Genomic DNA, 115,343 nt, shown 5'->3' with positions numbered 1-115,343 from the left:
GCAGGCCAGCGCGCTGTGGCCGTCGCCGAGTCTCGCGTACGACTTGGCCTGCATCGCGTACAGGTCGGCGGCGAGCGCCGGGGTGATCTGGGACCCCGCGGCGCGCAGCGCCGATTCGGCGAAGGCGACGGCCTGCCGGTGCTCCTTCATGAACAGCGACTGGGTGACGAGCAGCGCTATCACGTACGCGCCCAGGCCCCGGTCGCCGCTGGCCTTGGCGAGCCGCAGCGCCTGGTGGAAGTAGCGCTGGGCCAGGCCGTGGGCGTTGGAGTCGTACGCGCAGATCCCGGCGATGGCGACCAGCCCGCCGGTCGCCCGGTGCAGCTGGCGGCCCATGCCGTCGCCGTAGGAGCCGCGCAGCAGGGGCGCGGTCTCGGAGTTGAGGAAGCCGACGACGCGGGCTCTGGTGGCGATGCCCCCGGCCTTGCGGTACATCTGCTCGTAGTGGGCGCGGGCGGCGCGCAGCATGTCGATGTCGGTCATGGACACGCGCGTGAGGCCATGGCGGGAGACGTCGGAGTCCTCGGGCGGGTTCTCCCATTCCCACACCGGGATCACGGCGGGTGTGCCGGTGACCGCGGGGGCTCCTATGACGTGCGGGCGCTGCTGTTCGTCGGAGCGCCACAGCGCGGTGGCGCGCTCCACGAAGCCGGACAGCGGGGTGGCGGGGGCGCGCGGGGTGCCGGGGGTGCCGAGGCCGATGTCGTCGAGGGTGAGGGCGCGGTGCAGCCGGTCGCCGAGCACCTCGCAGATGAGGTCCGGCACTTGGCCGCGCGGTCTCTGCCCCTTCAGCCAGCGGGCCACCGCGGTGTGTTCATACCGCAGTTTCATGCCCCGGGCCCGGCCTGCCTCGTTGATGTGCGCGGCCAGTCCGGCGTGGGAGATTCCGGCCTCGTCGAGTACGGAGTCGAGCAGTGTGTTGGGCTCCATGTCGCCCTCCCGGTGGACTCTGCGCTTATCAGCGTAGTGAAGTCCGTTTCACACGGGGTGTGAAGCTCGCGGGCAGCGGACAGCGGTCGTTGCGCAGCGCGACCAGGGCGATGTCGTCGGCGAGGCGGCCTCCGGTGTGGCGCAGCACCGCCGCCCGCAGCGCCGTGACGACCGCCGCGGGAATGATGGGCCCGCTGCCCGCGGCCTCGCCGAGGGCGTGGCGCAGCGGGAAGAACGTGCCGTGCGCGTCGCGCGCGTCCTCGGCTCCGTCGGTGTGCAGGACGAGCGCGTCGCCGGGGCGCAGTGCGGTGCAGCGGGCCAGGGGCAGTTCGGCGGGGAGCGGGAAGAGGCCGAGCGGGGGCAGTACGTCACCGGGGGTGGTCTGCCGGGCCAGCGCGGGGCCCACGGGCTGCTCGTAGAGCCGGTACGGCCAGGGGTGGCCGCAGTTGAGCGCGGTCACCTCGCCGCCGGGGCCGATCTCCAGCAGCAGGACGGTCACGAACTCCTCGCCCCGGCCGTCGCCGAGGTGGCGCCGCAGCGCGCGGTCCAGCCTCCGCAGGACACCGGCGAGTTCGGCCTCCTCGTGGGCCGCCTCGCGGAAGCTGCCGAGCACGGCGGCGACGGTGCCGATGGCGGCCAGACCATGGCCGCGTACGTCCCCGATGACGGCGCGGAGGCCGTGCGCGGTGGCCAGCACCTCGTACAGATCGCCGCCGAGCGCGGCCCCGCGGCTGGCCGACAGGCAGCCGCCCGCCATCTCGATCCCGTCCAGCCGGGACGGCAGCGGCCGCAGCACCACCTCCTGTGCGGCGACGGCCACTTCGCGCGCCCGCTCCAGCTCGCGCACCAGCCGGGAGCGGCGGCCTCGGTACGCGTACGCGAGGACGAGGACGGCGGCCAGCAGCGGACCGCAGAGCCCGTGCCGCAGCCACACGACGGCGGCGCACACCCCCGCAAGCACGATCCCGAGCTTCCTCATGCGTCGCCCCCACTCGCAGCCACCGGAACGATTCTCGCGACAGCGACTGCCAATAGGACCAGCGCCCTCCGATTCCCACCCGATCGTGTGAACTTGTGGGCAACCGTCCCGCATGTTGTGGGCAATCGTTCCGCAGGGCGGGACGGGTGGGCACAACCCCACCACCGGCCCGCACCCCGCCAACGAACCCCAGGTGGCAACACGAAGGGGCGCACCCACGACCGTGGGTGCGCCCCTTAGCAAGGAACCGTCAGGCGCCGCGAAGAACGGCGCCGGTGCGCTCGGCGGCCACGGCCACCGCGGCGTCACGCGCGACCGCGACCTCGTCGGCGGTCAGGGTCCGGTCCTGGGCGCGGAAGCGCAGCGCGTACGCCAGCGACTTCTTGCCCTCACCGAGCTGCTCGCCCGTGAAGACGTCGAACAGCCGCAGCGATTCGAGCAGTTCGCCCGCGCCCTCGCGCAGCGCCTTCTCGACGTCGGCCGCGGCGGCCGAGTCGTCCACCACGAGGGCGACATCCTGCGTGGCCACCGGGAACGTGGACACATACGGAGACGTCACCGCGCCGCCGCCCGCGCGCTCCAGGCGGTCCAGTTCGATCTCCATCGCGCAGGTGCGCTCCGGGAGGCCGAGCGCCTTGGTGACACGCGGGTGCAGCTCGCCCGCGTTGCCGACGAGGATCTCCTCGCCGTCGACGACGGCGAGCAGCGCCGCGCAGCGGCCCGGGTGCCAGGGGTCCTGCTGGTCCTGGCGGACGATCAGCTCGACGCCCGCCTCGCGGGCCACGACGCGGCCCGCCTCGACGGCGTCGGCCCAGCTGACCGGGGTGCCGTTGCCCCACCAACCGGCCTGCTGCCGGTCGCCCGCGAGGACGGTGGCGGCGCGGCGCGGCTGGCTCGGGAGGGCGGCGTCGAGCCGGGCGATCTCCTCGTCCGTCGGCCGGTGGTCGACGGGGAGGCGGACGGCCGGGGGCTCGTCGCCGGTCGCGCGGAAGACGAGGCCGGTCTCGAAGAGCGCGAGGTCGTGCTCACCGCGCCCGGCGTTGCGGCGCAGCGCGGCGAGCAGCCCGGGCAGCAGGGTCGTGCGCAGCGCGGGCTCGGCGTCGGAGAGCGGGTTGACCAGACGGACCAGGTCGCGCCGCGGGTCGTCGGCGGCGAGACCGAACTGGTTCAGTACTTCCTCGCCGATGAACGGGTAGTTCAGCGCCTCGACGTAGCCGGCCCCGGCCAGCGCGCGGCCGACCCGGCGGTGCAGCCGCTGACGCTCGGTCAGCCCGCGCCCGGAGGGCGGCTGCGGCAGGGTGGCGGGCAGATTCTCGTAGCCCTCCAGCCGGATGACCTCCTCGGCGAGGTCGTTCGGGTCGCGCAGGTCGGGACGCCAGCTGGGCACGGTGACGGTGAGGTCGTCCGCGCCGTAGACGTCGCAGCCGATCTGCTGGAAGCGCCGGACCACGGTCTCGCGGCCGTACGCGACGCCCGCGACCCGGTCCGGGTGGTCGGCGCGCAGCGTGATGGTGTGCGGGGCGCTGGGCGAGATGACCTCGGTGACGCCCGCCTCGGCGGTGCCGCCCGCGAGCAGCACCAGCAGGTCGACGGTGCGCTGCGCGGCCGCGGAGGTGGCCTCCGGGTCGACGCCGCGCTCGAACCGCTTGGACGCCTCGGAGGACAGCTTGTGGCGGCGGGCGGTACGGGCGATCGAGACCGGGGCGAAGTGCGCGGCCTCGATGACGACCTCGGTGGTGCGCGCCGCCTCGGTGGCGTCGGCGATCTCGGTGTTGGCACCACCCATGACACCCGCGAGGCCGATCGGCCCGCTGTCATCGGTGATGACCAGGTCCTCGGCGTCCAGGACGCGCTGGGTGCCGTCGAGGGTGGTGAGCTTCTCGCCCGCCTCTGCGCGGCGTACGCCGATCGCGCCGGTCACCCGGGAGCGGTCGTAGGCGTGCAGCGGCTGACCGATCTCCAGCATCACGTAGTTGGTGATGTCGACGGCGAGCGAGACGGGCCGCAGGCCCGCCTTCTGGAGCCGCCGCTGGAGCCAGATCGGGGACTGCGCCTCGGGGTCGATCCCGGTGACCGTACGGGCGGTGAAGCGGTCGCAGCCGACCGGATCGGCGACCTTGACCGGGTAGCCGTGGCTGTTGGGCGCGGGCACGTCCAGCAGGGCCGGGTCGCGCAGCGGCAGCCCGTAGGCGGTGCCGGCCTCGCGGGCGATGCCGCGCATGGACAGGCAGTAGCTGCGGTCGGGGGTGACCGCGATGTCGAGGACCTCGTCGACGAGCTGCAGAAGCTCGATCGCGTCGGTGCCGACCTCGTACTCCGGCGGCAGCACGATAATGCCGCCGCTGCCGTCGTCGCCCATGCCCAGCTCGTCGCCGGAGCAGATCATGCCGTGCGAGGTCTTGCCGTACGTCTTGCGCGCGGAGATCGCGAAGCCGCCGGGCAGTTCGGCGCCGGGCAGCACGACGACGACCTTGTCGCCGACGGCGAAGTTCCGGGCGCCGCAGACGATGTTCTGCTGCTCACCCGTGCCGTTGGCCCGGCCGACGTCCACCTGGCAGTAGCGGATGGGCTTCTTGAACCCCTCCAGCTCCTCGATGGCCAGCACCTGGCCGACGACCAGGGGGCCCTTGAGACCGGCGCCGAGCTGCTCGACCGTCTCGACCTCAAGGCCGGCGGCGACGAGTTTGGCCTGAACGTCGCGGCCGGTCTCACCGGCCGGCAGGTCGACGTATTCCCGCAGCCACGAAAGCGGGACCCGCATCAGATCTCCATCCCGAAGGGCCGGGTGAAGCGCACGTCACCCTCGACCATGTCTCGCATGTCTTCCACGTTGTGCCGGAACATCAGCATCCGCTCGATGCCGAAGCCGAAGGCGAACCCGCTGTACTTCTCCGGGTCGACGCCGCAGGCGATGAGCACCCGCGGGTTGACCATGCCGCAGCCGCCCAGCTCGATCCAGCCCTCGCTGGAGCAGGTGCGGCACGGGCGGTCCGGGTTGCCGACGGACTCGCCGCGGCACACGTAGCACCGCATGTCCATCTCGGCGGACGGCTCGGTGAAGGGGAAGAAGTTCGGCCGCAGCCGGGTGGTCATGCCCTCGCCGAACAGCGCCCGCACCATGTGGTCGAGCGTGCCCTTGAGGTCGGCCATGGTCAGGCCCTCGTCGATGGCCAGCAGCTCGACCTGGCTGAAGACGGGGGTGTGGGTGGCGTCCAGCTCGTCGGTGCGGAACGTCCGCCCCGGGCAGATCACATAGATCGGCGGCTTGCGCTCGATCATCGACCGGATCTGCACCGGCGAGGTGTGGGTACGCAGCACCACCCCGGACGGCTCGGCCTCCTTGCCCCCCTTCGCGCCCTGGACGAAGAACGTGTCCTGCATCTCCCGGGCGGGGTGGTCCGGCGGAAAGTTGAGCGCGTCGAAGTTGAACCACTCCGCCTCGACCTCCGGGCCCTCGGCCACCTCGTAGCCCATGGCCACGAAGACGTCCTCGATGCGCTCGGAGAGCGTGGTGATCGGGTGGCGGGCGCCCGCCGGGGTGCGGTCGTACGGCAGTGTGACGTCCACCGCCTCCTCGACCAGCACCCGGGCGTCGCGCTCCGCCTCCAGCTCCGTCTGCCGGGCCTTGAGGGCCTGGGTGACCTGGCCGCGGGCCTGGCCGACGCGCTTGCCCGCGTCCGCCTTGGCGTGCGGCGGCAGGGCGCCGATCTCGCGGTTGGCGAGGGCGAGTGGCGAGCGGTCGCCGGTGTGGGCGACCTTCACCTCGCGCAGCGCTTCGAGGTCCCCCGCGGCGGCGATGGCGTCCAGCGCCTCGTCCCGCATCCGGGCGATCTCTTCCGGTTTCAGTGCCTCGACCTCGACAGGGTCGTACGACTTATTGGGTGCCGACATCTCTTCCCGTGCTTCCGATTTGTTGGCTGCGCGACCCCGCTCGACGGCTGCGAACGCTTGTTGACCACAGAGCGACCGCAGGGGACGCCAAAGGTGCCAAGGCCCGAGTCTAAGGGGCGCAGGAGGTCTGCTGTTCCGCGGGAAGCCCGTGGGGACGGTCAGGCCAGATAGGCCGGGGTGCCCACGGGCAGCGTAAATCGGAACTCGGCGCCGCCCCCGGCGGCCCGTCCGACGGTGATCGCCCCGCCGTGCGCCTCGACGATGCCCTTGACGATGTAGAGCCCGAGGCCGGTCCCGCCGCGCTTGCTGCCCCGCCAGAAGCGGGTGAAGACGCGGCTCATCGACTCCTCCGGGATACCGGCGCCTTCGTCGCTCACGGTGATGGCGGTCCTTTCGACAACGGGGCCGTCCGCCGCGGGGCGGTGCGGTGCGGGGGCCACCTCGATGGTGACGGTTCCCTCGCCGTGCCGCACCGCGTTTTCCAGCAGGTTGCCCAGCACCTGGTCGATCTTGTCCGGATCGGCCCACAGACCGGGCAGCGGGCCCCGCACCTTGATCAGGAACCGCTCGGCCGTCTGCCCGGCCGAGGTGAGCGCCTGCACGTGGCGGCGCACGGCGGCCGCGACGTCCACCGGCTGACGGCGCACCTCCAGCCGCCCGGAGTCGATCCGGGAGATGTCCAGCAGCTCGGCGATCAGCCGGGTCACGCGGTTGGCGTCCGAGTCGACCGTCTCCAGCATCAGCCGCTTCTGGTCGTCGGTGAACCGCTCCCACTTCGCCAGCAGAGTGGCCGTGAAACCTTTCACGGAGGTCAGCGGGGAGCGCAGCTCATGCGCCACGGTCGCGATCAGCTCGGCATGGCTGCGCTCGGTGCGCCGCCGGGCCTCGGTGCCGCGCAGCGAGACGACGAGGCGGCGCACGGGGCCGGTCGGCCGCTCGCGTACGTAGCGGGCCGAGACCAGGACCTCGTGGCCGCCGGGCAACAGCAGATTGCGCTCAGGCTGACCGACGCGGGTGGCCAGCCCTCCGTACGGATCGGTCAGCGCCCACCAGCGCCGGCCGTCCAGGTCTTCTAACGGCAGCGCGCGCTCCAGCCGCTGGCCGATGGCGTCCGCGGGGCGGATGGCGGTGATGCGGGCCGCCGCCGCGTTGAAGCAGGTGACCCGGCCCGTCTCGTCGGCCACCACCAGGCCGTCGGGCAGATCGTCCGGGTGCAGGCCGAGCGCGGCCAGCGCCTCGTACGGGTCGGGCCCGGGCTCCCGGCGGTCGTGTCCGCCGGGACCCGGCAGCTTCCGTCCGGGCGCGTGGGCATCGGCCGCAGCCGCCCTGGCGCCGGAGGTCCTGACGTCCATCCCCACACCCCCTCCTGGGCCTCGTGTGGGGGCAAACCCTACTAGGTCCCGGTCACGGAACGGCACCCTGTGGGAGCGCGCTGCGCACGAGCGGAGGCGTAGAGGCACACGGCGGCGGCCGTCGCGAGGTTGAGGCTTTCGGCTCTGCCGTGGATCGGAACGCGCACCACCTCGTCCGCGAGTGCGCGGGTAGCCTCCGGCAGCCCCCACGCCTCGTTGCCGAAGATCCAGGCGGTGGGCGCGCCGAGCACCCCGTCGTCCAGCTCCGCGTCCAGGTCCCGCTCCCCCGCCCCGTCCGCCGCCAGCACCCGCGCCCCGGCCTGCTTCAGGCCGTCGACGGCCTGCTCCACGGGCACTCCGGTGGCCACCGGCAGGTGGAACAGCGAGCCCACGGAGGCGCGCACCGCCTTGGGGTTGTACGGGTCCACGGAGGCGTCCGTGAACACGACCGCGTCCGCCCCGGCGGCGTCCGCGCACCGCAGCACGGTCCCGGCGTTGCCCGGGTCGCGCACGTTGGCCAGGACGGCGACCAGCCGGGGGCGGGCCCGCAGGATCTCCTCGAACGGCGAGTCCAGGAAGCGGCACAGGCCCACGATGCCCTGGGGGGTGACCGTGTCGGACATCTCCGCGATCACGTCGTCGGACGCGGTGAGGACCGGGACGCCAGCGGCGCGGGCGGCCTCGACGATGCCGGGGTGGCGGGCCTCGGCGTCGGGCGTCGCGTACACCTCGACCAGGTGCGCGATGGCCTCGCGGACGGCCTGCGGGCCCTCCACGATGAACCGGCGCTCCTTGCCGCGGAAGCTGCGCTTGGCGAGCCGTCTGGCGGCGGTGACGCGCGGCGATCGGACGGACGTCAGCTCGGGGGTCGCCATTTTGGGGTGCGCGCCTTCTCGTTGCGGTGTGGTGGTGCGGGCCGATTTTCCCCCACCCCGCCCCTACCCGAATCCCGGGGGCAAGCCCCCGGACCCCGTGGGCCGGGGAGGGTACGGCCGAGAGCGGCGGCCCGCCGCGCCGGGCGCATCGCGGCTACGCCGCTGCCGCCGGGTTGTGGGCAATCGTTCCGCCAGGGGCACCTCCCAGCGGTAGCTGGGGGCGGAACGGGTGGGCACAACCCGGCCACCGGGCCGCAGCCGGGAGCGAGGCCCAGGGGGGGCACCGGCGGTGGGGTGGGACATGGGTGGACCCGCAGGTGAGTGGTCACCTGCGGGTCCTGGCGACCGGTATCGCGGCCGCGGGCGGCGTCAGGCCGCCTTCGGCGCGTTGACGTCGCTCGGCAGCGCCTTCTGCGCCGCCTCGACCAGCGCGGCGAACGCGTTGGCGTCGTTGACCGCGAGGTCGGCGAGGATCTTGCGGTCCACCTCGATGTTGGCGGCCTTCAGACCCTGGATGAAGCGGTTGTACGTCATGCCGTTGGCGCGGGCAGCGGCGTTGATGCGCTGGATCCACAGCTGCCGGAAGTCGCCCTTGCGCTTCTTGCGGTCGTTGTAGTTGTAGACCAGAGAGTGGGTGACCTGCTCCTTGGCCTTGCGGTACAGGCGGGAGCGCTGGCCCCGGTAGCCGCTGGCCTGCTCGAGGATCGCCCGGCGCTTCTTGTGGGCGTTGACTGCCCGCTTGACGCGTGCCACTTGTTTAACTCCTTGTACGGGGCCGCGGGTGACTCACACGGCCCGGAAACGAATAGGTCCCGGTCGGCCTGGCGCGCGCCCCGCCGGTTCGGCGGGGCGGATGCGTCACTTGCCGAGAAGCTTCTTGATCTTCTTGGCGTCGGCCGGGGCCATCTCGACCTTGCCCTCCAGGCGGCGCGTCAGCGTGGACGGCTTGTGCTCGAGAAGGTGGCGGCGACCGGCGCGCTGGCGCATGACCTTGCCGGAGCCGGTGATCTTGAAACGCTTGCTGGCACCGCTGTGCGTCTTGTTCTTCGGCATGTCGCCGTTCACTCCTCGTCGGGGCGCTGTCCGGGCGGCCGGAGGCGCGGCTGGTACCGCGGTCCGGCGTACGGAAGCGTCATATGTTGCGGTTGGTGTCCGGAACCACATGGTCCCGGGCGGGGTGGGCGGTCGAGGCTCGCGCCTCGCGATCACGCCTCGGCGGGCTCCTCGGCGGGCTCTTCGGCCTCCGCGTGGCCGACGCCCTGGCGCTCGGCCTTACGGGCGGCCTGGGCCTCGCGGGCCTCGGCCATCGCCTCGGTCTTCTTCTTGTGCGGACCGAGAACCATGATCATGTTCCGGCCGTCCTGCTTGGGGTTGGACTCGATGAAGCCCAGCTCCTGGACGTCCTCGGCGAGCCGCTGCAGCAGCCGGAAGCCGAGCTCCGGCCGGGACTGCTCACGGCCGCGGAACATGATCGTGATCTTGACCTTGTCGCCCTGCTTGAGGAACCGGACGACGTGACCCTTCTTGGTGTCATAGTCGTGCGGGTCGATCTTCGGCCGGAGCTTCATCTCCTTGATGACCGTGTGCGCCTGGTTCTTGCGCGCTTCACGGGCCTTCATGGCCGACTCGTACTTGAACTTTCCGTAGTCCATGAGCTTGCAGACCGGCGGGCGAGCGTTCGCCGCCACCTCGACGAGGTCGAGGTCGTACTCCTGCGCAAGCTCCAGGGCCTTCGCAAGCGGCACAATGCCGACCTGCTCGCCACTGGGACCGACGAGTCGCACCTCGGGGACGCGAATCCGGTCGTTGATGCGGGGCTCGGCGCTGATGGATCCTCCTCGGTTGCACCACGCGACCGCCTGGCGGACTGCCGCGTTACGTCTGTATAGAGACCACCGAGCCGAGAAACAAAAAACGCCCCGGACGGTACACAGGCGGGGCTCCTCACTGACCGGGAGCACCGCCGCGATATCACCGCGGGGCGCAGCCTGACCGATGACCTGCCGACCAGAGGCCGGGAGGTGGGAGTGCGGAGCCTCCACTTGTGGGCCGGACACGCGAGTGACCGGCCGGTCGTTTATCTACGATACCAGGAGCCACGGGGGATGCTCACCGGGCATGCGGCAGGCGGGCGGCGGGGCCCGTCACCCATGTCACACAACCGGTTCCCCCGACCGGTACGAGCGGCCGCCGGGCGGCGTCCTAGGGTGGAGCCATCATCCACCAGGAAGCGAGCCTTCGACCACCATGAGCGACGCCAACAGCGGGCAGCCGACCCCCGACTTCGACCGTATGACCCGTGACATCGCGGACGTACCCGCGGTCGAGGTGATCACGACGGTCGCGGTGCACCTGATGAGCGCCGCGGCGGTGAACCTGGGGCTGGCCGAGGAGGGCCCGCAGCACAAGGACCTGGACGAGGCGCGCAAGCTGATCCACGCGCTCGCCGGTCTGATCACGGCGAGCGCCACCGAGATCAGCTCCTTCCACGCGGCCCCGCTGCGGGACGGCCTGAAGTCGCTGCAGCTCGCCTTCCGTGAGGCATCGGCCGTCCCGGACGAGCCGGGCCAGGGTCCGGGCGAGAAGTTCACCGGCCCGGTCTTCTGACGAGGGCGCACCCCGGGGCGCGCGGCGCCCCGGGGTCATGCCGCCCCCGCGGTTATGCCGCCTCCGGTCCCTTCGCCTCGGGGCCGCCCGCCTCGGGGCGGTGTCCGCCGCGCATCCGCCCCCACGGGCCGGACCGCGGCTCCGTGGCCTGCTCCTCCTCGGCCTGACCCGCCGGGTGGAGGTGGGTGAACCGGTGGACGACGGCCGCGAGCACCCCGCCGACCAGCGGCGCGATGAGGAACACCCACAGCTGGGAGAGCGCCCCGCCGCCCGCGAACAGCGCCGGGCCGAGGCTGCGCGCCGGGTTCACGGAGGTCCAGGTCAGCGGGATGCCGACCAGGTTGACGGCGGCGAGCGCGAGCCCCACCGGCACCGGTTCGAAGCCGGTCATCACCACCTTCTGCGTCACCATGAGGAAGACGAAGACCAGCAGGAACGTGAGCAGGACCTCGGCGAGGAAGGCCCCGCCCGCGCCGATGCCCACCGGGGACCGGCCGCCGTAGCCGTTGCTGCCGAACGCGTCGTCCGTGCGCAGCCTCGGCACCTGCTTGGCGAGCAGAAAGAGCACGGCGGCGCCGACGATCCCGCCGACCAGCTGCGCGACCCAGTACTCGGCGGCCTTGCGGACGTCGATCCGCCCGGTCAGCAGCACGCCCAGGGTGACCGCCGGGTTGATGTGGCAGCCCGAGATGCGGCCGAACGCGTAGGCGATCGCGATGAGGATGAAGCCGAAGGCGAGCGAGATGCCGACAGCGTTGATGTAGTCGCCCGCCAGAACCAGCGAGCCGACCCCGAAGAGGACCAGCAGCGCGGTTCCGGTGAACTCCGATACGACCGTTCTCGTCTCCATGGCGTTCTCCTCGCATAGCTCGGACCGCCGGTTGCCCTATGCATTGTGGGGCGTATCGGGTGATTTCGCCTGCCGGTGACCGTTCCGTCGCAGGTCAGCAGCGGTTTGCGAGGGTTCAACGGGGACGGTGTCAGCGGCTGAAGAGGGGTTCCCCCGGCACCGTCGCGTCCGGCGGCAGCAGCGCCAGGGTGAGCCCGCGCACCAGCCGGGCCCGCAGCGTCTCATCGGCCGCGAGCGCGCCCGCCACCCGCTGCGCCGTCTCGCGCGCCGGGGCGTCCGGGGCCAGGGCGAGCGCCACCATGCCGTCGGCGTCCGCGGCCGGGGCCAGATGGGCGCGGACCACCTCGGGTTCGGCGGCCAGTACGGTCCGTACCGCCTCGGCGACCGCCGGGTCGGCCAGCGGGTCGGCGCTGGTCCGGCCCTCGGCGAGGGCGAGCAGGGCGGGCCCGGTGAGCTGGTACGGCACCGGTCCGGCGAGGTCCAGCACCAGGGTGTCCGCCTTCTCGTGCGCGGCCGCCTCCAGCGCCTGCCGCAGCGGTACGGCCACGGGCCGGGCGTCCGGGCGCCAGCGGGCCAGGGTCTCCAGCGAGGTGAACGCGGGCAGGGCGCGGCGGCCGCCGGGCGCCTGAAGCGTGGGCACGGCCATGTCGCTCGTCTTCTCGCGCCGCAGCCCGCCCGCCCGTCGCCCACCACCCCCCTCAACGGACGCTTCGCGCAGCCCATCGGGCGGCCCCTCCTCCACCTCGCCGAGCATGGCCACGACCGGCACGAGCAGCCGTGCCTCGGTGAGCGCGGCCAGCACCTCGGGTTCGGCGGTGCGGTCGTCGGCCCAGGCGGCGAGCGCCGCGGTCAGGCGGGCGTCGGCGGTGCCGTCGTCGCCGGAGAAGCCGGGGTCGGGAATGTTCTTGAGCGCCACTCCATGAGGGTATCGGGGCCGCCGTGAGGTCTCTCTCATGGGTTGTTCATCACCTTGCCCCCCGTCGCGTGGCGGGGCCGTCTAGCCTCCCCCTCCATGAAGACCGACACGTCAGGGGGGATGAGCCGGGGTCGCGGCCCCGGTCGAAGAGCGCGCCGCCCGGCCGTGATCGCGACCGTGACGGCGCTCGCGCTGACCCTGCTGGGGTGCGCGGCGGCCACCAGTTCACCGACGAAGACCCAGCTGCGGCCGAGCGCCGACCCGCGCTGCGCGGCGGGCGACATCCAGGGAGGCGATGTGGAGCGGGTGAACGAGGTCGGGGCGCCCTCGACGACATCGGCGGCGCCGCCCGCCGCATCGGCCCGTACGCTGCGCTCGGCGCTCACCGACGCGCTGGCCCCGGTGACGCGCGCGTGCGACGGGGAGTTCGCGGTGGCCCTCCTGGACACCCGGTCGGGGGCGAGCGCGGCGTACGGCAACCGCCCGTACGACACGGCGAGCATCGTCAAGGTGGGCATCCTCGCGGCGCTGCTGCTCAAGGCGCAGGACGAGCGGCGCGGGCTGACCGCGAAGGAGCGCGAGACCGCCACCGTGATGATCGAGCACAGCGACAACGACGCGGCGACCGCGCTGTGGAAGGTGATCGGCGGCGCCGACGGGCTCGACACGGCGCAGCACCGGCTGGGGCTCACCCACACCCGCGGCGGCCGGGCGGGGCTGTGGGGGCTGACCCGGACCACCGCCGCCGATCAGCTGAAGCTGCTGCGCGCGGTGTTCGGGGACGGCTCGCCGCTGAACGCGGACTCCCAGGCGTACATCCGCAAGCTGATGGGGCGGATCACCACCGGCCAGGACTGGGGTGTCTCGGCCGCCGCCGACGCGGGCGCCGGGGCGCGGCTGAAGAACGGCTGGCTGCCGCGCAGCTCCACCGGGCTGTGGGACGTCAACAGCATCGGCCAGGTCACCGCGAGCGGGCGGACCTATCTGGTGGCGGTGCTCTCGGACGGCAGCAAGAACATGAACACCGGCGTGGCCCTGGTCGAGCAGGCCGCCCGGGCGGCGGTGGGAGCGGCGGCGACACTGCGGGCGTAGGGCGGTCGCCCAGACGCTCAGCCCACACCGGCGGGTGGCGTACGGGGGCGCTCAGCGCGTTCGGGACGTGCGCGGGGCCGTCAGGCGGCGCAGGGCGCGGGGGGTGCGCAGGGGGCCCGAGCCGCGCCACAGGACGATCGCGGCGGCCACCAGACCCGCCCCGGCGACGGCGGCGAACAGCGCTGTCCCGTTGACCCCGCCCTCGTCGCCGGACGCGCCGGTCCGGCCGGGGCCCGCGCCGAAGAAGCGCCGCGACGACGCGGCGGCGGGCTGCTGGGGCTCGGGTTTCGTCGTGGCCGCCGCCTTGAGGGCGGCCGCCGCGTCGACCACGCCCGCGCCCAGCTCATCGCTGTGGCCGCCGGACGGGCGGCTCCGGGCGGTCCGCTCCAGCAGCTGCCGGACCTGACGCGGACTCAGATCAGGGTGGGCGGAGCGGACGAGGGCGGCGGCGCCGGAGACGAAGGCGGAGGCCGCGCTGGTCCCCCAGCCCTCGTAGTAGCGCTTGTCGGGGTCGGCTATGACGACGTCGACGCCGGGCGCGGAGACGCTGGCGTACCAGCGGCGGGTGGAGAAGGCGGCCCGGTTGCCGTAGCGGTCGACGGCGGTCACGGCGATCACGCCGGGGTAGGCGGCCGGGTAGGAGACGCGGTCGCCCTTGTCGCCGCCGTTGCCCGCGGAGGCGACCACGACGCTGCCCTTGCGCAGCGCGTACTGCACGGCGGCGTCCTCGGCGGGCTCGGGATGGGCGGACGCGCTGTCGTCGCCCAGGGACAGGTTGATCACGTCGGCGCCGTGGTCGGCGGCCCAGCGGATGCCCTGCGCGAGCGCGCCGCCCCGGGAGCCGCGCGCCTTGGCGCGCTTCGGGTCGCCGTCCTCCAGGATCACCCGCACCGGCAGGATCTTGGCCTTGGGCGCGACGCCCATCACGCCTTCGCCGCCGTCCGCGCCGTGTCCGCTGCCCGCGATGATGCCCGCCATCGCGGTGCCGTGGCGGGCCCAGGGGCGGTCGCCGCGCTCGGCGCCGAAGCCGATGAGGTCCTTGCCGGGCAGCACCTGCCCCTTGAGGTCGGGGTGCTGGTCGTCGACGCCGGTGTCCAGGACGGCGACGGTCGCCCCCGCGCCCTTGGTGGTCTGCCACGCCTGGCGGGTGTGGAGGGCGTCGAGGGCCCACTCCTGCGCCTGGATGCCGTCGGCCTGGGCGGGGGCGACGGGCAGCAGGGTCAGCCCGGCGGCGGCGAGGCTCACGGCGATGCGCCGCGCGGTCTTCATGAGGCGGTCCCCGGCTTTCCGGACCCGTCCGGCGTCCGCGGCGCCTCCGGGGCCTCGGACAGGGCGCGCCGGAAGGCGTCCTCGGTCGCGTCGGTGACGCCGCGGGCGTCGTTGCCGAGGCCGGACTGGGCGGGGGCGGAGGTCGCGCCGCGCCGGGTGGCCTCGCCCGCCGACTGCGGGTCGGTGACCTTGCGGCCGTCCGCGAAGCCGGAGACGGCGTAGAGGACGGCGGGCGCGTCGGTCAGGATCCGGATCCGCCAGCTCGCGCGCTGGTCGTCGCCGAAGCGGGCCGCCGCGGTGCCCTTCCTGGCGTACGGACGGGGCATCAGATCGGTGCGTTCGTCCAGCTTGTCCTCGGTGAAGCGCTGCCGCAGCGCCTTCATCCCGGCGGGGTCGGCCGAGGTGAGCAGCAGGCCGACGGTGGTCACGCTGGTGCTGGTGGCGTCGGTGTAGGTGGCGCGCAGCAGGCGTTCGCAGCCCACCGGGGAGAGCGCCTTGGTGAGCAGCGGATCGAAACCGCCGCCGCAGCTGCTGTCGGGGGCGACCGCGACCCGGGTCCAGAGGCGGTCGGCGCCGCCGGGGCCGTCGCCCTTGCCGCGCAGGGTGCGGGGGAAGAGGTCGTCCACCGGGACGCTGTGCCAGGCGGCGCGCGCCTTGGCGTAGCTGTCGGCCGTCGAGGGCGCCGCGCCGGGGCTGTCGCCCAGCCAGCTCCCGGCCGCCGCGCCGACGAGCAGCCCGAGGCCGAGGACGAGGGAGACGGCGGCGGCCACCGTGCGGCTGCGCGCGCGGTGGTGGCCGGTTCCGGCGCTCGGCGGGGTGGTGGGGCGCGGCGGTATGCGCGGACCGTCGGCGGTGAAGGGGTTCCGTATGCCGCGGGTGGCGCCTCGGGGGAAGGGGGCCTTCGCCGGGACGCCGAGCACGGGGGTCTCCGGGTCCGGTACGAAGCCGGGCGCACCGAAAGCGGGCGGGCCGAAGCCCGGCGGATCGAAAGCGGGCGGATCGAAGGCGGGCGGGCCGAAACCCGGCGGGGCGCTCGATGCGGCGGCGTTGCGCGATGGGGGCGCGGACCGGGGCGTGGGCGCGGTGCGCGGGGGGTGTGCAGGGCGAGGTGGGGGCGTACGACGAGCAGAGTGCGCCTGTTCCGCGTCCGCGCTCACCGGCACCCCCTCGCGCCCATCGAGACCTGGTTCACGCCGCTCCGTCCGGTTCGCCGCGCCGCCCCACCGCCTTTCGGGCAGGCGGCCCGAATACGGACATCACGCCGCTGACCTGCCAGTCGTGGCGTGCGCGACACTCTACGGGGCGCCGGGTACCCTCCGCACCGGCCGCCCTCTACCCAGCGGTAATCGCGGTCTGGCAAGCTTCACGACATGTCCTCCTCCGCCGCTGACCGGGCCCGTTACGACCGGGCCACCGCCCATCTCGAAGCACCCGTGGCGATTGTCGACCTGAGGGCCTTCGACGACAACGCGCGCGACCTGGTGCGCCGGGCGGGAGGCAAACCGATCCGGGTGGCCAGCAAGTCGGTGCGCTGCCGGACGCTGCTGGAACGGGCCCTGGCGCGCGACGGCTTCGCGGGCATCATGAGCTTCACCCTCTCCGAGTCCCTGTGGCTGGCCCGCGAGGGCTTCGACGACGTGCTGCTCGCCTATCCGTCCACCGACCGGGACGGCTACGCCACGCTGACCAGCGACCCCAAGCTCGCCGCCGCCGTCACCGTGATGGTGGACGACATCGGCCAGCTCGACCTGATCGAGAGTGTGCGCGCCGGGACCGAAGAGGTCCGGGTCTGTCTGGAGTTGGACACCTCGCTGCGGATGCTGGGCGGCCGGATCCGCGTGGGCGCCCTGCGCTCCCCGCTGCGCACCCCCGAGCAGCTGGCCGAGCTGGCGCGGGCGATCGAGCGCCGCCCCGGCTTCCGGGTGGTCGGGCTGATGGGCTACGAGGGCCATGTGGCGGGGGTGGGCGACGCGGTGACCGGCCGTCCGCTGCGCTCCCGCGCGATCCGGCTGATGCAGAGCACCGCGCGCCGGGAGCTGGCGGCCCGCCGGGCGGCGGTGGTCCGGGCCGTACGGGCGGTGGCGGACCTGGAGTTCGTCAACGGCGGCGGCACGGGCAGCGTGCAGCACACCGCCGCCGAGGACGCGGTGACGGAGATCGCCGCCGGGTCCGGGCTGTACCAGCCGCGGCTGTTCGACAACTACACGTCCTTCCGCGGCCGCCCGGCCGCCCTCTTCGCCCAGCCGGTGGTGCGCCGTCCGGGCGTGGGCGTGGTGACCGTGCTGGGCGGCGGATATCCGGCGTCCGGGGCGGCGGGCCCGGACCGGCTGCCGGTGCCGTATCTGCCGGAGGGGCTGGCCTACGACCCGCAGGAGGGCCCGGGCGAGGTGCAGACCCCGCTGCTGGGCACGGCCGCCGACGACCTGCTGATCGGCGACAAGGTGTGGTTCCGGCACGCCAAGGCCGGTGAGCTGTGCGAGCGTTTCGCGACGCTGCACCTCGTCGAGGACGACCGGGTGGTGGACTCCGTACCGACGTACCGGGGCGAGGGACAGACCTTCCTGTAGCCCCGGCCGTTCTCAGCAGCCTCTCGGTCGACGCGGCCGTGCTAGATGGACCGGCCGTCGCCCGCCAGTGCCTCGATGCCCTTGACGATCTTGTCCATGTCGCCGAGCGGCGGCGCCTTGTCGCTCACGTCGAAGCCGAAGCGCACCAGGACCATGGTGTCGGGGACGGTGGGCGACGGGAAGGCGAGGGACTGGACGTATCCGTCGTCGCCCTTCTTCGTCATCACCTTCCAGCGCACCAGGAAGCCCTTCTCCCCCGCGACGTCGACGGCCTCCTCCTTGAGCCGCTTGTGCGAGGAGAGCCCGCCGTACGCCTTGCGGTCGGTGTCCTCGTCCGTGCCGTAGGACTCCTCGGCGTTCTGGGCTATGTCCTCCTCGGCGATGCCCTTGGCGGTGTCCGCCTTGAAGCCGCTGGCGGTCCGGGAGAACGCGCCGCCGCGCACGCACTCGGTGGAGGGGTCGCCCGGGCAGGGGTAGCGCGAGGTGGTCACGCCCGCGCCGCCGGCGCTGCTGCGGCCCGCCTGCCAGCCCGCCAGCACGGGCAGGCTGATGCCGCTGGCGGCGTCCGGGGCGATGCTCGGATCGTCGGTTGGCGGCGCGCTGGGGCCGTCGGTGGGCAGGTCGGACGGGGCGTCCGAGGGGGCGTCGCCGCCGCCCCCGGGCGGGGCGGGGGCGGTCGGCAGCGGGTTCGCCCGGTCGCCGTCGTCGCCGTCGGAGCTGTCGCCCAGCAGCACGATGCCACCGATGATCGCGGCGACCACCACCCCCACGGACAGCGCGAGTACCGCGACCCGGGGGCCGCGGCCGAGCCCCCGGCCGCCGTCCTGGCCGGGCAGATAGCCGGGCGCGGGCGGCGGGCCGAAGGGCGAGTCCGCCGGGGCGGTGGCGTCGCGCGTGTACTCGGTCCAGGTGGACCCGTCCCACCACCGATGCAGGGCGGGGCCGTGACCTGTGTAACCGGGATCGGGATACCAGCCCGGGGGCGTGTTCATGCTCACGCCGTCACCTTATGGCCATGGGTCGGGTCCGTACACCGGATCCCGCCGGACCCGACAGGTCATCACCTCACCCTGGGGATGAGGGGCCGTACGACCGCCGAGCGCGCGGGTGCCGGGGCGAGGGTGGGTGGCGCGGAGCTCTCGTCGGAGGTCACCACGGACAGATCGCGCCGGTCCGAGATCGAGAGCTTCCGGTACACCCTGCTCAGGTGCATCTCCACGGTGCGGCGCGTCACATACAGCCGGTTGGCTATCTCCCTGTTGGTCAGCCCCCGGGCGGCGAGCAGCGCGGTCCGGCGCTCGGCCGGGGTCAGCGACGCCAGCCCGATCTCGGTACCGCGGCGCGGTCTCGCGCCCGCCTCCACCAGGTCCCGGCCCAAGGTGTCCACGAGCCCGTCCGCCCCGCACTTCTGGGCCAGCCCCAGGGCCGTCCGCAGCTCGGCCCGGGCCTGCCGGGCCTTTCCGGTGCGCAGGAGTTCGCGCCCGAGGTCCCGTATGGCGCGCGCCTCTTCGAGCGGCGCCCCGGCCTCCCGGAGCACGCCGACCGCCTCGACCAGGAGGGCGGTCCGCTGGTCGCCGCGGGCCAGCAGTCCGAGCGCGCGCAGGGCCACGCCGATGGCCGTCGGCGCCCCCCATTCGCGGGCGAGGTCCAGCTCCTCACGCGCCAGCCGGTCGGCGGCGGCGGGGTCGCCGAGCTGTGCGTGGGCGAGGGCGGCCTCGGACCGCCAGGGGAACACGGCGGGGTTCAGGCAGCCCCGCTGGGACAGCTGCCGCCCGCACTCCTCCAGATCGGCCAGCCCCGCGGCGGTCCACCCGACTTCGATCTGCAGCCGCCCCCGGTGGAACAGCAGCGTGGGCTTCAGCACCTCCGGGGTGCTGCTCAAGGCCCCGTCGTCGGCGAGCAGTTCCTGTGCCTGGCCGACCTCGCCCGATTCGAGGAGTATGCCGCCCAGCCAGCAGCGGGCCTGCGCGGAACCCAGCCACAACCGGCCACGGCCGTACTCCAGCGCCTCGCGCGCCTCCGCCGCGGCCTCCTCGATGCGGCCCGCCCGGAAGGCGCACTCGGCCAGCACCGAGCGGGCCAGCGCCGCCATGGTGCTGGAGCCCGCGGCGGTCGCCTGGGCCACGATCGACCGGCACTTCTCCACCGCCTCCGCCTGTTCACCCGCGTAGAAGAGGGCGAGGACGAGCCACAGCCGCGGCAGGACGTGGGCGTGCACCTGGGCGGACGTCTGGCCGAGCCCCAGACGCGCCCAGCGCACGGCCTCGGTCCGCCCTCTGCCGCGCCACTGGGCGCTCAGTGCCAGCCAGGCCGCCTCCAGGCGTCTCACCCAGGGGACGCGGCTGGTGTCGGTGTTCACCTCCGGGGGCACCGGCCGCGCTCCTCCTTCCCGCATGAGGGCCAGGACCCCCGCCGCGGCGGCGACGGCCCGGCGCGACTCCATGGCGGCGTCATCGTGCTCCAGCTCCGTCAGGGCGGCATCCGCGACGCGCGACGCCTCGGCCATGTCGCCCGTCAGCACGATGGCCTGGAGGAGATGGAGGAGGACCAGGACCCGTTCCTCGCCCGCCCCCTGAAGGAGTCGCAGGCTGCCGCGGAGCGAGGCGATGGCCGCGTCGGGGTCGTCGATGAGGACGACGTGGCCCAGCCGTCTCAGCAGTACGGCCTGCTCGGCCGGGCCGCATTCGTCCAGGGCACGCTCCAGGCAGGTCCTGGCCTTCTTGAGGTCTCCCTCGGCCAGGGCGGCGTCGGCCGCGCCGACCAGGAGCTGACAGGCCCAGGCTTCCCCGATCGGCGCGGCGGCCACCAGATGCCCGATGATGTCGTCGCAGGGTGCGGCCTCCTCGTGCAGCACCCTGGCGGTCTCCGCGTGCAGCCGCGCCCGCTCGCTGGGGGGCATGGCCATCAGGAACGAGGCCCGGATCATGGGCTGGCCGAAGCCGACGCCCGCCGCGGTCTTCACCAGGATCCCGCAGCGGACGAACGTGTACAGCAAGTCGGCGGCCTGCTCGGAGGTGACGCCGATGAGCCGGGCCACGACGGCGCAGTGGCTGACCGGGCTCATGACGGCGACGGCCTCCAGGACCCGTCCCGCACCGGGGAACCACGGCTCGATACGGGAGACGAGCGTGTCCGCCACCTCCACCGAACCGATGTCGGCGACGCGCTCGGCGGACAGCTCGGCCAGGCCGGTGCCGCTGCGCCGCAGTTCGCGCTGGAGCGACTGGACAAGCAGGGGGTTCCCACCGGTGGCATCGCGAGAGGCCCGGGCGATGTCCGTGCTCACCGGCTCGCCGAAATTGCGGGCGAGGAGATAGCCGACGCAGTCGTCGTTGAGCCCCTGGAGCAGGAGACGCTGATGGAAGCCGGAGACGACATCGGTCAGCGTGGCCGTGCCCGGAGTGCGCTGCTCGCCGTCCCTCGGGTGCGCGTAGTCCCGCCCCAGCGTGCACAGCAGCACGATGGGCAGCCCTTCGAGCCGTGCCATGAGGTGGCCGAGCCAGTGGAGCGAGTCGGAGTCGGTCCACTGCAGGTCGTCCACGCACACCAGCAGCGGTGTGGCGTCGGCGAGCGCCACGACCAGCCGGTGCGTGGTGACGGCCGCTGTCTCGGCGGGACCGGACGGGCCGAAGCCGGATCCGCCCCGGACCGAGAGCACCTGGTCCCGCACCTGGTGCAGTACGCCCCCCGGCAGGGCCTGTTCGGGCTGCCGGGCGCGGGCGGAGATCACCTCGAAGTCCTTGCCGCGCGCGATTCTTAACGCGGTGCGCAGCATGTGGGACTTGCCGGTGCCCATGTCTCCTTCCACCAGAAGGCTGACTCCCATACCGGAAGCCGCCGAACCCAGGGCCCCCTCAAGGGCTGACACTTCGCATTCTCGGCCCAGCAAAGCAATCCCTCATCCCTCGCGGTCAGGACGCCCGGGCGCGCTCCCGTAGTTGTTCATGTGCGGAGACTCCCTTTGTGCCCGTGCCGGATGTGCCACTGATCAGTCGCTACCCCGGCGAGGACGACTTCGACCACATCTTCGGCAAGGGTTGCCGTGACGGGCAGATGACCGAAGAGCATCCGGTAATACGTGGTCGACGCAAGCATGTCCAACAGCAAATCGATATCGGCGTCGGCCCGGATGTCGCCCCGGTTGACCCCGCGCCTCAGGGCCTCGGCCGTCGACGCGCGGCGGGGGGAGAAGAACCTCTCCAGGAAGGCCGCCTCCAGCTCCGGGTTCCCGGCGATGTCGGCCACCAGGGCCGGGAGTACGCGCCGCCCCATCGCGGCGGTGGTGGCCGCGTGCCCGAGGGTACTCACCCCGGCGATGAGATCGCAGTGCGTACAGCCGGTGTCGGGGGTGGGCTCGGTGCCGATGTGCGCGGCGAGCGCGTCCACCACGAGGTGCTGACGGGACCGCCATCGGCGGCGCAGGGCGGGCTTGCTCGTACCGGCACGGGCGGCGACCGCTTCCAGGGTCAGGTTCCCGTAGCCCACCTCGTCCAGGATCTCCATCACCGCGCCGGGCACGGCCGTGTCGATGCGGGCGTCGCGCGGCCTGCCGGAGCGCTGACTGCTGGCCGATTCCTCGGCGGGGGCCGGTGCCTCGGGGGGTTTCGCCATGGCAGCAGTATAGATATGGTTCACTTCCGTTCCGGAACGGAATGTAAATCGCGGCGAGGAGTGAGGACATGGCCCAGCAGGCCGACAAGACGACGGACGCCACAGAAGAGCCCCTCGCGCCACCGGGCACGGCCGAACCCCGGCCCGCGGCGAGCGTCTTCGCGGGTCCGTACCGGGCCCTGACGCTCGGCGTGATCCTCTCGGTCAGCATGGTCGCCTTCGAATCGCTCGGCGTGGCCACGGTGCTGCCGGGCATCGCCCGGAAACTGGACGGCCTCGGGGCCTACGGCTGGGGCCTGTCCGCGCTCATGCTGGCCAACATCATCGGCACCGTCCTGGCGGGCCGCTCCGCCGACCGGCGAGGCCCCTGGCGGCCCGCGGCGAGCGGCATGCTCGTCTTCGCCGTGGGCTGCGCGGTGGCGGGATCGGCCACCTCCTGGCCGCTGTTCCTGCTCGGCCGGTTCGCCCAGGGGCTCGGTGTCGGCGCCGTCATGGCGATGGCGTACACGGTCATCGGGCTCGCCTATCCCGCGCACCTGCGGGCCCGCATGTTCGCGCTGCTCTCCTCCGCGTGGACCATCCCGTCCCTCATCGGCCCGGTCATCACCGGCACGCTCGCGGACCACACCACCTGGCGCGCGGTGTTCCTGCTCATGCTGCCGATCATCGCCGTCGCCGCGCTGCTGACCCTCCCCGGCCTGCGCCGCCTGAACCGCACCGGGGACGACGCGACAGCGGACACCGCCCCCGCCCTGCCGTGGTGGAAGGGGCCGCTGGCCGGTGCCGTCCTGCTCACCGCGGGCACCGGTCTGCTGTTGCAGGCGCTCCTGCTGGAGAACCTGGCCCTGCTCGTCCCGCTCTCCCTGCTCGGAGTGGCCATCGCACTGCCCGCGCTGCGCCAGGTGACCCCGGAGGGCACCCTGACCGCGCGCGCCGGGCTCGGCGCGGGCACCGTCATCCGCGGCCTGCTGTGCGGCGCGTACTTCGGCAGCGAGGCGTTCCTGCCGCTCGGCCTCCAGGATCTGCACGGCATGTCCTCCGCCACGGCGGGTCTGGGGCTGTCCGCGGGCGCGATCACCTGGGTGCTGGGTTCCGCGCTGCAGGCGAAGCGGGACGGCAAGGGGCAGGCCAGCCGGACCGGCGGCGTCGCGCTCGGGTTCGCCGTCCTGCTGGCCGGTGTGGCGGTCATCGCGCTGGTCATCCTCACCGCCTCGATCCCGGGCTGGCTCGCCATCGTGGGATGGGGAATCGGCGGCATCGGCATGGGCATCGCGTTCAACGCCTCCACCACCGAGACCATGGAACAGGCACCGGCGGAGCGGCAGGGCGAGATCAGTGGCGCGCTGCAGCTCGCCCAGACCCTCGCCACCGGTGTGATCGCGGGGCTCGGCGGGGCGGCCATCGCCATCGCGCAGCACTACGACGTCGGCACTCGTGCGGCGCTGTTCGGGGTCTTCGGGCTCACCGCGGTCCTCTCGCTGGTCGGCATGCTCCTGTCCCGGCGGCTCCGGGCCGCACCCGCCCCGGCCGGGTCCGCCTGACGGGCTCCCGGCACCCTCGTAGGACGGCCCGACGGGAAGACACAACGGGGAAGACCAGGAGACGACCGTGAACCTCATTCACCTGCTGGGGCTCTGCGCGGGAACGGAGACGGACCCGTTCGGGGAGCCGCTGCTGCGAGCGCTCGCGGCGCCTGACTGCGGCGGCCTGCGATGGGACGTGTGTTCGGTACGGGACGGGCTGCCGCCGCACGGCGACCACCCCGGGGACGCGCTGCCCGCCGAGGTCCGGACCCTGCGCGCCCGGGCGGCCGCGGCGGACGCGCTGGTGCTCGCCGTACCGGAGGAGTCGGCCATGCCGCCCGGGGGCCTGCTCAACGCCCTCAACTGGCTCGTATGGCCCACGGCCGGATCCCCGATGGCGGGCAAGCCGGTGGCCGTGCTGACCACGACCGCGGAAGACGCCCCCGATCCGGACGCGTTCACCGACGTCGAGCAGTTGCTGCTCGGCTCGGCGTGCCGGAGCGTGGGGCCGCGCACCATCGTGCGGCACGCCGGGCAGCTCCTGCGGGAGGAGCCCGGCGGCCGGGTGTTCATCGCCGACCCCACCGTGGCCGTGCGGCTGTTACTCCACATCCGGCAGACCGAGACGGCGGCCCGGGCCGCCTCGTCCCCGCGGCGGCCCGGGGAGGACTTCCTGCCCTGGCTGTGACCCGCGGACCCCACGCGCCCGCGCCCCGCCGCTCGGCAGCGGCGGGGCGCGGGCGTGTTTCCGGCGAGCCGCCCCGTCAGGCGCGGCAGCGCAGCATGGTCAGCGGCGGGTTGGCCAGGAAGTCCGTCCAGAACGCCGTCCCCAGGGCCGCTTCCCCCTCCGCGGGCACCGTCAGCGGCACCCACTCCACCGGGCCGAAACCGGCCGCCCGCAGCGCCCGCTCGTAGACCTCATGGGGCGGGCAGCCCGCGACGAACTCGACCGGCGGGTCGAGGAGTGCCGTGATGCGCATCAGCGGCCCGTTCGCGTTCTCCCCCTCCGCCCGGTACCGGAAGCCGTACTTGTCGGTGGGCGGTCCGTCGAAGCGGAAGTCCGGGTCCTGGGTGAGCGCGTAGAAGTAACCGCCGGGCGCCAGGCTCCGGTGCGCGCCGCGGCACATCCGCTCCATCGCCGCCGCGTCCTGGGCGTAGTTGAGCAGATAGACGGCCGTGACGAGGTCGAAGGGCCGCTCGGGGGGCGGCAGTTCGGTGACGTCGCACACCTCGTAGCGCGCCCCCAGCGGGCCGCGCTCCTCGATGCCGCGGGCGGCGGCCACCATCTCCCCGGAGATGTCGACCCCCAGCGCCTCCGCGGCGCCGAGCCGCTTGAGCTGCCGGGTGTAGAAGCCCGTACCGCAGGCCAGGTCGAGCACGGACCTGCCCCGGATGTCGCCGAGCATCCCGAGGAAGCTGGCCCGTTCCGGGTACCGCGCCATCGGCAGCGATTTGACGCCCTCGTACTCCTCGCCGATCTCGTCGTATTGCAGCGTGGTCATGGTGCGGTCCTCTCGGGTTTCCGGTTCTCGTTGCTCCCGGCCCACTGGCCCGGGCCGGGTCGCGGGGCCGTGGCCGGGCGGCGCAGCAGGTCGCCCGCCATCGCCGTGCGCCGCCCCTGGTACGCGACGGCCGCCAGGGCCGCGCCGGTCGGTGCCGCGCTCGCGCTCCGCACATCGCAGGTGCCGTACGGATTCCCGCCCGCCTCGAAGACGGCATGGTCGGTGAAGCCCGGCGGGACCGCCACCGCACCGCTGTTCAGCAGCAGATGGTGGAAGGCGAGCAGCGCCGACTCGCTGCCCGCGTGGGTGAGCGCGGTCGTGACGAACCCGCTCGCGGGCTTGCCCCACAGCGGTCCCCGCCCGCCGTCGGACGCCAGCGACTGGACGAAGTCCAGCAGCCGCGCGGACATGCAGCCCAGCCGGGCCGGGGCGCCGAAGACCACCGCGTCCGCCCAGGCCACGTCCTCCCGCGTGGCGGTGGCGGCCACCGGTTCCGGGTGGCGCCCCGGGTCCCCGACCCGCCGCAGCCGCACCCGCGCGCCGACCGAGCGGGCACCGGCCGCGCACTGCCGCGCCATCAGCCGGGTGCGGGGGTCGTCCGCGCAGTGCACCACGGTCACCTTCACCGGACCGGGTACGGCTGAGCGGAGCGGGCCGGCGGCGGGCGGGCCGACCCGGGCGGTGAGGTCCGCCACCCGGCGGCCCACGTTCCGGGCCGCGCAGCGCACTTCGGCGCCCGCCGACTCCGGGCGGCTGTCCGCGGACAGGCCGTAGGGATTTCCGCCCGCGGGACCGAAGAGCGGGTCGGCCGGGTCCGGGCCGATTACCCAGGAACCCCAGTGGAAGGCGGTCTGATGGAGTGCCAGCAGGGTCGCCTCACGGCCCGCGTGGGTGCAGGTGGCGGCGGTCATGCCGGTCACGATGCGGTCGGCCAGCAGCCCCTGGCGCCACAGCGGGCTGGTGGTCTCCAGGAACCGTTTGAAGGCGGCCGACACGTTTCCGAAGTACGTCGGGGTGGCCAGCACCAGGCCGTCCGCCCACTGCACGTCCTCCGGTTCCGCGACGCGCTCCGGCCATGCCGTGTCGGCCGGGTCGACCTCCGCCACCCGCAGCAGCCGCACCGCCGCACCCCCGGCCCGGGCTCCCTCGGCGGCCAGGGTGGCCAGGGCGCGCATGGTGCCGTGCCTGCTGTGGTGGATGACCGCGACCCGGGGGCTCATCCCGCCTCCCCGGGCAGCGGCTCGGCGCGCAGCACGAGCCGTACGTCGTCGCCCATCCGGCCCACCTCGTCCAGCTGGAGCCGCAGGCCCTCGCCCAGCGTCCGCGCTCCGAAGCCGTCGAGCACCGGGCGGCCTCCGGAGCCGAGCAGCATGGGTGCCACGTAGGCGACCACCCGGTCGAGCAGGCCCCGCGCGGCGAAGGCCGCCGCCAGCCCGGCCCCGCCCTCCAGGAGCAGCGAGCGCACACCGCGCTGGTACAGCTCGCCGGTCAGCGCCGCGATGTCGAGCCCGTCACCGGTGGCGGGCACCTCCAGCACCTCGTGGGGGTCCGGCAGCGGCGGGTGCGGTGTGCCGTGGCCGACGACCACGAGGGTGGGCGCCGCGTCGTCCAGCACGCGTGCGCCGGGCCGGATGGCACCCGTACGGTCCAGCACCACCCGCAGCGGCGGGTCGCCCCGTACCGCGTGGCGCAGGCCCAGATGCGGGTCGTCGGCGCGCAGCGTCCCGGAGCCCACCAGGACCGCGTCATGCGCGGCGCGCAGGGCGTGTACGTCCTCCCGCGCGGGCTGCCCGGTGATCCACCGGGACGTGCCGTCCGGCGCCGCCGACCGGCCGTCGAGGGTGCCGCCGAACTTCCAGGTGACACAGGGCCGGTTCCGGCGGACGGCGGTGAGCCACAGCTCGTTGACCCGCTCGGCGTCCGCGCGCAGCACACCGGGAACGACCTCCACCCCGGCCGCGCGCAGCCGCCGGGCGCCACCCGAGGCCCCGGGGGTCGGATCGGGCACCGCGTACAGGACCCGGGCGACCCCCGCGGCGAGCAGGGCTTCGGCGCACGGCCCGGTACGTCCCTGGTGGGCGCAGGGCTCCAGGGTGACCACGGCGGTGGCGCCCCGCGCCCGGGGGCCCGCGGCGATGAGCGCCTCGACCTCCGCGTGCGGCTGTCCGGCGCCGCGGTGGAAGCCCTCGCCGACCGGGTGTCCGGCCGGGTCGAGGACGACGCAGCCGACGACGGGGTTGGGGCTGGTGCGGCCCAGGGCGACGGCGGCGAGTTCGACGGCCCGGCGCATGGCGGTCTCCTCGGCGGGCGAGACGCGCGCCGTGACGTCCCCGGCCGTCACCGCGTCTGCGGCCGTCACGGCGTCCGCGGCCGTCACCGCGTCCCCGGCCGTCACGGCGTCTCCGCGAGCCGGAAGCCCATGGCGTAGATGTCGCGCTCGTACCATCCGTGCCGCCTGCGGCAGCGGGCGAGATCGCCGAAGCGGGTGAAGCTGCCGCCGCGGGCGATGCGGTAGGTGCCGCGGCTGAGCGCCAGGTCGTCGGCGATGTCGGCGCCTCCCGGGTACGGGCGGTAGTCGTCGGCGGTGAACTCCTCGACGTTGCCCGCCATGTCGTGCGGGCCGAACGGCGAGCGGCCGGCCGGGTGCACCCCTATGGGGGTGGTGGTCAGCGGGCCGTGCTCGACGGTGTTGGCCCGGTCGGCGGTGAACTCGTCGCCCCACGGGAACTCGTGACCCCCGGGACCGGCGGCCGCGTACTCCCACTCGGCCTCCGTCGGCAGCCGGAACCCCCGGCCCGTGCGGTGCGCGAGCCAGGCCGCGTAGGCGTCGGCGGCCTCGGCGGGCACGGTCCACACGGGGTGGTTGCCGAGCGGTTCCGGGTAGCTGCCGAACCGCCAGGACGTGGGCAGCGCAGTGCTGCCGGTGTCTTCGAGGAAACGGCGGTACTCGTCGTTGGTGACGGGGTGGAGCGCGATACGGAAGGCCGCCAGGTCCCTCTCGTGGACGGGGCACTCCTTGGCGATCCAGTCCTCCTCCACCCCCGCGTGGCGCCAGCGGCCGGTGACGTCCGCCACCAGCTCCGGTGCCAGCCCGAGCCGGGCGCGGGCCGCCGGGATGTCGGCCATGGGCGGATCGTCGGGGCGGATGCGCGGGTCGCCGATGAGCCCCAGGACGGTCCCGGCGGCGTACCGCCGGGCGAAGGACCGGGACGGGTCCTCCGCGACCGCGACGAGCAGATCGGCGGGGGCGGCGAGCAGATCGCGGTGGTCGCTCAGCGGCCAGGGGCCGAGGCGGGCCGCGAAGGTGTCGGGCAGGCCCATGGCGGCCCGGTCGGACAGGGTGTTGGGGTTGGCGAGGACCGCGGACGAAGCGGTGGGGGGTGGGCTGGTGGTCACGGGAGCCTCCGGTCCGTGAGCGGGGAAGGGCCTGCGGTCAGCACGGCACCTGGCCGGGATCCGTGCCGCGGAACGTGCCCACCAGATAGTTGAGGCCGGGCGTCGTGCGCGGCACCAGGTGCGAGGTGACCGGTGCGAAGCCGTGCGCGGTGACGAGGTCGGTGAGTTCGGTGGTGGTGAACTCCTGGTAGAGGCGGCTGCCCTCGTTGACGAAGAGCCGTCCCCGCTCGCCCGCCGACTGGAACACGGAGACGGTGTACAGCCCGCCCGGCCGCAGCAGGGCGCGGATCCGCCCCAGATAGGCGGGGAAGTCGTCGGGGTGCTGGTGGTGCAGGCAGCCGTTGTCCAGGACGGCGTCGTACTCCGCCTCGCCCGCCAGCTCCGTCACGGAGGTGGTGAGGAAGCGTGCCCGGTCGGACCGGCCCGCGGAGACGGCCGGCCACTCGGGGGAGGTGACGATGTCGATCCCGGTGACCCGGTGCCCGTGGTCGAGCAGGATGGCGGCGTCGCGGCCGTGTCCGGTGCCGATGTCGAGCACATGAAGAGCGTCCGGGACATCGCCGACATCGCCGGACGCGGTCCCGCCGAGCGCCCGCATCAGCAGCAGCGGCGTCTCCCGCATGGCGCGCTCGGTGGTCCACACGTCGCGTCCGTCGGCGTAATGGTCCTCGAAGTCGGAGTGGAGCACGGCGTGGTAGGCCGACCGGTCGGGCGGCGGCGCCTGTGCGGGGGCGATCGTGTACGCGTCGGCTATCTCGTACCTGTCCATCGTGGTGCCAAGTCCTGTCCTGGAAGAGCCACTGGCTGGAGATCCCGCGTGGGGGCCGCGGGCATGGAGCCGGGGAAGGCGGGACGAGCCCGCGCTTCCCCGGCACGCCTGGGACGTCCGCGGTTCAGACGCCGATCGTGTACACCTGACCGTCGTAGGACGAGGCGACGAACGCCTTGTTCACGGCGTCGTACGCGAGGGAGGAGATCCCGGCCGTGGTGGGCTTGGCCTTCTCCCGCCAGGTGCGGTCCACCCGGTCGTACAGCGCGACCAGGCCGTTGTAGCTGCCGGTGGCCACCACCCGGCCGTCATCGGAGGCGGCCACGCACTTGATGGAGTGGGTGTGCGGCGTCGGCAGGGCCTCCGCGCGCAGCTCCGGGTCCCAGATGCGCAGCTTCAGGTCGCGGCTGACGCTGGCGAACCAGCCGTCGCCCAGCCCCGCGCAGCCGTTGGCGATCTTCTCGTGCAGATCGTCGATGGTGGCGGCCCGTTCCAGGGTGGAGATGCGGTACCAGGTGGCCGAGGCATCGGCGGCGACGGAGAAGAGATAGTCCCCGGACACCGCGATTCCCTTGACCGCATTGGTATGCAATGGCAGGTCCATGACATGTTCGACCTCGCCGTCGCCGCGGAGCTTCAGCAGCAGGCCCTCGCCCGTGTACGACCCCACGACCGCGTAGCGCTCGCCCTCGCGCTCGAAGGCGACCCCGCAGTTCAGCGGGGACCGGTGCTGGTACAGCTCACGCCCCGTCAAGGCGTCGAAGACCTTCCCGAGCTGACCCCCGGAGAGGACCAGACCGCCCAGCGGGGTGAGGAAGTTGCAGAGGCTGCCCGTCTCGGCCACCAGCTCTCCGTCCTCGCGCACCATCCCCGCATCGCCGACCGTGAGCACGGTGCCGTCCGCGATGGGCAGGACGGCGTTGACTCCGCCGGTGGGCGGGACCACGTCGGTGTCCCAGGCCCGCGCCTCGTAGTCGTACCCGCGGTACCGCGCCCCGAAAGTGGCGAAGACCAGCCGCGAGCCCCCGGCGAACGCGCAGGAGCGCGGCCATACGTCGTCGGGCAGCGCCGTGGTGTCGAGCAGCTCGGGAAGGCCGGAGGAGACGTTCCACAGCAGCATGGTGCGGTCGTAGCTGAGGCTCACCAGCAGGCCGCGGGCGTCGTCCAGCACCAGGCGCTTGATGCCCGCCTCGTGGGCGGGCAGCACGGTCCGTTCCTCCGGTCCCACGACGATGATCTGGCCGTCGTCGTTGCCCGCGAAGATGATTCCGTCGGAGGAGATGGCGATGGTGTCGGTCTCCACCCCGTCCATGTCCAGGTCGGCGGTCATCCCGCCGGTCTCCAGCGACCAGCGCTTGATGGTGCCGTCGTCGCTGGAGGAGATCAGCTCGTCGGCGTCACGCGCCCATTCGACGGAGATGACGTCCGCGGTGTGCCCGGCGAAGGTGAGGGCGAGGCGGCCGGCGAAGTCGTACACCCGCACCCGGTGATCGCGGGACGCGGTGGCCACCAGCTCCCTGGAGGGGTGGAACACCGACATCTCCACGTCGTCCTCCTGGTCGGAGAACACGGCCAGCAGGCGCAGGTCCGGCACGGTCCACAGCCGGGCCGTGTAGTCGCTCGACGAGGTGAGCAGAAAGCGGCCGTCCGGCGAGAAGACGCACTGGTTGGCCAGGTGGTCGTGGAAGGCCCGGGCCAGGGCCCGGCCGGTGCTCTGGTCCCAGCAGATGACCTGGTTGTCGTATCCGGCGGTGGCCACGTACTCGGCCTGCCAGGCGGCGATGCCGCTGATCGGACCTCGATGCTGGATCATATGGACTCCCCTACGAGGGCGATGGTGTGCCCGCTGTGTTCGACTTTGGCGCGCAGATAGCCATGATTGCGTTCCGTCTTGAATATCCCGGTCGGGATGACTTCCTCGATGTTGATCCCGTGGGCGCTCAACTGCCGCGCCTTGTCAGGATTGTTGGTACGCAGCCGGATCCGGGTAGCACCCAGGGTGTGGAGCATTTGTACGGCGGCGCGGTAATCGCGAGCGTCGTCCGAGAAGTTCAGCTCGCGATTGGCCGCGAACGTGTCGAGACCCTGCTCGTCCTGGATGCGGTAGGCGTCGAGCTTGTTGTAGAGACCGATGCCGCGCCCTTCCTGACGGAGGTAGAGCAGGATGCCCCCCGACTCGGCGGCCAGTTGCAGCGACTCGGCGAGCTGGGGCCCGCAGTCGCAGCGGCCGGAGCCGAAGACATCACCCGTCAGGCACTCCGAATGGAGCCTCACCAGCGGGATCTCCGCCCTGGGAGCGAAGGACACCGCGATGTGCTCCTGCCCGTCACCGAGCCCGGAGAATGTGATCGTTTCTGCGGTGTGCCATTCGCCGTTGGCCAAACGCACCGGGACCTCGACCCGGGCTCGGATCAGTGCCGCCGACACTGATGGTTCGATTTTCTCAGGCGAGTTCTCACCGCTTGACGTGATGGACAAGGCTTCGTCCCTCCCGTGGAAACGGCGCCGCCGTGGGGGTAAGGCAGCGCCACGCAGTGCTCAGCATGCACAACGGCAACTGCCGCGCACGACTCGGGACGCACCGATACGGAGACCGAAACGCTTTGCGCGTGCCACCGAATACTGGCCACCGAATCCCTTGTGCCAGAAGGCCCCTCGAAGGAGATTTCCCCAGGCCCCGGGCGGCCGGGGGCCCACCGGTCCGATGACGCCCGAAATCGCGCGCCCCGTTGCCGATTGCTTGCCTCGGGCATATTCCGGACACAAAAAAGGCAACCGGTCGGCCAGGCTATCTGGCGCGCCGGTTACCGGGGTATGGCCGGGCGGCGATGACGCGGCCGCCCGGAGATGTGACTAGGGATGTGCCCAGAGATCAGACAGGTGTGACGTACGCCCCCGCGATACCGCCGTCCACCAGGAACTCGGCCGCGTTGATGAACGACGAATCGTCGCTGGCCAGGAAGGCGACCGCGGACGCGATCTCCTCCGGCTCGGCGAACCGCCCCACCGGTACGTGCACCAGACGCCGCGCCGCCCGCTCCGGGTCCTTGGCGAACAGCTCCTTCAGCAGCGGGGTGTTGACCGGCCCCGGGCACAGCGCGTTGACGCGGATGCCCTCGCGCGCGAACTGCACGCCCAGCTCGCGCGACATCGCCAGCACCCCGCCCTTGGACGCGGTGTAGCTGATCTGCGAGGTCGCGGCGCCCATGACGGCCACGAAGGAGGCCGTGTTGATGATGGAACCCCGGCCCTGGCGCTGCATATAGGGGAGCGCGGCCTTGCAGCACAGATAGACGGAGGTGAGGTTGACCTCCTGGACCCGCTTCCAGGCGTCGAGGCCGGTGGTGAGGATCGAGTCGTCGTCGGGTGGCGAGATGCCCGCGTTGTTGAACGCCACGTCGACCGAGCCGTACGTGTCGTACGCGGTCTTGAACAGCGCCTCGACCTGCTCCGGGTCGGTGACGTCCACCTGGACGTAGAGCCCGCCCACCTCGTCGGCCGCGGCCTTGCCCGCGGACTCGTCGATGTCGGCGCACACGACGCGCGCGCCCTCGGAGGCGAAGCGGCGCGCGGTGGCCAGGCCGATGCCGCTGCCCGCTCCGGTGATGACGGCGGTACGGCCCACCAGGCGGCGGCACACGGGGGTCTCGGTCTCGCTCATGTCACTGCTCCTCGGTGCTGTTCTCGGTGCTGTTCTCGGTGCTGATGAACACGTTCTTGGTCTCGGTGAAGGCGGTCAGGGCGTCGGGGCCCAGCTCCCGGCCGAGACCGGACTGCTTGTAGCCGCCGAACGGGGTCGCGTAGCGCACGCTGCTGTGCGAGTTGACGGACAGGTTCCCGGCGGCGACGGCGCGTGAGACGCGCAGCGCGCGGCCCACGTCACGGGTCCAGATCGAGCCGGAGAGGCCGTAGTCGCTGGCGTTCGCCAGCCGTACGGCGTCGGCCTCGTCCTCGAAGGGGAGGACGACGGCGACGGGTCCGAAGATCTCCTCCACGGCGGTGCGGTCCCCGGGCGCGGTGGCCTCCAGGACCGTGGCCGGGTACCAGAAGCCCTTGCCGCCGGGGGCCTCGCCGCGGATGGCGGCGGGCGCGTTCTCGGGGACGTAGGACCGTACGCGCTCCCGCTGCGCGGCGGAGATCAGCGGGCCCATGGCGGTGGCGGGGTCGGCCGGGTCGCCGACCGTGAAGGACCGCACGGCGGGCTCCAGCAGCTCCATGAACCGGTCGTAGACGCGGCGCTGGACCAGGATCCGGCTGCGGGCGCAGCAGTCCTGGCCGGTGTTGTCGAGGAACGAGCCGGGCGCGGCGCTCGCCGCCGCCTCGATGTCGGCGTCGGCGAAGACGATGTTGGGGCTCTTGCCGCCGAGTTCGAGCGTCACGCGCTTCACGCCCGCCGCGCACTTCGCCATGATCTCCTTGCCGACGGCCGTCGACCCGGTGAAGACGACCTTGGCCACGTTCCGGTGCTCGACCAGCGCGGCCCCGGCCACCGGACCGGCCCCGGGCAGCACCTGGAACAGCCCCTCGGGCAGCCCGGCGGCGAGGGCGAGTTCGGCGAGCCGGAGGGCGGTCAGCGGGGTGGTCTCGGCGGGCTTGAGGAGGACGGCGTTGCCCGCGGCGAGGGCGGGCGCGGTGCCCCAGCCCGCGATCGGCATCGGGAAGTTCCACGGCGCGATGACGGCGACCACGCCGAGCGGTTCGTGGAAGGTGACATTCAGGCCCCCGGCCACCGGGATCTGGGCGCCGCTCAGCCGCTCCACTCCCCCGGCCGCGTACTCCAGCAGATCGCGGACGTTGCCCGCCTCCCAGCGGGCGTTGCCGACGGGGTGGCCCGCCTCGCGGACCTCCAGCGCGGCCAGTTCCTCGATGTGGTCGTCCACGGTGGCGGCGAAGCGGCGCAGCAGCCGGGCCCGGTCGGCGGGGGCGAGGGCGGCCCAGCCGCGCTGGGCGGTGGCGGCGCGGGCGACGGCGGCGTCCACGTCGGCGGGCGTGGCGGCCGGGACGGTGGCGATGACCTCCTCGGTCGCCGGGTTGAGGATGTCGTGCTCGTGGGGGTGTTCGGTGCTCACGGGGTGGTTCCTCACATCCACTGGGTGGTTCACATGCGCTCGAAGGACCGGAAGCGTTCCCAGTCGGTGACGGCGGTGTCGTACGCCTCCTGCTCGACGCGGGCCATGTTGAGGTAGTGCTCGACCACCTCGTCGCCGAACGCGGCCCGCGCTATGGGGCTGGCCTGCCACAGGTCGGCGGCGTCGCGCAGCGAGGTCGGTACGTGTTCGGCGTCGCCCGTGTAGGCGTTGCCGGTGCAGACCTCGGGCAGCTCCAGTTCCTGCTCGATCCCGTACAGCCCGGCGGCCACCATTCCGGCGACGGCGAGGTACGGGTTGACGTCGCCGCCGGGGAGCCGGTTCTCGAACCGGTGCGCCTGGCCGTGGCCGATGACGCGCAGCGCGCAGGTGCGGTTGTCCGGGCCCCAGGCGACGGCGGTGGGCGCGAAGGAACCGGGCCGGAACCGCTTGTAGGAGTTGATGTTGGGTGCGTAGAGGAGGGTGAAGTCGCGCATCGCGGCCATCTGCCCGGCCAGGAAGTGGCGCATGGTCTTCGACATGCCGTACGGGTCGTCGTCGTCCGCGAGCACGGGGTGTCCGGCCTCGTCGCGCAGCGAGAGGTGGATGTGGCAGGAGTTGCCCTCGCGCTCGTCGTACTTGGCCATGAAGGTGAGCGCCATGTCCTCCTGGGAGGCGATCTCCTTCGCGCCCGTCTTGTAGATGACGTGCTGGTCGCAGGTGGTCAGCGCGTCGTCGTAGCGGAAGGCGATCTCGTGCTGGCCGAGGTTGCACTCGCCCTTGGCCGACTCCACGGTCATCCCGGCGGCGCCCATCTCGTTGCGGATGCGGCGCAGCAGGGGCTCGACGCGGCCGGTGCCGAGGATGGAGTAGTCGACGTTGTACTGGTTGGCGGGGGTCAGCCCGCGGTAGGCGCTGTCCCACGCCTGCTCATAGGTGTTCCGGAAGACCATGAACTCCAGCTCGGTCCCGGCGTACGCGGTCCAGCCGCGCTCCGCGAGCCGGTCGAGCTGGCGGCGCAGGATCTGCCGCGGGGAGGCGACCACGGGCGAGCCGTCGTGCCACGAGAGGTCCGCGGTGAGCATCGCGGTGCCGGGGTTCCAGGGGGTGCGGCGCAGGGTGGCGGTGTCGCCGTGGAGGGCGAAGTCGCCGTAGCCGCGTTCCCAGGAGGACATGGCGTAGCCGCCGACGGTATTCATGTCGGTGTCGACGGCGAGCAGGTAGTTGCAGCCCTCGGTGCCATGCTCAAGGGCATCGTCGAGGAAGAAGCGGGCGGCGAACCGCTTGCCCTGCAGTCTGCCCTGCATGTCGGTGAAGGCCAGGACGACGGTGTCGATCTCCCCGGCGGCGACGAGCCTGGTCAGCTCGTCGACCGAGAGCGGGGGCGTGCGGTCTGCCACGGTGGTGCCTCCTGGCTTCGGACTTTCGGACTTTCGGGCGGGTGTGGGGGCTCGGGGGTGGCCTTAAGGTAATACCGCAGACCATTGATTGGGAAGGAGGTGCGGACGGTTCCATGAGCGGGAGCGAGAGCAGGGGCGAGAGTGGCGACCGGCTGGCGCCGGTGCTGCGCCCGGTGCGCGCCGGGAACGGCTTCGAGGAGGCGCTGGAGCAGATACTCCAGGTCGTACGGCTGGGGCTGGTCCCCCACGGCGGCCGCCTCCCGGCCGAGCGCGAGCTGGCGGAGCGGCTGCGGATCAGCAGGGTGACCCTGCGCGAGGTGCTGAAGGTCCTCCAGGACCAGGGGATCGTGGAGAGCCGCCGCGGCCGGTACGGCGGCACCTTCGTACGGGCCCGGCCGGAGACGGGCGCGGGCGGCGAGGACGAGCTGCGGCGGCGGGTCGAGGCGGTGGACGTCGAGGACACGCTGCGCTTCCGGGAGGTGCTGGAGGTCGGCGCGGCCGGGCTGTGCGCCGCGCACGGCCTGGACGACGCGCAGGCCGCGCGGCTGCGCACCGCCCTCGACGCGACGCGCGACGCCCCGCTGGCCGACTACCGGCGGCTGGACACGATGCTGCATCTGACCCTGGCGGAGCTGGCGGGCTCACCGTCGCTGGCCGCCCAGTACGCGGCCGTCCGCGCCACCGTCAACGACCTGCTGGACTGCATCCCGCTGCTGGTGCGGAACCTGGAGCACTCGCAGGCCCAGCACGGTGCGCTGGTCGAGGCGGTGCTGGACGGGGACGCGGACGGGGCGCGCGAGGTGATGCGGGAGCACTGCGAGGGCACGGCGGCGCTGCTGCGCGGGTTCCTGCGGTAACGCCTTTTTCGGCGGAGGGTCTTGCGCCGACCCTCCCCCTGCGGCAAAGGTATGCCCCCACACCAATCCCCACCCCCGTTTGCGCCTGTCCCCTCTCGTGCGAAGCCAGGAGTGCCCATGGCTGACATGGCCGAAGGAACCGAGACCGCCCGCACCTCCCCCGATCCCGGCTCGTCCGGCTCATCCGGTGATCCCGGTGATTCCGGCTATCTGGAGCGGCGCACCCTGCGGCGCGGCAGCGCGGGTCCGCTGCTGCTGACCGGCCTCGGCGTCGCCTATGTGGTCTCCGGCGACTTCTCCGGCTGGAACTTCGGCCTCGCGGAGGGCGGCTTCGGCGGGCTGGCCATCGCCGCCGTGCTCATGGGCCTGATGTACACCTGCATGGTCTTCGCCCTCGCCGAGCTGGCCGCGATCCTCCCCACCGCGGGCGGCGGCTACGGCTTCGCGCGGCGCGCCCTCGGCCCCTGGGGCGGGTTCCTCACCGGCACGGCGATCCTCATCGAATACGTCCTCGCGCCCGCCGCCATCTCCATCTTCATCGGCGACTACGTCGAATCGCTCGGCCTCTTCGGCCTGGAGTCGGGCTGGCCGGTCTATCTCGCCTGCTTCGCGATCTTCATCGGGATCCATCTGTGGGGCGTGGGCGAGGCGCTGCGGTTCAGCCTCGTCGTGACCGCCATCGCCGTCGCAGCGCTGCTGATCTTCGCGATCGCCGCCTTCACCGACTTCGACTCGGGCTCGCTGAACAACATCGCGGTCGACCACTCGGCCTTCGGCGCCAACTCGTGGCTGCCGTTCGGCCTGCTCGGCATCTGGGCGGCGTTCCCCTTCGGCATGTGGTTCTTCCTGGGCGTGGAGGGCGTCCCGCTCGCGGCCGAGGAGACCCGCGAACCGGCGCGCACCCTGCCCAAGGCCATGGCCTGTTCGATGGGCATCCTGCTGCTCCTGGCCCTGCTCACCTTCCTCGCCGCCACCGGCGCCCGCGGCCCGGACGCCGTGCAGGACGCGGGCAACCCGCTGGTCGAGGCGTTGCAGCCGGACGGTGAGGCCACCACGCTGTCCCGCGTCGTGAACTACGCGGGCCTGGCCGGTCTGGTCGCCTCCTTCTTCTCCCTGATCTTCGCCGGTTCGCGGCAGCTGTTCGCCCTCTCCCGGGCCGGTTACCTGCCCCGCTTCCTCTCCCTGACCAGCCGCCGCAAGGCCCCCTACCTGGGCCTGCTCGTCCCCGGCGCGATCGGCTTCGGCCTCGCCGCGTGGTCGGGCGACGGCGCCCGGATGCTGAACGTCGCGGTCTTCGGGGCCACCATCTCGTACGCCCTGATGTCGCTCTCCCACATCGTCCTGCGCCGCCGCGAGCCGGGGCTCGACCGCCCGTACCGCACCCCCGGCGGCGTCGTGACCTCGTCCATCGCCTTCGTCCTGGCTTGCGCGGCGCTGTTGGCCACCTTCCTGGTGGACAAGGACGCGGCCTTCATCGCCCTCGGCGTCTACGCCGTGGCGCTCGCCTACTTCGCCTTCTACAGCCGCCACCGTCTGGTCGCGTCGGCGCCGGAGGAGGAGTTCGCGGCGCTGGCGGAGGCCGAGGCGGAACTGTCCCGCGACTGAAAGAGAACGGAACGAACGTGCCCCCTCTGATCGGCATCAGCACCTACCTCGAAGCCACGGCGCACTGGGGCGTCTGGAACCTCCCCGCCGCGCTGCTCCCGGCCGGGTACCACCAACTCGTCCAGCGCGCCGGGGGCCTGGCCGCGATGCTGCCCCCGGACCCCGCCGGTGGGTCGGCGGCCGCCGTGGTCTCCCGCCTCGACGCCGTCGTGATCTCCGGCGGCCCGGACGTGGAGCCCGTACGGTACGGGGCGCCCGTCGACCCGCGCACGGGCCCGCCCGCGCGGGAGCGCGACGCGTGGGAACTGGCCCTGATCGAGGCCGCGTTGTCCTCGGGCGTCCCCCTGCTGGGCATCTGCCGCGGCCACCAACTCCTCAACGTGGCACTGGGCGGCACCCTCCACCAACACCTGGACGCCCACGCGGGCCCGCCCGGCGTCTTCGAACGACACGAGATCAAGCCGGTCCCCGGCACGCTGCTGGCCAAGACCCTGCCGGAACCCCTCTCCGTGCCCACCTATCACCACCAGTCGGTGGACCGCCTCGGCGAGGGCCTGATCGCCAGCGCGTACGCGTCGGACGACGGGACGGTGGAGGCCGTGGAGATGCCGTCGTCGGACGGCTTCGTGCTGGGCGTCCAGTGGCACCCGGAGGCGGGCGACGACCTGCGGGTCATGCGGGCGCTGGTGGAGGCGGCGGGTCGCTGACCTCCAGCCCCAGATGCGCGAACACCACGTCCCGGACGCGGCGCACCGCGTCCGGGTCGAGGTGGGCGAGGACGGGGAGGGCGTGGTGCCAGCCGTCATCGCACATCAGCGCCCGGCGCAGCTGCTCGCGGGCGCGGGCGATGCGGTCGGCATCTGCCGGGGGGCGCGGCATGAGCAGGTCGACGCACCCCCTGACCAGGGCCGACTTGTCGCGTTCGAGCGATGGCCGCCACGGCAGCCCGAGGATTGTCGCGGCCATTGCCCCGCGTACGGAGGGCTCGGCCCAGTCGTCATCGATCTGCGCCAGCACATCCTCGGCCCGCTCGTAATCGCCGCAGGCGGCGTACACCAAGGCAACAAAGCCCTGGGGGCCGGGGCCAGGAGAGCTGTATACGTCGAGGTCCAGTTGGTCCACGATGTCCGGCAGCCGCTGTGGCTGGTCCGGATCCAACCCTCCCACCAGGAGTTTCGCGGCAACATAGGTCTCGGCGCTCAAGAACCGGAACCAGGGACCGCTCATCGTCATCGCGTCCCACAGGGGCCCGAGCAAGGGCGGCACCCGCTCCGGCGTCTGTGCCCCGATCACCACGACAAGTTCCGCGTACCCCTTCGTCCTGGCTTCGAGGTCCGTGTGCCCCCATAGGGCATCCGGTGCGTTCAGCCAGCGCTCCGCCTCTTCTGCCAAGGGTTCCGCCTCGTTGGGGCTGTGCTCCCACAAGGCGGCCAGAAACGCGGGGGGCACCTCTTGGGGCATATCGTTTTCGAAGTGGTCGAAGAGCTTCATCCACTTTGTGCGCAGGCCGATGATGGCCAAGGCCCGCATGACGGTCCGCATGCTGTACGAGGGTCCGTGGAACGAACCGTCGTCAATGCTGGTCGCCTCGTCCATTGCTTCCTCGGCCAGCCTCCGGGCACCTGGAGGATCGGTCGCATGGAGACCAATGGACAGAGTGGCCAACGCTTCGGCACGTTCCGCCGGGCTGTCGAGCCACCGTGCCAGTCGTTCGGCATGCGAGAAGTCATGGCTGATGGCCAGCGCGCCGACCAGCGCTTGCAGTCTCTGATCGACCCCACGGTCCCCGGCGAGGGACCGTGGCGCCGTCTCCAGCGCCGTCTCCAGGAGTCGGGCAGCTCGAACGGGGTCGCGATTGGCCATGTGCTCCGCGATGGTGGCCAGCGTCTCCGCCGCGAATGGGGGGACGTCGATGTCCGCCACGACCCGCTCCGCCTCGTCCAACGCACCGGCGGCGGCCAGCTCACCCGCCACGGAGGAAAGGACGCCAGGCGGGATGCCCGGACGGTACGCCGCCCGCAGAACTTGCCACATCCGATGGGCGTCTCCCGAGCGCGCCCAGCCCTTGGCAACGACAGCGACAGCGCTCTGCCCGATCTCGGGGTGGGCATCGACCAGGTCCTGCGCTTCTTGGGGGAGCCCGCAGTCGACCAGGACACGCAGTACCCGTTCGGTCTCGTCGATCGCGCCCGTGCTGCGCACTTCCAGAAGAGCCCCGACACGGGTCCTCGCCGTCTTCGCCAGCCGCGCGGCGGACTCCGGGCGTTCATGGCGCAGCGCCCGGGCGACCAGCCACAGCTCCGTTGCCCGGTCGGGCGGGGTCTGGAGAGCCAACTCCTCCAGTTCGTCGAGCAGTTCGGCAGAACGCGCAGGCCGCACCACGGTGTATGCCGTCGCGACCGCGGCATACAGAGCAACTTGCGCCCCAAGGCCGAGGGGCGGCTTCGTCTTCGCCAGGACACGTTCCAATGTGCGTTCGGCCAACTGCGCGTCGTGTGGGCGCACGGCCTCGGCGATCGACACGAATGTCTTCAGCACGTCGAATGAGTACTCGGCCACAACGTCCTCGAGTCCCCTGACATCGTTCCGTTCATCGGCGAGTTCCAGTGCTTCGGCTCCGTGGCCCACAGCAGCCAGCGTGACGGCTGCCGCTTGAGTGATGCGCCGCTCCCGCCCGGTATCCCCCGGGCCGACGGGAGACGGGTCGGGGGCGTTGAGCGCCACGGCCTCACGCGCCAGCTCGGCCGCACGCGCGCCGTCGCTGTCGGCCATTGTCTGCGCCACTCCGATCAGGGCACGAGCGCGGTGGTACGGCTCGAAGACGCTTCGCGCAAGCCCCTCCGCACGCCGCGGCTGCCCCAGCCGTGCCATGACGACAGGCAGGTTCCACGGCAGGGAGATGTTGCGGCGGGACAGCAGGTCCTCGGTCGCGGCCAGGGCCGCCATGCGTCCCAGGTCGTCGGGGACCTCGCGAGCAACCATCGCGCGAACGCCCTGGATCTCGGCGAGTGCCACGGCGTCGCTGCTGGTCACCGCGCGCATGCGGTCCTGCCGCCGGATATCGACCGCGAGGTCGGTGGCCCGTGCGATGTCGCCGAGGCCACTCGCCATGCGTCCGTACTGCTGCAACAGATACGGCGGCGTGTCCTCCGGCCAGCCACCCCGCCGATACTCATCCGCCCAGTCATGGATGCGATCCAGGTACGGCCGCACGTCCGGGCCCAGCATCTCCGTCGCCGCGACGAACAGCGTCTCGTGGGCGAAGAGATACCCCCGCTCCTCGTCCGGCCGTGCCGAGCGTCCGCGGCGGCGCAGGATCCGCCCGAACACCCCGTCCACCCGGTGCCGCACCGCGTACAGCTGCTGTCCCGTCAGCTCGCGCAGGTCCTCCGGGCGCAGAGCGCCCCGCGCCGCCGCGAGCAGTCCGACGATCTCCTTCTCCAAATCGCCCCCGGCCAGCGCGCGCGACAGCTCGAACCGCGCCTCGTGTTCCAGGTCCTGTCCGTAGTCCGTAACGCTCAGCTTGCGCACGGCGCAGCGCCGCAGCGGGTGTCCGCCCTTGACGTCCAGCGGAAGGCCGGGGTTGGGGCGGCTGGCGACCACCACTCGGAGATTGGGCGGCGGGCGGTCCGGGAGGAGGGAGGCGATGCTGGGGCCGGTGGCGCCGTCGCGCGCGGACTGGTCCTCGTCCAGGCCGTCCACGACGAGCAGCAGCGTGCCGCCGTCCTCGGCCACCCGCTCGGCGGCCTCGGTCAGCAGCGCGCGGCGCTCGGCCTCGAGGACCCCGGGCGAGGCGTGCGGGGAGGGTTCACGGCCGACGATCGTGGCCAGTTGGTGGACCACCGCCTCGGTGTAGGCCGTGCTGTCGGCCTGGCCCGCCAGCCGGGAGGTGATGAAGAACGACACCGGGACCACCCCGCGCGGCGGGTGCAGCGCGAACCACGACACCAGCGCCGTCTTGCCCGTCCACGGGCGGCCCTGGATCCAGTGGTACGGCTCGGGGCCCGCGCAGAAGTCGACCAGCTGCCGCAGCTCCTCGCGCCGCCCGAACAGCTCGGGCGGGGCGATGTCCCGCAGCAGGGCCTGGTAGCCCGCCTCGATCCGGCCGAGGCCGGACGGGGGGAGGACATCCGGGAGGTGGGCGAGGGCGGTGCTCAGCTCCCGTTCGAGGGCGGACAGTTCGGCGGGCGGCAGCCGCTCCGCCCACCGGTCCGCCCGGCTCACCGCCAACCGCCCCGCGCCATCGGCGTGATGGTGCGCGGCCACCACCCCCACGATCCGGCCGCCGCTGAAGACCGCCGCGCCCGACATGCCGTCCCAGGGGCCGTCCGGCGGGGGCACGCTCAGGTCGAGGGTGCCCTCGCGCCGGTTGGACAGGACCGCGCACGTGCCGTGCACATGCTCCGAGTCGCGGTACGGACGCCCCTCCTCGCCGTCCCGCATCTTGAAGGCCGGGAAGCCCATCGCACTGCACCGCAGCACCGCGTCCCGCTCGCCGACCCGGCCGAAGCGGGTGACCGGGACGTCCCCCTGCGAAGAGGGAACGGTGAGCACCGCGATATCGGCGGGCGCGTGCTCGAAGCGAACCTCCGCTTCGAGCACCCGCTCCCCCGGCCGGTCCGCCTCGAACCGCACCCGTACAACCGACGCCGACGCCACCACGTGCGCCGCCGTCAGCACCCTGCCGGGCGCGACGAGATAGCCCGAGCCGCGACGGCGCTCCCCCGTCCCCGCCTCGACGATGATCTCGGCCACCCGCTCGGCCGTCAGCCCCCTCACCGCTCGGTCAGCGCTCCCCGGTCACCTCGGCCCCGGAGATCCTGGCCGTCGTGCGGGTGCCGTCCGGGCCCGGGGTGGTCGGCTGGAGGGTGAGGGTGATGCGCTGGGTCTCGGACGAGGTGTACTTCCCGTCGCCACCGGCCTCGACCACCCAGAAGCGGACCTTGCCGCTGCCGCCCGCTTCCTTGGTGACCGCGACCGTGGCCTCGATCTCGATCGGGCCGAGGTCGAACTGAAGGGCCTCCCCCACACCCTCGCCCGCCGCGGCCGTCAGCTGCGCGCGCAACTCGCGGATCATCTCGGACAGTTCCACCATGCGCGGCCCCCTCTCCCCCTGGTCGTCTCCCGAGATCAGACTCTACTAGGGGGCACCGACAGGGGCGGTCAGCCCGGAATCTCGAAGGACTCGCCGTAGACCTTCCACTTCAGCGGCGGGTTCAGATCGAAGTTCTTCGCGTTGAGGAAGACGCGCTGCGCGGTATCGACCCGGCTGGTGTCGCTGTGCGCCTCCTCGCTCTGCATGGCCTTCTTGCGGGCGTCGAGGAAGGCGTTCAGATACGTGGTCTGGTTGCCGCCCTGCGCCGGGGTCTTGGCCTTGGACATGGCCGTCTTGCGGATGCCGCCGAAGCTGTACTTGCTGTCGCCGGGGCCGTGCATGACGATCGCGTCGTAGTAGATGAACTGGCCGAGCGTGCCGAGGCCGTCGTCCTTGCCCTGCTTGACGGACGGGCCGAAGTAGACGCGGTCGCGCTCGTGCTCCTGGGCGTCCTGGAACGCCTTGTCGGCGGCGGCCGTCTTCCAGTCCTTGGTGAAGTTGGGGTCGAGGCCGCTGTGGGAGTCGCTGCCGTTGACCTTGCGCAGGGCGGGGAGGTACTTGGCGAGGACGTTGCCCGGCTTCTTCTCGGTGTAGTACTCGACCAGCTCCAGCATGTCGCCGGTGCCGGAGCAGAAGCCGATGATCCCGGCGGTGTAGCCGCGGCCGTCACCGATGTCCTCGATGTATTTGAACTGGGCGCGCCAGTCCAGCGAGGAGTTCTCGGCGCTGGAGACCAGCTTCATGGCGATCTCCTTCTTGGCCGGATCGTCCAGGTTGGCCGCCACGCCCGCCTGCCGGGCCGAGGAGTGTGCGGGGGCGGCGGCCGGGTGCGTGGCCGCCTGGCCCACGCCGACTCCGACGCCGGTGAGCACGAGCGCGGCGGGTAACGCCACGGCCGCCGCCGTGCGGCCGATCCTTCTGGACATGGGGGACTCCGTTCACTTGAGCCGTCCGTTAGGAATGTTTCCTAACCATTCAAGCGAGCGCGCCACACCACCCACAAGGCTTTCGACCCAACTGGCGTCCTACGGCTGCGGAATGGGCACCGCCGAGTCGGTGCCGTCATCCGACGTACCGACCACCGGACGGGTGGGCGTACGGACCTCCTCGGCGGCCCTCGGGGCGACCGCCGCACCCGGGGCCGCCACCGCCCGCCACCACGTCTCCAGCGGCAGCCCGCGGCCCGGCTCGAAGGGCTGCCCCGGGCGCGGCACGGCCACGCTCGCGCCCATGGCGCGGGCCGCGGAGACGGTGCCCTCGGCGGGCTCCTCCCACGGGTGCGGGGCCAGGTTGAAGGTGCCCCAGTGGATCGGCAGCATGATCCCCTTGACGGGCTCGCCGCCCTGGAGATCGAGGTGGGCGCGCATGCCCTCCTCGGGCGTCATGTGGATGTCCGTCCAGAACTCGCTGTACGCACCGATCTGGATCATGGTCGCGTCGAACGGCCCGTACGACTTCCCGATCTCCGCGAAACCGGGGAAGTACCCGGTGTCCCCGCTGTGGTAGATCCGGTGCCCGGGTCCGGCCACCACCCAGGAGGCCCACAGGGTGTGCTGGGTGTTGCGCAGCCCGCGGCCGCAGAAGTGGCGGGCGGGGGTGGCGGTGAGCAACAGCCCGGCCACCTCGGTGGACTCGTGCCAGTCCAGCTCCGTCATCCGGTCCTCCGGCACGCCCCAGCGCTCCAGATGCGCGCCGACCCCGAGCGGCACGACGAACTGGGTGCCGGTGCGCACCAGCGCGCGGATCGTGGGCATGTCCAGGTGGTCGTAGTGGTCGTGGGAGATGACCACCGCGTCCACCGGCCCCAGCTCCCGCAGCGGCACCGGGACGGGGTGCAGCCGCTTGGGCCCGACGGACGCGAAGGGCGAACAGCGCTGCCCCCACACCGGGTCGAACAGCACCCGCCGCCCGTCGATCTCGGCGAGCACGCTGGAGTGGCCCATCCAGGTCAGCCGCAGCCCGGAGGCGGGCGGCGCGGCCAGCTCGGCGAGGGTGGTGGGGTACACCGGCACGGTCCCGGCCGGGGCCCGGCGTATCCGGTTCTCCTTGCGGAAGTACGTGGGCAGGAACTTCAGCATCGAGCCGGAGGGGGCGCCGCGGCCACCGCCGGGGTTGGTGAACACACCGTTCGCGAAGTTCGGGGACCGCCGGATGCGCTCCATCCGCTCCCCCGCCGGGTCCGCGCCGAAGGCAGCGGGGCGCAGGGCTGTGGCGAGCCGGGCACGCTGAGGGCTGGAACCGGTCACGGCACCTCCTGGGTGAAGGGGAACGACGGGGCACCCCATGGCCTGTGCAGTTGTGCTGCTGCACTGTCACTAACTCTCGCGACCGGTGACCTTGTTCCGGAAGACGGCACCGGGTCTGCTCAGGTCGTTCCCTAGGTGGTTGCCCAGGCGGTTATCAGGCGGTGAACGTCAGCCGCACATGATCCTCGACCGGGCGGTAGCCGATCCGCTGGTAGAGGGCGTTGCTGGTGGGGTTGGCGAGGTCGGCGAAGAGCAGCACCCGCTCGGCTCCCGCGGTACGCGCCGCCCGGCTCACGGCGGCCGTGACCGCGCCCGCGTAACCGCGTCCCCGCAGCTCGGGCGGGGTGTAGACGAGCGAGACCCGGACGGTGGCCGCGACCGCGCGGCTCACCGCGGCGGTGGCCACCGGCGCGCCGTCCACCTCCCACAGCAGGGCGCCGCCGTGGCTGAGCCGGTCGTCCACCGCACGCGCGACCTCGTCCCCGGGCAGCGCTCCGGTGTCGCGGCCGAACGCGTCGTACCAGCTCAGCAGCAGGTCGCGGTCGGCGGTGGTGGCCGCCCGGGCCCGCCCCCGTGCGGGCCCGGACGGGGTCAGGGTGTGCAGCCGGTACAGCCGCTGGACGTGGTCGACCCCATGGGCCTCCCCGGTGTGCCGCTCCCAGGCGTCCGCGAAGGTCTCGGCCACCGGTCGCGCGCCGTTCACCCCGGTGATCCGCGGCAGGTCCGCCCCGGCGAGGGTGCGGGCCAGCGCGTCCGCCGCCTGCGCGGGCATGGCGGAGAGCAGCGGCGGATGGGGCGGGGTGCGGACGAAACCGCCGCCGACCTCGCCGGAGGGCGCCCGCCACCAGCCGTAGACCGGCGGCTGGTCGCCGTATCGGCCGCTGCCCGCCGCCTCCAGCGAGGAGACGACGGTGAGCAGCAGGGTGTGCCGGACCGGGCGGGCGCGCAGGAACGCGCCGGCCGCGGCCTGGAACGCATCGAGGTCGTACGTCGTCGTCCACGCCATGCGTTCCAGGCTGGCGCGCACCGCCCGTCCGGCGCACCTCATTTATCCCCGGAATTCACGCCCCCGGGTCGCGCCCGGAAGCCGGGGTCAGCAGCTCAGGTTCGAGCCCGGGGTGGTGCCGAGTATCTGGACGAACCTCTGGTAGGCGTCGATCCGGCTCTGCACCTGGCCGGGGTTGCCCCCGTTGCACTCCAGGCTGCCGTTGATGCTGCGGATGGTCTCGCCGAAGCCGCGCTGGTTGACCATCGCGTTGTGCGGGGTCATGGTGCCCGGGCCGGTCTGGGTGTTCCAGTACCAGAGGGCGGTCTTCCAGGACACCGCGGCGTCGTTCTGCACCAGCCAGGGGTTGCCCAGCAGGTCGATGCCGAGGGCGTCGCCCGCGGCCTTGTAGTTGAAGTTCCAGCTGAGCTGGATCGGTCCGCGGCCGTAGTACGCCGCCTGGCCCGCGGGGCAGCCGTAGGGCCGGTTCCAGTCGCAGTAGTGCGGGTAGTTCGCCTGGTTCTGCTCGACGATGTGGACGAGACCGCCGGTCTCGTGGCTGACGTTGGCGAGGAAGGCCGCGGCCTCCTGCCGCTTCACGGTGTCGCTGCCGGTGTTCGCGAAGCCGGGGTAGGCGCTGAGGGCGGCGGTCAGGCCCTGGTAGCTGTAGAAGCCGTTCCGGTTCGGGAACATCTGGTTGAACTGCGCCTCGCTGACGACGAAGCCGGAGGTCCCGCCCCCGCCGCAGTCGTACGGCTCCCAGTACCAGGTGCTGATCACCGGGTCGTAGCCCGGATTGTCGTGCTCGGCCCGGTAGTACCTGCCGTCGGTGTACCGGACGATGTCACCGGTCACGTACCACTTGCCCGCGACCCAGTTCGGGTAGCTGCAGGCCGCGCGCGAGGCCGGGTCCGCCGTGCCCGCCGCATCCGCCGACGCGGAAGCCATGGGCATGCCAAACAATAAGGCGCACGCCGCCGCCAGTGCGGCGAACCACGCCATGGCGCGTCTTCTCCACATGGGACCACCCCAATTCTTGTGTTGTCGGAGGACACTCAATCGGCTTGGTCTATACCAGTCAAGGTCCAGACCAAGCCGATCTGGGGTGCGGGTGTCCGGCTCAGGTCTCGCGCTCCGGCACATAGGCCGCGGCATCCAGGCCGAAGGTCCAGGCCACGCCCTCGCGGGCGGTCAGGGTACGGGGCGGCACGCGCAGCCAGTACGTGCGGTGCGTACCGTCCGGCTCCGGCGTGGAGTTGACCACCTCGACCATCACCACCGGCTCGTCGTCGGCCAGGTTGACGCGCCACAGCACGCCGGTCTCGTCGCGGTGCACGGGCTCCGCCCCGGACTCGGCGAGATAGCGGTCGTAGCCGTAAGTCTCCAGCATCACCCGGCGCAGCTCCGCGTTCTCCTCCGCGCGGATCCGGTCCGGGGTCAGCGCGCCCAGCTGGCCGAGGAAGTCCGCGGGCACCGGCATACCGCGCCACGCGTACAGCGCGAAGCCGTCCGGGAAGGCCAGCGCGGGGCCGTCGCCGCGGTCGAGGCGGCCCGCCTCGTCGCGGTGCAGCTCGACCGGGCGCTCCGCGATCACCACGGCCTTCTCGTACGGCCACCACCACCCGGCGGCGCGGGCGACCGCGGCCGGTCCGGCGAGCCCGTCACCGGGACCGCCGGGAGCATCGGGCGGCCCGTCGGTGCTGTCGGGGCCTTCGGTACCGTCGGGGCCTTCGGTGACGGAGGCCAGCCAGGGCGCGTCATGCTGCCCCAGCACCGCGTCCAGCAGGGCGAGCCGGACGGCCGTCTCCCGGTCCGCCCGCTCCGCGCCCGTCCCCTCCGCCAGGGACTCGATGATCCCGGTGCGGATGCGCTCGGTCAGCCCCCGGGTGACGTCCCACAGCGGCGCCCCCGTGAGCGCCCAGCGCTGGGCCCACCCGGACGGGCCCAGCGCGGTGTGCGCCCGCTGCCGGGCGCGCGCCCAGGGGCGGGTGCGCACCGCCTCCCGCACCGAGCCGCCCGCGGCGCCCGCCACCGGCTCGATCCCGGCGGCCGCCAGCGCGTCGGCGGCCCGCTCGGCGGCCTCACCGGGCAGCCCCTCCGCCTGCCCGGTGAGCAGCAGCGCGACCGCCGCGCCCGCCAGCGGGGAGCCGGTCCACACGATCCGCTCCGGCGCCGCCAGCCCGGCGTCCTCGTACGCCAGCCGGATGCCCGCCTCGGCCGCCTCGCGGTCCGCGGGGCCGGTCGCCGCGGCCACCGCGCGCCAGTCGGTCGTCATCGGCGTTGTTGTCTTCATCGTCGTCATCCCGTTTCGTCCGCCGCCCTCAGTCCGCCGCCCTCAGTCCGCCACGACGCGCACGGCGCCCGGCACGTACTCCCGCTGGCGCACCACGCGGTACCACCCCTTGGGCAGCGGTATCGCCGCGTGTTCCTCGTGCACCACCCGCCCGCCGTCGGGGAGATGGAGATACGAGGCGCCGAACGGCCCCGACTCGCGCACCAGCGTGCCCGGCCCGACCACCGCGTGGGCGTGCCCGGTCACCTCGCCGAGCGCCAGCACCAGCCGCCCCCGGCCGTCCCGGGGCTGCCGCGGCAGCCCCTCGGCGCCCGGCGGCAGCGACTCCCGTGCCACCGGCACGATCAGGACGTCTCCCTGTCGGTACATGCGCTCCCCTTCCCCCGCGGCCCGCGTCGCAGGCGCAGCCGTCATCGGTCCACCGGCCGTCGCACGGCGGCCGGTCGATGGTCCTGACGGTACGCAGGGGGTCCGACAACGGCCGCCGGAGCGGCTGTCGGTGGGGCTTGGTACAACTCTTCGCACGCCCATCGGAATCCGGCACGTCCGATCGACACCAGCAGGAGAGCCCGCGCCATGTCCCACGCCGAATACCTGACGGAACTGCTCGGCCTTCCGGCCTTCGACTTCCCGCTGCCCGACGAGGACCCGCGGCTGCCCGCGGCGGAGGCCGCTGCCTGGCGCATCTCCTACAACCCCTACGACGACGAGTCGGACGAGGACTTCGAGGGCCGCTTCGAGCGGTTCCTGACCACGGTCGACGCCTCCCAGGTGCGGGCGCTGGTCATCGGTCAGTGGGGCGAGGCGTACGAGGACGACGCCGGGATGGTCATCGATCTGCTGGTGGCCGCCAAGGACCGGCTGACCTCCCTCGAAGCGGTCTTCATCGGCGATCTGGAGGCGGAGGACTCGGAGATCTCCTGGATCCAGCAGTCCGATGTGACACGGATTCTGGACGCCTTCCCCACGCTGCGGGAGCTGGGCGTCCGCGGCGGCAGCGGTCTGAGCTTCCCCGCCGTCAAGCACCAGCACCTGCGCAGGCTCCGCTTCGAGACCGGCGGGCTGCCCGGCGAGGTGGTGCGCGGCGTCGCCGAGAGCGAGCTGCCCGCCCTCGAATACCTGGAGATGTGGTTCGGCGTCGAGGGGTACGGAGGCGATGCCACCGTCGGCGACCTCGCCCCGCTGCTGTCCGGCGGCCGCTTCCCCGCGCTGCGCCATCTCGGCCTGCAGAACAGCGAGATCCAGGACGAGATCGCCGCCGCCGTCGCCGCCGCGCCGGTCGTGGCCCAGCTGACCTCCCTCGACCTGTCCATGGGCGTGCTCACCGACGAGGGCGCGGCGGCGCTGCTCGACGGCCAGCCGCTCACCCACCTGGCGCGGCTCGATCTGGACCACAACTACTTCTCGGAGTCGATGGAGCAGCGGCTGCGCGACGCGCTGGAGCCGTCCGGGGTGCAGGTCGCGCTGTCCGAGAAGGGCGACGAGGACGACGACGACGGCGAAGTGTTCCGCTACACGGCGGTCGCCGAGTGAGGGCCGCCGCACACCGGCCACGGACATCAGGACACATGGGCACGCGGTTCGCGGTCGTCGGCAATCCCGGCCATCGCCGGGTGGAGATGTTCACCGACGCCGCCCTGGCCGCCGGGCTGGCCGCGCCCCGGGTGCTGGCCTGGCGCGATGTGCTGTGCGGCGGTGCCGGGTTCGAGCCGGGCGAGACCGTGCGGATCGAGTCGCCCGGCGAGGACCACGAGGTGGACGAGCTGCTGCGGGGCGCCGGGGACCCGGCCCGGGTCGAGGGCACCGCCCGCTGGTACGCGCGGTTCACCGAGGCCGTACGGGCCGTCGCGAAGGCGGCGCACACGGCCGGCGCCACCCTGCTGGACGACCCGGGCGAGCTGGCCGTCCTGTTCGACAAGCGGCTGTGCCACGGGGTGCTGGACGCGGCGGGCGTCCCCGTGCCGTACTCGCCGACCTCCGGTCCGCAGGCGCCGCCGGTGCGCGGCTGGGACGATGTGCGGGCGGCGCTCGGCGCGGGCGGCATGCACCGTGCGTTCGTCAAGCTCGCGCACGGCTCGTCCGCCTCCGGTGTGCTCGCCGTCGAGTACGCGGGCCCGGGCCGCATCCGGGCCAGCACCTCGGTGGAGCGCGCGGAGGACGGCTCGCTCTTCAACTCGCTGCGGGTGCGGCGGTACGACCGGGAGCGGGAGATCGCCGCGATCGTGGACACGCTGGCCCCGGACGGGCTGCACATCGAGCGCTGGCTGCCCAAGGCGTCACAAGCCAAGCGCGCCGCCGATCTGCGGGTGGTGGTGATCGACGGCCGGGCGACCCACGCCGTCGTACGGACCAGCCGCTCCCCCATGACCAATCTCCACCTCGGGGGCGTGCGCGGCGATCTGGCCGCCGCCCGCGCGGCCGCGGAGGAGGCCGGGGTGGCGTGGAGCACCGTGCTGGGCACGGCGGAGCGGGCGGCGGCCTGCTTCCCGGACACCCTGTGCGTCGGGGTGGATCTGCTGCCCGGCACCGGGTGGCGGCGGTTCGCGGTCGGCGAGGTCAACGCGTTCGGCGATCTGCTGCCGCGGCTGACCGGGCTGCCCGGCAGCGGCGCCGAGGACCAGGACACGTACGCGGCGCAGGTCACCGCCGTGGTCCGCGCACACCGGGAGGAGGCCCAGCACGATGCCGCAGTCTGACCCGGTACTGGCCGAACCCGATATGAACGCGGTCGTGGGCAGCCACGATCTGCTGCTGGTCACCCTGGACACCCTGCGCTACGACGTCGCCGCCGAGCTCGCCGCCGCCGGCCGGATCCCGAACCTGACCGCCCGGATGCCGGGCGGGGCCTGGGAGGAGCGGCACGCTCCCGGCAGCTTCACCTACGCCTCCCACCAGGCCATGTTCGCCGGTTTTCTGCCCACCCCGGCCCGGCCGGGCCCGCACCGGCGGCTGTTCGCGGCGCGCTTCGCGGGCAGCGAGACCACGGCCGAGGGGACGTACGTCTACGACACCCCGGACCTGGTGACCGGGCTCGCGGCGGCCGGGTACCGCACGGTGTGCATCGGTGGCGTCGGCTTCTTCACCAAGCGGGGCCCGATGGGCTCGGTGCTGCCCGGCTACTTCCAGGAGAGCCACTGGGAGCCGGAGTTCGGCGTCCCCTCCCCCACCTCCTTCGAGGCGCAGATCGCCTGCGCCGAGCAGGTCATCGGGAATCTCACCCCGGACCGGCGGCTGTTCCTCTTCGTGAACGTGTCCGCGCTGCACCAGCCCAACTGGTTCCATCTGCCGGGCGCGACCCGCGACAGCGGTGACTCGCGCGCCTCCCACGCCGCCGCGCTGGAGTACGTCGACCGCCACATCGGCCGCCTCCTCACCGCGATGGGCGGCCGCGGCCCCGGCTTCGCGATCGTCTGCTCCGACCACGGCACGGCGTACGGCGAGGACGGCTACGCGGGCCACCGGCTCGGCCACGAGGCCGTCTGGACCGTGCCGTACACCCACTTCTTCCTTGGGACCCGATGAACACCGCCACCACCGCCCCGGCCCTCCGCCCGTACCAGAGTTACGTCTACGCCTACCCGCACAAGACCGCGTACCACCCGCTGACGGACCGGCCCGCGCTGCGCACGCTGTGGGCGGACGAGCCGAAGGACGCGCTGTCGCTGTATCTGCACATCCCGTTCTGCGAGGTGCGCTGCGGCTTCTGCAATCTCTTCACCCGGATCGGCGCCCCGGACGGCCTCACCACGGCGTATCTCGACGCGCTGGAGCGCCAGGCGGACGCGGTGTCCGAGGCGCTCGGGGACGGTGCCCGGTTCGCCGCCGCGGCCTTCGGCGGCGGCACTCCGACGTTTCTGGAGGCGGCCGAGCTGGAGCGGCTGTGCGACATCGCGGAGAAGCGGATGGGCGCGGAGCTGGCCGCCGTGCCGCTCTCCGTCGAGGCGTCCCCGGCCACCGCCACCGCCGACCGGCTCGCCGTGCTCGCCGCGCGCGGGACGACGCGGCTGAGCCTGGGCGTGCAGAGCTTCGTGGACGAGGAGGCCCGTTCGGCGGTCCGGCCGCAGCGCCGGGCCGATGTCGAGGCGGCGCTGTCCCGGATCCGCGAGGCGGGCATCCCCGTCCTCAACATCGACCTGATCTACGGCATCGACGGCCAGACCGAGCACAGCTGGCTGCGTTCCCTGGACGCGGCCCTCGCCTGGCGCCCCGAGGAGCTGTATCTCTATCCCCTCTACGTCCGCCCGCTGACCGGCCTCGGCCGCAAGGAGGCCGCCGAGACCGATGACGAGTGGGACGGGCGGCGGCTGCGGCTGTACCGGCTGGGCCGGGACCAGCTGCTCGCGCACGGCTACGAGCAGGTGTCGATGCGCATGTTCCGCCGTACGGGCGCGCCCGCGACCGGCGGCGAGGACCACGCCTGCCAGACGGACGGCATGATCGGCCTGGGCTGCGGCGCCCGCTCCTACACCTCCGGGCTGCACTACTCCTTCGACTACGCGGTCGACATGCGGGAGATACGCGGCATCATCGACGACTATGTGTCCCGCCCCGAGGCCGACTTCGCCCGCGCCGAGCACGGCCGGGCGATCACCGGCGACGAGGCCCGCCGCCGCCATCTGCTCCAGTCCGTCCTTCAGGCCGAGGGTCTGGAGGTGGCCGGCTACCGGGCCCGGTTCGGCGCCGATCCGGCCGAGGACTTCCCCGGGGAGCTGGCCCGGTTCGCCGCCCGCGGCTGGCTGGATCCGGCCGCGGAGCCCGGTCGGCTGAGGCTGTCGGCGGAGGGCCTGGCGCGCTCCGACGCGCTCGGCCCCGAGCTGTTCTCGCCCGCCGTGCGCGCCGCGATGGCCGCGTACGAGGCGAAGTGATCGCGGGGGCGGCGCTGTGGACCTGACGATCCTGTACCGGGGCCCGCTGGCCTCCTGCGACTACGACTGTCCGTACTGCCCGTTCGCCAAGCGGCGCGACAGCCGGGAGACCCTGCGCGCCGACCGGGCCGCGCTGGAGCGCTTCACGGCATGGGCCCGGGAGCAGCCGGGCGACCGGCTGTCGGTGCTGTTCACCCCGTGGGGCGAGGGGCTGACGCGCTCCTGGTACCGCCGTGCGCTCACCGAGCTGAGCCGTCTTCCGCACATCGAGCGGGTGGCGATCCAGACCAATCTGAGCTGCCGCACCGACTGGACGGCCGAGGCCGACCGCGACACGCTCGCGCTGTGGTGCACGTACCACCCGGGCCAGACGCCGTACGACCGGTTCCTGGCCAAGTGCCGGGAGCTGGCCGCGCGCGGGGTGCGCCACAGCGTGGGGATCGTCGGCCTTCCCGGCCATCTCGACCAGGCTCGCAGGCTCCGCGCCGAGCTGCCCGAGCAGGTCTATCTGTGGGTGAACGCGGCGGAGGGCCACACCTATTCGGACGCCGAGGCCGCCGACTGGACGGCGCTCGATCCGCTCTTCGGCTACAGCCGCCACCCCCACCGAAGCGCCGGTATGCCGTGCCGGACCGGCGCCTCGGTGATCTCGGTGGACGGTGACGGCACGGTGCGCCGCTGCCACTTCGTCCGCACCGAGCTGGGCAATCTGTACGACGGTTCCTACCGTGCGGCGCTGCGGCCCCGGGCCTGTCCGCTCGCCGTGTGCGACTGCCACATCGGCTACGTCCATCTGGAGTCGCTGCCGCTGTACGACGTGTTCGCGGGCGGGGTCCTGGAGCGGATCCCCGCCACGCCCGGTCAGGAGGTCTTGTGGCCCACTCCGCCGTAGACGCCGACGGACGCCAGCGCCGCCGCGTCGGGCGGCGGTCCGTCCGGGCGCCACAGCGGCGCCCGGACCAGCCCCGGTTCGAGCATCGTGAACCCGTCGAAGAACGGCACGATCTCGGCGTGGCGGCGCAGGCTCAGCTCGGCGGTGGACTTCCGGTACACCTCGTCGGCCACCCGGTCGGGCCCGTGGAAGTCCAGCGTGCCGTGGCTGATGACCAGACGGCTCGCCGGGGCCAGCGGTTCGGTCAGGGTGGCGATGATGCCCGCCGGATCCTCCGCGTCCGAGACGAAGTGGAGGACCGCGACCAGCAGCAGCGCCACGGGTTCGGTGAAGTCGATGCCGTCGCGTACGGCCGGGTGGGCCAGGATCTCGGCGGGTCTGCGCACGTCGGCCAGCGTGAAGTGGGTACCGGCTGTGCTGGTCAGCTTGGCGTCGGCGTGCGCGGCGACGATCGGGTCGTTGTCGATGTACACGACCCGGGTGTCCGGGGCGATCTCCCGGGCCACTTCATGGGTGTTGGGCGAGGTCGGTATGCCCGTCCCGATGTCGATGATCTGGCGTATGCCGCTCGCCACCGCCGTACGGACGGCGCGCAGCAGGAACGCGCGGTTGGCGCGGGCGCTGGCGAGGACGTCCGGCGACTGCCCGACGATGCGCTCGGCGGCCTCGCGGTCGATCTCGTAGTTGTCCTTTCCCCCCAGGTAGTAGTCGTACATCCGGGCCGGATGCGGTCTGCTGGTGTCGATGTCCTGGCCGGACACCCGCGAGCCGGAGACGCGGGATGCGGATAATCGCTGTCCCGGTAATCGCCGGTCGGGTAATCGCCGGTCGGGTAGTTCTTGGTCGGTCACACCATGTCCCCTTGTCACTCCCCGTCGTTCCCCCACGGTCGCGCGGGCGTCACAGAAGCAGGAAGTCGGCCTCTCCGGCCTTCGCCCCCTGGATGAAGCTCTTCATCTCCACGTTCGTGTAGATCAGAGCCGGTCCGTCCGGGTCGGTCGACTGGCGCAGTGCCACCCGGCCGTCCTTCAGCCTCATCGCCTCGACGCAGCTTCCCCCATTGCCACCGCTCCACGGCTTGTGCCAGCCCTCGGAACCGAGGTCCCTGGCCGGCATGCCGCTGTAGGCGCGGCTCCCGCATATGCGATCCATCGTTCAGATCTCCTTGCGAATGCCACTCAGAATGGCCTGAGTGGTCTGTGCAGGCGCGGCCTGCGCGCACATCCGGTCCAGGGCCTCCAGGAACGCCGAGACGTCATCGCGCTGGTCGAAGTAGGAGCCGCTCACGAGCGTCTCCGTATACGCGATATCGGGCAGCTCCGGGATCGGGAACCGGAAGATATGGAAGGGGCCGTACATCGCCGGGTGCGGACCGGCGTCGAACGGCATGACCTGCAGTCTGATCTGGGGTGAGTCGGCGACCTCGATGAGCCGGCCGATCTGGGCCCGCATGGTCTCGGGCCCGCCGATGGGACGGCGCAGCACCGTCTCGTCCATCACCACCCACAGCATCGGCGGCTCGGGGCGGCGCAGCAGGGCCTGCCGCTCCATCCGCAGCGCGACGTTGCGCTCGATCTCGCTCTCGGGGGCGTGCGCCATGCCCGCGCGGAGCACCGCGCGGGCGTAGTCCTCGGTCTGGAGGAGGCCGGGGATGTAATGCGGCTCGTAGGCGCGGATGAGGTTGGCTTCGACCTCAAGGCTCACGAACGTGTTGAACCAGTCGGGCAGAACGTCCCGGAACCGGTGCCACCAGCCGTTCTTGTTGGCCTCGCGCGCGAGGGAGAGGAATGCCTCGACCTCTTCGGGGTCGGTGACGCCGTACGTGCGCAGCAACTTCTCGACGTACGGGAGCTTCAGGCCGACCTCGGCCTTCTCCATGCGCCGGATCGTGGCATGGGTGACGTCCAGGGCCCGCCCGGCCTGCTCGAAGGACAGTCCGGACTTCTCGCGAAGGTCCTGGAGCCGCTTGCCGAGCACGACCCGCAGGACGGTCGGCGCACCGCCCGACCGCGCATCCGCCACTATCGTCCCCCTCCACTTACTGTCACAGCACAGCAGTCTGGCACGGGCTCAGCTTTCGGAACAGTCTGTCCTTCCGATTCTGTAATTTACAGACTGAACCTTGTCACAAGCGATCGTGACAGAGCATAGTGTCGGACGTGGCTCCTTCCTACGAGGCTCTCCGGTTAGGGCACAGCGGCTCGACAGTCGCTGCGTGCCTTCAGGACGCGTTTCGTCTCCCGGCGCTGAGCACGTCCGTCGCGGAGGCGAGAAGGCATGTCGTCCTGCGGCTGCGCTCGTGGGGTGTCGATCAGGACACCCGCGACAGCGCCGAATTGGTGGTCTCCGAGCTGTTCACCAACGCGGTCCGCCACACCTCCAGCGACGAGGTGCGCTGCTCACTGCAGCTCATGGGGACCCGGCTGCGCCTCGAGGTGGCCGACCAGGGCTGTGCGCGCACGGTGCCGCAGGCGCGGTCGTCGGTGAGCGTGGACCAGGAGGGCGGCCGCGGGCTGATGCTGGTCGAGGCCCTGTCCCAGGCATGGGGCGTACGGCCCCACACGGGCGGCGCGGGCCGCGCCGTATGGGCCTACCTGGCCTGAAGGACCGAGGGCCTGAGGAGCGAAGGGGCTACGGGGCCGGTTCAGGGACGGAGCGGCAGCAAGTCCGGGCGCTTGGGCTCCACATGGTCCCCCGAGGAGACCCCGCGCAGCCGCCGCCCGATCCAGGGCACCAGATACTCGCGCGCCCAGTGGATGTTGTCCCGCCGCACCTCGGCGGGGGTGCGCTGGCCGTCGTCCGGCCACGGCTGGTCGGGGTCGGCGGGCACTTCGAGACCGAGGACCTGGCCGGCGCGCAGCGCGACCCGGGTGTGCCCGTCGGGCGACAGATGGAGCCGGTCGTCGTCCCAGGCCCGCCGGTCCTGCACCGAGCGCAGCGACCACAGGTCGAGCACCGGGCAGTCGTAGCGGTCGGCGATCGCCCGCACATGTGCGGTGTACGTGGCGATCTTGCCCCGCAGATGGCGGAGCACCGGAATCCCGCGGGTGTCGAATCCCGTGCACAGCAGCACGGTGGGCACCCGCGACCTGAGGTCGGCGACGGCCGCCTCGTAGCGCCGGGCGACATCGTCGGGGTCGCTTCCGGGCCGCAGGATGTCGTTGCCGCCCGCGCAGAAGGTGACCAGGTCGGGACCGAGGTCGATCGCCCGCGGCACCTGCTCCTCGACGATCGGGTCCAGGAGCCGGCCGCGCACGGCGAGGTTGGCGTAGCGGAATTCGTGTTCGGGCCGCCGGTCGGAGAGCAGGACGGCGAGCCGGTCGGCCCAGCCGATGAAGACGCCGTCCGGGCCGGGATCGCCGACGCCCTCGGTGAAACTGTCCCCGATGGCTGCGTACGACCCGATCACGTCACTGTTGAGTCTTTGCGAATCGTCTGCCACATCCGGACATCATTCACCCCGGCACGTGACCTACGCCACCGTAACCAGCCCTTGACCAGGGGTGAGTTATCCCACCTGGTCAGTTCGGCGGAGGTGGAATACGGCGGCGGCCAGGTCGCCGCGCAGCCCGGTGCGCAAGCCCCGGTGGCCGAGCACCGCCCCGCGGTGGACGGTTCCGGTGGCCAGGTCCTCGTACGCGGAGGCCGGGTCGAGGCCGCGCAGCCGCAGCGGGGGCTGGGGTTCGCCGAAGCCCTGCGCGTGCAGCCACGCCAGCACCACGGTCTCCTCGCCGCGCACGTACTGCACCGCGCTGAGCCCGCCGCCGCCCGGCGGCCGCAGCCGGTACTGCTCACCGTGCTGGACGACGGGCCGGATCCGCTTGTAGAGCGCCACCCAGTCGCGGGCCTCGGTGAGTTCGGCCTCGCTCCACTTGGTCAGGTCGCCGCCGACGCCGAGCACCCCGGCCATCGCGCTGACGAAGCGGAAGCCGAGCCCGCTGGTGCGCTGGTTGCCCATGACGTTGGGGCTGTCGGTGACCCAGGCGGCCATCACCCGTGCCGGGTGCAGCTGGCTGAAGCCGTGCTGGATGGCGAGGCGGTCCAGCGGGTCGGTGTTGTCCGAGGTCCACACCTGGTCGGTGAGGCCGAGGATGCCCAGGTCGATCCGGCCGCCGCCGCCCGAGCAGGACTCGAAGGCGACCCCGGGGTGGGCGGCGCGCAGCCGCCCCAGCAGCTCGTACAGCCCGCGCACGTGCTCGACGCCCAGCCGCTGCGGATACGGGTCGCCGGGCCAGCCGGGGTCGGTGAAGGAGCGGTTGAAGTCCCACTTCACATAGTCGATGGGGGCGCTGCTCAGCAGGGTGTCCAGCCGTTCCCACAGATACGCGCGGACGTCGGGCCGGGCGAGGTTGAGCACCAGCTGGTTGCGGAACTCGGTGCGGGTGCGGCCGGGGTGGTGCTGCACCCAGTCGGGGTGGGCGCGGTAGAGGTCGCTGTCGGCGTTGACCATCTCCGGTTCGACCCAGATGCCGAACCGCATGCCCAGGCCGTGCACCTCGTCGGCGAGCGGCTTCAGCCCGTGCGGGAAGCGGTCCGGGTTGGGGGTCCAGTCGCCGAGCCCGGCCCGGTCGCTGGTGCGGGACCCGAACCAGCCGTCGTCCACGACGAACAGCTCGACGCCGAGACCGGCGGCGAGCCGGGCGAGGGAGCGCTGCTGCTCCTCGCTCACCTCGAACTCGGTGGCCTCCCAGGAGTTGTAGAGGACGGGCCGCTCCCGGTCGGCGCCGGGGATGACGTGGGCGAGCTGCCAGGCGTGCCATCCGCGGCTCGCGGCGCCGAAGCCGCGTTGAGTCCACAGACCCGCGAAGACGGGGGTGGTGAAGGACTCGCCGGGGGCGAGGAGCAGCAGTCCCGACTCGTCGTGACCGGCGCCGCCGACGGTCTGCGCGGTGCCGTCGGCGAGCTGCTGGACGGCGATCCGCCAGGACCCGGACCAGGCGAGCGCGCAGCTGTGCACCTCGCCGCTCTCCTCGGTGGCCGTGCCGTCGTCGAGCGCGACCCAGGGCAGCTGCTGGTGGCTGGTGTGGCCGCGGCGGCTGCCGATCACCTTCTCGCCGGGGGTGAGGTCGGTGCGGGCGATGCGGCTCTCGGCGGCCCACCGCCCGTACAGATGGCTCAGCCGCCGCCGGTCCGCGGTCGGCAGCGACCAGGCGGCGGAGTCGGCGCGCAGCAGCTCCAGCGGGGCGTCGTCCGGCGTGCCGGTGTGGGTGAGGGTGGTCCAGCGCTCGATGACGTCGCCGTCGTCCCGCATCCGGTAGTGGAGGGTGATGTCGAGGTGGTGGAGCGGGTCGTGGAAGCGCAGCCGCAGCTCGTCGCCGCTCACGGTGCTGTCTTCGAAGCGCCACTCGGTGCCGCGTACGCCCGCCGCGCGGACGGACAGGGCGGGGCGTACGAAGCGCGGGCCGCCCTCCACCGGATACTCCTCGCGCCCGTCCAGCGGCGATTCGAAACCGCGCTCGGCGGGCAGTGGTTCGGCGGCGAGGGCTTCGGCGTCCGGGACCGTGAGGCGCGGGCCCCAGTGGAGATGGAGCAGGGTGTCCTCGCCGGTGAGGTGCAGGGCGTAGCTGCTGTGTCGTCCCGAGAGCAGCCAGAGGCGACCGTTTCCGCCGATTTCAATCATCACACATCCCCAATTCCCCACAGGTAACAACATCATCGGGCAGGCCGCCCCGCACGGCAATGACCCCGCTCACGGTCCGAAGAACTGATTGCAGCAGGAACGCAATGTCGTATGGTCAGCAGAACCCGCCTCGTCGACGAGCGGCGCGGCGGCCGATCGTGAGGAGCGCCCGTGACGCAGCCGTCGCCGCAGGTCCCGCAGGCCGAACCCGAGCTCGTAGGGGTACGCAACTTCCGCGACGTCGGCGGTCTGCCGACCATCGACGGCCGTCGCGTACGGCCCGGCGTGCTGTTCCGCAGCGGCCACCTCGCCCATGCCACCGACAGCGACGCGGCCTTCCTCGACTCCCTCGGCCTGCACACGGTCTTCGACTTCCGCAACGCGGCCGACATCAAGCTGGAGGGCCCGGACGTCTCCCTCTCCGGCGTACGGAACGTGAACGTTCCGCTGTCCGACCCGGCCGACGGCGCCGGGTTCTGGACCATGGTGCGCGAGGGCGACCTCAACACCCTGCGCGAGCTGCTGGACGACGGGCGCGCCGAGCGGCGGATGATCAACGCGTACCGGGCCATCATCACCAGCCGCATCGTGGAGCACGGCCGGGTGCTCAGCGCCATGGCGGAGGACAGCTCCCCCGTGCTGATGCACTGTTCCGCGGGCAAGGACCGGGCCGGTCTCTCGGTCGCGGTGACCCTGCTCGCGCTCGGCGTCGAGCGGGAGGCCATCGAGGCCGACTATCTGGAGTCGGCCGCCGCCCACCGCCGCTACAAGATCTGGCGCAAGGGCAATCCCTCGGACGGGTCCGACCCCATGTCCCCCGAGGTGCTGGCGCTGCTGAGCCCGCTCTTCGACGCGCGCCCCGCCTATCTGACGGCGGCCTTCGAGACGATAGAGGAGACCTGGGGCGGCACCGACCGCTATCTCACCGAGGGCCTGGGGCTGACCGCCCCGCAGCGGACGCGGCTGCGGGACCGGCTGCTCACCGCCTGACGGACCCCGGTCAGCGCCCCGGAAGCCCCCACGGGCTGTCGGCCCCGGATTCGGGCTCGGTGACCCAGCCCGCCGTCAGCACCAGACCGCTGGCCCGGTGCACGGCCAGGAAGCCGAACGGGCGGTCGTAGGTGACCTTCACCAGCCTGGCCTTCTGCTGCGGCGGGCCCCCTCCCGGGGCGATGGCGAAGGCGGTCACGGCCGCCGCCCAGAAGCCCTCGGCGCTGAACGACGCGGTCATGGACTGCTGCCCCGAGGACAGCGCCAGCGGGCTCGGGCTGATCCCCGGGAAGTGGCCGCGGGCGGTGTCCTGCGCGGTGACCAGCCCGAACAGCTCCGCGTGCCGCAGCAGATCGTGCCGGGCGGTCACGGTGAACTGCGGGGCGGTGAGGACGAGCGACGGGGTGGTGTCCCAGCTCGTGGCCTCCATGACCGTGACGCCGGGCCCCGCCTCGCCCAGCTGCAGCGCCCAGCCTCCCGACCCCGGGTACCGTCCGGCCACCGCGCCGATCCCGGACTCCAGCACCTCGCCGCCCGGAACACCCTCGGCGCCGAGGACCAGATGCACATCGAGCCCGTTGTCGCCCGCTATCCCCGACAGGGTGAGCGGCCCGGCCGGGGTCTCGGGGACGACCCGCAGCACCCCGTCGAGGTCGCCGGTCGTCCGGCTCAGACCGGCCAGTGACCGGTCCCGCCACGGGCCGTCCTGCGGCTGCAGCCACCCCGGCTGGAACGGCTGCTGCCAGGCCGTCTTCACCGTGAGCGCCCCGGCCAGCACCAGCTGGGTGGTGGGCGTCAGCGGCACCGGCATCTCGGCGATCGCGCCCCCGGTGCACCGGGAGGCCCACGCGTCCAGCTCCTTGCCGTCGCGCTCGCTGTCGCCGGTCAGCACCCCGCGTACGCCCCGCGGAAGCTCCGCCTCCCACTCGGGCCGCACCGGCAGGTCGTGACGGGTCCACAGCCCGGTGGCGGCCGCCACGCCGTCCATCGTGTCCATCGCCTCGACGGCCTCGCGGCCGAGCGCCGTGGCGCCGTCCGCGCCGACACCGAGCGCGTCCGCCAGCTCGCCCCGGGCCGGGCCGTCGGCCGCGCCCGCGAGCAGGGCGAGCAGCGGCCAGGCCCCGGCGCCGGTGAGGACGGTGGACTCCGCGCCGCTCACGGCGGCCCGCGCCCATCGTCCGGTCAGCGCGTTGACGGCCTCCGCGGCGGTCGCTTCGGTCATTGCCGGTCCCCCAACTGGTCAGCGGTTGGCCACCGCCTGCTTGACGAGAGTCCGGCCGAACTCCCACATCAGGCCGCCGCCCCCGTGTGCGTCGTCCATGACCGCTGTGAACGCCTCGACGAAGCGGTCCACTTCCCGCTCGCCGATGATCAACGGCGGGATCAGCTTAATGACCTCCAGATGGTCGCCGGAGACCTGGGTGAGGATGCGATGGCGCTGGAGCAGCGGTGCCACGACCATCTGCGCGAACAGGCCCTTGCGCGCGGTCTGGAGCATCGCCCAGCGGCTGCGCAGCCCGAGCGAGGACGGCTTGCCGAACTCGATGCCGATCATCAGCCCGCGGCCGCGTACGTCGTGCAGCAGCTCGTAGCGGTCGATGAGCGCGGTGAGCCGGTCGCGCAGCAGCTCGCCGGTGCGGCGGGCGCCTCCGACGATCTGCTCGTCCTCCATGACGGCGAGGACGGCCAGCCCCGCCGCCATGGCCTGGGCGTTGGCCCCGAAGCTCGCCGAGTGCACCAGCACCCGGTCCATGGAGGAGTAGACCCGCTTGAAGATCCAGTCCTTGCCGAGGGTCGCGCCGACCGGCACATAGCCACCGGACAGCGCCTTGGCCACGCACACCAGGTCCGGTTCGACGCCGTCCTCATGGCTGTAGGCGAAGAAGTCCCCGGTGCGGCCGAGCCCCGTCTGCACCTCGTCGGCGATGAGCAGCGCCTTGTGGCGGCGCAGCAGCTCCTGCGCGGCCCGCAGAAAGCCCGGCGGCGCCTCACGCACCCCCTTGCCCTGGATCGGTTCGACCACGAACCCGGCGACGTCCCCGCGCTTCAGCTCCCGCTCCAGCGCGGCCAGGTCGCCCATCGCGATGGCGGTGTCGGGCAGCAGCGGTGCGAAGCCGTCGCGGAAGCCGTCCTCGCCGTTGACCGACAGCGAGCCGGTGGTGAGCCCGTGGAAGGCGTGCTCGCAGTAGAGGACGCGCGGCTTGCGGGTCGCGTAGCGGGCGAACTTGAGCGCGGTCTCGACGGCCTCCGTACCGCTGTTGCCGAAGAAGACCCGGTCCAGATGCGGGGCGTGGCCGAGCAGCTTCTCGGCGAGCAGCCCGGGCAGCGGCTGGCAGTCGAAGCGGGTCAGATCGGCGAGCGAGGCGTCCAGGACGTCATGCAGCGCCTTGCGGACGACGGGGTGATGGCGCCCCAGGCCCATCACCCCGAAACCGGCGAGCATGTCCAGGTAGTCCTGGCCCTCGTCGTCCCAGAAGTACGCGCCCTCGGCCCGCTCGTAGATCTTGTCGAAGCCGATGGTGTGCAGCATCCGCGGCAGTTGGTGGTTGAGGTACCGGGTGTGCAGGTCATAGCGCTCGGAGCCGCGCCCGGCCAGGAGCGTGCCCAGGTCGAAGCCCGAGCGCTGCTCGGCTGCTGTCATGCGTCCCTCTCCTTGGCGGCGGCCTCCGCGGCGGCGGCGCGCCCGTCGGCACGGGTGAGGGCCGCACCGATCCGGCCCGCGATCTCGGCGGGGGTGAGCCCGATGTCGGCGAGCACCTCGCCGCGCTTGGCGTGCGGCAGGAACGCCTCGGGGATACCGAAGGTCCGCAGCGGCAGGTCGACCCCGGCGTCCCGCAGCGCCTGGCCGATGGCCGCGCCCACTCCGGCGCTGCGCACGTTGTCCTCGACGACGGCCACCGCGCGGTGGCGGGCCGCGAGCGCGGGCAGTCCGGGGTCGACGGGCTTGAGCCAGCGCGGGTCGACCACGGTGCAGCCGATGCCGCGCTCGGACAGCAGCTCGGCGGCGCGCAGGCCCACCGGCGCCATGACCCCGGCGACCACGAGCAGCACGTCGTCGCCGTCGCCGCGGCGCAGGACGTCCATGCCGCCGATCCGCTCGACGGCCGGGATGGGCGGCCCCACCGACTCCTTGGGGAAGCGGACGACGGTCGGCGCGTCGTCCACGTCGATCGCCTCCCTCAGCTGGGCGCGCAGCTGGTCCGCGTCGCGCGGGGCGGCGATCCGCAGGCCCGGCACCACCTGGAGGACGGACATGTCCCACATGCCGTTGTGGCTGGCCCCGTCAGTGCCGGTGACTCCGGCGCGGTCGAGGACGAACGTCACCCCGCATTTGTGCAGGGCGACGTCCATCAGCAGCTGGTCGAAGGCGCGGTTGAGGAAGGTCGCGTAGACGGCGAAGACCGGGTGCAGCCCGCCGGTGGCGAGCCCGGCCGCCGAGACCGCGGCGTGCTGCTCGGCGATGCCGACGTCCCACACCCGGTCCGGGTACGCCTCGGCGAAGCCCGCGAGGCCGACGGGATCGAGCATCGCGGCGGTGAGCGCCACCACGTCGGGCCGCTCGGCCCCGATCCGCACCATCTCCTCGCCGAACACCGACGTCCACGACCGGCCGCCGGAGGGGATGAGGGGTGCGCAGGTGAGCGGGTCCATCGCGGCGACGGTGTGGAAGCGGTCGGCCTCGTCCTCCAGGGCGGGCCGGTAGCCGCGCCCCTTCTCGGTGAGGCAGTGGACGAGGACGGGGCCGTGGAACCGCTTGGCGCGGCGCAGCGCCCCCTCGACGGCCTCCGTGTCGTGGCCGTCGATCGGGCCCACGTACTTCAGCCCCAGGTCCTCGAACATGCCCTGCGGCGCGAAGGTCTCCTTGAACCCCTTCTTCGCGCCGTGCAGCGATCCGTACAGCGGCTGTCCGACGACGGGGGTGCGCTGGAGGACGTCCTTGCCCCAGGCGAGGAAGCGTTCGTAGCCGTCGGTGGTGCGGAGGGTGGCGAGGTGCCCGGCGAGGCCGCCGATGGTGGGCGCGTAGGAGCGTTCGTTGTCGTTGACGACGATGATCAGCGGGCGGTCGCGGGCGGCGGCGATGTTGTTGAGCGCCTCCCAGGCCATGCCGCCGGTGAGCGCGCCGTCGCCGATGACCGCGACCACATGGTCGGTGCGGCCGCGGATCTCGTTGGCCTTGGCGAGGCCGTCGGCCCAGCCGAGCACGGTGGAGGCATGGCTGTTCTCGATGACGTCGTGGCTTGACTCGGCGCGCGACGGATAGCCGGAGAGGCCGCCCTTGCCGCGGAGCTTGGAGAAGTCCTGGCGGCCGGTGAGCAGCTTGTGGACGTAACTCTGGTGGCCGGTGTCCCACAGGATGCGGTCCACCGGCGAGTCGAAGACGCGGTGCAGGGCTATGGACAGCTCGACGACGCCCAGGTTGGGGCCCAGATGGCCGCCGGTCCTGGCCACCGCGGTGATCAGGAACTCCCTGATCTCCTGGGCGAGTGCGGCAAGCTCCTCCCTGGTCAGCGCCTTGAGGTCGTGCGGGCCCCGGATGTTCTCCAGCAGCGGCATGCTCGGTTCCCCTCCTCGGTGGATCAGCCCGTGGCGGTCTCGCGGGCCGCGCGCAGCGACTCCTTGAGCGAGCCCATGGTGGCCAGGACGGCCGTGGGCTCGTAGCCGCAGTGGGCCATGCAGTTGTCGCAGCGCGGGTCCTTGCCCCGGCCGTACTTGTCCCAGTCGGTCTCCTCGACCAGCTGGCGGTAGGTGGGCACGTACCCGTCGCTCATCAGGTAGCAGGGCCGCTGCCAGCCGAAGAGCGAGTAGTTGGGGATGCCCCAGGCGGTGCACGGGAAGTCGGTCCTGCCCTCCAGGAAGTCCAGGAAGAGCGGGCTGTGGTTGAGCCGCCAGCGCCTGCGGTTGCCGCCCGCGAACGCCTTCCGGAACAGCTCGCGGGTCTGCTCGACGCCCAGGAAGTGCTCCTGGTCGGGTGCCTTCTCGTAGGCGTAGGCGGGCGAGATCATCATCTCGTCCACCTGAAGCTCGTCATTGAGGAAGTCGAGCACCTCGATGATGGTCTGCGGGGTGTCGGTGTTGAAGAAGGTGGAGTTCGTGGTGACCCGGAAGCCACGCCGCTTGGCCTCCTTGATCGCCGCCACGGCCTCGTCGAACACCCCCTCCTTCGCCACCGATTCGTCGTGCCGCTCGCGCAGCCCGTCGATGTGCACGGCGAACGCGAAGTACGGCGAGGGCGTGAACTTGTCCATCTTCTTCCGCAGCAGCATCGCGTTGGTGCACAGGAAGACGTACTTCTTCCGCTGCACCAGCTGCCGGACGATCTCGTCGATCTGCGGATGCATCAGCGGCTCACCGCCCGCGATGGAGACCATCGGCGCGCCCGACTCCAGCACCGCGCCGACCGCCTGCGCCACCGGCATGCGCTGCTTGAGCACCCCCGCCGGATGCTGGATCTTGCCGCAGCCCTCGCACTTGAGATTGCACGCGAACAGCGGCTCCAACTCCACGATCAGCGGGAACTTGTCCCGCCGCTTGATCACCTTCTGGTCAAAGAGATACGTCGCGACCCGGATGGTCTGGCGGAGCGGCATGGCCATCTAGCTCACCTCCTGGGAGTAGAGAAGAACGGTGCCAGTCGAAGAAAGCGGGAAGAACAGTTCGTAGTACCCGGAAAGCCGATATTCCACCGCGCAGTGTCCCGATGCGGACCAGCTCATGTTCAGGAGCGTCCACGATCACCCGAACGGCCGCAACAGGGCGTGCGCCGCCGCGCACCGCGCTGCGCAGGGTGGCGGCGGACTCCATGTCCACCGCGATGGCCCCGGTGGCGTGCAGCTCGGCCCGCTCCGCGCCCCGCACCACATGGTTCGAGCCGACGACGGGGCCGATATGGACGGTGCGCCCGGCGCCGCCGCGGGCCCGCCGGGCATGGCGGGCCAGCGCCTCGGCGAGGATCCGGCTGCCGTGGCACGGGGTGTGACCGGCCGGACCGCGGGTCTCGTCGGCCACCACCAGGTCCCCCGGGTGCATCCCCGGCGCCAGCCCGGCGCAGAAACCGGTGGCGACGACGGCGGTGGGAACGTACGGGAGGACCGCCCCGGTCCGGCCCGCCCCCTCGGCCAGCGCACGGCTCACCGCCCGCTCGGCCGCCTGCGGCCCCATGCCGGTACGCAGCACCGTCACCGGACCGGCGGCGCCGCCGGGACCGGCCCCCCGCAGCGCGAACCGCTCGATGCCGAGCGCGCAGGCGATCAGCAGCGGGGCACCGCCGGTGTCCGGGGCCGGTTCCCGGGCCGGTTGCGGGGACATCAGCTCCTCCGCGGCCGCGCCCCGGTGGCCTCACCGCTCACATAGCGCCCGAGCGCGGTGAGCGGGAAGACCAGCCGGTACAGGTGGTAGTTGATGGAGAAGTCCCAGGGGAAGCCGGTGCCGGTGAAGTACGGCTCGTCCCAGGAACCTTCCTCGTCCTGCGTGGCGGCGAGCCAGCCGACCGCGCGCTCGACCGCCTTGCTCTCCCGCTCCCCCGCCGCCAGCAGCGCCAGCAGCGCCCACGCGGTCTGCGAGGCGGTGGAGGCGCCGCGCCCCCGCCACTCGGGGTCCGGATACGAGCGCTGGTCCTCGCCCCAGCCGCCGTCCTCGTTCTGCACGCTCTCCAGCCAGCGCACGGCCCGGCGGACGGCCGGGTGGAAGGCCGGGATCCCGGCGGCGACCAGGGCGGGGACGACGGAGCCGGTCCCGTACACATAGTTGGTGCCCCAGCGGCCGAACCAGGCGCCGCTGGGCTCCTGCTCGGCCAGCAGCCAGCGAACCGCACGCCGGGTACGCGGGTCACGGGCGCCGCCCTCGTGGGCCAGCATCTCCACGACATGGGCGGTGACGTCGGCCGACGGCGGATCGATGACCTCGCCGAAGTCGCAGAACGGCAGCCGGTTGGGCAGCGGGCTGGTGTTGTCGGCGTCGAAGGCGCCCCACGCCCCGTTCCGGGACTGCATGCCGAGCGTCCAGCGCACCCCGCGCTTCACGGCCGCCCCGAGCCGCTCCGGCCGGGGGTGGTCGACGCGGCGCAGCGCGAGGATGACCTCGGCGGTGTCGTCGATGTCGGGGTAGTTGTCGTTGTGAAACTCGAACGCCCAGCCGCCGGAGGCCAGCCGGGGCCGCTTGACCGACCAGTCGCCGGGCCGGTCGATCTGCTCGGCGAGCATCCAGTCGGCGCTTTTGACCAGGGCCGGATGGTCGGGGGCGAGCCCGGCGTCGGCGAGCGCGATGACGGCCAGACAGGTGTCCCAGACCGGGGACTGACACGCCTCGATCATGCGGCTGCCGTCCTCGCGCCAGACGGCGAAGCGGTCCAGCGAGTCGAGCCCGGCGCGCATCACCGGGTGGTCGAGGTCGTAGCCGAGGAGGTGGAGCGCGATCACGGAGTAGACGGCGGGCGGCTGGATCCCGCCCCAGCAGCCGTCGTTCTCCTGCCGCTCCACGATCCAGCGGGCGCAGGAGCGCAGCGCCGCCCGGCGCAGCGGGCGCACGGCCACCTTGCGGTAGAGGTGCAGGGCCCGGTCCAGCCGCTGGAAGGCGCCGTCCCAGGAGGCGAGGGGGGAGACCGGGCGCGGCGGACGGGGTCTTCGCGGGTCGGCCTGCAGTTCGTCGAGGGAGAACGGGGCGGGGCGCACCGGGCGCTTCGCGGAGACGACGGTGAGCGGCACGATGGTCTGCCGCGCCCAGCAGCCGAAGTCGTAGAGGTTGAGCGGCAGCCAGCTCGGAAAGTAGATGATCTCCGGCGGCAGCTCGGGCAGGTCCTCCCAGCGCCACCAGCCGAAGAGCGCCAGCCAGATGCGGGTGAAGACCCTGCTGTTCGGCACGCCGCCCTGGTCCCGCACCCACGCCGAGGCGGCCGCCATGTGGGGTGCGTCGGGCGCGTCACCGGCCAGCCGGAGGGCGACGTACGCCTCGATCGTGGCGGACAGGTCCGGCGGGCCGCCGTGGAAGGTGACCCAGGTGCCGTCCGCGTTCTGCCGCGCGCGGATGTGGCGGCCCGCGGCGTCGAGCACGTCGGGGGTCTGGATGCCCAGGAACTGCCGGAGCATCAGGTCCTCGGCGTCCATGGTGACGTTGGTCTCCAGGTCGCCCTTCCACCAGCCCTGCTCGTCCTGGCGGGAGAGCAGCTGCCGGACCGCGCGGGCCGTCGCCTCACGGGCGAGCACTAACGTCTTGGACTCGGATGACTCGGACGGTTGGACGGTTGTCGCTGTCATGGCTTCCCCTCTGCAGTGTGATCTGCCGTCGTTGGGGCCTCCGTCGGCCGGCACCGGGCTGGTGCCGGCCGGCGACTGCGAGCCTGGTCCTAGGGTGTCTTGCCCCCTACGGCCTAGACGCGGTCGGTTGTGATCATCTCTCCCGGACGACGACGAAGTCCGCGAGCGCCACGAACTGATCTCGTACGTCGCCGGGCATGTCCACCTCGTCGAGGGCCTCGATGGCCGTCGCGTACTGGCGGCGGGCCTCCTGCGAGGTCCAGTCCCGGCCGCCCGCCTCCTCGATCAGCGCGGCGCGGGTCGCGAACTCCTCCTCGCTGAAGTCGGCGAACTCCTCCTCCGGCTTGTGCGCGTCGGCCGCGAGGATCTGCGCCAGGTCCTCCGACGCCCGGCCCCCGGCGGCCAGGGCGGCGACGACCGGCAGCGACTTCTTGCGCTGCCGCAGATCGCTCCAGGTCTGCTTGCCCGTCGAGACCGGGTCGCCCCAGATGCCGAGCACGTCGTCCACGGCCTGGAAGGCGAGCCCCAGGTGGTACCCGTACCGCTCCAGGGTGTCGGCGGCACGGTCGTCGGCGCCGCCGAGCACGGCACCGATGGAGGCGGCGCAGGCGAGCAGCGCGCCCGTCTTGTTGCCCTCCATCTCCAGGCACTCCTCGACGGTGACCCGCTCACGGTGCTCGTAGGAGATGTCCTGCGCCTGGCCGTCGATCAGCTTGCGGGTCGCGGAGGTGAGACGGCGGGTGGCCCGCCCGGCCTCCACGGTGCCCAGCTCCAGCAGTATTTCCCCGGCCAGGGCGAAGAGCGCGTCCCCGACCAGGATCGCCTGGGCGGGACCGTGCACCTTCCACACCGTGTCGCGGTGCCTGCGCTGCTCGTCACCGTCCATCAGGTCGTCGTGCAGCAGCGAGAAGTTGTGCACCAGCTCGACCGCGACCGCGCCGGGCACCCCGATCTCCGGAGCCGCGCCGGCCGCCTGCGCGGACAGCAGCGCGAGCGCCGGGCGCACGGCCTTGCCGCCGTCCCCCGCGGCGGGCCGGCCGTCGGCGTCGATCCAGCCGAAGTGGTAGGCGGCGACGGTGTCCATGGGCGGAGCCAGCCGGTCCACCGCCGCGCGCAGCACCGGCGTGGCAAGCGTACGGCCGCGCTCCAGCAGCGCGATGACGCCTGCGGAGTCGACTGGGGTCGCCGGGGTCACGGTCTCTCCTCTGGGTTCTGTGGTGGTGCTCATGCCGCCTCCTTGGGCGTCCCCCCGCCGAAGGCGGGAAGCGGAATCAAATGCGAGCGGCCTGGTGCGGAGAGCGCGGCGCGGGCCGCGGTGAGCCCGCTGCGCACGGCGCCCTCCATGGTCGCGGGCCAGCCGGTGGCGGTCCACGCGCCGGCCAGGTACACGCCGGGCGCGTGGGTCGGGGCGTCCGGCCGCAGCCGGCCGACGCCGGGGACCGGGGCGAACGTCGCGGTGCGCTCCCGGGTGACGAAGAAGTCCCGTACCCGCGCGCCGCGGGCGGTCGGCAGCAGCCGCTCCAGCTCCGGCAGATAGCGGGCACGCAGCTCGGCCACCGGACGGTCGATGTCGTCGTGGGCGGCGGACTGCGACACCGCCAGATACTGGCTGTCCCCGGCCCCCGGCGCGTGCCGCAGCCCCGAGGCGTCGGTGCGGTCGAAGACCCACTGGACGGGGCTGCCGAGCGCGGCGAAGAACGGGCGGCGCAGCACGGTGCGGTCGTAGACGACGTGCAGATTGAGGATGGGCGCGGTGCCGATCCGCAGCAGCCGGTCCGGGTCGTCGAGGGCGCCGTCGGGCAGCAGGGCGTGCGCGTCCCGCTGCGGTACCGCGAGGACCACGGTGTCCACCGGCTCGTGGAGCGGGCCGCGGTCGGTGTGCGCGGTCCAGCGGCCCTCGGCCGCGGTGACGGCGGTGACGCGGGTGCGCAGCTCGGTCCGTACGCCCGCCGCGTCCAGGGCGGCGCGGGCGAGGGTGTCGTGCAGCTCGCCGAGCGGGGCCCGGGCCCAGCCGATGTCGGCGGCCCCGGCCTCGGAGAGCAGCCCGGTCTTGAAGACCATCGCGGCCAGGCCCAGCGAGGCGTCCCCGGCGGTGGCGTTGAGCGTGGCCACGCCCACCAGGTCCCACAGCGCCTCGACGGCGCGCGGCGACTGGCCGTGGCGGCGCAGCCAGCCCGCGAAGTCCTCCGCGTCCAGCGCCGGGTCCAGCGGGTCGAGCCGCCCCAGGGCGAGCGCGGCGCGGCCCACCGCCGCGCGCTCGGCGAGCGAGAGGTGCGGGTAGGTGGCGAGGCTGGCGGCCAGGTGCAGCGGCACCGGCAGACCGGTGCGGCGCAGTCGGCCGAGCCGCCGCCCGGGCCGCGCGGCGGCGTCCAGCACGGGTACGTCCAGCCGGTCCTGGAGCGGGGCGAGCCGGGCGGCGCCGACCCGGTCCAGGAACCACTGGTAGGCGGTGCAGCAGCGCAGATGGACGTGCTGCCCGTTGTCGACGGTCAGCTCACCGGCCGGTGAGGAGCGGCGGAACGAGAAGGCGAGCCCGCCGAGCCTCGGGCGCCCTTCGAGCAGCGTGACGCGCACACCGGCGTCGGCGAGCGCGAGCGCCGCGGTGGTCCCGGCGAGCCCGCCGCCGATCACCACCGCCGTCCGCGCGCCCGGCGGCTCGCTCGCGTGTTCGCGCGGGTCATGGACGAGCGCGGCCGCCCCCTCGGGGCGGCCTGCCGGGTCCGGGTCCGGCCGGTCGGCGGAGTGTGCGGTGCCAGCTGTCATGTGTTCACCCCCTCGGGGGAACACGACGCCGCGCCGGGCCCGGAGGTTGCGTCCGCGTCGATCATGGGAGCCTCCCGGCCCCGCGGCGGACGGCGGTGCGGGTGTCGAGCCCGGCGAGGCCGCGCATCGCGACGTACGCCTTCTCATGGCCCGGCAGCGAGACGCGGCCGCGCAGGACGGCCGCGGGGTCCTGGGCGATCCGCTCCAGAAGTCTGCGGTAGATGCCCGCCATGGCGGCTACGCACGCCCCGCTGCGCCGGTCGAGCAGAGGCAGCAGCCGGTATCCCTCGGCGAAGAGCGCCCTGGCGCGCCGGACCTCGAACTGCACCAGCCCGGTGAAGTCGGCGCCGGGCGGGACGACCGAGGTGTGGAAGGCCGCCGTGCAGCCGAACTTGGCGAGGTCGTCGGAGGGCAGATAGGTGCGCCCGGTCGTGGCGTCCTCGCGGACGTCGCGCAGGATGTTGGTCAGCTGCAGCGCGAGACCGAGCGTATCGGCGTATTCGGGGGCGCGATCGGCATCGCGCGCGCCGGGTACGGTGCCGAACACGCCCAGGGAGAGCCGCCCGATGGCGCCCGCCACACAGCGGCAGTAGTCCTTGAGGTCGTCCCAGGTCTCGTACGTCTCCCCGGCCACGTCCTTCAGCACGCCGTCGATCAGCTCGTCGAGCCCGCCGAGCGGGATCGGGAAGCGCCGGGCGGCGTGGGTGAGCGCGACGGCCACCGGATCGGTGTCGTCCTCCTGGATCGCGCCGCCGCGGATCCGGTCGAGCAGCGCGCGGGTCTGGTTAAGCCGGGCCCGCTTGGCGTCGTCGGCCAGCGCGCCGTCACCGATGTCGTCGATGCGGCGCGAGAAGGCGTAGAGCGCGGACATCGCGTGGCGCTTCTCGGTGGGCAGCAGCCTGATGCCGTAGGCGAAGTTGCGAGCCTGGTGCCCGGTCACGGCCTCGCAGTAGCGGTAGGCCGCGAGCACTGGCGCGGACGCGTGCGGAGATCCGTCCACGGTCCGGCTCACCCCTCTCTTCGCAGTGTCGCCCCCACCTCGCGCAGCAGGCTGAGCTTGGTGGGCCTGGGCGGTCCAGGGAGTACGTCATGTCCCGCGGCCGCGACCGCCCGCAGGGCGGCTCGCCCCCCGGCCACGAATCCGGCGAGCAGCACCTTCAGCCTGCCGTGGACGCTACCCACCAGGGGGGTGCCTTCATTCAGCAGGTCTCGGGCGCGTTCCGCCTCGTACGCGACCAGGGCACACACCGATGCGCCACCCTTCGGGGCGGCGAGGTCGGCCTCGGTCACTCCGAAGCGTTTCATGTCCTCTGCCGGGAGGTAGACGCGGTCCCTGCGAAGGTCCTCGGAGACGTCCTGAAGGTGCTCGATGATCTGCAGGGCGGTGCAGATCGCGTCGGAGCGGCGGACCCGCTCGGGGGTGGCGGTGCCGGTGATGCCGAGGACGAGCCGCCCCACCGGGTTGGCGGACAGCTCGCAGTAGTCCAGCAGCTCCTGGAAGGAGGCATACCGCCGGACCCGCTGGTCCTGGCGGTTGGCCTCGATCAGGCCGCGGAAGGGTCCCGGGGTGAGACCGTGGCGGCGGACGGTGGGGCCCAGCGCGCGCAGCAGCGGATGGCGGGGCGGCGCGGCGGCGGCGCCGTCGAAGACGCGGTCGAGATCGGCCTCGAAGGCGTCGAGCATCGCTACGGAGTCGTCGGCGAGGGACCGGTCGAGGCCCAGCAGCACGGCGTCGGCGCCGCCGGGCGGCAGATCCCCGTCGCCGATGTCGTCGACCAGCCGGGCGTATCCGTAGACGGCCATGAGGTCGGCGCGCCAGGCGCGGGGGACGAAGAAGGGGGCCACGGGGAAGTTCTCGTGCGCGGCCTTGTCGAGCACGGCACGCGTGGCTTCCTGTCCGCCGCTCAGGCTGCCCGACATGGTGGAGGACCCGCTGCGCTCGTCCTCCGCGGTCACCGTGGACAGCCAGGCGTACGGGCGAGGGCCACGACGCCGCGCGGATCCCGGTGACCGGGGCCCGTGGGCGTACTGGAGATGGGCCGTGGAGCCAATGCCGTCACATCCCCCGTTCTACACCGGTTACCAGGGTCGGCACGATCCGGACACGCCGCGCCGACGCGTCAACGGAGTCCGGCCGCACTCCCCCGAACAGGGGACAGCCGCACAGGTCCGACATGATCCGGTTGGGCATTGCCACAGCTTACGCCTCCCGACGCACACGCGTACGGGGGCCACACCCCGGCGACGCCCTCCCGGACCCTGCCCGGCAGCCCGGTCAGCCGGACTCGTCGTAGAACTCGGTGATGGCCAGCATGCTGCACAGGTCGCGCAGCTCGAACTCGAAGAACGACTTCCCCTCCGACAGCCCGAACGACATGTGCCCCAGCGCCTCCATGGAGATCACCCCGTACAGCCGCGCCCAGCAGCGCAGCATGACGGCGATGGCACCCGGCGGCATGTCGACGCCCTGGTCCTCGCTGAGCGCCCCGAGCTGACGGGCGAGCGCCGGATCCAGCTCGTCCTCCTCGGGCGCGGGGAAGCCCCGCACCCGCCACAGGTCGGAGACCAGGTCGGAGAAGACGGACCCGAAGACCCAGCCCATGGTGCGCTCCGGCTTGGTCTCCTCGCGCCCCAGGCCGGGGGCCCAGGGTCCGAGGATGAGCCCGAACTCATGCGGGTGCTTGATGGCCCAGACGCGCAGCGCCCGGGCGCCGCCGATCAGTCTGCGGCCGGGCTCGCCCTCGGGGAGCTGCCCGATGACCCCGCGCATATAGCGGGCCATCTCCGCGAAGATGTCCACCCGCAACTGCAGGATCAGCGCGTCCCGGCTGCTGAAGTAGCGATAGACGGCCGGCGCGGTCATACCCATCTCGCGCGCGATGGCCCGGATGGTCACATTTTCCGGGCCCTCCTGAACCAGGAGCGTCCGGGCGACGTCCTTGATTTCGCGGATGGTCGCAATGCGCAACCGCTCGCGCCGTGAGTACGGTGCGACGTGCGCTTCCCCTGGCGACACGCGTCCCCCTCCCTCATACCCCGCCGCTCGGCAACCCGGCGTACACGCACACGATACAGCGCCTCCGTTTAGTGAACAGCGGCAGCGGCGGTGCCTCTGCGTCACCTTCGGGCCGCGAAGAGCCCCCCGGGAGACCGCGCGACCGCGGCCGGAACCGAGGGACGGCCGGTCGGCGGCCTGCCGCGGTGTCCCGGGACGCCGCGGGCGGCCCGGCCGCAGGCCGACAGGGGGGCGAAATTCCCCCCGCTGGACGTGTGTTCACCACGTCCCTCCCTCGATGCGGAATACAGCTTCCGCTTCGCCCGCGGTGGTCAATCCCCGGCAGCGGTCGCATGTGTCACCCCCCGTAAGCCCGATGAACCCTTCTGCCACCACCCTAGTGGGGCGGGGTGACAGTGCGTGAGCTTTTCCACAGGTCGGGTGCACGACGAGGGGCCGGGACCGCCTCGCGGCCCCGGCCCCCGTTGGGTTTTCGGCTACTTGCCGGTTTCCTTCTCGTAAGCCTTGATGACCTCGTCCGTCGGACCGTCCATCAGCAGCTCGCCCTTCTCCAGCCACAGCACCCGGTCGCACGTGTCCCGGATGGACTTGTTGTTGTGGCTGACGAGGAAGACCGTTCCGGCGTCCTTCCGCAGCTCCCGGATGCGGGCCTCGGAGCGCTTCTGGAACTTCCGGTCACCGGTGGCCAGGGCCTCGTCGATCATCAGGACGTCGTGGTCCTTGGCCGCCGCGATGGAGAAGCGGAGGCGGGCCGCCATGCCGGAGGAGTAGGTGCGCATGGGGAGGGTGATGAAGTCACCCTTCTCGTTGATGCCCGAGAAGTCCACGATGTCCGCATACCGCTCGCGGACCTGCTCGCGTGACATCCCCATGGCCAGACCGCCCAGTATGACGTTCCGCTCGCCGGTGAGGTCGTTCATCAGGGCCGCGTTGACGCCGAGCAGCGACGGCTGGCCGTCGGTGTAGACGCTGCCGCGCTCGGTGGGCAGAAGGCCCGCCACGGCCTTGAGGAGGGTCGACTTGCCGGAGCCGTTGGAGCCGATCAGGCCGATCGACTCGCCCTTGTACGCCACGAAGGTGACGCCGCGCACGGCGTGCACCTCGCGCATACCGGGGGAGCCCTTGCGGCGCATGATGCGGCTCAGCGCGGCGGTGGCGCTGCCACGGCCCTTGGGACCGCCGTTGACGCGGTAGACGATGTGGACATCGTCGGCGATGACGGTGGGCACGCGTGCCTCGGCGGGCACGGCCTGCTCGACGGTTTCGAGTGTCTGTTCAGCCACGGCCGTACTGCTCCTCTGCCTTCCAGAAGTACACGAAGCCCCCGACGCCGAAGAGCACCGCCCATCCCAGGGCCCACGTCCAGACGTGCGGGGGCAGGGCCTCGGGCATGCCGTCGATCAGCGCGAACCGCATCAGATCCATGTAGACCGCAGCAGGGTTCGCCAGCAGGACGTCGGAGACCCACGAGTGCGCCCCCGCCTTCTGGAGCATGTGCTCCAGCGGGTACATCACGCCGGAGGCGTACATCCATGTACGCAGGATGAACGGCAGCAACTGCGCCAAGTCCGGAGTCTTGGCGCCCATCCGGGCCATGATCAGGGCCAGACCGGTGTTGAAGACGAACTGGAGCGCCAGGACCGGGATGACCAGGAGCCATGCGAAGTCCGGGAAGTGCCCGAAGCCCAGCAGGACGACAACCAGCACGATCATCGAGAACAGCAGCTGCTGAAGCTGCTGGAGCGAGAAGGAGATCGGGAGCGAGGCCCGCGGGAAGTGCAGGGCCCGCACCAGACCCAGGTTCCCGGAGATCGCGCGCACCCCGGCCATGGCGGAGTTCTGCGAGAAGGTGAAGACGAACACACCCGTCACCAGGAACGGGATGTACTGCTCGTTCTCCATGCCGCCCCTGCCGCCCAGCAGCAGGCCGAAGATGAAGAAGTACACCGCCGCGTTCAGCAGCGGCGTCGCCACCTGCCACAGCTGACCCAGCTTGGCCTGGCTGTACTGGGCAGTGAGCTTGGCCTGCGAAAAGGCCAGGATGAAGTGGCGCCGTCCCCACATCTGGCGGATGTAGTCGCCGAGGCCCACCCGGGCGCCGCTGACCGATAGCCCGTACTTCTTCGCCAGCTCGGCCGGGGACAGGCTGTCGTCGGGTGAGGGCGGGGCACTCACGGCGACCGCACTGTCGTGCGTAGTCTCGCTCACAGTTGACACTTTCGTCTTCAGGGTGCGCTGAGCGGGGCCGCGCCCCGGTCGCGCTCGATGCGTATCTGATACGAGCTTGTCAGATGACAGGAGGGCGGCCCAGTCGGGTCAGGCGCCATACCGTACGCCACTTCATGGGCCGCCGTGGACCGCAAGGGGTCTTCCAGCCTTCGCGGAACCCTCCCAACCAGGCACGAAGCGCGGTTTTGGAGGGACGCCTGGCCAGTGTGAGCAGCAGCCAGACGCCGAGATACACGGGGACGAGCAGGGCCGGAAGGTTACGCCGGGCCAGCCAGACCCGGTTGCGCGCGACCATGCGGTGGTAGACCGCGTGCCTGCTGGGCGCGGTGGTCGGGTGGTACAGCACCATGTCCGACCGGTAGTCGATCATCCACCCGGCGTTCAGCGCCCGCCAGGCCAGGTCGGTCTCCTCATGGGCGTAGAAGAACTCGTCCGGCAAGCCTCCGACCTGCTCGAACACCTCGGTGCGGACCGCGTTGGCACCACCGAGGAAGGTGGTGACCCGCGAGGACCGCATCGGGTCGGCGGCGCGCAACCGGGGCACATGGCGGCGCTGGGTGACACCCGTATCGGGGTCGGCGATACGGAAGGAGATGATGCCCAGCTTCGGATCGGCGGCGAACGCCGCACGGCACAGCTCGGCCGTGTCGGTGCCCGGCAGCAGCCCGTCGTCGTCCAGGAACATCAGGACGTCGACGTCGCGGCCGCCTGGTCCGAACGCCTCGATGCCGACGTTGCGCCCCGCCGGGATGCCCACGTTTTCGGGCAGCTCGATGGTCCGTACGCCCTCGGGGAGCGCCGGAAGCGGCGAGCCATTGCCCACGACGACCACCTCGACCCGGTCGCCGTCCTGCTTGGCGACCGAGTCGAGCAGCGCGCGCAGCTCCTCGGGGCGGTTGCCCATCGTCAGGACAACCGCTCCGACCTTCATCGTGCCGCCCGTCACTTGAGCCTGCTCGACGCGAGGATGGACACCAGGTGAAGCAGGGTTTGCAACAAGGCGATACCCGCGAGCACGGCGACGCCCAGCCGGGTGAAGAAGAGGTCGCCGCGCACCTGGTCCACGACCGCCAGCGCGAGGATCAGCAGCGACGCCTCGATCCCGAGGATCAGCCGGTGGAACTGCAGCGCCGCGGCCGCCTTGCGGGCCAGCGCCATACCGGACGAGCGCGGCTCGGAGGCCGCCTCCTTGACCGGGGGAAGACCGCCCTGGTGCCGGGCGACCCCGACGAGGTCGGTCTCGGCCTTGATCAGGATGGCGCCCAGCGCGGCAAGGGTGCCGAGGAACGCCCACAGCCAGTCGATCCGCCCGGAGCCCCACAGGTCGGCGGCGCGCAGGCCGAAGCCGACGAGCACCGCGGCGTCGCACAGGTACGCGCCGACGCGGTCCAGATACACGCCGCCCAGCGAGAACTGCTTCTTCCAGCGGGCTATCTCGCCGTCGACGCAGTCCAGCAGCAGGTAGAGCTGGACCATCAGCACGCCGAGCACGGCGCCCGCGATCCCCGGCACCAGCAGGGCCGGGGCGGCGAGGACGCCGAAGACGGTCATCAGATACGTCAGCTGGTTGGGCGTGACCCGCGTGTTCACCAGGTACCGGTCGCAGCGCAGCGAGATCTCTCGCATGTACAGGCGCCCGGCCCAGTGTTCACCACTCCGCCGGTCCTTCACCCCCGCGGGGTGAACGACCGGACGGAGTTCAGCCACTGATGGCTTGACTGACTGCTTTGGCATAGTCGGCGTATGCGTCCCTGATCGCGTCGGAGGAGAGGTCGAGGTGCTCGAGGATCGTGTAGCGCCCGGGGCGGGTCTTCGGGGCGTACTCCACTACCTGGACGAACTCGTCCACGGTGAAGCCGATCTCCTCGGGCAGCACCGGAAGACCGTGCCGGTGCAGCACTTCGGCCATGAACGCCGACTGCTCGTGCTCCCCGCGCAGGTACATCGCGAACGCCCCGCCAAGGCCGCACTGCTCGCCGTGGCTCGCCGCGCGCTTGGGGAACATGAGGTCGAACGCGTGGTTGATCTCGTGGCAGGCGCCGGACGCCGGGCGGGAGTCGCCCGCGACCGACATCGAGATGCCGGTGAGGACCAGGCCCTCGGCCAGCACCTGGAGGAAGGCGTCGTCGCCGACGCCGCCGGGGTGGCGCAGCACGGCCTCGCCCGCCTGGCGTGCCATGGCGGCGGCGAGCCCGTCGATCTGCTCGCCCGTCTCGCGGTGGGACAGCTCCCAGTCCGCGACCGCGGAGATGTTGGAGAGCGCGTCGCCGATGCCGGAGCGGACGAACCGGACCGGGGCCTCGCGGATCACATCGAGGTCGATGACCACGGCGATCGGGTTCGGCACCCCGTACGAGCCGCGGCCCGCGTCGTTGTCGAGGGTCGCGACCGGTGAGCACAGACCGTCGTGCGAGAGGTTCGTGGCGACGGCCACCAGCGGAAGGCCGATACGCGCCGCGGCGAACTTCGCACAGTCGATGATCTTGCCGCCGCCGAGCCCCACGACCGCGTCGTAGTGCCCGGACTTCATCCGGTCGGCGAGCTTGATCGCGTCATCGATGGTGCCGCCGCCCACCTCGTACCAGCTCGCGCCCGGCAGCGCCGGGGCCAGCCGCTCGCGCAGCACGGCCCCGGAGCCGCCGCTGATCGCGACGGCGAGCTTGCCGGAGGACGAGATCCGCTGGTCGGCGAGGACGTCCGCCAGGTCGTCCAGGGCGCCCGCGCGGATGTCGACGACGAGCGGCGAGGGGATGAGCCTCGTCAGTACTGGCACGCGATCTCACGGCCCTTCGCCAGGTCGTCATGGTTGTCGATCTCGACCCACTTGAGGTCGCCGATCGGGGCCACGTCGATCTTGAAGCCGCGGTTGACCAGCTCCTGGTAGCCGTCCTCGTAGTAGAGGTCGGGGTCGCGCTCGAAGGTGGTCTTCAGCGCGTCGGCGAGGTCGGCGGCGGCTTCGCCCTCGATGAGGGTGACGCCGATGTACTCACCGGTGGCCTCGGCCGGGTCCATGAGCTTGGTGATCTTCTGGACGCCCTTGGCCGGGTCCGCGACGACCTTCATCTCCTCGTCGGCGAGCTGCTTCACCGTGTCGAGGGCGAGGATGATCTTCTGACCGTTGCCGCGCGCGGCGAGCAGGGTCTTCTCGACGGAGACCGGGTGCACGGTGTCGCCGTTGGCGAGGATCACGGTGTGCTTGATCGCGTCACGGGCGCACCACAGGGAGTAGGCGTTGTTCCACTCCTCGGCCTTGTCGTTGTCGATCAGCGTGAGCTTGAGGCCGTACTTCTGCTCCAGGGCCTCCTTGCGCTCGTACACCGCCTCCTTGCGGTAGCCGACCACGATCGCGACCTCGGTCAGGCCGACCTCCGCGAAGTTGCCGAGGGTGAGGTCGAGGACGGTGGTCTCACCGTCGACCGGCACCAGGGCCTTGGGGAGGGTGTCGGTGTAGGGGCGCAGACGCCGTCCGGCGCCGGCCGCCAGCACGAGGCCGATCATGCGGGTTCTCCTGTTTCGTCGTGGACAGCGGGTGCTCCGGAGGACACCCAGAAGCGGATGCTCTCGATGAGCACCGTCAGCGCGATGACCACGGCGAGCGCGGTCAGCGCGATGGTGAAACCTTGGTTCGGGCCGCCCTGGCTCCGGCCGTGCAGCAGCGCGGCGATGGCCGTGACCACCAGGATCCGCCCCTCGTGCCCGCCGATCGCCCGCACCAGCCCGTGCGGGGGCGCCCCGGTGCCGCCGCGGATGCGGTACACCGTGTCGTAGTGATGGTAGGCGACGGCCGCCACCAGCCCGAAAGCAGCAGGCAAGGCTCCGTTCACCTGCGAGCGGGCGGCGAGGATGAGGAGCGTCCCGTACTCGGCGGCCCGGAACAGGGGCGGCACCAGCCAGTCGAGCGGGCCCTTCAGCGGCGCGGCGACGGCGCAGCCCGCGAGGACGGCGTAGAGCGCGGCGCCCGCGACGGCGAGCCAGGACCCGGCGGGCAGCGCGGCGGCACCGGCGACGAGCAGCGCGGCGCCGAGGGCGGCCGCGACCGGGGCGAGGTACGCGAGAGGCTTATGGGCGGCCGCCTTGGCGACCAGCTCGGCGAGCGGGCCCGAGTCCGCGAGGTCGGCGAGGGCCTGCGCGGCCCGGTCGGTGCGCCGCGCCTTGCGGGTGAGCGAGCGCAGCACGCGCCCGGCGGTGGTGTAGCAGGCGGCCAGCGCGCAGCCTATGAGCAGGACGTAGAAGGTGATGCGGGGCGTGGTGAGCGCGGTCAGCACGGCGATCATCGCCCAGCGCTCGCCGATCGGCAGCACGATCATGCGCCGCACCCAGACCGTCCAGCCGACGCTGTTGAGGCGGTCGGAGAGGGCGGCGGTGGGGCTGGTGTTGTTCGTGGCGTCGTGATTGGCCTCGTTGAAGGAGAAGTCCACGACGTGGCGGCAGGTCTGCAGCACCATCGCGCCCAGCGCGAGCGCCCATACATCGTCGCCGTCAGAGTTCGCGGCGCCGAGGGCGAGGCCCGCGTAGTACGCGTACTCCTTGGCCCGGTCGAACGTCGCGTCCAGCCAGGCGCCGAGCGTGGAGTACTGCAGCGAGTAGCGGGCCAGCTGGCCGTCGGTGCAGTCGAGGACGAACGAGGCGAGCAGCAGCACCCCGGCCGCGACGAACCCGGGCCGGGTGCCGGTCGCGGCGAAGCCCGCCGCGATGAGGGCGGTGAGGAGGGAGGCGGTGGTGACCTGATTGGGCGTCAGCCCGCGGCGGGCGCACCAGCGGGCGAGGTAGCGCGAGTAGGGGCTGATGCAGAAGGTCGTGAAGAAGCCGTCCCGCGCCTTCACGGCGGTGCGCAGCCGCACCTTCTCCTCGTCCACGGCGGCGGTCTCCGCCAGCGCCGCCGTGCGCCGCTCCTCGTCCGCGGGCACGGTGGCAACGAGCACGCCCAGCTCGGGCCGGTGCGGGGGGACGCCTTCGGCGTCGAGGGCGGTCGCGATGTCGTCTACGAGAGAGGGCGTACGGGCCTTCACCGCGCCCTCGGCCTCGCCGACGGTCGCCACCGCTCCGGCGCCCGCGCTCGGCCCGGCGGCGGGGGCCGCCTCGGCGGCCGTCACCGCGCGGGCCAGCGCGGCCCGCGCCTCGGGCTGCGCCGTCAGCGCGCCGGACACGGCGGCCGCGGGGAAGCGGGGGTCGGTCAGCGCCAGGCGGAGGGCGTGGCCGTGGCCGACGAAACGGGGATCGACGAGGGCCACCCGCTCACGCGGCGGGACGGCGGCCAGCTCCGTCGCCACCCCGGCCGCGTCGATCGCCGTGCGCACGTCGAAGCCCAGCGACCGCAGGTCGTCCGGGAGAGACGAGCCGGCGACCGGAGCACCGGTGAGAATCGCGGTCGACAGACGAACTCACTCCTTGGCAGCTGACATGGTGGCCGCGCCGCTCTGGCACAGACCTGGAGCCCTCGGAAATCGGGGCATCGCGCATCCCGGTCCCGGGTGGGGCGGGCGGCATGTCGGCAGAGGCTATCGGATCGATGGAAGCAGCCGTTCACCGCGCATTCACCACACGATCGGGGGAACGACCGCTTCCGCGCGCCGTCGATCATCATGGTGGATGGCGTGTCCCCTCGACAAACGGGCGCCGCGCTGACCAGTGGATAGGGTGCCGTCATGACGTGGCTGATCACAGGTGGTGCCGGATATATCGGGTCGCATGTCGTGCGGGCGATGGCGCAGGCGGGCGAGCGGGTGGCCGTACTCGACGACGTCTCCAGCGGCATCCCCGGGCGGCTGCCCGAGGACGTTCCGCTCGTGCGCGGCTCCACGCTGGACCGTGAGCTGCTGGACCGTACGTTCGCCGAGCTGGAGATCACCGGTGTGGTGCATCTGGCGGCGAAGAAGCAGGTCGGAGAGTCGGTCGAGCAGCCGCTGCGGTACTACCGGGAGAATGTGCACGGGCTCACCGTGCTGCTGGAGGCCGTGGCCGCCGCCGGGATCGAGAGCTTCCTCTTCTCCTCCTCCGCCGCCGTCTACGGCATGCCGGATGTGGAACTGGTCACCGAGGACACCCCGTGCGTGCCGATGAACCCGTACGGAGAGACCAAGCTCGCCGGAGAATGGCTGGTCAGGGCCGTGGGAGCGGCGCATTCGGTGTCGACGGCCTGTCTGCGCTACTTCAATGTGGCGGGTGCCACGCGACCCGAGCTGGCCGACACCGGGGTGTTCAACATCATCCCCATGATGTTCGAACGCCTCACAAACGGGGAGGCCCCGAGGATCTTCGGTGACGACTATCCGACCCCGGACGGCACCTGTATCCGCGACTACATCCACGTCGAGGACCTGGCCTCCGCCCACCTCGCCGTGGCCCGCAGGCTGGCCGCGCGGCCGGGCGCGGGCGATCTGACGGTGAACATCGGCACCGGTCAGGGCGTCTCGGTGCGCGAGATGGCCGACCTGATCGCCGAGGTCACCGGCCGCGCCGAGCCCGCCCCCGTCGTCGAGCCCCGCCGCCCGGGCGACCCGGCGCGGGTCGTCGGATCGACCGAACTGATCGCCAAGGAGCTGGGCTGGAGCGCCCGGCACGACGTGCGCGCGATGGTGGAGTCGGCCTGGGAGGGCTGGTGCCACCACCATCCGGAGGCGCGCCGGGCCTGACCGGGCCGCCCCCGCCGCGGCTGGACCGGACGGCGGTACGGCCTGCCCGGGGTGTGGCCCCCGCGTAGTTCACTGGGGACAGGGGCCGCCCCGGGCAGGAGGGCCGTACCGACATGGGCGCAGGTCATGACCACCGCACCGCGGGCGCCGGGCATCGGTGGCGGTTGCGGATCGCGCTGGTCATCACCGTCACCGTGATGGTCGTGGAGATCGTCGGCGGGCTGCTCGCCGATTCGCTCGCGCTGCTGGCGGACGCCGGGCACATGGCGACGGACGCGCTCGGGCTGGCCATGTCGCTGCTGGCGATCCACTTCGCGGGGCGCCCGCCCAGCCCGCGGCGTACGTATGGATACGCGCGGGCCGAGATCCTGGCGGCGCTGGCGAACTGTCTGCTGCTGTTCGGGGTCGGCGGCTACATCCTGTGCGAGGCGGTGCTGCGCTTCCTCCACCCGGCCGCCACCCAGGGCCGCCTGGTGATCGTCTTCGGCGCGGTCGGCCTGGCCGCGAACCTGGTGTCGCTCGCCCTGCTGCGGGGCGGACAGCGGGAGAGCCTGAACGTGCGGGGCGCGTTCCTGGAGGTGCTGGCGGACGCCCTGGGGTCGGTCGCGGTGCTGGTGTCGGCCGGGATCATCCTGGCCACGGGGTGGCAGGCGGCCGATCCGATCGCCTCGCTCGGGATCGCGCTCCTGATCGTGCCGCGTACGTACACCCTGCTCCGGGAGACGGTGAACGTCCTCCTGGAGGCGGCACCGCGGGATGTCGACATGGCCGCGGTACGCGCCCACATCCTCGCCCTGCCCGGCGTGCAGGGGCTGCACGATCTTCACGTATGGACGATCACCTCCGGGATGCCGGTGCTGTCCGCGCATGTGGTGGTCGGCCGTCCGGTGCTCGACGCGGTGAGTCATGAGCGGCTGCTGCACGATCTCCAGGGGTGTCTGGGGGAGCATTTCGACGTCGCACACTGCACGTTTCAGCTGGAACCGGGTGGACATGCTGATCACGAAGCTCGGCTGTGCCAGTGACACGTGCGTGGTGCGGCAGACTTGAGGGCCAATGTCAGAACTATGAGGACGGTCATGCCGATCACACCCGCAAGCGGCCCCTCCGCCGAGACCGCCGCCGCGTCCCCCGCGCCGGACGGCTCGAAGGAATCGATCATGCTCGAACTGGTCGATGAGGACGGCATCACGATCGGCACCGCGGAGAAGCTCTCGGCCCACCAGGCGCCCGGTCAACTGCACCGGGCGTTCTCCGTCTTCCTCTTCGACGGGCGGGGGCGGCTGCTGCTCCAGCGCCGCGCCCTGGTCAAGTACCACTCCCCCGGCGTCTGGTCGAACACCTGCTGCGGCCATCCGTACCCCGGTGAGCCGCCGTTCGTGGCCGCGGCGCGCCGCACCGGCGAGGAGCTGGGCATCGCGCCCGCGCTGCTCGGTGAGGCGGGCACCGTCCGCTACAACCACCCGGACCCGGCCTCGGGGCTGGTCGAGCAGGAGTACAACCACCTGTTCGTCGGGCTGCTGAAGGAGACGCCGCGGCCGGATCCGCAGGAGATCGGCGAGACCGCCTTCGTCACGCCCGACGAGCTGGCGAAGCTGCACGCCGAGGGCCCGTTCTCGGCCTGGTTCATGACCGTGCTGGACGCTGCCCGGCCGGCGATCCGGGAGCTGACGGGGGAGGCCGCAGGCTGGTGAGCGGCCCGCCGGGCACGGGGCCGGGTACGGGTCCGGTGACGGCGGGGAGCAGCGGCAGAGCGGCCCAGACCGCCTTGCCGCCGCTCGCCGTGTGATCGACGTCGTACCTGCCGCCGGACTCCTCCGCGATCGCCTGCACCAGCTGCAGTCCGCGGCCGCCGGTCCGCCCCTGGTCAGCCTCCAGCTCCAGGGGCCTGGGCCGGTACGGATGGTTGTCCTCGACGGAGACCCGCACCCAGCCCCGGCCGATCGACAGCTCGACGGCGATCTGCGGGGAGAGCAGCGCCGCGTGCCGCACCGCGTTGGTGACCAGCTCGGAGACGATCAGCAGCAGATTCGGCACCAGATCGCCGTGCCCGGACACCCCCTGATGGGCCAGCAGGTCGCGCACCGCGTGCCGGGCCTGCGGTACGGAGGAATCCAGGGCCGGAGCGGTGAACCGCCACGCCCCCTCCCCGACCGCCGGTCCGCGCGGCGGGGCGTGCCCCGTTTCGGAGGGGACTCTCCCGACGATCTCCATGCCCGACACCCACCCATCGCCACGGCTCGACCTCTCACGTCGAGTGTTGGGAATGGTCTGGTACGGACCGGCAGAGTGAGCACAACTCGACGCCGATCGACCCCTTTTGTTCGTTGGCGTATGCCAGAGTCACTCGCTCGACTGTTCCTGCCCGTCTGCATGACGTCCCCTGGTGACTATGGCTTGACCCCGGCCCGGTGCCCCGCCGGAGGGACCGGACCGCCCGGATACGATCCGCCGCATGGAGCCCTGCCTGCGGCACGACGTCACGGACGGCATAGCGACCGTCGTCATCCGCAATCCCGCCAAGCGCAACGCGCTGACCCCCGCCATGTGGCGCGCGCTGCCCCCGCTGCTCGACCGGCTCGCCGCCGACCCCGCCGTACGGGCCCTGGTGCTCACCGGGCACGGGGACACCTTCTGCGCGGGCGCCGACATCGGCTCGCTGAGCGCGACATACGAGCGGACGACGGGCCTCGCGCTGCCCGCCGAGGAGGCCCTCGCGGCCTTCCCCAAGCCCTCGCTCGCCGCGGTGCGCGGCTACTGCGTGGGCGGCGGCTGCCAGTTGGCGGCCGCCTGCGATCTGCGGTTCGCGGAGGAGGGCGCGCGCTTCGGGATCACCCCGGCCAAGCTCGGAATCGTCTACTCCGCCGACTCCACCCGGCGGCTGGTGGAGCTGATCGGACCGGCCGCCGCCAAGTATCTGCTGTTCTCCGGCGAGCTGATCGACACCGCGCGGGCGCTGCGCACCGGGCTGGTCGACGAGGTGCTGCCGCCCGGCGGGCTGGACAAGCGGGTCGCGGAGTTCGCGCGGGTGCTGGTGTCCCGGTCGCAGCTCACCCAGGCGGCGGCCAAGGAGTTCGCGGCCGGGCCCGCCGGTGCGGAGCGGATCGCGTACTGGCAGGAGCAGGCGCGGGTCAGCGGGGAGGCCGGGGAGGGCATCGCCGCCTTCCTGGAGCGCCGGGAGCCGCGCTTCGGATGGACGCCGCCGGGCCCCTGACCGCACCGGGCCGGACGCCTGACCGCACCGGGGCCGAGTTCCCGGACCCGGCTGTCAGCTTTTCCTACCAGCCGGTAGCGTGCGGCCCATGACCACTCTTCCCGAGCGCGCCGCACGGCGCTGCCACTCCGTCGTCAACCCGCTCCACTCCTCCGTCTACTTCGCCCCGGACTACGCCAGCGAGCTGGCGCAGCTGGGCCTGGAGGAGCGCGGCGCCGTCTACTTCGTGGGGCGTGCGGCGGCGTTCGGCCGGGTGGGCGCGGGGACCGTCACCGCGACGTTCTACAACTTCAAGCACGACCTGGTGGCCCGGCACATCCCGCGCGCCTGGGACGTGGTCTCCCCCGAGGCCGCCCTGGCGGCCCGGCTGCGGGCGGCCGACTCCGTGCTGCGGCGGCTGCTGGGGGACGACGCGCTGGCCTCCAAGGAGATGGCCGAGGCGGCCGAACTGGCGCTGCGCGCCACCGAGGCGTGTTCCCGCTCCGCGCGCCCCCTGTACGCCGCCCACGCCGACCTCCCCGTGCCCGAGGCCCCGCATCTGGCCCTGTGGCACGCCGCCACCCTGCTGCGCGAGCACCGCGGCGACACCCATCTGCTGACCCTCGTCGCCGCCGGTCTCGACGGGGTGGAGGCCATGGTCAGCCACGCGGCGACCGGCAAGGGCATGTCCCCGAAGTGGCTCCTGGCGACCCGTGGCTGGAGCGCCGAGGAGCTGGCCGCCGGACAGGACCGGCTGCGGACCCGCGGGCTGCTGGACGAGGCGGGCGAGCTGACACAGGCCGGTATCGACCTGCGCGAGTCCCTGGAGGACGAGACGGACCGCCTGGACGCCGCCCCGTACGAGCACCTGGGCGCGGCGGGGGTGGCCCGGCTGACGGAGCTGGCCGGGGCGTTCACGCAGCAGGCCATGGCGGCGGGCGCCTTCCCGGCGGACCTCCTCGGCAAGGGCTGACGCGCCGCCCCGGGGCCGGGGGCGGGTTTGCGCGGGGCGAGGCGGGATACCCGCCTGATAAGTGATCGGCCGCCCTTTCACCGGGCGCCCAACCGCGCGCCGCGCACGCCGGCGAGTGCCCGTGCTCCGCGTACGTGCGGCGCCCGGCGGCGGCTGCCGACCCGCTTGCGACCCGATGGGAGGTCTGAAGTGTTGCGTGCTATCGCCGATGTGCTCCGCGCCATCGGATCCGCCATCGCCACCGTGGTGACCCTTCCGTTCCGTGCCGTGGCCCGGCTGTTCGGCGGGGCCGCCGACACGGCGGGCGGCGCGCGCCGCCGCAGGCATATTTGAGCCCCGTACGTCCCGGGAGCCCTCCGAGGCCCGCCGAACACGTCGTCCGTGACCGCTTCGTCAGTGCCACCTGCCACAATGCAGATGCAGTGCATACCGAAAGCGGAGCGTGATCGTGACGACGTCCATCGAAGGCAGGATCGCCGAGGAACTCGGCGTACGGGAACGGCAGGTCAAGGCCGCCGTCGAGCTGCTCGACGGCGGCTCCACCGTGCCGTTCATCGCGCGCTACCGCAAGGAAGCGACGGAGATGCTCGACGATGCGCAGCTGCGCTCCTTGGAGGAGCGGCTGCGCTATCTGCGGGAGCTGGAGGAGCGGCGCGCCGCGATCCTCGAGTCGGTGCGGTCGCAGGGGAAGCTGGACGAGGCGCTGGAGGCGCAGATCCGCGCCGCCGACTCCAAGGCCCGGCTGGAGGACATCTACCTCCCGTACAAGCCGAAGCGCCGCACGAAGGCGCAGATCGCCCGCGAGGCCGGTCTCGAACCGCTCGCCGACGGGCTGCTCGGCGATCCGACCGTGGAGCCGACGGCGGCGGCCGCCGCGTTCGTGGACGCCGAGAAGGGCGTCGCGGATCCGGCCGCCGCGCTGGAGGGCGCGCGGGCCATCCTCACCGAGCGGTTCGGGGAGGACGCGGACCTCATCGGTGAGCTGCGCGAGCGCATGTGGTCGCGCGGCCGGGCCGCCACCAAGGTGCGGGAGGGCAAGGAGGAGGCGGGCGCCAAGTTCGCCGACTACTTCGACTTCGCCGAGCCCTTCACCGAGCTGCCCTCGCACCGGGTGCTGGCGATGTTCCGCGGTGAGAAGGAAGAGGTCCTGGACCTCTCCCTGGAGCCGGAGGAGCCCTCCGAGGACCCCGGCCCCACCTCGTACGAGCGGTCCATCGCGCACCGCTTCGGCATCGCCGACCGCGGGCGCCCGGCCGACAAGTGGCTGGCCGACACCGTGCGGTGGGCCTGGCGCACCCGCGTCCTGGTCCACCTCGGCATCGATCTGCGGCTGCGGCTGCGGCAGGCCGCCGAGGACGAGGCCGTGCGCGTCTTCGCCGCCAACCTCCGCGATCTGCTGCTCGCCGCCCCGGCGGGCACGCGCGCCACGATGGGTCTCGACCCCGGCTTCCGTACCGGCGTGAAGGTGGCCGTCGTCGACGCGACCGGCAAGGTGGCCGCGACCGACACGATCTATCCGCACGTCCCGCGGAACCAGTGGGACCAGTCGCTCGACCGGCTCGCCAAGCTGGCCCGCGAGCACGACGTCGAGCTGATCGCCATCGGCAACGGCACGGCCTCCCGGGAGACCGACAAGCTCGCGGGCGAGCTGTGCGGCAAGCATCCCGAGCTGAAGCTGACCAAGGTGATGGTCTCCGAGGCGGGCGCCTCCGTGTACTCCGCCTCCGCCTTCGCCTCCCAGGAGCTGCCGGACCTCGACGTCTCGCTGCGCGGTGCGGTGTCGATCGCGCGGCGGCTCCAGGACCCGCTGGCCGAGCTGGTCAAGATCGATCCGAAGTCGATCGGGGTCGGTCAGTATCAGCACGATCTGTCCGAGGTGAAGCTGTCGCGCTCGCTCGACGCGGTGGTCGAGGACTGTGTGAACGGCGTCGGGGTGGACGTCAACACCGCCTCCGCGCCCCTCCTCAGCAGGGTCTCGGGCATCGGCGCCGGGCTCGCGGAGAACATCGTCACCCACCGCGACTCCAACGGGCCCTTCCTCAGCCGCAAGGCCCTCAAGGACGTCGCCCGGCTCGGCCCCAAGGCGTACGAACAGTGCGCGGGCTTCCTCCGCATCCGTGGCGGCGACGACCCGCTGGACGCCTCCAGCGTGCACCCCGAGTCCTACCCCGTGGTGCGCCGCATGATCACCTCGACGGGTGGTGACGTGACCGCGCTCATCGGCAACACGTCCACGCTGCGCTCGCTCCGGCCGGACGACTTCGTGGACGACGCCTTCGGTCTGCCGACCGTCACCGACATCCTGAAGGAGCTGGAGAAGCCGGGCCGCGACCCGCGTCCCGCCTTCAAGACCGCGACCTTCAAGGACGGCGTCGAGAAGATCGGTGACCTGGCGTCCGGGATGATCCTGGAGGGCGTCGTCACGAACGTGGCCGCGTTCGGCGCGTTCGTGGATGTCGGGGTGCACCAGGATGGGCTGGTGCACGTCTCCGCGATGTCCAAGACGTTCGTCAAGGACCCGCGGGATGTGGTGAAGCCGGGCGACATCGTGCGGGTGAAGGTCCTGGACGTGGACATTCCGCGGAAGCGGATCTCGCTGACGCTGCGGCTCGACGACGAGGCCGGTGCCGGTGGGGGCGGCGGCCGTGAGCGCGGTGACCGGGGCGACCGCGCGGGCGGTGACCGCGGCGGACGGCGCGGCGCGCCCCAGCAGCGCCAGGGCGGCGGCGGGCGTGGCCCGCGCGGCGGCCAGCGTGGTGGGGGCGGCGGAGGCGGCGGGCGTGCTGCGGCTCCTGCCAACGACGCGATGGCGGATGCGCTGCGGCGGGCCGGGCTGGTGGACCCGAAGCGGCGGTAGCCGTGTGGGGGGCGGGGTGGGTTTTTCCCCACCCCGCCCCTTCCCGAACCGGGGCGCTGCCCCGGGCCCCGGTCCTCAATCGCGGATCAGGCTTCGGTTACCTGGCCTTCGGATACGTGGCCTTCGGATACGTGGAGGCGGCGGGTGGTGTGGACCGCTTCCAGCATGCGGCGGTCGTGGGTGACCAGGAGCAGCGTGCCCTGGTAGGAGGCCAGCGCGGACTCCAGTTGCTCGATCGCGGTCAGATCCAGATGGTTCGTGGGCTCGTCCAGAACCAGCAGGTTGACGCCTCGGGCCTGGAGCAGGGCCAGCGCCGCGCGGGTGCGCTCGCCCGGGGAGAGCGTGGACGCGGGGCGCAGCACATGGGCGGCCTTGAGGCCGAATTTCGCCAGCAGGGTCCGTACGTCCGCGGGCACCAGCTCCGGCGTCGCCGCGCCGAAGGCGTCCAGCAGTGACTCGCTGCCGAAGAACAGCGCGCGGGCCTGGTCGACCTCGCCCACCACCACCCCCGGCCCGAGTGACGCATGGCCCTCGTCCAGCGGGAGGCGGCCCAGGAGGGCGGCCAGCAGGGTGGACTTTCCGGAGCCGTTCGCGCCCGTCACCGCGATCCGGTCGGCCCAGTCGATCTGCAGGTCGGCCGGGCCGAAGTGGAAGTCGCCGCGCTGTACCTCGGCCCCGCGCAGGGTCGCCACCACCGCGCCCGAGCGCGGTGCCGCGGCGATCTCCATCCGCAGTTCCCACTCCTTGCGCGGCTCCTCGACCGTCTCCATCCGCTCGATCAGCCGATCGGTCTGGCGCGCCTTGGCGGCCTGCTTCTCGGTGGCCTCGACGCGGGCGTTCCGCCCGATCTTGTCGCCGTCGGGGGCCTTGCGGCGGGCGTTCTTGACGCCCTTTTCCATCCAGGCGCGCTGGGTGCGGGCCCGGGCCTCCAGCGTGGCGCGGGTGTCCGCGTACTCCTCGTAGCGTTCGCGCGCGTGGCGCCGGGCGGTCTCCCGCTCTTCCAGGTAGGCGGTGTAGCCGCCGCCGAAGAGGTTCACCTGCTGCTGGGCCAGGTCGAGTTCGAGGACCTTGTCGACGGTACGGGCCAGGAATTCGCGGTCGTGGCTGACGAGCACCGTACCGGCGCGCAGGCCGCCGACGAACGTTTCGAGGCGCTGGAGCCCGTCGAGGTCGAGGTCGTTCGTCGGCTCGTCGAGCAGGAAGACGTCGTACCGGCTGAGCAGCAGCGAGGCGAGGCCGGCGCGGGCCGCCTGGCCGCCGGAGAGGGCGGTCATGGGGTGGTCGAGCGAGATGTCGAGCCCGAGGGAGGCGGCGACCTCGTCGGCGCGTTCGTCGAGGTCGGCGGCGCCGAGCGAGAGCCAGCGCTCCAGGGCTACGGAGTACGCGTCGTCCGCGCCGGGCGCGCCGTCGGCGAGCGCCTGGGTGGTGGCGTCGAGGTCGGCCTGGGCGGCGGCCACGCCGGTACGGCGGGCCAGAAACGCCCGCACGGTCTCCCCCGCCCGCCGCTCGGGCTCCTGCGGAAGGTGGCCCACCGTGGCGTGCGGCGGGCTGATCCGGATGGCCCCCTGCTCGGGGTCGGTGAGCCCGGCGAGCAGCCGCAGCAGGGTCGACTTCCCTGCTCCGTTGACCCCGACGAGGCCGATGACCTCGCCCGGGGCGACGACGAGGTCGAGCCCGGAGAAGAGGGGGCGGTCACCGTGTCCGGCGGCCAGGTCCTTGGCGACGAGAGTGGCAGTCATCAGACGCCCGATCCTAGCCGCCCCCCCCCCGCGGCCACGGACTCGGCGTGGCCCCCGCGCACGCCGGGCGGTACGCGGGGGCGGCGTGGGCTACGACGCGGGGCGGCGCCTCGCCGCAGGGGCCGCCCAGAGGACGGGCCACCGCCGGGCAGCACGGCCTTGGCCGCGCCAACTCCCTACGGCGCTACCGCTGCCGCCGCCCACACCACATCCGGCGGACGCAACCCGACGAGACGGGGGCGGGGCGGCCGGGACGCCTCGCCGCAGGGACCGCCCAGGCGACGGGCCACCGCTGGGCAGCCTGGCCCCGGCGACGCCAACCCCCAACAGCGCTACCGCTGCCATCACCCCCGCCACATCCGGCGGAGGCCGCGCGACGGGACGGGGGCGGGGCGATGCGCCTTACGCGGGGCGCCCGGCGGACCGGTGCCGGGGCGCCGTCGAACGTCCCGTCCGGGGGCGGGGCGGCAGGGGTCAGGGCGGGCCTAGGTCGGCAGGGGGGTCGTCAGGACCGTTTCCGTTGTGCGGGCCACGAGGTAGGACTCGCCGCGGGCTGCCTTGGGGGGCAGGGGGAGGCGGTGGAGGCCGGGGGGCAGGGGGGTGTCGTGGAGGTCGTGGGTGTGGGGGCGGGAGAGGCGGTCCAGGCGGTGGGCGGCCAGGCGGACGCGGCACTCGGAGGCGACCTCGACGAGCGCTTCGCCGTTCCGCGCGGCGAGGCGGACGAGGCGGCGGCGGTCCTGGGGGGTGGGGTCCAGGGCCTGGGTGACCTGGGCGACGAGCAGGGGGACGATGGGGGCGAGGCCGGTGATGAAGACGGCGTCGGAGCGGGCCTTGGCGAAGGCATCCCGGACGGCGTCGCGCTCGTCCTGACGGCTCGTCCGGCCGAAGAACACCACACCGTAGCGGCGGAGTTCGGCCGCGTGGGCGCCCACCGCGTCGAGGGTGATCTCGGCGCCAATGCCGGTGCGCCGCAGGGCGGCGGCGAGCTTGGCGAGGAGGGCGGCGCGGCGGCCGATGAGGAGGACGCGGCGGTGCGCGGAGAGGTCGTGGGCGTCGGGGTCACGCAGCAGCCGGTTCAGTTCGGCGCGGTACTGGTCGCCGTGGAAGCGGTAGGGGCCGATGCCGTGGTAGCCGTCGAGTTCGGGGGCGGGGGTCCGGTCGGTCTGCCAGCGGAAGTCCCGCCAGACGATGTCGGGCCCGTCCCGTTCGATGACGGCGGTGACCGCGCCGCACGCGAGCCCTTCGCATTCGGGGCAGCCGTAGAGGACGTACCGTCCGCCGTCGAGCGGCGGGCCGGTCTCCAGCAGGAGTCGGCGGACCTGCTCGGCGAAGACGGTGGGGCCGAGGTCGGAGGCGAGCGGGGAGACGGCGTCGAGGTCGGCGAGGCGCGGCAGGAGGGGTCTGCCGTTCACCTCGAAGTCCAGGAAATCGCGGTGCATTTGGTACGCGCCATCGGACAGGACGCCGCCGGCACGCATGGCCGGTACCAGCCCGAAGGTGGCGTACTCGGAGGTCATGCCCCAAGTATTCCCACATCGGGGCAGCGTCACCGCGACGCGCCTATAACGGGAGGAAACCGGAGTGCGCAGGGGTGACAGGGGGGCAGAGCCGCCTCTCGCCGGAGCCCCGGGCCGGGGCGCGGGGCGCGTCGGCAGGGGTCCGGCGAGAGGGCGTCGTCGCACCGTCGTGTGGTGTCGGTGTCGACGGGCCCGTAGGGCGGCGGTGGACCGGGGTCAGCGGTTTTCGTTCGCCCCGACCCGGTCCTCGGCGGTCGAGGAGTCCGAGGAGGGCTCGGCCTCGCCCGTACCGGCGGCACCGTCGATGTTCTCGGCGGGAGCGGCCGGGCCGATCCGGATCTCGAAGTCGCCGTCGTACTTCTCGTGTCCGGCGATGACGGCCATCTCGACCGCTTCCTCGCCCTTCTCGCCCCGCACGATCAGCGGGTCGCGGCGCAGGTCCTTCAGCAGGGCCCAACACAGGCCGACCATCACCAGGGTGAAGGGTGCGGCCACCAGGATCGTCAGGTTCTGCAACCCGGTGAGCGCGTCGTCACCGCCGCCGCCCACGAGCAGCATGACGGCCGCGACGGCACCCGTGACCACGCCCCAGAAGATGACGACGAAGCGGCTCGGCTCGAAGGAGCCCTTCTGCGAGAGGGTGCCCATCACGATCGAGGCGGCGTCCGCGCCGGAGACGAAGAAGATGCCGACGAGGATCATCACGATGACGCTCATGACGCTCGCGATCGGGTACTGCTCGAGCACGCCGAACAGCTGGCCCTCGGGGGTCGTCTCCTTGCTCAGCTTGCCCGCGGCCTGGAGCTTCATGGACGAGCCGCCGAAGATCGCGAACCAGATCAGGCTGACGGTGCTCGGCACCAGGATCACACCGCCGACGAACTGGCGGATGGTGCGGCCGCGGCTGATCCGCGCGATGAACATGCCGACGAACGGCGTCCAGGAGATCCACCAGGCCCAGTAGAAGACCGTCCAGTCGCTGAGCCAGGTCGCGACGGTCTGGCCGCCGGTGGCCTCGGTGCGGCCGACCAGCTGCGGCAGGTCACCGATGTAGCTGCCGATGGAGGTGGGCAGCAGGTCGAGGATGATGATCGTGGGACCGGCCACGAAGACGAACACGGCCAGGAACAGCGCCAGCACCATGTTGATGTTGGACAGCCACTGGATGCCCTTGGCGACACCCGACACGGCGGAGGCGATGAACGCGACCGTCAGGATGGCGATCACGGCGACCAGCAGCCCGGTCCCGACGTTGCTCTTCCAGCCGAGCACCTCGATGCCACTGCCGATCTGCAGCGCGCCGAGCCCCAGGGAGGCGGCGGAGCCGAAGAGGGTGGCGAAGATCGCGAGGATGTCGATGACGCGGCCGCCCGCGCCGTTGGCGTGCCTGCTGCCGATCAGCGGGGTGAAGACGGCGCTGATGGTCTGGCGGCGGCCACGGCGGAAGGTGCTGTACGCGATGGCGAGGCCGACGACCGCGTAGATCGCCCACGGGTGGAGCGTCCAGTGGAACAGCGTCGTGGACATGGCGATCTGCATCTTCTCGGCCGAGGTTCCGGGGTCGGTCCCGGGCGGCGGGGTGATGAAGTGCGCCAGCGGCTCACTCACGCCGTAGAACATCAAGCCGATGCCCATGCCCGCGCTGAACATCATCGCGACCCATGAGACGGTCTTGAACTCGGGCTCCTCGCCTTCCTTCCCGAGCGTGATCTTGCCGTAGCGGCTCATCGCCAGCCACAGCGCGAAAATCACAAAGCCGGTGGCGGCGAGGATGAACGCCCAGCCGCCGTTGTGTATCAGCCCGGACAGCAGGCTGTCCGAGACGCTCTCCAGCGCGCCGGTGAACAGGGATCCCCAGATCACGAACGCGAGGGTGAGTCCGGCGGATACGCCGAAGACGATGCGATCGGTCTGGGGAGCCGGTGTCGGGTCGGGACTGCCGGGAAGGTCTGCCGTGACCGGAGGGTCGTTTCTTACGTCCCCCGTGTCCTTCTGTGACTCCGTCACGCATGAACCTTTCAATGGGTTTACTGGGTCGACGTTGCGGCTACCCAGTAGTCGGATACGTATGTCAGCACGACACCCGTCGTGTCAGCACGTGTTCACGGGCTGACCTGCGGTGAGGTGATACGCCGCGCGGCCGTCGAGCAGCAGCGGGACGAGCGCCCGCAGCGACTGCCGCAGCGGTACGAGAACGTCGCCTCCGGCGCCGTGGAGCACCCGGGTCCGTATGCCGTGCAGGGCCAGCTCATCCCGTACGTCGGCGTACTGCGCGGCGTCCAACCGGTAGCCGCACGGCGGGTCTTGGAGGACATCGCCCTCCCCGGCCGGGTCGTTGTCCGCGCCGCCGAGGTACACCGGGCCCCGGTCCGCGTAGCCGGACAGCCGGGCCGCGGTCGTGGCGGCCTCGATCCGCGGGCGCCGCTCCTTCACGAAGTCGAACGCGCCGCCCAGCGCGGCGAGTTGGGAGCCCACCCGGCGCTTGTTGTTGACGGCGGGGTCGGCCTTCTCGGCGTCGGTGAGCGGGTCGACACGGGTCTCGACGAGCAGTCCGAGGCTGTTCTTGGCCCCGGCGGTGTTCCGCAGGATGCGCTCCTGGCCATCGCCCGCCACCTGTTTGACCGGTTCGCCGGTTTCGGGGTCGGTCCAGATGCCGTAGACGCCGGTGGAGAAGCCCGCGGCCTCGGCGTGCGGGCGGACGTAGGCGTCGGACAGAGTGCGCGCCTCGCGGTGTACGGGGGCCGCGGTGTTGAGGTTGCGCGGCCACAGGGCCAGCAGGTCCTTCGTGTAGTACGGGACGGTGGCCCCGTACTCGTGCAGGTCGTACACGGTGTCCGGGCGCCAGTCGCGGATGACGCGGGTCATGGCGCGGGACTCGGCGGTGGTGAGCGCGAGGTGGTCGCGGTTGATGTCCGTGCCCGCGGAGTTGCCGCGGGTGTCGGCGGCCCGGCCGTCGGGGTTGGCGGTGGGCACGACGAGGACGTTCGTACGCGCCAGGAAGCGGCGGGTCCCCGCGTCCCTGGCGTAGGCGAGGTCGCGGATGGTGGTCAGGCAGGCTTCGCGGCCCGACGGCTCGTCACCGTGCTGGGAGCAGATGAGCAGCAGGGAGTTGCCGCGGGCAGCCCGGGCGGCGTCGGCGGGCGCCGCGGGGGCACCGATCCGCACCAGGTTGAGGGGGCGTCCCTGGGCGGTGGTGCCGATGGTGTCCACGGCGACGCGCGCACTGGCCTTGTCGACGGCCGCGAGGAAGTCCGCCTCCTCGCCCTGCGTCGTCCAGCGGGCGCCCTGGCTGACCTCGAACCCGGTACGCGGCGTTGCCGGTGCGGCGCGTGCGGGCGCGGTGAGGAACGATCCGGTGAGCAGCGCGCCGACGGCGCCGCAGGTGACGGCGGTGCGGATGAGGGGCGCGGGTGAGAACACGGTGCGGGCCTCCTGTGGTGAGGGGGTGGGGTGGCCGGTGAGGCGCCCGGGTGGGGCGCCTCACCGGATACGGGACGGGTCAGCGAAGGGGAAGCGGCGCGTCGAGGTGCGGGGTGCGGATGCCACGTCGCAGCGGATCGCGGGCCGCCTCGGGCGCGGCGCCGTCGGCCTTGAGGGCACCGGTCAGCGGGAGGCGGGCCGAGGTGCGGCTCAGGTCGAGGGTCAACCGGGGTGTGGTGGTGGGCGGTTCGAGGAGTCCGGCGTCCGTACCGGCGATGATCAGGCCCAGCCGGTGGCCCGCCGGGACCACATGGTCGGTGGCGGCCAGGTCGAGGGTGAGGGTGTACGGCTTGCCGGGGGTCAGCGGGCGGCCCTTGCGGGCGTCGGCGTGGTGGCCGAGGTCGGCCCAGCCGCGGCTGAAGACGGTGTAGTCGACCGGCTTCGTGTCGGCCGCGGTCACCTTGAAGCAGCCGCTGTCGCCCGCCGTGCCGCTCCCCCAGCAGGTGCGGTCGTCGAGAGTGACGATGCCTTCGCCGTCCCCGCCGTAGTCGCGGATGGTGTCGGGGCCGAGGTCGACCAGGACCGCGGAGAGATGGGCGCTGGTGGTGGAGGGGGTGGCGGTGACGGTCACGGTGCCGGAGCCGGACAGCCTCAGGTCCCGGGTCAGCGGCGGTGTGCTGAAGCCCGCCTTGGCCGCGGTCGGCCGGTCGATGTCCGCGGCCCAGTCGGTCTCGCTCAGCCGGGGGTCGTCGGTGAAGGCCGCGGTGGCGCCGGGCCTGGCCCGCTGGGTGCCGAGCTTGCCCACTCCGGGAGTCGCTCCGGGGGCGGGGCGCAGGGTGGTCTGCCGCGTACCGGACGGGGGCCAGACGCGGTCGGTGGTCCACTGGTCGGGGGCGCGTTCGACGGCGGCCATCGGTTCGCGCTCGATACCGTTGTCGATGCCGAGGAGGTAGTGGTCGAACCAGCGGTGCAGCGTGCTGACCCAGGCGCCGCGCCGGAAGTCGAACGGGTCGACGTGTCCGGTCTGCGACAGCCAGATCTTGCGTTCCACGCCCGCGTCGGCGAGCGCGTTCCACCACTGGCCGAGGTGCTTGGTGCGGACATTGAGGTCCTGCATGCCGTGGACGGCGAAGACGCTGGCGCGCACCTTGTCCGCGTCGGGAACGTAGTCGCGGGCGCTCCACAGACCGGTCCAGTCGCCGGTGCGCGGGGCGCCGTCGACGAGACGTTTCTGTACGGCGGCGCAGCGCCCGTGCGCGGCGTCGCTCTCGACGGTGTGGGCCAGCCCGTCGGGGCCGGAGCCGAAGAGGGCGGCGCCCTTGGCGAAGTAGTAGTCGTACCAGGAGGAGATGGCGCCGATGGGCACGATGGTCTTCAGGCCCTTGACGCCGGTGGCGGCGACGCCGTTGGCGATGGTGCCGTCGTAGCTCTTGCCGATCATGCCGGTGCGGCCGTTGGACCAGGACGCCGTGACGGGCGTGCCTCCGGACGCGGCGCTGTATCCGGTGGCGCGGCCGTTGAGCCAGTCGACGACGGCCTTGGCGGACTGGATGTCGGAGCGGCCGCCGACGTCCACGCAGCCGTCGGAGCGGTTGGTTCCGGCGAGGTCGACGAGGACGGTGGCATAGCCGCGCGGGACGAAGTAGTTGTCGTAGAACAGCGGGAACAGGACGGGCTTGCCGGCCGCGTCGTAGGTCTTGGTCTGGCTCTCGTTGCCGCGTCCGCAGCAGGAGTAGTACGGACTGGCGTCCATGATCACGGGAATCTTGCGGCCCTGCCGGGCGGGTTCGCGCGGGCGCACGATGTCGACGGCGACCCGGTCGGTGTGGCCGTCCGCGTCGCCGTCGAGCTTGGTGTCCACCCAGACGGATTCGCGGATGGCGTCCTGGTAGGAGTACACGGGTCTGCTCTCCCGGACCGCGGCCGCGTGGGCCGGTGAGGTGCCGAGGGGAGACAGGGGTAAGAGGGTGGCGGCCACCAGTGCGGTGACCGCCGGGACGAGGTGCCTGGCCCAGTGGATGCGGGGTTTCCGCCTACGTAGCAGCACGGCCGGACGGTAGCGCGAGTGAACTCCTGTGCAGAAGAGGGCGGACGGCGGGGCGGGGCTCTTGTGGCGGCTGGATGTCGATTGCATGTCAGATAACGGATGGACGGGAAGTGCGCACAGGGAGTACATAGAGTCGCGAGTGATCGTTCTCCCCTACGAGTTGGAGGACTCGTGCGTCACCACAGACTCATCGTCCCGAGCGCGGCCGCGGCCTGCCTGCTGCTGGCGATCCCGGCCTCGGCGGCCGAACCGGCGCCCGGCGCGCCCGGCATCGGGGACTCCTACTACCCCTCGTACGGCAACGGCGGATACGACGTCTCCCACTACGACCTGCGGCTGAAGTACCAGCCGAAGACGGACCGGCTGGAGGGCACGGCGACCCTCGTCGCCACCGCCAAGCAGGATCTGTCCCGCTTCAACCTCGACTTCGCGCTCGATGTGCGCGAGGTGCTGGTGGGCGGGAAGAAGGCGGCGTTCACGAAGACCGGCGACCACGAGCTGGAGATCACCCCCGCCGCCGGGCTCGACTCCGGCCGCCCGTTCACCGTCGTGGTGCGCTACAGCGGTACGCCGTCGAAGGTGGAGGCGGGCGGCTTCACCAGCTGGCAGCGGACGCCGGACGGCGGGGTCGCGGCCAATGAGCCGGAGTCGGCGTGGTGGTGGTTCCCGAGCAACGACCATCCGCTGGACAAGGCCACGTACGACGTCTCGGTCGCGGTGCCGGACGGTACGCAGGCCATCAGCAACGGCATCCTGGCCTCCAGCAGCTCGCAGCTGGGCTGGACCCGCTACAACTGGCGCTCCGCCAAGCCCCAGGCCACCTATCTGGCCACGCTCGCGGTCGGCAAGTTCGACATCACGACGGACACCACCGCGAACGGGCTGCCCGTCCTCAACGCCTACAGCAAGGACCTCGGCGAGAACGCGGGCGCGGCGCGGGCCAGCGTCGAGCGGACGGGCGAGATCGCCGACTGGGAGTCCACGGTCTTCGGCCCGTACCCCTTCGAGGCGCTGGGCGGCTATGTGCCGAACGTGTCCGCCGGATTCGCCCTGGAGACCCAGACCCGGCCCTTCTACGGCCCGAAGAAGTTCGCCAAGGGCTCGAACGTGTCGGTGGTCGTGCACGAGCTGGCGCACCAGTGGTTCGGCGACAGCGTCTCGCTGAAGGACTGGCGGGACATCTGGATCAACGAGGGCTTCGCGAGCTACGCGCAGTGGCTGTGGTCGGAGAAGGAGGGCGAGGGCACGGCGCAGGAGCTGGCGGACTACACGTACGCCTCCTACCCGGCCGACGACCCGTTCTGGAAGGTCGAGCCGGGCGACCCGGGTGCGGCGAACCAGTTCCACGAGGCGGTGTACGACCGGGGCGCGCTGGCCCTTCAGGCGCTGCGGAACCGCGTCGGCGACAAGTCCTTCTTCGCGATCCTGAAGGGCTGGACGGCGAAGAACCAGTACGGCAACGCCTCCGTGAAGGACTTCGTGGCCTACGCCGAGAAGGTGTCTGGGAAGCCCCTCGCGGCGTTCTTCGACACCTGGCTGTTCACCCCGTCGAAGCCCGGGGCGACGCAGGCGCGGACGGCGGAGCTGAGCCCGGCGAAGGCGCCGGAGCGGCCGAAGTCCTGGCAGAAGATCCAGGCGGCACACTCCGAGCGGTGACCTTCCTACGAAACGACCCCGGCCCCCGGTCCTCTGGTGAGGGCCGGGGGCCGGGGCGCGGGTGCCGCTACTTCGTGCCGCCGACGCCCAGCGGGCGCAGCGTGAGGGTGTAGTCGTACGCCTTGTCGGCCTTGACCCGGTACTGGTCGCGCACCGGGTTCGGGGTGTCGCCGACGCCGGTGACGGCGTGGTCGGCGTGCAAGGTGTTCCAGCCGTCGTTGCGCTTCAGGAAGTGGGGGTACGAGGCGCGGTCGAGGTCGTCGTACGCGCTCGCGCCCACCTCCAGATCGCCCGAGACCAGCAGCCCGCCGGCACGGCCGTCGGTGAGCGAGGCCCAGCGCACATCGTCGTGGTTGCCGTGGTCCTGCGGCTTCAGGTACTCGACGTACTGGTCCTCGACGGAGGAGGACCAGACGCCCATGGGCGTGCCGTCCTTGCGGTCGTTGAAGTTCTCGACCGGACCGCGGCCGTACCACCGGAACGTGTCGTACCGCTCCGGCACCTTCAGCTGCATGCCCACCCGCGGCAGGTACGACAGCTTGGCGGCCTCGCCGCGCGCCTGGACCTGGTGCCGGACGCCGATCTCACCGGAGCCGTCGACGCGGTACGTCATGGTCTGGTCGAAGGACGCGTTGGTCGCCTCGGGCGGGGTGACGGTCGTGGTGAAGGCGACGGTGACGGTGCCGTCGTCGCCCGGGGTCACGTCCGTGCCCTTGACGGTGGCGCGCAGCCGGTCGAGGCCGAGGGAGCGCCACTGCTTGCCCTCCGCGGTGCCCCATTCGGAGCGCTCGTTGCTGATCGGGGCGCGCCAGACGTCGAGTTCGGGGCCGGAGGTGAGGAGTTCGCGGCCGCCCGCGCGCATCGAGGTGAGCGTGCCCTTCTTCTTGTCGAAGGTGTAGCGGAAGTCCGGGCCGGTGACCTCGACCGTGTCGCCCTTGGATGTGGTCTTGACCGGGGCCTTGGCCTCGCCCGTACGGGACGGCTCCGGCTCGGGGACCTTCGTCCCGCCGACCGCGAACTGCCCGAAGGACACCACGTGTCCGGCCTTCGCCCAGTTGGCGTCGTGCGCGGTCACCGCCTGGACGGTGAGGTGGCGCTCGTAGCCGCCCGGGTTCGCGGGCGGGGCGGGCAGCTGGACCTCTTCGCTCGCGTCGGGCCCGACGTTCAGCGCGCGGGTGCCGCTCGCGACGGTCTTCGCGCCCTCGGTCACCTTCCAGCGCAAGCGCAGATCGGAGGTGCCGGTGAAGACGCGCTCGTTGGTGACCTCGACCCTGCCGGAGCGGGCGTCGGCGTCGGTGATCCGGATCGGCGCCTGCACCCAGGCGAGCTGGGCGGTCTCCGGCTCCGGCTTGCGGTCGGCGGTGACCAGACCGTCGACGCCGGATTCGTAGAGGCCGTAACTGAGGTAGTCGCCCTTGCGCTGGAAGCTGTCGAAGTCCAGCGCGATCAGGGCGTCCCGCTTGGGGTCGGCACCGGCGGCGAGCCGGGCCGCGCCGAGCGCGGTGTCGTAGACGCGGACCTGGTCGATGGTGCCCTTGGCGGTGCGTCCCGGGTAGCCGTCCTCCATGGTGTCGGCGTTGCGGCCGACGCCGAGGTCGTAGCCGGTGTAGTCGATGGAGCCGCTCCAGGCGGTCTCGGCGAGCTGCTTGCCGTCCACGTACAGGCGCAAGTGCCCGCCGTCATAGGTGCCGGTGACGCGGTGCCAGGCACCGGTCCAGCCCTCGGGGACGTCCGCGGTCACCGTGCGGGGCTTGCCCTCGCTGGTGATCGTGAACTCCAGCGTGTCGGCGTCCTTCATCCGCAGCACGTACTGGTCGCCCTTGCTGACCATGGTGAAGTCGCCGGTGAACGGCTCGGCGGGCTTGACCTGGGCGTCGAGGGTGACCGCCTTGCCGGTCAGGTCCAGCTTGGGGTCGCGGTAGGTCTCGACGAAGTCGTCCAGACCGGAGAGGTACAGCGCCTTGTTGTGCTTGCCATGGTTCCCGTCCACGACCTTCGGCTTGCCGGAGAGGCTGGCGGCGATGCCGTTGCCGGAGGAGTCGGGCGTGGTGATCAGGGGGCGCTTGATGTTCTGCTCGGCCCAGTCCCAGATGAAGCCACCCTGGGCCCGGGGGTACTTGCGCATGACCTCCCAGAACTCCCGGAAGTTGCCGAGGCTGTTGCCCATGGCGTGCGCGTATTCGCCCATCACGATGGGCTTGGTGAAGGTCTTGGCCTTGTCCTCCAGCTTCGCGGGCGTGGCGTAGCGGGGGCCCGCGATGTCGGCGAACGGGGCGTCGCCGTCGGGCCGGTTGGGCTGGTGGTACAGCGGCCGGGTCGGCTCGTTCTTCTTCGTCCACTCGGCCATGGCGTAGTGCGCCTTGCCGAGTCCGGCCTCGTTGCCGGTGTCCCACATGATGACGCTGGGGTGGTTCTTGTCCCGCTCGACCATGCCCTGGTGCCGCTCCATGAACGCCTTCTGCCACTCGGGCTTCTCGGCGAGGCAGTGGTCCGGGCAGTCCTCGAAGCTGTGGGTCTCGACCTCCATCTCGTCGTCGATGAGGATGCCCTCACGGTCGGCGAGTTCGTAGAGGTACGGGTCCGAGGGGTAGTGGGAGGTGCGGATCGCGTTGACGTTCAGCCGCTTCATCAGCCGTACGTCCTGCTCCATGCGCTCCCGGGTGGCGTACCGGCCGGTGGTGGGGTCGGTCTCGGCGCGGTTGACGCCCCGGATGAGGATGCGCTTGCCGTTGAGCTTGAGCTGCTGGTCCTTGACCTCGACCTCGCGGAAGCCGACGCTCTGCCGGACGGTCTGCGTCGTCCTGCCGTCGGCGTCGCGCAGCTTCAGCACGAGTTGGTACAGATTCGGCGTCTCGTCGGACCACTTGGCGGGGTTCTTCACCTCCGCCGTCAGCTCGGCCTTGCCGTCCGCCTCCTCGGCGGACAGCCGCCGCACCTCACGGCCGCGCGGGTCGTACAGCACGCCCGTGACCCGCTGCTTCCCCTTCTCGCCGCCCTCGGCGCGCGCGATGTCGACCTCGGCGCGCAGCGTGGCGTCACGGTAGGAGGAGTCGAGGTCGGTGGTGACGTACGCGTCCTCCATCCGGGTCTTGGGGGTGGCGTACAGCGACACGGAGCGGAAGATGCCCGCGAAGCGCCACTGGTCGTAGTCCTCCAGATACGAGCCCGCGCTCCAGCGGTGCAGCTGGACGGCGACGCGGTTGTGGCCGGGCTTCAGATAGTCGGTCACGTCGAACTCGGCGGGGACGTAGCCGCCCTGGTCGTAGCCGACGTACCGGCCGTTGATCCAGACGAACGCGCCGGAGGTCATCCCGTCGAAGCGGAGCACCTGACGGCGCCCGTCCCAGTTCTCCGGCACCTGGACGTCCTTGAGGTACGCCCCGGTGGGGTTGACGTCGTGCGGGATGTTCGGGGGGTTCTCGGGCACGATCTCGCCGTCGATGTTGCGGAAGATCGGGTGGTCGAGGTCGTCGGTCTGCCAGGTGTGCGGAACCTTCACCCGCTGGAATCCCTGGGCGGAGGACGCCTCGTAGTCCTCCTTCCAGAAGCCCTTGGGCGCGTCCTCGGGCCGGTCGGCGAGGGCGAAGCGCCAGCTGCCGTCGAGGCTGCGCTGCCACTTCTTCGCGTCCGGCCCGGTGGGCTTCAGCCGGGTGTGCGGGGGCTCCTGGCCCTCACCGGTCTTCTCCGGATCCTCCAGGTAACGGTGCACATCGGCGGGGAACTTGCCCGCGTCCGACGCTCTGCCGACGGCGCTGTCCGCCGTGGTGAGGGCGGCTCCGAACGCGGTGGCCATGGCAGCCGTCACCGCGATCAGTCGTGCGCCGTATCTGTCGCGTACCGTGCCCAATCCGACCCCACCTCACATATTCGCAAGAAAACCAACACAGCTGAACAGCGATGCACGCTATTGGCCGGGTAAAGAGAGCGTCAACGGTCCGGACGGATCTCTGTGCGATCCGATGAGGCGCGGAGGTTTCACAGTGATGATGAGACAGCAATACTGATGAACCGATCGGGCAGCACACCGGAGAGCGAGGCGCGCCGATGACCACCCCCGACAGCGAGGTAGGGGCCAGCGAGGAACCGACCCTCACCGTCGACGAGCTGGCGGCCCGGGCCGGGGTGACCGTCCGCACGATCCGCTTCTACAGCACCCGCGGGCTGCTGCCGCCGCCCGCCATCGGCCCGCGCCGGGTGGGGCATTACGGGCCCGGGCATCTGTCGCGGCTCGCCCTGATCGAGGAGTTGCAGCACCACGGTATGACCCTCTCCGCCATCGAGCGCTATCTGCGGCAGCTCCCGGCGGACCTGAGCGCGGACGACCTGGCCATCCACCGCGCCCTCGTCGCCTCCTGGGCCCCCGAGGCGCCCGAGGAGGCGACCCGCGCGCAGCTGGCCCGGCGGGCGGGGCGCGAGCTGTCGGACGAGGACGTCGACCGGCTCGCCGCCCTCCACGCGCTGGAGCGCACCGACCGGCCGGACGTCTTCCGCGTCGACCCCGGAGTGCTGCACCTGGGCCTGCGGCTGCTGGACGTCCCCATCGACCTGGAGACGATACTGGCGGCCCAAACCGTCGTCCTGGAGCACAGCCGCTCCGTGGCCCGCGAGCTGGGACGGCTCTTCCGCGACGAGGTGTGGGGCCCGGAGCGGGAGCCGGAGTCCGGCGGCGGGGCGGAGCGGGTGGCGGCGAAGAAGTCGCTGTCGGCGGACATGCAGCCGCTGGTGGTGCAGGCGCTGGTGATCGCGTTTCAGCGGTCGATGAAGCAGGAGCTGCGGGCCTGGTACGGGACCGACTGATTCCTCATGGTGTGTTCCTTGTGGTGTGTTCCTTTGTAGTGGGTGCGCTCAGCTCCGTACGAGGGCGGCGGCCAGCTCGGCGGGGCGGACGGCGAACGGCGAATGGCTGCCCGGCAGCGTCCGTACGGTGAACGGCTGGTCCGGCATCGCCGCGTCGGTCTCCGCGATCATCAGGTCCTGCACCGCGGGCGTCAGGGCCCAGTCCTCGGCACACCGGACGAAGGTCCGCGGGATACGGCCCCACCGCTGACGGGTGAGGGCGACCGGGGTGGTCGGTATCGCGAACGGCATATCGGGGCTGAGGGCGTCGCGCCAGCGGGCGAAGGACGCGGCGGGAACGTCGTGGTAGTACGCCAGCCGCAGCGCCTCCGCGTACTCCGGGTCGGCGGGGCGCGGATTGACGCGGAACGCGCCGATGGCCTCCGGGTCGCCCACCATCAGCCCCTGTCCGCGGGTGGCCGCGGTCTGCTCCGGGGCCGCCATGTAGTCGGCGAAGCGGGGTCGTGCCGCGGGCACGACGGACGTCAGATAGACCAGCTCGTCGACCAGTTCGGGAGCCTGCTCCGCGGCCAGGGAGGCGGAGACGCCACCGGCGCTGTGCGAGACGAGGACGACCTTGCGGTGGCCGCGTACCGCGCGCAGGGCCGAGACGACGGCCCCGGCGCACTCCTCCAGGGTCAGCCCGGCCAGCGCGGACTTCTCGGTCGCGAAGCCCGGCTGGCCGGGGTCGTGATAGCCGGAGGGCACCGGGGCGTCGAAGCCGTGCCCCGGCAGGTCGACGGCGAGGCTCAGCGCGCCGAGCCCGGCCAGGGCGCGCTGGGTGGGCGCCCACTGCCAGGAGGAGTGCCAGGCGCCGTGGACGAGGACGAAGACGGTGCCGGAGGGGGTGGGGTGGCTGTTGCTCATGTTGTTCAAGTTGCTCATGGGGACAGTCCACCCGCTCGGGACCCTGCTATCCACCGCGATATCTGGCCAACAGGGCGCCGATATCCGCCAGATATCGGCGCCCCGTCCGCCCCTTGGTCCGCTAGTCCGCGAAGTGCTCGCCGCGCTCCGCCTTCTCCAGCAGCAGCGGCGACGGCGCGAACCGCTCGCCGTACGCCGCCTGTAGTTCCCGCGCGCGGGCCACGAAGCCCGCCGGGCCGCCCTTGTAGCCGTTGATGTACTGGAGCACCCCGCCCGTCCAGCCGGGGAAGCCGATGCCCAGGATCGAGCCGATGTTGGCGTCGGCGACGGACGTCAGCACGCCCTCCTCCAGCAGCCGCACCGTGTCGAGGGCCTCGCGGAAGAGCATGCGCTCCTTCATGTCCTCGAAGGGGATGCTCTTGTCACGGGCGGTGCCGAAGTGTTCGCGCAGCCCCGGCCACAGCCCCAGGCGCTTGCCGGTGTCCGCGTCGTACTCGTAGAAGCCCGCTCCCCCGCTGCGCCCCGGGCGCCCGAACTCCTCCACCATGCGGTCGATGACCTCGTCGGCCGGATGCGGCTGCCACTCGCCGCCCGCCTCCAGCGTCGCGCGCCGCGTCTCCTCGCGGATCCTGCGCGGGAGGGTCAGGGTCAGCTCGTCCATCAGGGAGAGCACCTTGGCGGGGTAGCCCGCCTGGGCGGCGGCCTGCTCGACCGAGGCCGGGTCGATGCCCTCGCCGACCATGGCCACGCCCTCGTTGATGAAGTGGCCGATGACGCGGGAGGTGAAGAAGCCGCGGGAGTCGCTGACGACGATCGGGGTCTTGCTGATCTGCCGCACCAGGTCGAAGGCGCGGGCCAGCGTCTCCTGGCTGGTGCGCTCGCCCTTGATGATCTCGACCAGCGGCATCTTGTCGACGGGCGAGAAGAAGTGCAGCCCGATGAAGTCTTCGGCGCGCTCCACCCCCTCCGCCAGCAGCGTGATCGGCAGGGTGGAGGTGTTGGAGCACAGCAAGGCGTCCGGCGCGACGATGGGCTCGATCTCCTGGAAGACCTTGTGCTTGAGCGCCGGGTCCTCGAAGACCGCCTCGATGACGGCGTCGCAGCCCGCGACGTCGCGCGCGTCGGCGGTCGGGGTGATGAGGGCCAGCAGCGCGTCGCGCCGGGCCTCGCTCGTACGGCCCTTGGCGACCGCCTTGGCCAGCAGCCCTTCCGCGTACGCCTTGCCCTTGGCCGCGGCCTCGTCGGAGACGTCCTTCAGCACGACCTCGATACCGGCCTTGGCGCAGGCGTACGCGATGCCCGCGCCCATCATCCCGGCGCCCAGCACCGCGACCTTGCGGACCGTGCGCGGCTCGATGCCCTGCGGCCGGTTGGCACCGGAGTTGACCGCCTGGAGATCGAAGAAGAACGCCTGGATCATGTTCTTGGCGGTCTGGCCGACGACCAGTTCGGTGAAGTACCGGGCCTCGATGGTCTGCGCCGTCTCGAAGTCGACCTGCGAGCCCTCGACGGCGGCGGCGAGGATGTTGCGCGGCGCCGGGTAGGGGGCGCCGTTGAGCTGCTTGCGCAGATTGGCCGGGAAGGCGGGCAGGTTGACGGCGAACTTCGGGTCGGCCGGGGTGCCGCCGGGGATGCGGTAACCCTTCTCGTCCCAGGGCTGCCGCGACTCGGGGTGCGCGTCGATGAAGGCCCGCGCCCGGGCCACCATCTCCTCCGGCGTGTCCACCACCTCGTGCACAAGCCCCGCCTCCAGCGCCCGGCGCGGGGCGTACCGGGTGCCCTGGAGCAGCACCTTGAGCAGGGCGTCGGCGACACCGAGCAGCCGCACCGAGCGAACGACGCCGCCGCTGCCCGGCAGCAGACCGAGGGTGACCTCGGGGAAGCCGATCCGGGACGCGGGGGTGTCGAGGGCGATCCGGTGGTGACAGGCGAGGGCGATCTCGAAACCGCCGCCGAGCGCCGCGCCGTTGATCGCGGCGACGACGGGCTTGCCGAGGGTTTCGATGCGGCGCAGCCCGCGCTTGATGCGCAGGTTGGTCTCGAACGCCTGCGGGGCCTGGTCGGGCCCCAGCGTGACCATGTCCTTGAGGTCGCCGCCCGCGAAGAAGGTCTTCTTGGCGGAGGTGACGATGACGCCGCGAACCGACTCGTCTTCGGCCTCCAGCCGGTCGGCGACCGCGTCGAGGGAGGCGATGAAGGCGGCGTTCATGGTGTTGGCGGACTGGCCGGGATCGTCGAGGACGAGGGTGACGATGCCGTCGTCGCTCTGCTCCCAGCGGATGGTCGAGGCGCTGGCGGGGTTGCTCATCTGACGGTCTCCAGGGGCGAGGGGGCGGAACGGAAGCGGGTCGGAGGTTGGTTGCGGACGAGGTCAGGGCGGGCCGCCCTCGGCTCCCGCCCCCGCCCGAGCCCGCCGCGGCCCGCCGCACGCCCCCCGGCGGCAAAGCCGCAAGGACCGACGACGGGCCCGCGGGCCGGGCCCCCGGCTCGGGGCAGGACCCGGAGCCGGGCGCCGGGGCCGGGGGTGGAACCCCCGGTTCGGGAAGGGGCGGGGTGGGGAAAAGCCTCCCGCGGCCACCGGGCTACAGCCGCTCGACCACCGTCGCGATGCCCATGCCGCCCCCCACGCACAGCGTCGCCAGGCCGTAGCGCTCGCCGCGCCGCTCCAGCTCGTCCACCAGCGTGCCGAGGATCATCGCTCCGGTGGCGCCCAGCGGGTGGCCCATGGCGATCGCGCCGCCGTTGACGTTGATCTTGTCGAGGCCGAGCCCCATGTCCTCGGCGAAGCGCAGCACGACCGCCGCGAACGCCTCGTTGATCTCGACCAGGTCGATGTCGTCGATGGTCAGCCCGGCCTTGGCCAGGGCCTTGCGGGCGGCGGGGGCCGGGCCGGTGAGCATGATGGTGGGGTCGGCGCCGGAGACGGCGGCGGAGACGATGCGGGCGCGGGGGTTGAGCCCGTAGCGCTCGCCGGTCTCGCGGTTGCCGATGGCGACGAGGGCCGCGCCGTCCACGATGCCGGAGGAGTTGCCCGCGTGGTGGACGTGGTCGATGGCCTCCACCCAGTGGTACTTCTGGAGCGCCACCGCGTCGAAGCCGCCCGCCTCGCCGATCGTCGCGAACGACGGCTTGAGCCCGGCCAGGGTCTCGGGCGTGGTGCCCGGGCGGATGTGCTCGTCATGGTCGAGGACGGTCAGCCCGGCGCGGTCGCGGACCGGGACCACGGAGCGGTCGAAGCGGCCCTCCTTCCACGCCACGGCCGCCCGCTCCTGCGACAGCGCGGCGAAGGTGTCCACGTCGTGGCGGGTGAAGCCGCCGAGGGTGGCGATGAGGTCGGCGCCGATGCCCTGGGGGACGAAGCCGGTCTCGTAGTTGGTCATCGGGTCGGCGAACCACGCGCCGCCGTCGGAGCCCATCTTCACCCGCGACATCGACTCGACGCCGCCCGCCAGCACCAGGTCCTCCCAGCCCGAACGGACCTTGGCCGCAGCCATGTTGACGGCCTCCAGACCCGAGGCGCAGAAGCGGTTCTCCTGGACGCCCGCCACGGTCACCGGGAGCCCCGCCGCGATGGCCGAGACCTTGGCGATGTCGGAGCCCTGGTCGCCGAGCGGGCTGACGACGCCGAGCACCACGTCGTCGATCGCCGCCGGGTCCAGATCCGGGAACCGCCGCCGGATCTCGTGGATGAGGCCCACGACGAGGTCGACGGGCTTGGTGCCGTGCAGGGCGCCGTCGGCCTTGCCGCGTCCGCGCGGGGTGCGGATGGCGTCGTACACGTACGCTTCGGTGCTCACGTCTGCTGCCTTTCGGGGTGGGCGGATCAGGAGGCCGAGTCGGTGGGCGGCGTCGGAGTCACGTCGGGTACGCCCCAGTCGCGGGCCACCTCGGCGGCGTGCGCGCCGGGCCGGGCGGGGCCGCCGCGCACCCGGCCCGGGGTCGCGGAGAAGCGCGGGGCGGGCGCGGGCTGGGTGATGCCCGCCGCTTCGACGAAGGTGTCGCGGGCGGCGAGTTGCGGATGGCGGGGGGCCTCGCGCAGCGACAGGACGGGCGAGACGCAGGCGTCCGACCCGTCGAAAACCGCCGTCCACTCCTCGCGGGTGCGCTCCTTGAAGCGGGCGGCGATGACGGCGCGCAGCTCGTCCCAGCTGTCGATGTCGCCGCGGGCGGGTGCCTGGTCGGCGACCCCGAGCAGGTCGATGAACTCGGCGTAGAAGGCCGGTTCCAGCGCGCCGACCGCCATATGGCCGCCGTCGGCGGTCTCGTACGTGCCGTAGAAGGGGCAGCCGCCGTCGAGGAGGTTGCTGCCGCGCCGGTCCTGCCAGCCCCCGGCCGCCATCATGCCGTGCAGGACGGCCGTCAGATGCGCGGTGCCGTCCACGATCGCCGCGTCCACCACCTGGCCGGTGCCGCCGGAGCGGGCGTGCTGGAGGGCGGCGAGGACGCCGATGACGAGGTAGAGCGAGCCGCCCGCGTAGTCCCCGAGCAGGTTCGCGGGCGCGACCGGCGGGCCGTCGGCCTCCCCGGTCAGGCCCAGCGCGCCGGTGAGGGCGATGTAGCCGATGTCGTGCCCGGCCGTGCCGGAGAGGGGGCCGTCCTGCCCCCAGCCGGTCATCCGGCCGTAGACGAGCCGGGGGTTACGGGCCAGGCAGGGGTCGGGGCCGAGGCCGAGCCGCTCGGCGACGCCGGGGCGGTAGCCCTCGATGAGGATGTCGGCCCGCTCCACGAGGCCGAGCGCGGCGTCCCGGCCGCGCTCGGACTTCAGGTCGAGCAGGACGGAGCGCTTGTTGCGGTTGGCGAGGTCGTACGCCGGGTCGATCTTCAGGCCCCCGGGGCGGCCCGGGCGGTCGACCCGTACGACATCGGCGCCCAGGTCGCCGAGGAGCATGGCCGCGAACGGCCCGGGCCCGATTCCGGCCAGCTCCACCACCCGCACCCCGGCCAGCGGCCCGTGCCCCGTCGCTCCGCCCACGCCTGCTGCCGCCGCCATCCGGGACCGTCCTCAGCCTTTGTGACACCACCGCTGTAACACCGCCGATGCTAAGAACGCGCCCCTCATTCCACAAGCCCCCACCCGGTGCGGGGTGTTCAGCGCGGCGTGTCCGCGCCGTCCGCCGGGACCGGACGCTCCCGCAACAGGTGGTCGCCCCCGAGCGCCGGGTCCACCAGACGGCCCAGCCGGCGCGGCACATCGGCTCCCACCAGCACGATCACCACCAGCGTCAGACCGGACGTCAGCACCGCCAGGGCCTGCCCGAGCGGCATGCCCTCCGCCAGCCGCGCGCCCAGCACCGGGGCCACGGCGCCGCCGAGCGCGCCCGTGTTGTAGACGAAGCCGAGCGACGCGGCCCGGTTCTCCGTGGGGAAGTGGCCCGCGATGTACTTCGGCAGGATGCCGGAGATCCCCTGGCTCAGGGCGAGCAGGCAGAACAGCAGCACCCCCAGCCCCACCAGCGTGTCCCGCACCGCGAACACCGGGAAGACGAAGCACAGCGAGGCGAGCAGGGTGTACGCGTAGGCCCGCCGGGTCCCGATCCAGTCCCCGGCGAACCCGGCCAGCCAGCATCCGGCCATCGTGCCGAAGCCCGCGTAGAACATCGCGTCGGTGACCTCGGAGGGCGCGTACCCCAGCTCCGTCTTCAGATAGGTGGGCAGCAGCGCCTGGATGGGCCAGCTGTAGAGGAAGGCGCAGAAGACCGTGCATATGAGTGCCACGTACAGCAGCCAGCCGCGCCGTCCCCCGAGCTGGGCGGCGAAGGCGAGCAGCGCGCCCGCCGCCAGCAGCGACAGCGGCCACCGCCAGCCCTCCCCCAGCGGGGTGAAGACGCAGAACAGCGCGGCGCTCGCGGCCACCGCCAGGGCCGTGTTGAGGTACCCGAGGCGGCCGGTGAACAGGGGCCGGAACGGGTTGGGCCGGGCGGCGCCGGACGCGGCCACCTCCTCGCGCCAGTCCCCCGCCTCCGGCAGCGCGCGCCGCACCCACAGCGCGACGAACACGGGCAGGACGCCGATGTAGAACATCCAGCGCCAGCCCCAGGCGGGTACGACCCACTTGTACAGCTCGGCGGCGAGGATCGTGCCGCCCGCGTAACCGGAGATCAGAAAGCCGGAGGCGCGGTTGCGCAGCTGGGCGGGCCAGCTCTCCAGGGCGTACGTCGCGCTCGCGCTGTACTCGCCCGCCATGCCCATGCCAATCAGCAGCCGGGCGGAGAACAGGCTGAAGTAGTTCCAGGCGAAGCCGCACGCGAAGGTGCCCAGGGAGTAGAGCAGAATGCTGGCGATCATCGCGGGCTTGCGCCCGTACCGGTCCCCCATCGCCCCGAGCAGCGCCCCGCCGAGCCAGCGGGTGATGAAGGCGCCCGAGACCAGGCTCGCCGCCGACGCCGCGCCCAAGTCGAACTCGTCGGCTATCTCGGTCAGCACGAGCGTGATGAGTACGAAGTCGAAGCCGTCGAGCAGATAGCCGATCCAGGCGGCGAACAGCGACTTCCACTGCCGCCGGGAGACCTCGCGATACCAGGGCCCGTGCGATGCCTCGACCGTCACGACAACAGCCCTCCCTCTTCCAGCAGTTGGCGCACCGTCTTCACCGCGTCGTCCCCCAGCGGCACCTGCGGCGCGGCCGTCGCCGGGCAGGCGATGACGCCCAGCAGATGCAGCGCCGCCTTGAAGGCGCCGAGCGCCGACGAACTGCCGCCCATCGCGGCCGGATCCCCGGCGTCGACGAGGGCGAACAGCGCCGCCAGCCGGTCCTGTTCGGCCGCCGCCCGGTCCCAGCGGCCCGCGCGCGCGTGAGCGTAGAGCCGTACGTAGCCCGCCGGGTCGACGTTGCCCAGCCCCGGGACGACTCCGTGGGCACCGGCCAACAGGGCGCCGTCCACGGCGAGTTCGGAGCCGGTGAGCACGGCGAAGGAGTCGGTGAGGCCACGGCGGCGGGCCTCCACGAGCAGCCGCCGCAGCGCGCCGTCGTCCCCGCTGCTGTCCTTGAGCCCGGCGAGCGTGCCGTCGGCGGCCAGCGGCAGCACGATCCGGGGCGTCAGCTTGGAGTGGACGGAGGCCGGGATGTCGTACGCGAACAGCGGCAGCCCGGCGCCCTCGCGCACCCGCCGGAAGTGGTCGGCGATCTCCACCGGATGGGTGCGGGTGAAGAAGGGCGCGGTGGCCACGACCGCGTCCGCGCCCAGCGCGGCGGCGGTCCTGGCATGGTCCACGACCCGCTCGGACGCCATGTCGATCGCCCCGGCGAGCACCGGCACCCGCCCGGCCGCCGCCTCGATCACCGTCTCCAGCACGGTACGGCGCCTGCCGTCGCCCAGATACGCGGCCTCGCCGCTCGACCCGAGCGCGAACAGGCCGCTCACACCCGCGTCGATCAGCCGCTCGGCGAGGGCGGTGAGCGAGGCCCGATCGACCTCGCCGGCCGGGGTGAGGGGCGTGCACAGGGGCGGGACGACACCGGTGAGCGGAGCCGGAAGACTCATCTGGACCCTGCTTTCGTCGTGGAGCGGCGTTCCGAACGGGACAATCCGGACGTCGGACGTCCTATGTTTTGGGGCGAATCTGACGGAGCACCAGCCCCCTGTCAAGTACGCCCGCGTCCAGCGCCCCGTCCGGATACCGCCAGCCATCGCCTCGTCCGCGGACCACGATGAATGGCATGAGCGACAACAAGGCATACGAGATCCGGGCCATCGCGCCCGAGGTGGCGAAGCAGCTGCGGATCCAGGACGACGCGGGCAACCCGCCGCGCATGGTGAGAACCGAGGAAGGCAACAACCCGCTGCGCTGCTGTCTGGGCCGGAGCCTGCCGGGCGAGACCATCGCCCTCGTCTCCTACGCCCCGCTGCGCCGCTGGGCCGAGGAGACGGGCGCCGAGCCCGGCCCGTACGACGAGCAGGGGCCCGTCTTCGTCCACGCCGAGGAGTGCGACGGCTGGACCGGCCCCGGCTTCCCGTCCGGCATGTGGGGCGACCACCGGGTGCTGCGCGCCTACTCCGCGAAGGGCAACATCCTCGGCGGACGGCTGCTGACCAGCGGCGGGCAGCAGCGTTGCGAGGAGACCCTGGCGGAGCTGTACGCGGACCCCGAGGTGGCCGCGGTGCATGTGCGCTGCGTCGAGTTCGGCTGCTTCGTGGCCGAAACGCGGCGGGTCCGCTAGGTCCTGTCCGGCGGATCTTCGTGGATCAGCCCGCGGCGTCTGGTGCGGTACACCGCAAGGCGGAGGGGCGTCCTCGTACCGGGTCGTACTCGGGCGATCCCGACAACGCGGCGAGGTGCCGTGCCAGGCGTCGTGGGCCCGCGAAGAT

95 protein-coding genes (1 of these 95 running past the window's edge) are annotated in these 115,343 nt (G+C 72.4%); 25 read left to right on the top strand and 70 right to left on the bottom strand.

The features are described from left to right. The 9 genes from ACZ59A_RS35175 to infC form a co-directional block, all read right to left on the bottom strand. Positions 1 to 930, bottom strand: the 5' portion of a protein-coding gene (locus ACZ59A_RS35175; protein WP_470967312.1) for a transcriptional regulator. 408 nt of this gene lie to the left of the window's left edge; the window shows 930 of its 1,338 coding nt (coding positions 1–930); its start codon is at positions 928 to 930; its stop codon lies off the left edge, out of view. Between the two features lie 28 nt (positions 931 to 958). Next, complete coding sequence (locus ACZ59A_RS35170; RefSeq protein WP_470967309.1) at positions 959 to 1,909, bottom strand: PP2C family protein-serine/threonine phosphatase; 951 nt, start codon at positions 1,907 to 1,909, stop codon at positions 959 to 961. 250 nt (positions 1,910 to 2,159) lie between these two features. After that, complete coding sequence (gene pheT / locus ACZ59A_RS35165; protein WP_470967306.1) at positions 2,160 to 4,670, bottom strand: phenylalanine--tRNA ligase subunit beta; 2,511 nt, start codon at positions 4,668 to 4,670, stop codon at positions 2,160 to 2,162. Continuing rightward, positions 4,670 to 5,800: a phenylalanine--tRNA ligase subunit alpha gene (gene pheS / locus ACZ59A_RS35160; RefSeq protein WP_470967303.1), complete on the bottom strand. Its 1,131-nt coding sequence runs from the start codon at positions 5,798 to 5,800 to the stop codon at positions 4,670 to 4,672. Before pheS ends, pheT begins: the two co-directional genes overlap by 1 nt. A gap of 158 nt (positions 5,801 to 5,958) precedes the next feature. Next, positions 5,959 to 7,152, bottom strand: a complete 1,194-nt coding sequence (locus ACZ59A_RS35155; protein WP_470967300.1) for a sensor histidine kinase — start codon at positions 7,150 to 7,152, stop codon at positions 5,959 to 5,961. A gap of 41 nt (positions 7,153 to 7,193) precedes the next feature. Then, entirely contained in the window at positions 7,194 to 8,027 is an 834-nt protein-coding gene (locus tag ACZ59A_RS35150; RefSeq protein ID WP_470967298.1) for a TrmH family RNA methyltransferase, read from the bottom strand. Positions 8,028 to 8,396: 369 nt separating this feature from the next. Continuing rightward, positions 8,397 to 8,780: a 50S ribosomal protein L20 gene (gene rplT, locus ACZ59A_RS35145; RefSeq protein ID WP_009713826.1), complete on the bottom strand. Its 384-nt coding sequence runs from the start codon at positions 8,778 to 8,780 to the stop codon at positions 8,397 to 8,399. Between the two features lie 105 nt (positions 8,781 to 8,885). Next, positions 8,886 to 9,080 (bottom strand): 50S ribosomal protein L35, encoded by a 195-nt coding sequence (gene rpmI / locus ACZ59A_RS35140; RefSeq protein ID WP_055557457.1) that lies wholly within the window; start codon positions 9,078 to 9,080, stop codon positions 8,886 to 8,888. Between the two features lie 152 nt (positions 9,081 to 9,232). Beyond that, positions 9,233 to 9,856 carry a translation initiation factor IF-3 gene (gene infC, locus ACZ59A_RS35135; RefSeq protein WP_470967688.1) on the bottom strand — a complete coding sequence of 208 codons (624 nt, stop codon included), beginning with the start codon at positions 9,854 to 9,856 and terminating at the stop codon, positions 9,233 to 9,235. 418 nt (positions 9,857 to 10,274) lie between these two features. Between infC and ACZ59A_RS35130 the strand changes: the two genes are divergently transcribed. Next, positions 10,275 to 10,634: a DUF1844 domain-containing protein gene (locus ACZ59A_RS35130; protein ID WP_468046353.1), complete on the top strand. Its 360-nt coding sequence runs from the start codon at positions 10,275 to 10,277 to the stop codon at positions 10,632 to 10,634. A gap of 52 nt (positions 10,635 to 10,686) precedes the next feature. Here ACZ59A_RS35130 and ACZ59A_RS35125 read toward each other — a convergent pair whose 3' ends face one another. Together ACZ59A_RS35125 and ACZ59A_RS35120 are read right to left on the bottom strand one after the other, a co-directional pair. Beyond that, positions 10,687 to 11,484 carry an MIP/aquaporin family protein gene (locus ACZ59A_RS35125; protein ID WP_470967294.1) on the bottom strand — a complete coding sequence of 266 codons (798 nt, stop codon included), beginning with the start codon at positions 11,482 to 11,484 and terminating at the stop codon, positions 10,687 to 10,689. Positions 11,485 to 11,614: 130 nt separating this feature from the next. Next, a complete protein-coding gene (locus ACZ59A_RS35120; protein ID WP_470967292.1) occupies positions 11,615 to 12,400 on the bottom strand; it encodes an SseB family protein in 786 nt (261 codons plus the stop codon). Between the two features lie 120 nt (positions 12,401 to 12,520). Between ACZ59A_RS35120 and ACZ59A_RS35115 the strand changes: the two genes are divergently transcribed. Beyond that, positions 12,521 to 13,492, top strand: coding sequence for a serine hydrolase (locus tag ACZ59A_RS35115; protein ID WP_470967686.1), 972 nt, complete (start codon positions 12,521 to 12,523; stop codon positions 13,490 to 13,492). 51 nt (positions 13,493 to 13,543) lie between these two features. On the opposite strand, the gene mycP is transcribed toward ACZ59A_RS35115, so the two are convergent. After that, positions 13,544 to 14,761 carry a type VII secretion-associated serine protease mycosin gene (gene mycP, locus ACZ59A_RS35110; RefSeq protein WP_470967289.1) on the bottom strand — a complete coding sequence of 406 codons (1,218 nt, stop codon included), beginning with the start codon at positions 14,759 to 14,761 and terminating at the stop codon, positions 13,544 to 13,546. Further along, positions 14,758 to 15,681 (bottom strand): hypothetical protein, encoded by a 924-nt coding sequence (locus ACZ59A_RS35105; protein WP_470967286.1) that lies wholly within the window; start codon positions 15,679 to 15,681, stop codon positions 14,758 to 14,760. The genes mycP and ACZ59A_RS35105 overlap by 4 nt, the downstream gene beginning before the upstream one ends. Positions 15,682 to 16,131: 450 nt before the next feature. Here ACZ59A_RS35105 and ACZ59A_RS35100 point away from each other — a divergent pair, with 450 nt between their 5' ends. After that, positions 16,132 to 17,328, top strand: a complete 1,197-nt coding sequence (locus tag ACZ59A_RS35100) for an amino acid deaminase/aldolase (RefSeq protein ID WP_470967283.1) — start codon at positions 16,132 to 16,134, stop codon at positions 17,326 to 17,328. Between the two features lie 41 nt (positions 17,329 to 17,369). Here the strand turns inward: ACZ59A_RS35100 and ACZ59A_RS35095 are convergent, their stop codons facing one another. The 3 genes from ACZ59A_RS35095 to ACZ59A_RS35085 form a co-directional block, all read right to left on the bottom strand. Then, complete coding sequence (locus ACZ59A_RS35095) at positions 17,370 to 18,320, bottom strand: DUF2510 domain-containing protein (protein WP_470967280.1); 951 nt, start codon at positions 18,318 to 18,320, stop codon at positions 17,370 to 17,372. Between the two features lie 68 nt (positions 18,321 to 18,388). Continuing rightward, entirely contained in the window at positions 18,389 to 21,217 is a 2,829-nt protein-coding gene (locus ACZ59A_RS35090; RefSeq protein WP_470967278.1) for a BREX system ATP-binding domain-containing protein, read from the bottom strand. A 53-nt stretch (positions 21,218 to 21,270) separates the two neighbouring features. Beyond that, on the bottom strand, positions 21,271 to 21,939 hold the full coding sequence (locus ACZ59A_RS35085) for a TetR/AcrR family transcriptional regulator (RefSeq protein WP_470967275.1): 669 nt from the start codon (positions 21,937 to 21,939) through the stop codon (positions 21,271 to 21,273). 68 nt (positions 21,940 to 22,007) lie between these two features. On the opposite strand from ACZ59A_RS35085, the gene ACZ59A_RS35080 reads away from it, so the two are divergent. Together ACZ59A_RS35080 and ACZ59A_RS35075 are read left to right on the top strand one after the other, a co-directional pair. Further along, positions 22,008 to 23,480, top strand: coding sequence for an MFS transporter (locus ACZ59A_RS35080; RefSeq protein WP_470967273.1), 1,473 nt, complete (start codon positions 22,008 to 22,010; stop codon positions 23,478 to 23,480). 67 nt (positions 23,481 to 23,547) lie between these two features. Further along, positions 23,548 to 24,150, top strand: coding sequence for an NAD(P)H-dependent oxidoreductase (locus ACZ59A_RS35075; RefSeq protein WP_470967270.1), 603 nt, complete (start codon positions 23,548 to 23,550; stop codon positions 24,148 to 24,150). A gap of 76 nt (positions 24,151 to 24,226) precedes the next feature. On the opposite strand, the gene ACZ59A_RS35070 is transcribed toward ACZ59A_RS35075, so the two are convergent. The 10 genes from ACZ59A_RS35070 to ACZ59A_RS35025 form a co-directional block, all read right to left on the bottom strand. Beyond that, positions 24,227 to 24,964: a class I SAM-dependent methyltransferase gene (locus tag ACZ59A_RS35070; protein ID WP_470967268.1), complete on the bottom strand. Its 738-nt coding sequence runs from the start codon at positions 24,962 to 24,964 to the stop codon at positions 24,227 to 24,229. Then, a complete protein-coding gene (locus tag ACZ59A_RS35065) occupies positions 24,961 to 26,184 on the bottom strand; it encodes a flavodoxin family protein (protein WP_470967266.1) in 1,224 nt (407 codons plus the stop codon). The genes ACZ59A_RS35070 and ACZ59A_RS35065 overlap by 4 nt, the downstream gene beginning before the upstream one ends. Continuing rightward, positions 26,181 to 27,254 carry a bifunctional diaminohydroxyphosphoribosylaminopyrimidine deaminase/5-amino-6-(5-phosphoribosylamino)uracil reductase RibD gene (gene ribD / locus ACZ59A_RS35060; protein ID WP_470967684.1) on the bottom strand — a complete coding sequence of 358 codons (1,074 nt, stop codon included), beginning with the start codon at positions 27,252 to 27,254 and terminating at the stop codon, positions 26,181 to 26,183. The genes ACZ59A_RS35065 and ribD overlap by 4 nt, the downstream gene beginning before the upstream one ends. A gap of 101 nt (positions 27,255 to 27,355) precedes the next feature. Then, a complete protein-coding gene (locus ACZ59A_RS35055; protein WP_470967263.1) occupies positions 27,356 to 28,360 on the bottom strand; it encodes a formylglycine-generating enzyme family protein in 1,005 nt (334 codons plus the stop codon). A 37-nt stretch (positions 28,361 to 28,397) separates the two neighbouring features. Beyond that, positions 28,398 to 29,129 carry an SAM-dependent methyltransferase gene (locus tag ACZ59A_RS35050; protein WP_470967261.1) on the bottom strand — a complete coding sequence of 244 codons (732 nt, stop codon included), beginning with the start codon at positions 29,127 to 29,129 and terminating at the stop codon, positions 28,398 to 28,400. A 124-nt stretch (positions 29,130 to 29,253) separates the two neighbouring features. After that, a complete protein-coding gene (locus ACZ59A_RS35045; protein ID WP_470967258.1) occupies positions 29,254 to 30,942 on the bottom strand; it encodes a WD40 repeat domain-containing protein in 1,689 nt (562 codons plus the stop codon). After that, on the bottom strand, positions 30,939 to 31,601 hold the full coding sequence (locus tag ACZ59A_RS35040) for a GTP cyclohydrolase II (protein WP_470967681.1): 663 nt from the start codon (positions 31,599 to 31,601) through the stop codon (positions 30,939 to 30,941). The genes ACZ59A_RS35045 and ACZ59A_RS35040 overlap by 4 nt, the downstream gene beginning before the upstream one ends. A 400-nt stretch (positions 31,602 to 32,001) precedes the next feature. Then, complete coding sequence (locus ACZ59A_RS35035; protein ID WP_470967255.1) at positions 32,002 to 32,790, bottom strand: 3-oxoacyl-ACP reductase; 789 nt, start codon at positions 32,788 to 32,790, stop codon at positions 32,002 to 32,004. 1 nt (position 32,791) lies between these two features. Continuing rightward, positions 32,792 to 34,198 (bottom strand): aldehyde dehydrogenase family protein, encoded by a 1,407-nt coding sequence (locus ACZ59A_RS35030; RefSeq protein WP_470967253.1) that lies wholly within the window; start codon positions 34,196 to 34,198, stop codon positions 32,792 to 32,794. Between the two features lie 29 nt (positions 34,199 to 34,227). Then, positions 34,228 to 35,595, bottom strand: coding sequence for a glutamine synthetase family protein (locus ACZ59A_RS35025; protein WP_470967250.1), 1,368 nt, complete (start codon positions 35,593 to 35,595; stop codon positions 34,228 to 34,230). A 113-nt stretch (positions 35,596 to 35,708) separates the two neighbouring features. Here ACZ59A_RS35025 and ACZ59A_RS35020 point away from each other — a divergent pair, with 113 nt between their 5' ends. From ACZ59A_RS35020 to ACZ59A_RS35010, 3 genes are all read left to right on the top strand, one after another. Continuing rightward, a complete protein-coding gene (locus ACZ59A_RS35020; RefSeq protein ID WP_470967247.1) occupies positions 35,709 to 36,452 on the top strand; it encodes a FadR/GntR family transcriptional regulator in 744 nt (247 codons plus the stop codon). Between the two features lie 126 nt (positions 36,453 to 36,578). Beyond that, positions 36,579 to 38,057, top strand: a complete 1,479-nt coding sequence (eat, locus tag ACZ59A_RS35015) for an ethanolamine permease (protein ID WP_470967679.1) — start codon at positions 36,579 to 36,581, stop codon at positions 38,055 to 38,057. Between the two features lie 17 nt (positions 38,058 to 38,074). After that, positions 38,075 to 38,764 (top strand): gamma-glutamyl-gamma-aminobutyrate hydrolase family protein, encoded by a 690-nt coding sequence (locus ACZ59A_RS35010; RefSeq protein WP_470967245.1) that lies wholly within the window; start codon positions 38,075 to 38,077, stop codon positions 38,762 to 38,764. Here the strand turns inward: ACZ59A_RS35010 and ACZ59A_RS35005 are convergent. The 8 genes from ACZ59A_RS35005 to ACZ59A_RS34970 all read right to left on the bottom strand — a co-directional run bounded on the left by ACZ59A_RS35005 (position 38,730) and on the right by ACZ59A_RS34970 (position 49,045). Beyond that, positions 38,730 to 42,836 carry a trypsin-like peptidase domain-containing protein gene (locus tag ACZ59A_RS35005; RefSeq protein ID WP_470967242.1) on the bottom strand — a complete coding sequence of 1,369 codons (4,107 nt, stop codon included), beginning with the start codon at positions 42,834 to 42,836 and terminating at the stop codon, positions 38,730 to 38,732. The genes ACZ59A_RS35010 and ACZ59A_RS35005 overlap by 35 nt on opposite strands. 7 nt (positions 42,837 to 42,843) lie before the next feature. Further along, positions 42,844 to 43,152 carry a trypco2 family protein gene (locus tag ACZ59A_RS35000; protein WP_470967240.1) on the bottom strand — a complete coding sequence of 103 codons (309 nt, stop codon included), beginning with the start codon at positions 43,150 to 43,152 and terminating at the stop codon, positions 42,844 to 42,846. Between the two features lie 68 nt (positions 43,153 to 43,220). Continuing rightward, positions 43,221 to 44,078 (bottom strand): chitosanase, encoded by an 858-nt coding sequence (locus tag ACZ59A_RS34995; RefSeq protein ID WP_470967238.1) that lies wholly within the window; start codon positions 44,076 to 44,078, stop codon positions 43,221 to 43,223. Between the two features lie 99 nt (positions 44,079 to 44,177). Further along, complete coding sequence (locus ACZ59A_RS34990; protein WP_470967235.1) at positions 44,178 to 45,398, bottom strand: MBL fold metallo-hydrolase; 1,221 nt, start codon at positions 45,396 to 45,398, stop codon at positions 44,178 to 44,180. Between the two features lie 154 nt (positions 45,399 to 45,552). Further along, complete coding sequence (locus ACZ59A_RS34985) at positions 45,553 to 46,404, bottom strand: GNAT family N-acetyltransferase (RefSeq protein WP_470967233.1); 852 nt, start codon at positions 46,402 to 46,404, stop codon at positions 45,553 to 45,555. A gap of 87 nt (positions 46,405 to 46,491) precedes the next feature. Continuing rightward, complete coding sequence (locus ACZ59A_RS34980; protein WP_470967230.1) at positions 46,492 to 47,403, bottom strand: glycoside hydrolase family 19 protein; 912 nt, start codon at positions 47,401 to 47,403, stop codon at positions 46,492 to 46,494. 100 nt (positions 47,404 to 47,503) lie between these two features. Next, positions 47,504 to 48,658, bottom strand: a complete 1,155-nt coding sequence (locus ACZ59A_RS34975) for a DUF6745 domain-containing protein (RefSeq protein WP_470967228.1) — start codon at positions 48,656 to 48,658, stop codon at positions 47,504 to 47,506. A gap of 60 nt (positions 48,659 to 48,718) precedes the next feature. Continuing rightward, the gene (locus ACZ59A_RS34970; protein WP_468046291.1) at positions 48,719 to 49,045 is read right to left on the bottom strand and encodes a hypothetical protein; all 327 of its coding nucleotides are present in this window, start codon (positions 49,043 to 49,045) and stop codon (positions 48,719 to 48,721) included. A 207-nt stretch (positions 49,046 to 49,252) separates the two neighbouring features. Between ACZ59A_RS34970 and ACZ59A_RS34965 the strand changes: the two genes are divergently transcribed. Genes ACZ59A_RS34965 through ACZ59A_RS34945 form a run of 5 tightly spaced genes read left to right on the top strand, consistent with a single transcriptional unit; the run spans position 49,253 to position 54,433 of the window. Then, on the top strand, positions 49,253 to 50,209 hold the full coding sequence (locus ACZ59A_RS34965; RefSeq protein WP_470967225.1) for an STM4015 family protein: 957 nt from the start codon (positions 49,253 to 49,255) through the stop codon (positions 50,207 to 50,209). Between the two features lie 35 nt (positions 50,210 to 50,244). Next, entirely contained in the window at positions 50,245 to 51,372 is a 1,128-nt protein-coding gene (locus ACZ59A_RS34960) for an STM4014 family protein (RefSeq protein WP_470967223.1), read from the top strand. Between the two features lie 22 nt (positions 51,373 to 51,394). Beyond that, positions 51,395 to 52,198, top strand: a complete 804-nt coding sequence (locus tag ACZ59A_RS34955; RefSeq protein WP_470967677.1) for an STM4013/SEN3800 family hydrolase — start codon at positions 51,395 to 51,397, stop codon at positions 52,196 to 52,198. Beyond that, positions 52,195 to 53,541, top strand: a complete 1,347-nt coding sequence (locus ACZ59A_RS34950) for an STM4012 family radical SAM protein (RefSeq protein WP_470967220.1) — start codon at positions 52,195 to 52,197, stop codon at positions 53,539 to 53,541. The genes ACZ59A_RS34955 and ACZ59A_RS34950 overlap by 4 nt, the downstream gene beginning before the upstream one ends. Positions 53,542 to 53,557: 16 nt before the next feature. Continuing rightward, entirely contained in the window at positions 53,558 to 54,433 is an 876-nt protein-coding gene (locus tag ACZ59A_RS34945) for an STM4011 family radical SAM protein (protein WP_470967217.1), read from the top strand. Here ACZ59A_RS34945 and ACZ59A_RS34940 read toward each other — a convergent pair. The 3 genes from ACZ59A_RS34940 to ACZ59A_RS34930 form a co-directional block, all read right to left on the bottom strand. Beyond that, on the bottom strand, positions 54,403 to 55,149 hold the full coding sequence (locus ACZ59A_RS34940) for an SAM-dependent methyltransferase (protein WP_470967674.1): 747 nt from the start codon (positions 55,147 to 55,149) through the stop codon (positions 54,403 to 54,405). The two genes, ACZ59A_RS34945 and ACZ59A_RS34940, sit on opposite strands and share 31 nt — an antisense overlap. Positions 55,150 to 55,333: 184 nt before the next feature. After that, on the bottom strand, positions 55,334 to 55,585 hold the full coding sequence (locus ACZ59A_RS34935; RefSeq protein ID WP_468046281.1) for a DUF397 domain-containing protein: 252 nt from the start codon (positions 55,583 to 55,585) through the stop codon (positions 55,334 to 55,336). A 3-nt stretch (positions 55,586 to 55,588) separates the two neighbouring features. Then, positions 55,589 to 56,455 (bottom strand): helix-turn-helix domain-containing protein, encoded by an 867-nt coding sequence (locus ACZ59A_RS34930; protein ID WP_468046279.1) that lies wholly within the window; start codon positions 56,453 to 56,455, stop codon positions 55,589 to 55,591. 137 nt (positions 56,456 to 56,592) lie between these two features. On the opposite strand from ACZ59A_RS34930, the gene ACZ59A_RS34925 reads away from it, so the two are divergent. Further along, on the top strand, positions 56,593 to 57,036 hold the full coding sequence (locus tag ACZ59A_RS34925; protein ID WP_234364982.1) for an ATP-binding protein: 444 nt from the start codon (positions 56,593 to 56,595) through the stop codon (positions 57,034 to 57,036). Between the two features lie 41 nt (positions 57,037 to 57,077). On the opposite strand, the gene ACZ59A_RS34920 is transcribed toward ACZ59A_RS34925, so the two are convergent. Further along, a complete protein-coding gene (locus ACZ59A_RS34920) occupies positions 57,078 to 57,875 on the bottom strand; it encodes an SGNH/GDSL hydrolase family protein (RefSeq protein ID WP_468046276.1) in 798 nt (265 codons plus the stop codon). 66 nt (positions 57,876 to 57,941) lie between these two features. Next, complete coding sequence (locus tag ACZ59A_RS34915) at positions 57,942 to 60,053, bottom strand: alpha-galactosidase (protein WP_470967213.1); 2,112 nt, start codon at positions 60,051 to 60,053, stop codon at positions 57,942 to 57,944. Positions 60,054 to 60,224: 171 nt separating this feature from the next. Between ACZ59A_RS34915 and ACZ59A_RS34910 the strand changes: the two genes are divergently transcribed. Continuing rightward, positions 60,225 to 61,043, top strand: coding sequence for a tyrosine-protein phosphatase (locus tag ACZ59A_RS34910; RefSeq protein WP_470967211.1), 819 nt, complete (start codon positions 60,225 to 60,227; stop codon positions 61,041 to 61,043). A 10-nt stretch (positions 61,044 to 61,053) separates the two neighbouring features. On the opposite strand, the gene ACZ59A_RS34905 is transcribed toward ACZ59A_RS34910, so the two are convergent. From ACZ59A_RS34905 to ACZ59A_RS34820, 18 genes are all read right to left on the bottom strand, one after another. Then, the gene (locus ACZ59A_RS34905) at positions 61,054 to 62,265 is read right to left on the bottom strand and encodes a serpin family protein (RefSeq protein ID WP_470967208.1); all 1,212 of its coding nucleotides are present in this window, start codon (positions 62,263 to 62,265) and stop codon (positions 61,054 to 61,056) included. An 18-nt stretch (positions 62,266 to 62,283) separates the two neighbouring features. After that, entirely contained in the window at positions 62,284 to 63,684 is a 1,401-nt protein-coding gene (locus ACZ59A_RS34900; protein WP_470967206.1) for an aspartate aminotransferase family protein, read from the bottom strand. Beyond that, complete coding sequence (gene dxs, locus ACZ59A_RS34895) at positions 63,681 to 65,597, bottom strand: 1-deoxy-D-xylulose-5-phosphate synthase (protein WP_470967203.1); 1,917 nt, start codon at positions 65,595 to 65,597, stop codon at positions 63,681 to 63,683. Before dxs ends, ACZ59A_RS34900 begins: the two co-directional genes overlap by 4 nt. Before the next feature lie 23 nt (positions 65,598 to 65,620). Further along, positions 65,621 to 66,637 (bottom strand): adenosyl-hopene transferase HpnH, encoded by a 1,017-nt coding sequence (hpnH, locus tag ACZ59A_RS34890; RefSeq protein ID WP_468046264.1) that lies wholly within the window; start codon positions 66,635 to 66,637, stop codon positions 65,621 to 65,623. Then, a complete protein-coding gene (locus ACZ59A_RS34885) occupies positions 66,588 to 67,349 on the bottom strand; it encodes a phosphorylase family protein (protein WP_470967200.1) in 762 nt (253 codons plus the stop codon). Before ACZ59A_RS34885 ends, hpnH begins: the two co-directional genes overlap by 50 nt. Further along, the gene (gene shc / locus ACZ59A_RS34880; protein WP_470967197.1) at positions 67,349 to 69,292 is read right to left on the bottom strand and encodes a squalene--hopene cyclase; all 1,944 of its coding nucleotides are present in this window, start codon (positions 69,290 to 69,292) and stop codon (positions 67,349 to 67,351) included. Before shc ends, ACZ59A_RS34885 begins: the two co-directional genes overlap by 1 nt. Positions 69,293 to 69,425: 133 nt before the next feature. Then, the gene (locus tag ACZ59A_RS34875) at positions 69,426 to 70,520 is read right to left on the bottom strand and encodes a polyprenyl synthetase family protein (RefSeq protein ID WP_470967195.1); all 1,095 of its coding nucleotides are present in this window, start codon (positions 70,518 to 70,520) and stop codon (positions 69,426 to 69,428) included. Continuing rightward, on the bottom strand, positions 70,517 to 72,055 hold the full coding sequence (gene hpnE, locus ACZ59A_RS34870) for a hydroxysqualene dehydroxylase HpnE (protein WP_470967192.1): 1,539 nt from the start codon (positions 72,053 to 72,055) through the stop codon (positions 70,517 to 70,519). Before hpnE ends, ACZ59A_RS34875 begins: the two co-directional genes overlap by 4 nt. A gap of 61 nt (positions 72,056 to 72,116) precedes the next feature. Beyond that, complete coding sequence (gene hpnD, locus ACZ59A_RS34865) at positions 72,117 to 73,067, bottom strand: presqualene diphosphate synthase HpnD (protein ID WP_470967190.1); 951 nt, start codon at positions 73,065 to 73,067, stop codon at positions 72,117 to 72,119. Further along, complete coding sequence (gene hpnC / locus ACZ59A_RS34860) at positions 73,064 to 73,975, bottom strand: squalene synthase HpnC (protein WP_470967672.1); 912 nt, start codon at positions 73,973 to 73,975, stop codon at positions 73,064 to 73,066. Before hpnC ends, hpnD begins: the two co-directional genes overlap by 4 nt. 355 nt (positions 73,976 to 74,330) lie before the next feature. After that, a complete protein-coding gene (locus tag ACZ59A_RS34855) occupies positions 74,331 to 75,071 on the bottom strand; it encodes a TetR/AcrR family transcriptional regulator (protein ID WP_468046252.1) in 741 nt (246 codons plus the stop codon). A gap of 476 nt (positions 75,072 to 75,547) precedes the next feature. Then, the gene (locus ACZ59A_RS34850) at positions 75,548 to 76,354 is read right to left on the bottom strand and encodes an ABC transporter ATP-binding protein (protein WP_470967187.1); all 807 of its coding nucleotides are present in this window, start codon (positions 76,352 to 76,354) and stop codon (positions 75,548 to 75,550) included. Further along, complete coding sequence (locus ACZ59A_RS34845) at positions 76,347 to 77,279, bottom strand: ABC transporter permease (protein ID WP_470967184.1); 933 nt, start codon at positions 77,277 to 77,279, stop codon at positions 76,347 to 76,349. Before ACZ59A_RS34845 ends, ACZ59A_RS34850 begins: the two co-directional genes overlap by 8 nt. Positions 77,280 to 77,358: 79 nt before the next feature. Further along, positions 77,359 to 78,231, bottom strand: a complete 873-nt coding sequence (locus ACZ59A_RS34840) for a glycosyltransferase family 2 protein (RefSeq protein WP_470967669.1) — start codon at positions 78,229 to 78,231, stop codon at positions 77,359 to 77,361. Positions 78,232 to 78,242: 11 nt separating this feature from the next. Next, entirely contained in the window at positions 78,243 to 79,034 is a 792-nt protein-coding gene (locus ACZ59A_RS34835) for a CDP-alcohol phosphatidyltransferase family protein (protein WP_468046247.1), read from the bottom strand. After that, complete coding sequence (locus tag ACZ59A_RS34830) at positions 79,000 to 80,073, bottom strand: iron-containing alcohol dehydrogenase family protein (protein WP_468046245.1); 1,074 nt, start codon at positions 80,071 to 80,073, stop codon at positions 79,000 to 79,002. The genes ACZ59A_RS34835 and ACZ59A_RS34830 overlap by 35 nt, the downstream gene beginning before the upstream one ends. After that, entirely contained in the window at positions 80,061 to 80,798 is a 738-nt protein-coding gene (locus ACZ59A_RS34825) for a phosphocholine cytidylyltransferase family protein (protein WP_468046243.1), read from the bottom strand. Before ACZ59A_RS34825 ends, ACZ59A_RS34830 begins: the two co-directional genes overlap by 13 nt. Further along, the gene (locus ACZ59A_RS34820) at positions 80,795 to 82,675 is read right to left on the bottom strand and encodes a DUF5941 domain-containing protein (RefSeq protein WP_470967667.1); all 1,881 of its coding nucleotides are present in this window, start codon (positions 82,673 to 82,675) and stop codon (positions 80,795 to 80,797) included. The genes ACZ59A_RS34825 and ACZ59A_RS34820 overlap by 4 nt, the downstream gene beginning before the upstream one ends. 270 nt (positions 82,676 to 82,945) lie before the next feature. Between ACZ59A_RS34820 and galE the strand changes: the two genes are divergently transcribed. The 3 genes from galE (at position 82,946) to idi (ending at position 85,626) form a co-directional block, all read left to right on the top strand. Continuing rightward, entirely contained in the window at positions 82,946 to 83,932 is a 987-nt protein-coding gene (gene galE / locus ACZ59A_RS34815; RefSeq protein ID WP_470967180.1) for a UDP-glucose 4-epimerase GalE, read from the top strand. Positions 83,933 to 84,045: 113 nt separating this feature from the next. Continuing rightward, a complete protein-coding gene (locus tag ACZ59A_RS34810; RefSeq protein ID WP_468046239.1) occupies positions 84,046 to 84,957 on the top strand; it encodes a cation diffusion facilitator family transporter in 912 nt (303 codons plus the stop codon). Between the two features lie 54 nt (positions 84,958 to 85,011). After that, positions 85,012 to 85,626, top strand: coding sequence for an isopentenyl-diphosphate Delta-isomerase (idi, locus tag ACZ59A_RS34805; protein ID WP_470967176.1), 615 nt, complete (start codon positions 85,012 to 85,014; stop codon positions 85,624 to 85,626). Here the strand turns inward: idi and ACZ59A_RS34800 are convergent. Then, entirely contained in the window at positions 85,559 to 86,146 is a 588-nt protein-coding gene (locus tag ACZ59A_RS34800) for an ATP-binding protein (RefSeq protein ID WP_470967173.1), read from the bottom strand. The two genes, idi and ACZ59A_RS34800, sit on opposite strands and share 68 nt — an antisense overlap. A gap of 241 nt (positions 86,147 to 86,387) precedes the next feature. On the opposite strand from ACZ59A_RS34800, the gene ACZ59A_RS34795 reads away from it, so the two are divergent. From ACZ59A_RS34795 to ACZ59A_RS34780, 4 genes are all read left to right on the top strand, one after another. Continuing rightward, a complete protein-coding gene (locus ACZ59A_RS34795) occupies positions 86,388 to 87,146 on the top strand; it encodes an enoyl-CoA hydratase/isomerase family protein (RefSeq protein ID WP_470967170.1) in 759 nt (252 codons plus the stop codon). A gap of 88 nt (positions 87,147 to 87,234) precedes the next feature. Beyond that, the gene (locus tag ACZ59A_RS34790; protein ID WP_470967168.1) at positions 87,235 to 88,098 is read left to right on the top strand and encodes an SCO6745 family protein; all 864 of its coding nucleotides are present in this window, start codon (positions 87,235 to 87,237) and stop codon (positions 88,096 to 88,098) included. A 189-nt stretch (positions 88,099 to 88,287) separates the two neighbouring features. After that, positions 88,288 to 88,431 (top strand): LPFR motif small protein, encoded by a 144-nt coding sequence (locus ACZ59A_RS34785; protein ID WP_468046232.1) that lies wholly within the window; start codon positions 88,288 to 88,290, stop codon positions 88,429 to 88,431. Between the two features lie 115 nt (positions 88,432 to 88,546). Then, positions 88,547 to 90,955, top strand: coding sequence for a Tex family protein (locus ACZ59A_RS34780; protein WP_470967165.1), 2,409 nt, complete (start codon positions 88,547 to 88,549; stop codon positions 90,953 to 90,955). A gap of 86 nt (positions 90,956 to 91,041) precedes the next feature. Here the strand turns inward: ACZ59A_RS34780 and ACZ59A_RS34775 are convergent, their stop codons facing one another. The 5 genes from ACZ59A_RS34775 to ACZ59A_RS34755 all read right to left on the bottom strand — a co-directional run bounded on the left by ACZ59A_RS34775 (position 91,042) and on the right by ACZ59A_RS34755 (position 99,678). Further along, entirely contained in the window at positions 91,042 to 92,694 is a 1,653-nt protein-coding gene (locus ACZ59A_RS34775; protein ID WP_470967163.1) for an ABC-F family ATP-binding cassette domain-containing protein, read from the bottom strand. 485 nt (positions 92,695 to 93,179) lie between these two features. Next, positions 93,180 to 94,211, bottom strand: a complete 1,032-nt coding sequence (locus ACZ59A_RS34770; RefSeq protein WP_470967161.1) for an oxidoreductase — start codon at positions 94,209 to 94,211, stop codon at positions 93,180 to 93,182. Between the two features lie 216 nt (positions 94,212 to 94,427). Next, a complete protein-coding gene (locus tag ACZ59A_RS34765; protein WP_470967158.1) occupies positions 94,428 to 96,218 on the bottom strand; it encodes a BCCT family transporter in 1,791 nt (596 codons plus the stop codon). Between the two features lie 84 nt (positions 96,219 to 96,302). Further along, positions 96,303 to 97,631 carry a M14 family metallopeptidase gene (locus tag ACZ59A_RS34760; RefSeq protein WP_470967156.1) on the bottom strand — a complete coding sequence of 443 codons (1,329 nt, stop codon included), beginning with the start codon at positions 97,629 to 97,631 and terminating at the stop codon, positions 96,303 to 96,305. Positions 97,632 to 97,710: 79 nt separating this feature from the next. Continuing rightward, complete coding sequence (locus ACZ59A_RS34755) at positions 97,711 to 99,678, bottom strand: Xaa-Pro dipeptidyl-peptidase (RefSeq protein WP_470967153.1); 1,968 nt, start codon at positions 99,676 to 99,678, stop codon at positions 97,711 to 97,713. A 171-nt stretch (positions 99,679 to 99,849) separates the two neighbouring features. Between ACZ59A_RS34755 and ACZ59A_RS34750 the strand changes: the two genes are divergently transcribed. After that, positions 99,850 to 101,334 (top strand): M1 family metallopeptidase, encoded by a 1,485-nt coding sequence (locus tag ACZ59A_RS34750; protein WP_470967150.1) that lies wholly within the window; start codon positions 99,850 to 99,852, stop codon positions 101,332 to 101,334. Between the two features lie 67 nt (positions 101,335 to 101,401). Here the strand turns inward: ACZ59A_RS34750 and ACZ59A_RS34745 are convergent, their stop codons facing one another. Next, positions 101,402 to 105,181, bottom strand: coding sequence for a glycoside hydrolase family 2 TIM barrel-domain containing protein (locus tag ACZ59A_RS34745; RefSeq protein WP_470967148.1), 3,780 nt, complete (start codon positions 105,179 to 105,181; stop codon positions 101,402 to 101,404). A 197-nt stretch (positions 105,182 to 105,378) separates the two neighbouring features. Between ACZ59A_RS34745 and ACZ59A_RS34740 the strand changes: the two genes are divergently transcribed. After that, a complete protein-coding gene (locus tag ACZ59A_RS34740; RefSeq protein WP_470967145.1) occupies positions 105,379 to 106,131 on the top strand; it encodes a MerR family transcriptional regulator in 753 nt (250 codons plus the stop codon). A gap of 48 nt (positions 106,132 to 106,179) precedes the next feature. Here the strand turns inward: ACZ59A_RS34740 and ACZ59A_RS34735 are convergent, their stop codons facing one another. The 6 genes from ACZ59A_RS34735 to ACZ59A_RS34710 all read right to left on the bottom strand — a co-directional run bounded on the left by ACZ59A_RS34735 (position 106,180) and on the right by ACZ59A_RS34710 (position 114,518). Next, positions 106,180 to 107,055 (bottom strand): alpha/beta fold hydrolase, encoded by an 876-nt coding sequence (locus ACZ59A_RS34735; protein WP_470967143.1) that lies wholly within the window; start codon positions 107,053 to 107,055, stop codon positions 106,180 to 106,182. A gap of 103 nt (positions 107,056 to 107,158) precedes the next feature. After that, on the bottom strand, positions 107,159 to 109,345 hold the full coding sequence (locus ACZ59A_RS34730) for a 3-hydroxyacyl-CoA dehydrogenase NAD-binding domain-containing protein (protein WP_470967140.1): 2,187 nt from the start codon (positions 109,343 to 109,345) through the stop codon (positions 107,159 to 107,161). 274 nt (positions 109,346 to 109,619) lie between these two features. Further along, positions 109,620 to 110,834 carry an acetyl-CoA C-acetyltransferase gene (locus ACZ59A_RS34725; protein ID WP_470967138.1) on the bottom strand — a complete coding sequence of 405 codons (1,215 nt, stop codon included), beginning with the start codon at positions 110,832 to 110,834 and terminating at the stop codon, positions 109,620 to 109,622. 26 nt (positions 110,835 to 110,860) lie between these two features. After that, on the bottom strand, positions 110,861 to 112,027 hold the full coding sequence (locus ACZ59A_RS34720) for a CaiB/BaiF CoA transferase family protein (protein WP_470967136.1): 1,167 nt from the start codon (positions 112,025 to 112,027) through the stop codon (positions 110,861 to 110,863). Positions 112,028 to 112,125: 98 nt separating this feature from the next. Then, the gene (locus ACZ59A_RS34715; protein WP_470967133.1) at positions 112,126 to 113,583 is read right to left on the bottom strand and encodes a sialate:H+ symport family MFS transporter; all 1,458 of its coding nucleotides are present in this window, start codon (positions 113,581 to 113,583) and stop codon (positions 112,126 to 112,128) included. Then, positions 113,580 to 114,518, bottom strand: a complete 939-nt coding sequence (locus ACZ59A_RS34710; protein WP_470967131.1) for a dihydrodipicolinate synthase family protein — start codon at positions 114,516 to 114,518, stop codon at positions 113,580 to 113,582. The genes ACZ59A_RS34715 and ACZ59A_RS34710 overlap by 4 nt, the downstream gene beginning before the upstream one ends. A gap of 176 nt (positions 114,519 to 114,694) precedes the next feature. Here ACZ59A_RS34710 and ACZ59A_RS34705 point away from each other — a divergent pair, with 176 nt between their 5' ends. Then, a complete protein-coding gene (locus ACZ59A_RS34705) occupies positions 114,695 to 115,195 on the top strand; it encodes a DUF1203 domain-containing protein (RefSeq protein ID WP_470967129.1) in 501 nt (166 codons plus the stop codon). Positions 115,196 to 115,343 lie beyond the last annotated feature (148 nt).

This window comes from Streptomyces sp. NPDC040405 (assembly GCF_055595765.1).
The sequence above is the reverse complement of the archived record's forward strand: the minus strand, read 5'-3'. Positions and strand labels throughout refer to the sequence as shown.

Excerpts from the sequence above, each read along its gene's own strand:
- ACZ59A_RS35095 (WP_470967280.1), bottom strand. The coding sequence starts at position 18,320 with ATGAACACGCCCCCGGGCTGGTATCCCGATCCCGGTTACACAGGTCAC.
- ACZ59A_RS35125 (WP_470967294.1), bottom strand. The coding sequence starts at position 11,484 with ATGGAGACGAGAACGGTCGTATCGGAGTTCACCGGAACCGCGCTGCTG.
- ACZ59A_RS35100 (WP_470967283.1), top strand. The coding sequence starts at position 16,132 with ATGTCCTCCTCCGCCGCTGACCGGGCCCGTTACGACCGGGCCACCGCC.
- ACZ59A_RS34740 (WP_470967145.1), top strand. The coding sequence starts at position 105,379 with ATGACCACCCCCGACAGCGAGGTAGGGGCCAGCGAGGAACCGACCCTC.
- ACZ59A_RS34810 (WP_468046239.1), top strand. The coding sequence starts at position 84,046 with ATGGGCGCAGGTCATGACCACCGCACCGCGGGCGCCGGGCATCGGTGG.
- ACZ59A_RS34800 (WP_470967173.1), bottom strand. The coding sequence starts at position 86,146 with ATGGAGATCGTCGGGAGAGTCCCCTCCGAAACGGGGCACGCCCCGCCG.
- ribD (WP_470967684.1), bottom strand. The coding sequence starts at position 27,254 with ATGCGCCGGGCCGTCGAACTCGCCGCCGTCGCCCTGGGCCGCACCAGC.
- ACZ59A_RS34710 (WP_470967131.1), bottom strand. The coding sequence starts at position 114,518 with ATGAGTCTTCCGGCTCCGCTCACCGGTGTCGTCCCGCCCCTGTGCACG.
- ACZ59A_RS35155 (WP_470967300.1), bottom strand. The coding sequence starts at position 7,152 with ATGGACGTCAGGACCTCCGGCGCCAGGGCGGCTGCGGCCGATGCCCAC.
- ACZ59A_RS34935 (WP_468046281.1), bottom strand. The coding sequence starts at position 55,585 with ATGGATCGCATATGCGGGAGCCGCGCCTACAGCGGCATGCCGGCCAGG.
- ACZ59A_RS34770 (WP_470967161.1), bottom strand. The coding sequence starts at position 94,211 with ATGACCTCCGAGTACGCCACCTTCGGGCTGGTACCGGCCATGCGTGCC.
- ACZ59A_RS34985 (WP_470967233.1), bottom strand. The coding sequence starts at position 46,404 with ATGGCGTGGACGACGACGTACGACCTCGATGCGTTCCAGGCCGCGGCC.
- ACZ59A_RS35045 (WP_470967258.1), bottom strand. The coding sequence starts at position 30,942 with ATGATCCAGCATCGAGGTCCGATCAGCGGCATCGCCGCCTGGCAGGCC.
- ACZ59A_RS34955 (WP_470967677.1), top strand. The coding sequence starts at position 51,395 with ATGAACGCGGTCGTGGGCAGCCACGATCTGCTGCTGGTCACCCTGGAC.
- ACZ59A_RS35065 (WP_470967266.1), bottom strand. The coding sequence starts at position 26,184 with ATGAGCCCCCGGGTCGCGGTCATCCACCACAGCAGGCACGGCACCATG.
- ACZ59A_RS34975 (WP_470967228.1), bottom strand. The coding sequence starts at position 48,658 with ATGACGACCGACTGGCGCGCGGTGGCCGCGGCGACCGGCCCCGCGGAC.
- ACZ59A_RS34915 (WP_470967213.1), bottom strand. The coding sequence starts at position 60,053 with ATGATTGAAATCGGCGGAAACGGTCGCCTCTGGCTGCTCTCGGGACGA.
- mycP (WP_470967289.1), bottom strand. The coding sequence starts at position 14,761 with ATGAAGACCGCGCGGCGCATCGCCGTGAGCCTCGCCGCCGCCGGGCTG.
- ACZ59A_RS35020 (WP_470967247.1), top strand. The coding sequence starts at position 35,709 with ATGAGCGGGAGCGAGAGCAGGGGCGAGAGTGGCGACCGGCTGGCGCCG.
- ACZ59A_RS34980 (WP_470967230.1), bottom strand. The coding sequence starts at position 47,403 with ATGTGGAGAAGACGCGCCATGGCGTGGTTCGCCGCACTGGCGGCGGCG.
- eat (WP_470967679.1), top strand. The coding sequence starts at position 36,579 with ATGGCCGAAGGAACCGAGACCGCCCGCACCTCCCCCGATCCCGGCTCG.
- pheT (WP_470967306.1), bottom strand. The coding sequence starts at position 4,670 with ATGCGGGTCCCGCTTTCGTGGCTGCGGGAATACGTCGACCTGCCGGCC.
- hpnC (WP_470967672.1), bottom strand. The coding sequence starts at position 73,975 with ATGTCGGGCAGCCTGAGCGGCGGACAGGAAGCCACGCGTGCCGTGCTC.
- ACZ59A_RS34965 (WP_470967225.1), top strand. The coding sequence starts at position 49,253 with ATGTCCCACGCCGAATACCTGACGGAACTGCTCGGCCTTCCGGCCTTC.
- ACZ59A_RS35035 (WP_470967255.1), bottom strand. The coding sequence starts at position 32,790 with ATGAGCGAGACCGAGACCCCCGTGTGCCGCCGCCTGGTGGGCCGTACC.
- ACZ59A_RS34960 (WP_470967223.1), top strand. The coding sequence starts at position 50,245 with ATGGGCACGCGGTTCGCGGTCGTCGGCAATCCCGGCCATCGCCGGGTG.
- ACZ59A_RS35170 (WP_470967309.1), bottom strand. The coding sequence starts at position 1,909 with ATGAGGAAGCTCGGGATCGTGCTTGCGGGGGTGTGCGCCGCCGTCGTG.
- ACZ59A_RS34840 (WP_470967669.1), bottom strand. The coding sequence starts at position 78,231 with ATGAAGGTCGGAGCGGTTGTCCTGACGATGGGCAACCGCCCCGAGGAG.
- hpnH (WP_468046264.1), bottom strand. The coding sequence starts at position 66,637 with ATGGCCATGCCGCTCCGCCAGACCATCCGGGTCGCGACGTATCTCTTT.
- ACZ59A_RS35000 (WP_470967240.1), bottom strand. The coding sequence starts at position 43,152 with ATGGTGGAACTGTCCGAGATGATCCGCGAGTTGCGCGCGCAGCTGACG.
- hpnE (WP_470967192.1), bottom strand. The coding sequence starts at position 72,055 with ATGACAGCTGGCACCGCACACTCCGCCGACCGGCCGGACCCGGACCCG.
- shc (WP_470967197.1), bottom strand. The coding sequence starts at position 69,292 with ATGACAGCGACAACCGTCCAACCGTCCGAGTCATCCGAGTCCAAGACG.
- ACZ59A_RS34790 (WP_470967168.1), top strand. The coding sequence starts at position 87,235 with ATGACCACTCTTCCCGAGCGCGCCGCACGGCGCTGCCACTCCGTCGTC.
- ACZ59A_RS35070 (WP_470967268.1), bottom strand. The coding sequence starts at position 24,964 with ATGACCACGCTGCAATACGACGAGATCGGCGAGGAGTACGAGGGCGTC.
- ACZ59A_RS34730 (WP_470967140.1), bottom strand. The coding sequence starts at position 109,345 with ATGAGCAACCCCGCCAGCGCCTCGACCATCCGCTGGGAGCAGAGCGAC.
- ACZ59A_RS34900 (WP_470967206.1), bottom strand. The coding sequence starts at position 63,684 with ATGACAGCAGCCGAGCAGCGCTCGGGCTTCGACCTGGGCACGCTCCTG.
- ACZ59A_RS34795 (WP_470967170.1), top strand. The coding sequence starts at position 86,388 with ATGGAGCCCTGCCTGCGGCACGACGTCACGGACGGCATAGCGACCGTC.
- ACZ59A_RS34720 (WP_470967136.1), bottom strand. The coding sequence starts at position 112,027 with ATGGCGGCGGCAGCAGGCGTGGGCGGAGCGACGGGGCACGGGCCGCTG.
- ACZ59A_RS34775 (WP_470967163.1), bottom strand. The coding sequence starts at position 92,694 with ATGACTGCCACTCTCGTCGCCAAGGACCTGGCCGCCGGACACGGTGAC.
- ACZ59A_RS34825 (WP_468046243.1), bottom strand. The coding sequence starts at position 80,798 with ATGATCGGCCTCGTGCTGGCGGCCGGCGCCGGACGGCGTCTGCGCCCC.
- ACZ59A_RS34970 (WP_468046291.1), bottom strand. The coding sequence starts at position 49,045 with ATGTACCGACAGGGAGACGTCCTGATCGTGCCGGTGGCACGGGAGTCG.
- ACZ59A_RS35150 (WP_470967298.1), bottom strand. The coding sequence starts at position 8,027 with ATGGCGACCCCCGAGCTGACGTCCGTCCGATCGCCGCGCGTCACCGCC.
- ACZ59A_RS34885 (WP_470967200.1), bottom strand. The coding sequence starts at position 67,349 with ATGTCCCCGCAACCGGCCCGGGAACCGGCCCCGGACACCGGCGGTGCC.
- dxs (WP_470967203.1), bottom strand. The coding sequence starts at position 65,597 with ATGCCGCTGCTGGAGAACATCCGGGGCCCGCACGACCTCAAGGCGCTG.
- rpmI (WP_055557457.1), bottom strand. The coding sequence starts at position 9,080 with ATGCCGAAGAACAAGACGCACAGCGGTGCCAGCAAGCGTTTCAAGATC.
- galE (WP_470967180.1), top strand. The coding sequence starts at position 82,946 with ATGACGTGGCTGATCACAGGTGGTGCCGGATATATCGGGTCGCATGTC.
- ACZ59A_RS35050 (WP_470967261.1), bottom strand. The coding sequence starts at position 29,129 with ATGGACAGGTACGAGATAGCCGACGCGTACACGATCGCCCCCGCACAG.
- ACZ59A_RS34940 (WP_470967674.1), bottom strand. The coding sequence starts at position 55,149 with ATGTACGACTACTACCTGGGGGGAAAGGACAACTACGAGATCGACCGC.
- ACZ59A_RS34905 (WP_470967208.1), bottom strand. The coding sequence starts at position 62,265 with ATGACCGAAGCGACCGCCGCGGAGGCCGTCAACGCGCTGACCGGACGA.
- ACZ59A_RS35085 (WP_470967275.1), bottom strand. The coding sequence starts at position 21,939 with ATGGCGAAACCCCCCGAGGCACCGGCCCCCGCCGAGGAATCGGCCAGC.
- ACZ59A_RS35130 (WP_468046353.1), top strand. The coding sequence starts at position 10,275 with ATGAGCGACGCCAACAGCGGGCAGCCGACCCCCGACTTCGACCGTATG.
- ACZ59A_RS35115 (WP_470967686.1), top strand. The coding sequence starts at position 12,521 with ATGAGCCGGGGTCGCGGCCCCGGTCGAAGAGCGCGCCGCCCGGCCGTG.
- idi (WP_470967176.1), top strand. The coding sequence starts at position 85,012 with ATGCCGATCACACCCGCAAGCGGCCCCTCCGCCGAGACCGCCGCCGCG.
- ACZ59A_RS34875 (WP_470967195.1), bottom strand. The coding sequence starts at position 70,520 with ATGAGCACCACCACAGAACCCAGAGGAGAGACCGTGACCCCGGCGACC.
- ACZ59A_RS35080 (WP_470967273.1), top strand. The coding sequence starts at position 22,008 with ATGGCCCAGCAGGCCGACAAGACGACGGACGCCACAGAAGAGCCCCTC.
- ACZ59A_RS34950 (WP_470967220.1), top strand. The coding sequence starts at position 52,195 with ATGAACACCGCCACCACCGCCCCGGCCCTCCGCCCGTACCAGAGTTAC.
- ACZ59A_RS34735 (WP_470967143.1), bottom strand. The coding sequence starts at position 107,055 with ATGAGCAACTTGAACAACATGAGCAACAGCCACCCCACCCCCTCCGGC.
- ACZ59A_RS34705 (WP_470967129.1), top strand. The coding sequence starts at position 114,695 with ATGAGCGACAACAAGGCATACGAGATCCGGGCCATCGCGCCCGAGGTG.
- ACZ59A_RS34835 (WP_468046247.1), bottom strand. The coding sequence starts at position 79,034 with ATGCCAAAGCAGTCAGTCAAGCCATCAGTGGCTGAACTCCGTCCGGTC.
- pheS (WP_470967303.1), bottom strand. The coding sequence starts at position 5,800 with ATGTCGGCACCCAATAAGTCGTACGACCCTGTCGAGGTCGAGGCACTG.
- ACZ59A_RS34995 (WP_470967238.1), bottom strand. The coding sequence starts at position 44,078 with ATGTCCAGAAGGATCGGCCGCACGGCGGCGGCCGTGGCGTTACCCGCC.